Origin of the sequence: Caulobacter sp. KR2-114 (assembly GCF_049446115.1) — a bacterium.
In the GTDB taxonomy this organism is placed as follows: domain Bacteria; phylum Pseudomonadota; class Alphaproteobacteria; order Caulobacterales; family Caulobacteraceae; genus Acaudatibacter.
Map to the genome: position 1 here is coordinate 383,324 of NZ_JBMSEC010000002.1, position 109,980 is coordinate 493,303.

General features: G+C 69.7%; 111 protein-coding genes, 1 tRNA gene and 1 pseudogene (2 of these 113 only partly in view). 31 read left to right on the forward strand and 82 right to left on the reverse strand.

The features are described from left to right. The 3 genes in view from ACO2Q3_RS07955 to ACO2Q3_RS07965 are tightly spaced (at most 51 nt apart) and all read right to left on the reverse strand, a layout consistent with a single transcriptional unit that may run on beyond the window. Positions 1-248 carry the start of an O-antigen ligase family protein gene (locus ACO2Q3_RS07955; protein ID WP_423306022.1) on the reverse strand. It extends 1,060 nt beyond the left edge of the window, so 248 of the gene's 1,308 nt are visible here — the first part of the coding sequence; the start codon lies at positions 246-248; its stop codon lies off the left edge, out of view. Then, the gene (locus ACO2Q3_RS07960) at positions 245-964 is read right to left on the reverse strand and encodes a sugar kinase (protein WP_423306023.1); all 720 of its coding nucleotides are present in this window, start codon (positions 962-964) and stop codon (positions 245-247) included. Before ACO2Q3_RS07960 ends, ACO2Q3_RS07955 begins: the two co-directional genes overlap by 4 nt. Positions 965-1,015: 51 nt before the next feature. Continuing rightward, positions 1,016-2,506: a GumC family protein gene (locus tag ACO2Q3_RS07965; RefSeq protein ID WP_423306024.1), complete on the reverse strand. Its 1,491-nt coding sequence runs from the start codon at positions 2,504-2,506 to the stop codon at positions 1,016-1,018. 122 nt (positions 2,507-2,628) lie between these two features. Here ACO2Q3_RS07965 and ACO2Q3_RS07970 point away from each other — a divergent pair, with 122 nt between their 5' ends. Next, positions 2,629-3,360: a polysaccharide biosynthesis/export family protein gene (locus ACO2Q3_RS07970; protein WP_423306025.1), complete on the forward strand. Its 732-nt coding sequence runs from the start codon at positions 2,629-2,631 to the stop codon at positions 3,358-3,360. A gap of 64 nt (positions 3,361-3,424) precedes the next feature. Here the strand turns inward: ACO2Q3_RS07970 and ACO2Q3_RS07975 are convergent, their stop codons facing one another. Beyond that, the gene (locus tag ACO2Q3_RS07975) at positions 3,425-3,697 is read right to left on the reverse strand and encodes a sel1 repeat family protein (RefSeq protein ID WP_423306026.1); all 273 of its coding nucleotides are present in this window, start codon (positions 3,695-3,697) and stop codon (positions 3,425-3,427) included. Between the two features lie 239 nt (positions 3,698-3,936). Beyond that, complete coding sequence (locus ACO2Q3_RS07980) at positions 3,937-4,665, reverse strand: glutathione S-transferase N-terminal domain-containing protein (RefSeq protein ID WP_423306027.1); 729 nt, start codon at positions 4,663-4,665, stop codon at positions 3,937-3,939. 112 nt (positions 4,666-4,777) lie between these two features. Between ACO2Q3_RS07980 and ACO2Q3_RS07985 the strand changes: the two genes are divergently transcribed. Next, positions 4,778-5,452, forward strand: a complete 675-nt coding sequence (locus ACO2Q3_RS07985; RefSeq protein ID WP_423306028.1) for an RcnB family protein — start codon at positions 4,778-4,780, stop codon at positions 5,450-5,452. A 134-nt stretch (positions 5,453-5,586) separates the two neighbouring features. Here the strand turns inward: ACO2Q3_RS07985 and ACO2Q3_RS07990 are convergent, their stop codons facing one another. Both ACO2Q3_RS07990 and ACO2Q3_RS07995 read right to left on the reverse strand, forming a co-directional pair. After that, the gene (locus tag ACO2Q3_RS07990) at positions 5,587-6,543 is read right to left on the reverse strand and encodes an alpha/beta hydrolase (protein ID WP_423306029.1); all 957 of its coding nucleotides are present in this window, start codon (positions 6,541-6,543) and stop codon (positions 5,587-5,589) included. 64 nt (positions 6,544-6,607) lie between these two features. Next, positions 6,608-8,770, reverse strand: coding sequence for a TonB-dependent receptor (locus ACO2Q3_RS07995; RefSeq protein ID WP_423306030.1), 2,163 nt, complete (start codon positions 8,768-8,770; stop codon positions 6,608-6,610). Positions 8,771-9,042: 272 nt separating this feature from the next. Between ACO2Q3_RS07995 and ACO2Q3_RS08000 the strand changes: the two genes are divergently transcribed. The 3 genes from ACO2Q3_RS08000 to ACO2Q3_RS08010 all read left to right on the forward strand — a co-directional run bounded on the left by ACO2Q3_RS08000 (position 9,043) and on the right by ACO2Q3_RS08010 (position 11,729). Beyond that, positions 9,043-10,095 (forward strand): helix-turn-helix domain-containing protein, encoded by a 1,053-nt coding sequence (locus ACO2Q3_RS08000; RefSeq protein WP_423306031.1) that lies wholly within the window; start codon positions 9,043-9,045, stop codon positions 10,093-10,095. A 140-nt stretch (positions 10,096-10,235) separates the two neighbouring features. Beyond that, the gene (locus tag ACO2Q3_RS08005; protein ID WP_423306032.1) at positions 10,236-10,883 is read left to right on the forward strand and encodes a DsbA family oxidoreductase; all 648 of its coding nucleotides are present in this window, start codon (positions 10,236-10,238) and stop codon (positions 10,881-10,883) included. Between the two features lie 105 nt (positions 10,884-10,988). Beyond that, positions 10,989-11,729 (forward strand): dienelactone hydrolase family protein, encoded by a 741-nt coding sequence (locus ACO2Q3_RS08010; RefSeq protein ID WP_423306033.1) that lies wholly within the window; start codon positions 10,989-10,991, stop codon positions 11,727-11,729. A gap of 46 nt (positions 11,730-11,775) precedes the next feature. On the opposite strand, the gene gatB is transcribed toward ACO2Q3_RS08010, so the two are convergent. Next, on the reverse strand, positions 11,776-13,272 hold the full coding sequence (gatB, locus tag ACO2Q3_RS08015; RefSeq protein WP_423306034.1) for an Asp-tRNA(Asn)/Glu-tRNA(Gln) amidotransferase subunit GatB: 1,497 nt from the start codon (positions 13,270-13,272) through the stop codon (positions 11,776-11,778). 143 nt (positions 13,273-13,415) lie between these two features. On the opposite strand from gatB, the gene ACO2Q3_RS08020 reads away from it, so the two are divergent. Continuing rightward, positions 13,416-13,736 (forward strand): hypothetical protein, encoded by a 321-nt coding sequence (locus ACO2Q3_RS08020; RefSeq protein WP_423306035.1) that lies wholly within the window; start codon positions 13,416-13,418, stop codon positions 13,734-13,736. 63 nt (positions 13,737-13,799) lie between these two features. On the opposite strand, the gene lpdA is transcribed toward ACO2Q3_RS08020, so the two are convergent. The 8 genes from lpdA to ACO2Q3_RS08060 all read right to left on the reverse strand — a co-directional run bounded on the left by lpdA (position 13,800) and on the right by ACO2Q3_RS08060 (position 20,805). After that, entirely contained in the window at positions 13,800-15,206 is a 1,407-nt protein-coding gene (lpdA, locus tag ACO2Q3_RS08025) for a dihydrolipoyl dehydrogenase (protein ID WP_423306036.1), read from the reverse strand. Between the two features lies 1 nt (position 15,207). After that, entirely contained in the window at positions 15,208-15,684 is a 477-nt protein-coding gene (locus ACO2Q3_RS08030) for a glutathione peroxidase (RefSeq protein ID WP_423306037.1), read from the reverse strand. A gap of 10 nt (positions 15,685-15,694) precedes the next feature. After that, positions 15,695-16,117 carry a hypothetical protein gene (locus ACO2Q3_RS08035; RefSeq protein ID WP_423306038.1) on the reverse strand — a complete coding sequence of 141 codons (423 nt, stop codon included), beginning with the start codon at positions 16,115-16,117 and terminating at the stop codon, positions 15,695-15,697. A gap of 65 nt (positions 16,118-16,182) precedes the next feature. Continuing rightward, positions 16,183-17,553 (reverse strand): pyruvate dehydrogenase complex dihydrolipoamide acetyltransferase, encoded by a 1,371-nt coding sequence (locus ACO2Q3_RS08040; protein WP_423306040.1) that lies wholly within the window; start codon positions 17,551-17,553, stop codon positions 16,183-16,185. A 2-nt stretch (positions 17,554-17,555) separates the two neighbouring features. Further along, complete coding sequence (locus tag ACO2Q3_RS08045) at positions 17,556-17,978, reverse strand: GFA family protein (protein WP_423306041.1); 423 nt, start codon at positions 17,976-17,978, stop codon at positions 17,556-17,558. Then, positions 17,975-19,390 (reverse strand): pyruvate dehydrogenase complex E1 component subunit beta, encoded by a 1,416-nt coding sequence (locus ACO2Q3_RS08050; RefSeq protein ID WP_423306042.1) that lies wholly within the window; start codon positions 19,388-19,390, stop codon positions 17,975-17,977. The genes ACO2Q3_RS08045 and ACO2Q3_RS08050 overlap by 4 nt, the downstream gene beginning before the upstream one ends. Then, positions 19,387-20,448: a pyruvate dehydrogenase (acetyl-transferring) E1 component subunit alpha gene (gene pdhA, locus ACO2Q3_RS08055; RefSeq protein ID WP_423306043.1), complete on the reverse strand. Its 1,062-nt coding sequence runs from the start codon at positions 20,446-20,448 to the stop codon at positions 19,387-19,389. The genes ACO2Q3_RS08050 and pdhA overlap by 4 nt, the downstream gene beginning before the upstream one ends. A gap of 51 nt (positions 20,449-20,499) precedes the next feature. Then, complete coding sequence (locus ACO2Q3_RS08060; RefSeq protein ID WP_423306044.1) at positions 20,500-20,805, reverse strand: FtsB family cell division protein; 306 nt, start codon at positions 20,803-20,805, stop codon at positions 20,500-20,502. A gap of 191 nt (positions 20,806-20,996) precedes the next feature. Between ACO2Q3_RS08060 and ACO2Q3_RS08065 the strand changes: the two genes are divergently transcribed. From ACO2Q3_RS08065 to ACO2Q3_RS08075, 3 genes are all read left to right on the forward strand, one after another. Further along, a complete protein-coding gene (locus ACO2Q3_RS08065) occupies positions 20,997-21,518 on the forward strand; it encodes an RNA polymerase sigma factor (protein ID WP_423306045.1) in 522 nt (173 codons plus the stop codon). Positions 21,519-21,609: 91 nt separating this feature from the next. Beyond that, positions 21,610-22,608, forward strand: coding sequence for a FecR family protein (locus tag ACO2Q3_RS08070; protein ID WP_423306046.1), 999 nt, complete (start codon positions 21,610-21,612; stop codon positions 22,606-22,608). Between the two features lie 120 nt (positions 22,609-22,728). After that, on the forward strand, positions 22,729-25,098 hold the full coding sequence (locus ACO2Q3_RS08075) for a TonB-dependent receptor (protein ID WP_423306047.1): 2,370 nt from the start codon (positions 22,729-22,731) through the stop codon (positions 25,096-25,098). On the opposite strand, the gene eno is transcribed toward ACO2Q3_RS08075, so the two are convergent. Next, on the reverse strand, positions 25,095-26,375 hold the full coding sequence (gene eno, locus ACO2Q3_RS08080; protein WP_423306048.1) for a phosphopyruvate hydratase: 1,281 nt from the start codon (positions 26,373-26,375) through the stop codon (positions 25,095-25,097). The two genes, ACO2Q3_RS08075 and eno, sit on opposite strands and share 4 nt — an antisense overlap. A 145-nt stretch (positions 26,376-26,520) precedes the next feature. On the opposite strand from eno, the gene ACO2Q3_RS08085 reads away from it, so the two are divergent. Continuing rightward, positions 26,521-27,288 (forward strand): enoyl-CoA hydratase, encoded by a 768-nt coding sequence (locus ACO2Q3_RS08085; protein WP_423306049.1) that lies wholly within the window; start codon positions 26,521-26,523, stop codon positions 27,286-27,288. A gap of 51 nt (positions 27,289-27,339) precedes the next feature. Here ACO2Q3_RS08085 and rpmF read toward each other — a convergent pair whose 3' ends face one another. The 6 genes from rpmF to secG form a co-directional block, all read right to left on the reverse strand. Next, on the reverse strand, positions 27,340-27,522 hold the full coding sequence (gene rpmF, locus ACO2Q3_RS08090) for a 50S ribosomal protein L32 (RefSeq protein ID WP_423306050.1): 183 nt from the start codon (positions 27,520-27,522) through the stop codon (positions 27,340-27,342). Between the two features lie 125 nt (positions 27,523-27,647). Beyond that, positions 27,648-27,974 (reverse strand): MmcQ/YjbR family DNA-binding protein, encoded by a 327-nt coding sequence (locus ACO2Q3_RS08095; protein WP_423306051.1) that lies wholly within the window; start codon positions 27,972-27,974, stop codon positions 27,648-27,650. 20 nt (positions 27,975-27,994) lie between these two features. Continuing rightward, complete coding sequence (locus tag ACO2Q3_RS08100; RefSeq protein WP_423306053.1) at positions 27,995-28,327, reverse strand: MmcQ/YjbR family DNA-binding protein; 333 nt, start codon at positions 28,325-28,327, stop codon at positions 27,995-27,997. Continuing rightward, a complete protein-coding gene (locus tag ACO2Q3_RS08105) occupies positions 28,327-29,286 on the reverse strand; it encodes an alpha/beta fold hydrolase (RefSeq protein WP_423306054.1) in 960 nt (319 codons plus the stop codon). Before ACO2Q3_RS08105 ends, ACO2Q3_RS08100 begins: the two co-directional genes overlap by 1 nt. A gap of 82 nt (positions 29,287-29,368) precedes the next feature. Beyond that, positions 29,369-31,006: a CTP synthase gene (locus ACO2Q3_RS08110; protein WP_423306055.1), complete on the reverse strand. Its 1,638-nt coding sequence runs from the start codon at positions 31,004-31,006 to the stop codon at positions 29,369-29,371. Between the two features lie 65 nt (positions 31,007-31,071). Then, positions 31,072-31,746 (reverse strand): preprotein translocase subunit SecG, encoded by a 675-nt coding sequence (secG, locus tag ACO2Q3_RS08115; protein ID WP_423306056.1) that lies wholly within the window; start codon positions 31,744-31,746, stop codon positions 31,072-31,074. 137 nt (positions 31,747-31,883) lie between these two features. Between secG and ACO2Q3_RS08120 the strand changes: the two genes are divergently transcribed. Beyond that, positions 31,884-32,378: a GNAT family N-acetyltransferase gene (locus tag ACO2Q3_RS08120; RefSeq protein WP_423306057.1), complete on the forward strand. Its 495-nt coding sequence runs from the start codon at positions 31,884-31,886 to the stop codon at positions 32,376-32,378. A 32-nt stretch (positions 32,379-32,410) separates the two neighbouring features. Here the strand turns inward: ACO2Q3_RS08120 and tpiA are convergent, their stop codons facing one another. Further along, positions 32,411-33,121 (reverse strand): triose-phosphate isomerase, encoded by a 711-nt coding sequence (tpiA, locus tag ACO2Q3_RS08125; protein ID WP_423306927.1) that lies wholly within the window; start codon positions 33,119-33,121, stop codon positions 32,411-32,413. A 187-nt stretch (positions 33,122-33,308) separates the two neighbouring features. Here tpiA and ACO2Q3_RS08130 point away from each other — a divergent pair, with 187 nt between their 5' ends. Both ACO2Q3_RS08130 and trpE read left to right on the forward strand, forming a co-directional pair. Next, positions 33,309-35,288: a peptidyl-prolyl cis-trans isomerase gene (locus ACO2Q3_RS08130; protein WP_423306058.1), complete on the forward strand. Its 1,980-nt coding sequence runs from the start codon at positions 33,309-33,311 to the stop codon at positions 35,286-35,288. Positions 35,289-35,299: 11 nt separating this feature from the next. Further along, on the forward strand, positions 35,300-36,832 hold the full coding sequence (gene trpE, locus ACO2Q3_RS08135; RefSeq protein WP_423306059.1) for an anthranilate synthase component I: 1,533 nt from the start codon (positions 35,300-35,302) through the stop codon (positions 36,830-36,832). A gap of 247 nt (positions 36,833-37,079) precedes the next feature. On the opposite strand, the gene ACO2Q3_RS08140 is transcribed toward trpE, so the two are convergent. Further along, positions 37,080-37,286, reverse strand: coding sequence for a hypothetical protein (locus ACO2Q3_RS08140; protein ID WP_423306060.1), 207 nt, complete (start codon positions 37,284-37,286; stop codon positions 37,080-37,082). Between the two features lie 94 nt (positions 37,287-37,380). Between ACO2Q3_RS08140 and ACO2Q3_RS08145 the strand changes: the two genes are divergently transcribed. From ACO2Q3_RS08145 to lexA, 4 genes are all read left to right on the forward strand, one after another. Continuing rightward, the gene (locus ACO2Q3_RS08145; protein ID WP_423306061.1) at positions 37,381-37,971 is read left to right on the forward strand and encodes an anthranilate synthase component II; all 591 of its coding nucleotides are present in this window, start codon (positions 37,381-37,383) and stop codon (positions 37,969-37,971) included. Positions 37,972-37,984: 13 nt separating this feature from the next. Then, on the forward strand, positions 37,985-39,001 hold the full coding sequence (gene trpD / locus ACO2Q3_RS08150; protein ID WP_423306062.1) for an anthranilate phosphoribosyltransferase: 1,017 nt from the start codon (positions 37,985-37,987) through the stop codon (positions 38,999-39,001). Further along, positions 38,998-39,786 (forward strand): indole-3-glycerol phosphate synthase TrpC, encoded by a 789-nt coding sequence (trpC, locus tag ACO2Q3_RS08155; protein ID WP_423306063.1) that lies wholly within the window; start codon positions 38,998-39,000, stop codon positions 39,784-39,786. Before trpD ends, trpC begins: the two co-directional genes overlap by 4 nt. Positions 39,787-39,987: 201 nt before the next feature. Further along, a complete protein-coding gene (gene lexA / locus ACO2Q3_RS08160; protein WP_423306064.1) occupies positions 39,988-40,680 on the forward strand; it encodes a transcriptional repressor LexA in 693 nt (230 codons plus the stop codon). Here lexA and ACO2Q3_RS08165 read toward each other — a convergent pair. Next, positions 40,661-42,712 carry a ComEC/Rec2 family competence protein gene (locus tag ACO2Q3_RS08165; protein ID WP_423306065.1) on the reverse strand — a complete coding sequence of 684 codons (2,052 nt, stop codon included), beginning with the start codon at positions 42,710-42,712 and terminating at the stop codon, positions 40,661-40,663. The two genes, lexA and ACO2Q3_RS08165, sit on opposite strands and share 20 nt — an antisense overlap. 154 nt (positions 42,713-42,866) lie before the next feature. On the opposite strand from ACO2Q3_RS08165, the gene gltX reads away from it, so the two are divergent. From gltX to ACO2Q3_RS08180, 3 genes are all read left to right on the forward strand, one after another. Further along, a complete protein-coding gene (gene gltX / locus ACO2Q3_RS08170; protein WP_423306066.1) occupies positions 42,867-44,285 on the forward strand; it encodes a glutamate--tRNA ligase in 1,419 nt (472 codons plus the stop codon). A 57-nt stretch (positions 44,286-44,342) separates the two neighbouring features. Beyond that, complete coding sequence (gltA, locus tag ACO2Q3_RS08175) at positions 44,343-45,623, forward strand: citrate synthase (protein ID WP_423306067.1); 1,281 nt, start codon at positions 44,343-44,345, stop codon at positions 45,621-45,623. Positions 45,624-45,737: 114 nt separating this feature from the next. Beyond that, complete coding sequence (locus ACO2Q3_RS08180; RefSeq protein ID WP_423306068.1) at positions 45,738-46,427, forward strand: DUF4328 domain-containing protein; 690 nt, start codon at positions 45,738-45,740, stop codon at positions 46,425-46,427. On the opposite strand, the gene lpxB is transcribed toward ACO2Q3_RS08180, so the two are convergent. From lpxB to sidA, 18 genes are all read right to left on the reverse strand, one after another. Continuing rightward, complete coding sequence (gene lpxB, locus ACO2Q3_RS08185; protein ID WP_423306069.1) at positions 46,405-47,592, reverse strand: lipid-A-disaccharide synthase; 1,188 nt, start codon at positions 47,590-47,592, stop codon at positions 46,405-46,407. The two genes, ACO2Q3_RS08180 and lpxB, sit on opposite strands and share 23 nt — an antisense overlap. Beyond that, positions 47,589-48,428: a UDP-2,3-diacylglucosamine diphosphatase gene (gene lpxI, locus ACO2Q3_RS08190; protein WP_423306070.1), complete on the reverse strand. Its 840-nt coding sequence runs from the start codon at positions 48,426-48,428 to the stop codon at positions 47,589-47,591. Before lpxI ends, lpxB begins: the two co-directional genes overlap by 4 nt. Positions 48,429-48,454: 26 nt before the next feature. Beyond that, a complete protein-coding gene (gene lpxA, locus ACO2Q3_RS08195) occupies positions 48,455-49,249 on the reverse strand; it encodes an acyl-ACP--UDP-N-acetylglucosamine O-acyltransferase (RefSeq protein WP_423306071.1) in 795 nt (264 codons plus the stop codon). Then, a complete protein-coding gene (gene fabZ / locus ACO2Q3_RS08200) occupies positions 49,246-49,719 on the reverse strand; it encodes a 3-hydroxyacyl-ACP dehydratase FabZ (RefSeq protein WP_423306072.1) in 474 nt (157 codons plus the stop codon). Before fabZ ends, lpxA begins: the two co-directional genes overlap by 4 nt. Further along, a complete protein-coding gene (gene lpxD / locus ACO2Q3_RS08205) occupies positions 49,716-50,747 on the reverse strand; it encodes a UDP-3-O-(3-hydroxymyristoyl)glucosamine N-acyltransferase (protein WP_423306073.1) in 1,032 nt (343 codons plus the stop codon). Before lpxD ends, fabZ begins: the two co-directional genes overlap by 4 nt. A gap of 36 nt (positions 50,748-50,783) precedes the next feature. Beyond that, positions 50,784-51,416 (reverse strand): OmpH family outer membrane protein, encoded by a 633-nt coding sequence (locus ACO2Q3_RS08210; protein WP_423306074.1) that lies wholly within the window; start codon positions 51,414-51,416, stop codon positions 50,784-50,786. A 5-nt stretch (positions 51,417-51,421) separates the two neighbouring features. Next, positions 51,422-53,782, reverse strand: a complete 2,361-nt coding sequence (gene bamA / locus ACO2Q3_RS08215) for an outer membrane protein assembly factor BamA (RefSeq protein WP_423306075.1) — start codon at positions 53,780-53,782, stop codon at positions 51,422-51,424. A gap of 11 nt (positions 53,783-53,793) precedes the next feature. Beyond that, complete coding sequence (locus tag ACO2Q3_RS08220; protein ID WP_423306076.1) at positions 53,794-54,996, reverse strand: M50 family metallopeptidase; 1,203 nt, start codon at positions 54,994-54,996, stop codon at positions 53,794-53,796. A gap of 25 nt (positions 54,997-55,021) precedes the next feature. Further along, positions 55,022-56,224 carry a 1-deoxy-D-xylulose-5-phosphate reductoisomerase gene (gene dxr / locus ACO2Q3_RS08225; protein ID WP_423306077.1) on the reverse strand — a complete coding sequence of 401 codons (1,203 nt, stop codon included), beginning with the start codon at positions 56,222-56,224 and terminating at the stop codon, positions 55,022-55,024. Next, the gene (locus tag ACO2Q3_RS08230) at positions 56,212-57,075 is read right to left on the reverse strand and encodes a phosphatidate cytidylyltransferase (protein ID WP_423306078.1); all 864 of its coding nucleotides are present in this window, start codon (positions 57,073-57,075) and stop codon (positions 56,212-56,214) included. Before ACO2Q3_RS08230 ends, dxr begins: the two co-directional genes overlap by 13 nt. Further along, positions 57,053-57,832 (reverse strand): polyprenyl diphosphate synthase, encoded by a 780-nt coding sequence (gene uppS, locus ACO2Q3_RS08235; protein WP_423306079.1) that lies wholly within the window; start codon positions 57,830-57,832, stop codon positions 57,053-57,055. The genes ACO2Q3_RS08230 and uppS overlap by 23 nt, the downstream gene beginning before the upstream one ends. A 40-nt stretch (positions 57,833-57,872) precedes the next feature. Further along, positions 57,873-58,439: a ribosome recycling factor gene (frr, locus tag ACO2Q3_RS08240; RefSeq protein WP_423306080.1), complete on the reverse strand. Its 567-nt coding sequence runs from the start codon at positions 58,437-58,439 to the stop codon at positions 57,873-57,875. A gap of 36 nt (positions 58,440-58,475) precedes the next feature. Beyond that, positions 58,476-59,222, reverse strand: coding sequence for a UMP kinase (pyrH, locus tag ACO2Q3_RS08245; RefSeq protein ID WP_423306081.1), 747 nt, complete (start codon positions 59,220-59,222; stop codon positions 58,476-58,478). Between the two features lie 110 nt (positions 59,223-59,332). After that, complete coding sequence (gene tsf / locus ACO2Q3_RS08250) at positions 59,333-60,271, reverse strand: translation elongation factor Ts (protein ID WP_423306082.1); 939 nt, start codon at positions 60,269-60,271, stop codon at positions 59,333-59,335. 106 nt (positions 60,272-60,377) lie between these two features. Next, a complete protein-coding gene (gene rpsB, locus ACO2Q3_RS08255; protein ID WP_423306083.1) occupies positions 60,378-61,283 on the reverse strand; it encodes a 30S ribosomal protein S2 in 906 nt (301 codons plus the stop codon). 176 nt (positions 61,284-61,459) lie between these two features. Next, complete coding sequence (locus ACO2Q3_RS08260) at positions 61,460-61,855, reverse strand: GFA family protein (protein WP_423306084.1); 396 nt, start codon at positions 61,853-61,855, stop codon at positions 61,460-61,462. 14 nt (positions 61,856-61,869) lie between these two features. Next, entirely contained in the window at positions 61,870-65,370 is a 3,501-nt protein-coding gene (gene dnaE / locus ACO2Q3_RS08265; protein ID WP_423306085.1) for a DNA polymerase III subunit alpha, read from the reverse strand. Positions 65,371-65,416: 46 nt separating this feature from the next. Continuing rightward, on the reverse strand, positions 65,417-65,506 hold the full coding sequence (sidA, locus tag ACO2Q3_RS08270; RefSeq protein ID WP_423306086.1) for a cell division inhibitor SidA: 90 nt from the start codon (positions 65,504-65,506) through the stop codon (positions 65,417-65,419). A 391-nt stretch (positions 65,507-65,897) separates the two neighbouring features. On the opposite strand from sidA, the gene ACO2Q3_RS08275 reads away from it, so the two are divergent. After that, entirely contained in the window at positions 65,898-68,567 is a 2,670-nt protein-coding gene (locus tag ACO2Q3_RS08275) for a TonB-dependent receptor (RefSeq protein ID WP_423306087.1), read from the forward strand. A 56-nt stretch (positions 68,568-68,623) separates the two neighbouring features. Continuing rightward, entirely contained in the window at positions 68,624-70,066 is a 1,443-nt protein-coding gene (locus ACO2Q3_RS08280) for a sulfotransferase (protein WP_423306088.1), read from the forward strand. Here ACO2Q3_RS08280 and ACO2Q3_RS08285 read toward each other — a convergent pair. The 6 genes from ACO2Q3_RS08285 to mce all read right to left on the reverse strand — a co-directional run bounded on the left by ACO2Q3_RS08285 (position 70,054) and on the right by mce (position 74,881). Further along, on the reverse strand, positions 70,054-70,707 hold the full coding sequence (locus ACO2Q3_RS08285) for an HAD family hydrolase (RefSeq protein WP_423306089.1): 654 nt from the start codon (positions 70,705-70,707) through the stop codon (positions 70,054-70,056). The genes ACO2Q3_RS08280 and ACO2Q3_RS08285 overlap by 13 nt on opposite strands. Positions 70,708-70,711: 4 nt before the next feature. After that, positions 70,712-71,407, reverse strand: coding sequence for an ABC transporter ATP-binding protein (locus ACO2Q3_RS08290; protein WP_423306090.1), 696 nt, complete (start codon positions 71,405-71,407; stop codon positions 70,712-70,714). Beyond that, positions 71,400-72,674, reverse strand: a complete 1,275-nt coding sequence (locus ACO2Q3_RS08295) for a lipoprotein-releasing ABC transporter permease subunit (RefSeq protein ID WP_423306928.1) — start codon at positions 72,672-72,674, stop codon at positions 71,400-71,402. Before ACO2Q3_RS08295 ends, ACO2Q3_RS08290 begins: the two co-directional genes overlap by 8 nt. 56 nt (positions 72,675-72,730) lie before the next feature. Continuing rightward, positions 72,731-74,050, reverse strand: a complete 1,320-nt coding sequence (gene proS / locus ACO2Q3_RS08300; protein WP_423306091.1) for a proline--tRNA ligase — start codon at positions 74,048-74,050, stop codon at positions 72,731-72,733. A 139-nt stretch (positions 74,051-74,189) separates the two neighbouring features. Then, the gene (locus ACO2Q3_RS08305) at positions 74,190-74,453 is read right to left on the reverse strand and encodes a DUF1467 family protein (RefSeq protein ID WP_423306092.1); all 264 of its coding nucleotides are present in this window, start codon (positions 74,451-74,453) and stop codon (positions 74,190-74,192) included. Further along, positions 74,453-74,881 (reverse strand): methylmalonyl-CoA epimerase, encoded by a 429-nt coding sequence (mce, locus tag ACO2Q3_RS08310; RefSeq protein WP_423306093.1) that lies wholly within the window; start codon positions 74,879-74,881, stop codon positions 74,453-74,455. The genes ACO2Q3_RS08305 and mce overlap by 1 nt, the downstream gene beginning before the upstream one ends. 123 nt (positions 74,882-75,004) lie before the next feature. Here mce and ACO2Q3_RS08315 point away from each other — a divergent pair, with 123 nt between their 5' ends. The 3 genes from ACO2Q3_RS08315 to ACO2Q3_RS08325 are packed head-to-tail and all read left to right on the forward strand — an operon-like array spanning position 75,005 to position 76,755. Then, positions 75,005-75,616, forward strand: a complete 612-nt coding sequence (locus ACO2Q3_RS08315; RefSeq protein WP_423306094.1) for a hypothetical protein — start codon at positions 75,005-75,007, stop codon at positions 75,614-75,616. Next, complete coding sequence (locus tag ACO2Q3_RS08320) at positions 75,609-76,025, forward strand: transcriptional regulator (RefSeq protein ID WP_423306095.1); 417 nt, start codon at positions 75,609-75,611, stop codon at positions 76,023-76,025. Before ACO2Q3_RS08315 ends, ACO2Q3_RS08320 begins: the two co-directional genes overlap by 8 nt. A 10-nt stretch (positions 76,026-76,035) precedes the next feature. Beyond that, a complete protein-coding gene (locus tag ACO2Q3_RS08325) occupies positions 76,036-76,755 on the forward strand; it encodes a di-trans,poly-cis-decaprenylcistransferase (protein WP_423306096.1) in 720 nt (239 codons plus the stop codon). A gap of 160 nt (positions 76,756-76,915) precedes the next feature. On the opposite strand, the gene ACO2Q3_RS08330 is transcribed toward ACO2Q3_RS08325, so the two are convergent. The 27 genes and pseudogenes from ACO2Q3_RS08330 to ACO2Q3_RS08460 form a co-directional block, all read right to left on the reverse strand. Then, positions 76,916-77,785 (reverse strand): glycerophosphodiester phosphodiesterase family protein, encoded by an 870-nt coding sequence (locus tag ACO2Q3_RS08330; protein ID WP_423306097.1) that lies wholly within the window; start codon positions 77,783-77,785, stop codon positions 76,916-76,918. Further along, complete coding sequence (locus ACO2Q3_RS08335) at positions 77,782-79,461, reverse strand: ribonuclease J (protein WP_423306098.1); 1,680 nt, start codon at positions 79,459-79,461, stop codon at positions 77,782-77,784. Before ACO2Q3_RS08335 ends, ACO2Q3_RS08330 begins: the two co-directional genes overlap by 4 nt. Continuing rightward, positions 79,458-80,240, reverse strand: a complete 783-nt coding sequence (locus ACO2Q3_RS08340; protein WP_423306929.1) for a type III pantothenate kinase — start codon at positions 80,238-80,240, stop codon at positions 79,458-79,460. Before ACO2Q3_RS08340 ends, ACO2Q3_RS08335 begins: the two co-directional genes overlap by 4 nt. Further along, complete coding sequence (locus tag ACO2Q3_RS08345; protein WP_423306099.1) at positions 80,237-80,974, reverse strand: biotin--[acetyl-CoA-carboxylase] ligase; 738 nt, start codon at positions 80,972-80,974, stop codon at positions 80,237-80,239. The genes ACO2Q3_RS08340 and ACO2Q3_RS08345 overlap by 4 nt, the downstream gene beginning before the upstream one ends. Before the next feature lie 33 nt (positions 80,975-81,007). Next, positions 81,008-82,438 carry an NADH-quinone oxidoreductase subunit NuoN gene (gene nuoN, locus ACO2Q3_RS08350; protein ID WP_423306100.1) on the reverse strand — a complete coding sequence of 477 codons (1,431 nt, stop codon included), beginning with the start codon at positions 82,436-82,438 and terminating at the stop codon, positions 81,008-81,010. Between the two features lie 10 nt (positions 82,439-82,448). Beyond that, entirely contained in the window at positions 82,449-83,936 is a 1,488-nt protein-coding gene (locus ACO2Q3_RS08355; protein ID WP_423306101.1) for an NADH-quinone oxidoreductase subunit M, read from the reverse strand. Between the two features lie 2 nt (positions 83,937-83,938). Further along, entirely contained in the window at positions 83,939-86,038 is a 2,100-nt protein-coding gene (nuoL, locus tag ACO2Q3_RS08360; RefSeq protein ID WP_423306102.1) for an NADH-quinone oxidoreductase subunit L, read from the reverse strand. 1 nt (position 86,039) lies between these two features. After that, positions 86,040-86,348, reverse strand: coding sequence for an NADH-quinone oxidoreductase subunit NuoK (nuoK, locus tag ACO2Q3_RS08365; RefSeq protein ID WP_423306103.1), 309 nt, complete (start codon positions 86,346-86,348; stop codon positions 86,040-86,042). Further along, positions 86,345-86,959, reverse strand: coding sequence for an NADH-quinone oxidoreductase subunit J (locus ACO2Q3_RS08370; protein WP_423306105.1), 615 nt, complete (start codon positions 86,957-86,959; stop codon positions 86,345-86,347). The genes nuoK and ACO2Q3_RS08370 overlap by 4 nt, the downstream gene beginning before the upstream one ends. Positions 86,960-87,126: 167 nt before the next feature. Continuing rightward, positions 87,127-87,618 carry an NADH-quinone oxidoreductase subunit NuoI gene (nuoI, locus tag ACO2Q3_RS08375; RefSeq protein ID WP_423306106.1) on the reverse strand — a complete coding sequence of 164 codons (492 nt, stop codon included), beginning with the start codon at positions 87,616-87,618 and terminating at the stop codon, positions 87,127-87,129. Positions 87,619-87,624: 6 nt separating this feature from the next. Continuing rightward, on the reverse strand, positions 87,625-87,846 hold the full coding sequence (locus ACO2Q3_RS08380) for a hypothetical protein (RefSeq protein ID WP_423306107.1): 222 nt from the start codon (positions 87,844-87,846) through the stop codon (positions 87,625-87,627). Then, on the reverse strand, positions 87,846-88,919 hold the full coding sequence (gene nuoH / locus ACO2Q3_RS08385; RefSeq protein WP_423306108.1) for an NADH-quinone oxidoreductase subunit NuoH: 1,074 nt from the start codon (positions 88,917-88,919) through the stop codon (positions 87,846-87,848). The genes ACO2Q3_RS08380 and nuoH overlap by 1 nt, the downstream gene beginning before the upstream one ends. Before the next feature lie 6 nt (positions 88,920-88,925). Continuing rightward, complete coding sequence (gene nuoG / locus ACO2Q3_RS08390; protein WP_423306109.1) at positions 88,926-90,986, reverse strand: NADH-quinone oxidoreductase subunit NuoG; 2,061 nt, start codon at positions 90,984-90,986, stop codon at positions 88,926-88,928. A gap of 6 nt (positions 90,987-90,992) precedes the next feature. Further along, positions 90,993-91,616 (reverse strand): hypothetical protein, encoded by a 624-nt coding sequence (locus tag ACO2Q3_RS08395; RefSeq protein WP_423306110.1) that lies wholly within the window; start codon positions 91,614-91,616, stop codon positions 90,993-90,995. A gap of 23 nt (positions 91,617-91,639) precedes the next feature. Then, positions 91,640-91,963, reverse strand: a pseudogene (locus tag ACO2Q3_RS08400) (DUF5615 family PIN-like protein). Further along, positions 91,960-92,193: a DUF433 domain-containing protein gene (locus ACO2Q3_RS08405; protein ID WP_423306111.1), complete on the reverse strand. Its 234-nt coding sequence runs from the start codon at positions 92,191-92,193 to the stop codon at positions 91,960-91,962. Before ACO2Q3_RS08405 ends, ACO2Q3_RS08400 begins: the two are co-directional and overlap by 4 nt. Positions 92,194-92,242: 49 nt before the next feature. Beyond that, positions 92,243-92,674 (reverse strand): hypothetical protein, encoded by a 432-nt coding sequence (locus tag ACO2Q3_RS08410; RefSeq protein ID WP_423306112.1) that lies wholly within the window; start codon positions 92,672-92,674, stop codon positions 92,243-92,245. Positions 92,675-92,678: 4 nt separating this feature from the next. After that, a complete protein-coding gene (gene nuoF / locus ACO2Q3_RS08415) occupies positions 92,679-93,995 on the reverse strand; it encodes an NADH-quinone oxidoreductase subunit NuoF (protein ID WP_423306113.1) in 1,317 nt (438 codons plus the stop codon). A gap of 11 nt (positions 93,996-94,006) precedes the next feature. Next, complete coding sequence (locus tag ACO2Q3_RS08420; RefSeq protein ID WP_423306114.1) at positions 94,007-94,258, reverse strand: hypothetical protein; 252 nt, start codon at positions 94,256-94,258, stop codon at positions 94,007-94,009. Positions 94,259-94,278: 20 nt separating this feature from the next. Next, positions 94,279-94,518, reverse strand: a complete 240-nt coding sequence (locus tag ACO2Q3_RS08425) for a hypothetical protein (RefSeq protein WP_423306115.1) — start codon at positions 94,516-94,518, stop codon at positions 94,279-94,281. Beyond that, positions 94,515-95,198, reverse strand: coding sequence for an NADH-quinone oxidoreductase subunit NuoE (gene nuoE / locus ACO2Q3_RS08430; protein ID WP_423306116.1), 684 nt, complete (start codon positions 95,196-95,198; stop codon positions 94,515-94,517). The genes ACO2Q3_RS08425 and nuoE overlap by 4 nt, the downstream gene beginning before the upstream one ends. A 3-nt stretch (positions 95,199-95,201) precedes the next feature. Beyond that, positions 95,202-95,552: a nuclear transport factor 2 family protein gene (locus tag ACO2Q3_RS08435; RefSeq protein ID WP_423306117.1), complete on the reverse strand. Its 351-nt coding sequence runs from the start codon at positions 95,550-95,552 to the stop codon at positions 95,202-95,204. Continuing rightward, entirely contained in the window at positions 95,549-96,814 is a 1,266-nt protein-coding gene (locus ACO2Q3_RS08440; protein ID WP_423306118.1) for an NADH-quinone oxidoreductase subunit D, read from the reverse strand. Before ACO2Q3_RS08440 ends, ACO2Q3_RS08435 begins: the two co-directional genes overlap by 4 nt. Beyond that, positions 96,811-97,458 (reverse strand): NADH-quinone oxidoreductase subunit C, encoded by a 648-nt coding sequence (locus ACO2Q3_RS08445; protein ID WP_423306119.1) that lies wholly within the window; start codon positions 97,456-97,458, stop codon positions 96,811-96,813. Before ACO2Q3_RS08445 ends, ACO2Q3_RS08440 begins: the two co-directional genes overlap by 4 nt. Next, the gene (locus ACO2Q3_RS08450; protein ID WP_423306120.1) at positions 97,455-98,036 is read right to left on the reverse strand and encodes a NuoB/complex I 20 kDa subunit family protein; all 582 of its coding nucleotides are present in this window, start codon (positions 98,034-98,036) and stop codon (positions 97,455-97,457) included. Before ACO2Q3_RS08450 ends, ACO2Q3_RS08445 begins: the two co-directional genes overlap by 4 nt. Then, entirely contained in the window at positions 98,006-98,383 is a 378-nt protein-coding gene (locus tag ACO2Q3_RS08455) for an NADH-quinone oxidoreductase subunit A (protein ID WP_423306121.1), read from the reverse strand. The genes ACO2Q3_RS08450 and ACO2Q3_RS08455 overlap by 31 nt, the downstream gene beginning before the upstream one ends. Before the next feature lie 116 nt (positions 98,384-98,499). Beyond that, positions 98,500-99,561: a GDSL-type esterase/lipase family protein gene (locus tag ACO2Q3_RS08460; RefSeq protein ID WP_423306122.1), complete on the reverse strand. Its 1,062-nt coding sequence runs from the start codon at positions 99,559-99,561 to the stop codon at positions 98,500-98,502. 153 nt (positions 99,562-99,714) lie between these two features. On the opposite strand from ACO2Q3_RS08460, the gene ACO2Q3_RS08465 reads away from it, so the two are divergent. Both ACO2Q3_RS08465 and ACO2Q3_RS08470 read left to right on the forward strand, forming a co-directional pair. After that, a tRNA-Asp gene (locus tag ACO2Q3_RS08465) sits at positions 99,715-99,791 on the forward strand. A 205-nt stretch (positions 99,792-99,996) separates the two neighbouring features. Continuing rightward, positions 99,997-100,797: a class I SAM-dependent methyltransferase gene (locus ACO2Q3_RS08470; protein ID WP_423306123.1), complete on the forward strand. Its 801-nt coding sequence runs from the start codon at positions 99,997-99,999 to the stop codon at positions 100,795-100,797. A gap of 213 nt (positions 100,798-101,010) precedes the next feature. On the opposite strand, the gene ACO2Q3_RS08475 is transcribed toward ACO2Q3_RS08470, so the two are convergent. Together ACO2Q3_RS08475 and ACO2Q3_RS08480 are read right to left on the reverse strand one after the other, a co-directional pair. Next, positions 101,011-101,445 (reverse strand): hypothetical protein, encoded by a 435-nt coding sequence (locus ACO2Q3_RS08475; protein WP_423306124.1) that lies wholly within the window; start codon positions 101,443-101,445, stop codon positions 101,011-101,013. 208 nt (positions 101,446-101,653) lie between these two features. Then, positions 101,654-101,911, reverse strand: coding sequence for a hypothetical protein (locus tag ACO2Q3_RS08480; RefSeq protein WP_423306125.1), 258 nt, complete (start codon positions 101,909-101,911; stop codon positions 101,654-101,656). Between the two features lie 249 nt (positions 101,912-102,160). Between ACO2Q3_RS08480 and ACO2Q3_RS08485 the strand changes: the two genes are divergently transcribed. Further along, the gene (locus tag ACO2Q3_RS08485) at positions 102,161-103,102 is read left to right on the forward strand and encodes a tetratricopeptide repeat protein (protein WP_423306126.1); all 942 of its coding nucleotides are present in this window, start codon (positions 102,161-102,163) and stop codon (positions 103,100-103,102) included. A gap of 28 nt (positions 103,103-103,130) precedes the next feature. On the opposite strand, the gene ACO2Q3_RS08490 is transcribed toward ACO2Q3_RS08485, so the two are convergent. Next, positions 103,131-104,195 carry a potassium channel family protein gene (locus tag ACO2Q3_RS08490; protein WP_423306128.1) on the reverse strand — a complete coding sequence of 355 codons (1,065 nt, stop codon included), beginning with the start codon at positions 104,193-104,195 and terminating at the stop codon, positions 103,131-103,133. Positions 104,196-104,388: 193 nt separating this feature from the next. Beyond that, positions 104,389-105,006, reverse strand: a complete 618-nt coding sequence (locus ACO2Q3_RS08495) for a carbonic anhydrase (RefSeq protein ID WP_423306129.1) — start codon at positions 105,004-105,006, stop codon at positions 104,389-104,391. A 175-nt stretch (positions 105,007-105,181) separates the two neighbouring features. Here ACO2Q3_RS08495 and ACO2Q3_RS08500 point away from each other — a divergent pair, with 175 nt between their 5' ends. Together ACO2Q3_RS08500 and ACO2Q3_RS08505 are read left to right on the forward strand one after the other, a co-directional pair. After that, the gene (locus ACO2Q3_RS08500) at positions 105,182-106,711 is read left to right on the forward strand and encodes an ATPase domain-containing protein (protein WP_423306130.1); all 1,530 of its coding nucleotides are present in this window, start codon (positions 105,182-105,184) and stop codon (positions 106,709-106,711) included. A 53-nt stretch (positions 106,712-106,764) separates the two neighbouring features. Continuing rightward, entirely contained in the window at positions 106,765-108,381 is a 1,617-nt protein-coding gene (locus tag ACO2Q3_RS08505) for a response regulator (RefSeq protein ID WP_423306131.1), read from the forward strand. Positions 108,382-108,398: 17 nt separating this feature from the next. Here the strand turns inward: ACO2Q3_RS08505 and ACO2Q3_RS08510 are convergent, their stop codons facing one another. Next, positions 108,399-109,640 (reverse strand): glycosyltransferase, encoded by a 1,242-nt coding sequence (locus ACO2Q3_RS08510; RefSeq protein ID WP_423306132.1) that lies wholly within the window; start codon positions 109,638-109,640, stop codon positions 108,399-108,401. 212 nt (positions 109,641-109,852) lie between these two features. Between ACO2Q3_RS08510 and ACO2Q3_RS08515 the strand changes: the two genes are divergently transcribed. Further along, positions 109,853-109,980 carry the 5' portion of a glycosyltransferase gene (locus ACO2Q3_RS08515; RefSeq protein WP_423306133.1) on the forward strand. It continues 1,135 nt past the right edge of the window, so 128 of the gene's 1,263 nt are visible here — the first part of the coding sequence; it begins with the start codon at positions 109,853-109,855; the stop codon falls past the right edge of the window.

Below are 109,980 nucleotides of genomic sequence, written 5' to 3' on the forward strand. Positions count from 1 at the left end.
ATCGCCAGGGTCAGCAGCAGCGCCACGCCGTAGGCCGGGAAGTACGCCGTGCGCAGCAGCACCGACTGGGAGGCGTCGGCGTTCTCGCCGGTCAGCGGCATCTCCCAGCCCTGGCTGTAGGTCAGCAGCATGAACACGCCGCCGGCGAAGGCCAGGGCGACCGGCAGGGTGGCGCGCGCCTCCTGGCCGCCCGCCTGGGGCTGCGGATACGCGCCGGCTCCCGCGCGGGGCGCCGCCACCGTGGTCACGGCAGCACGCTCCTGAGGAAGGCCGGCGGCTCGACGCTGGCGCGGTTGAAGAACAGGCCCGCGCAGTTGCCGCCGGCGCTGGCGATGGAATCGCGCAGACGCGCCGGCGCCTTGACGTCGGCCTGGTCGGCGGAGACCACCAGCACAGTGTCGTCCATGAACTGGGCCACCGTCAGCGCCGCCTGCGAGCGGTCGGCCGGCGGGGCGTCGACGATGATCAGGTCGGCGTGGCGGCGCAGCGCGTTCCAGTAGTCGCCGGTGGGTAGCACGTGCACCGTCTGGCGGCCCTTCAGCGCATCGCGGCGGAAGCCGGTGACCCACAGGGTGGTCGAGCCGACCGCGTGGGCGAACAGATAGCGCGCGTCCGGCCAGGCCCGGCCGTCGGGGCGCTTGAGCGGCGGCTGCACGGTGAAGAAGCTGGAGCCGTCGGGCGAGGCCGAGGCCGGCGGACCCAGCGGGCCGAACCGCTCGGCGCCGGCGGCGAACTCCGACAGTTGCGGCGAGCCCAGCAGGTCCAGGTCGACCAGCCACACCCGGCGCGCGGCGCGGGTGGCGGCGTGGAAGGCGAACTCGCGCGCGACGGTGGAGGTCCCCTCGCCGGCCGTGGCGCCGACGAACTGGATGGCGCGGGCGCGGCCGGGCGCAGGAGCGCCCAGGGACGCCCACAGCTCCTCCATCTCGACGCTCAGGTCCACCATGCTCGAATCAGCGCTCAAGGCTTGTCTGCGCACCCTAGCCTACGCCAGGTTGACGATACGATGCGGCCATCACGCCGCCTTCACCGGGGCCGAGCCCAGCACCGGCAGGTCCAGGGTGCGCGCGGCCGAGGCCGGGGTCGGCAGGCCGGGGCGCAGGAACATGCGCAGCAGCCCGGCGCAGAGCGCGCTGAAGCCGGCGAACAGCAGCGACAGGGCCAGCACGGCGGTGCGCAGGCTCTTGCCCTCCACCGGCGGCGTGGCCCGCTCGACGATGCGGATGTTGTCGTTGGTGTTCGAGGCGATGGCCCGGGCCGCCTGGGTCTGCTGCTCCTTGACCTGGAAGTCGCGCACATTGCTCTGCAGCACGTCGCGGTCGCGGCTCAGCGACTGGAACTGCGGCTCCAGCTCGGCCAGGCGCAGGCGGCGCTGGGTCAGCTGGTCAGACTGCTGCTGCAGCGTGCCCAGGCTCTGCTGCAGGGCGCGCACCTCGGCGGTCACCTGCAGCTTCTCGGTCTGCAGGGTCTGGAACACCGGGTTGACGCCGGTGCGCGAGGCGCCCTGCCCCTGGGCGCGACCCGATGACACGGCCGCCTGCAGCTGGGCGATCTGGGCGTCGATGTCCTTCACCGGCTGGGCGGTGGGCTGATAGCGCGACAGCAGCGCCTCGCGCTGCAGCTTCAGGTCCACCAGCTTGTTGCTGGCCGTGTTGTCGCTGTCGCGGTAGAGCCCGACCTCCGGCGTCACCTTGCCCAGCTCGCCGTTCAGGCCCTCTAGCCGGCCGGTGCGCTCGCGCAGCTGGGTCTCGGTGGCGTAGAGCTGCTGTTCGATCTGCGACTGCAGCTGCGACAGCGAGGTCTTCTCCGCCTCGAAGTCGCCGATGTTGTTGCTGGTCAGGAAGGTCTGGTAGGCGGCGTCGGCGTGGTTCAGCCGGTCCTCGAACGAGCGCCGCTGGTCCTCCAGGGCCGCGCCCATCGGATCGAGCAGCACGCTGCGGCGATAGACCAGGTACTGTTCCAGCAGGGTGTTCAGCACCAGGGCGGCGCGTTCCTTGTCGGTGTCGGTATAGGTCAGGCGGATGATCGGCGTGTCGGTGCCGGTCTCGACCTTCAGCGCCCGGCCCATGGCCAGCACCGCCTGGCTGCGCAGCGTCTGGCGCTTGGCCTCGGAGATGCCGTCGTAGGCCTTGGGGTGCTTCGGATCGAGCTCGCCCCAGCCGAAGCGCTTGATAAGCGTCAGCACCACCTGTTCCTTCAGCCCGTCGCTGCCCAGGATCTCGGTCTCGGACTGCAGCACCTGGGCGGAATCGGGCACCGCGCCGCGGGCGGCGTCACCGGCGCGCGGCTCGTAGACGTATTCCTGGCCCAGCCGCACCAGCACGCTGGAATGGGCCGGGTAGCTGCGCTTCAGGGTCATGGCGAAGGCGGCGCCCAGGATGAAGATGCCCAGGAACACCGCCGCCATCAGGAACCGCTCGCGCCACAGCAGGGTCGGCAGATCCGCCAGCGCGTAGCGCGGCCGCGCGGCCCAGTCCCCCTGCCCCGCCGGGGCCGGCGGGCGCATGGTCCACGTCGTTTGCGGCCATGGTGACTGGGACATGGGAATCGGAAATCCGGCTGACTGACACGGCACCTTCGGGCGGCGCGATTAACGCTCTATTACCCATTCTCCTTAACCTTCTGCGCATGGTCCGACGCCGACTCCTGACCGCCCTGCTGTTCACCGCCGCCCTGGCCCCGCTGGGCGGCGCGATGGCCGCCAGCCGCACCCATTCGGACGCGGACTTCCCGAACATCCCTTACGCCGTCTGGAGCGACGACGAGCCGGCCTACCGCCTGTTCCCGGGCGACGAGGTGGACTTCACCGTCGGCTCGGCCCCCGAGCTGAACAAGACCGCGGTGGTGCAGCCCGACGGGCGAATCAGCCTGCCGCTGGTCGGCTCGGTGATGGCGGCGAACCGCTCGCTGGAGGATCTGCAGGCGGCGCTGGCGGAGGCCTATTCGCACCAGCTGGTGCGCGCCGACGTCGGCGTCACGCTGAAGACCGTCGGGGCGCTCAAGGTGTTCGTCGGCGGCGAGGTCGACAAGCCGGGGGTCTACGACATGCCCGGCGACCTGGATTCGCTGCGCGCGGTGATCATGGCCGGCGGCTTCAAGACCACGGCCCGCACCAACGAGGTGGTGATCATCCGCCGTGGGCCGGAGGGGCGGCCGATGATGCGGACGGTGAACCTGTCGAAGGCGCTTCGCGGCGCCGGCGACCGCGACCTGGTGCCGCTGCGCCGGTTCGACATCGTCTATGTGCCCCGCTCCAGCGTGTCGGAGGCCGGGCTGTGGGTGCAGCAGTACCTGCGCGACCTGACGCCCGTGGATCTCAGCTTCAGCTACGCCTTCGGCGCGGCCAGCGTGGTGCGCTAGAGCGCGGTCCGCCAGAGGTCGGCGGCCCCCGCCACCGCACCCGCGCGAACCCGAAGTCCCTGGATCAGCCTTCGGCCAGCCAGCGGCGCGCGGCGCGCTGGGCCTCGGCGACGTCCGCCGGGTCCATCTCCTGGCTCAGTTCCTTGCGGTAGGCCTTGGCCTCGTCGGAACCGCGCATCGCCGCCAGGTTGAACAGCATGTGGGCCGAGACATAGTCCAGCGGCGCGCCGCCCTGGCCGGTGGAGTACAGCAGGCCCAGGCGGAACAGTTCGTCGCCGGTGGCTTGCGGGCCGGGCACCGGCAGGGCGCCCGCGCTCTCGATCGCTTCGTGCAGCATCTTCAAGTCCCCTCCTCGTCGCCCGTCCGTGCCATTCTGGCTCGGCCAAGGGCTCCGTTGATGAGACAAGAAAAGTCGATGCCAACTGAATATATAGTTAAGCGCGATTCCCCATATGGGTTCTCAGAATCTGACCAAGCATTCGCGACGGTTACTTGCCGTAAACACCGATCACCGGCGGGTTAAGGAGTCTGCCGGACGACCTCGGGGCGGCGATCGGCGGAGAATCCCCGCCGCCTTCAGCGAGCCCTTTGACCGAAAAGGACTTTTCGCGCCTCGTCGGCCTCGCGCCCCTGCCCTTGCAGTCCGGCGCCGCGCCGCACGCTGCCGGCCTGGGCCAGCGCCCGCTGCACCGCCGCGCGCGCGCCGACCCGGTCCTTCCACGCCTTCAGGTGCGGAAAATCTTCGATCTGCAGCGCTGCGTCGGATCGTCCCTGCACCCAGGGCCAGCAGATCATGTCGGCGATCGAGTAGTCGTCGCAGATGAAATCGCGGCCCTGCAGCTGCCGGTTCAGCACCCCGTACAGCCGGTTGACCTCGTTGGTGTAGCGGTTGGCGCCATAGGCGGACTGGCGCTGGTCGGCGAGCATCGCCGGGGCGTAGTTGCGGAAGTGGTTGCGCTGTCCGGCGTTGGGACCGAGGTTGGCCATCTGCCAGTGCACCCATTCGTCGACCTTCACCCGGCCGCGCTCGTCGGCGGGATAGAACAGCCCGGTCTTGCGGCCGAGGTACTGCAGGATGGCGCCGGATTCGAAGATCGAGATCGGCTGGCCGTCCGGGCCGTCCGGGTCGGTGATCGCCGGCATGCGATTGTTGGGCGAGATCGCCAGGAAGTCGGGCGCGAACTGCTCGCCCCGGCCGATGTTCACCGGCGTGATGCGATAGGCCAGTCCCATCTCCTCGCAGGCGATGGTGATCTTGTGCCCGTTCGGGGTCGGCCAGTAGAAGATCTCGATGGTCCCGGTCATGGCGCATTCCCTGTCGTATGTTTGCGGCAGTCATCGCCCGCAGGCGGCCGGAACGCAATTCGTTCGGGCCTGTTCAGGTCGGGTTCACCGCGCGCGGGTAGGTTGCGCCATCATGTCGAGGTCGCTGCGGACGAAACGGTTGCTGACGGGGCTGGCGGCAAGCCTGGCCCTGGCGGGCGCCCTTGCCGCGCCGGCGCTGACCCACGCCCAGGCCTGGGGACATCACGGCGGCGGCGGCCACGAGGGCGGCCCCGGCGGCGGCACGCGCGGCGGCGGCCGTGAAGGCGGCCCCGGCGGCGGCGGCGAACGGGGCGGCGGCGACCGCGGCGGCGGCTATGGCGGCGGCTACGGCGGCAGACCTTCCGGCGGCCCCCCGGGCGGCTACCACGGCCAGGGCGGCGGCCGCGGCTTCGGCGGCGGCCCGCCCGGCGGCTACCGCGGGCCTGGCGGCGGCGACGGCTGGCCGGACGGCGCGCCCGACCCCGGCCCCGGCTATCGCGGCCAGCGCTGGAGCGACCAGCGCAACAACGGCTACTGGACCAACAACCGCTGGCACTACGGCCCCCCGCCGCAGGAGGTCTATGGCCGCCCCGGCTTCGCCCTGGGCTTCAGCGACTGGCGCCGCGGCAGCTACCTGCCGCAGTACTACCGCAGCCGCGTCGTCGACGACTACGGCCGCTGGGGCCTGCGCCGCCCGCCCTACGGCTACCACTGGGTCCGCGTCGGCCCCGACTACCTGCTGGTCGCGGCGGCCACGGGCCTGATCTTCGACGTCGTGCGGCCGTAGGAGGCGGGCGGCGCGAGCAACTCGGCCCGGCCTTGGCATCCGGTGGCGGCAATTCCCGCGGCTCAGGACCAGAATGCGCCAACAGCGGACGTCGACGTCACGGTTGAAGCGGACGCCGAGCTCGCCTGCCTTTGCTAGCGCTTGAGGAAGTCGGCGATCTCCGCCAGCGCCTCTGCCGCCTCGGGGAACAGGCCGACCATCCCCTGCCAGACGTGCGGCACGTCCGGCCAGAGGCTGAGGTTAACCCGTACGTGCGCCTTCTCCAGCCGGTCTGCGAAGCGCTTGCTGTCGAAGGCCAGGGCTTCGGCGGCGCTGACCTGCAGCAGGGTGGGCGGAAACTGCTTAAGCAGGGCCGCCGGGGCGAAGGCGGGAGAGACCTCCGGATGGGCCGGTCCGTGGGCCGGCGTCAGGTACAGCTCGACGGAATAGCCCAGCGACTGGTCGGTGCAGATCAGGTCGTCGGTTCCGACGCGATCCCACATGGAGACCTGGTCCAGGGTGGCGGCGATCAGGGCCAGGCGGTCGGGCATCCGCCCGCCGGTCGACGCCAGCCGCACGCAGGTGGCGGCCGAGAGGTTGCCCCCAGCGGAGTCGCCGGCCACCGTCATCTTCCTCGCCTCGCCCGCACCGTGCGGCCCGTTGTCGATCGCCCAGCGGTAGGCGGCGACGCAGTCGTCCAGCGGCGCCGGATAGGGGTGCTCGGGCGCCAGGCGATAGTCAGCGACCAGCACGCTCATCCCGGTCAGGCGCGCCAGGATGCCGGTGATCACTCGGTGCGACAGGGGCGATCCCGCCGCCCAGCCGCCGCCGTGGAAATACACCAGCCGCCGGTCGGGATCGGACCCGGCCACCGTGGCCCATTCCGATGGCACGCCGGCGGCCAAGACGGGGGTGAAGGTGACGTCGTCCAGGTCCACCGGTGCGCCGACGGCGGTGTAGATCGGCACGGTGGTGCGCACCTGCGCCAGCCACTGCTGCGCCGGATCGTTGATGCCGGTCAGGTCGACGGCCTCGGCGTAGTCGGTCAGGTGCTGGAACGCCTGCTGCAGTTCGGGGCGGCGCGTGCCGGTGGCGGGGGGCGGTACGATCATGGGGGATCCTTCGGAGGTTGCGATCGGGCTGTCGGGGAGGAAGCGGCGTTGGCGGCGCGGGACGTCAGAAGTGGTAGCCGACGGAGACGCCGACCTGTCGCCCGGGCTGGTATTGCGCCAGGGCCAGCGACCCCAGCAGGGCCGAGACCACCAGCACGTTGGAGCGCACATGCGCGTCCGCAGCATTCAGGGCGAAGACGCTGGCCATCCAGCGGCCGTCCGGGCTCTTGTAGTTGACGAACAGGTTCAGCTTGCCCGCCGTCGCCTGCGACGAGATCGGCAGGTTGAACTCGCTGAAATAAAGCCGCGACTTCCAGTCGTACTGCACGCCCGGCGTCACCGCGCCACCGTCGGCGAGCGGGATCTCGTAATAGGCGCCGATGCTGGCGGTATAGTGCGGCGCCCCGGGAAGTGCGTGACCGGCAAGGTCGAGCGTGCCCAGTGACGGACGGGCCGAGTCCGCCGTCTGGAAGGCGTCGAAGCGGGCATTCAGCCACGAGGCCGAGACTTCCAGTCGCAGATGCGATGCCGGGCGCAGCACCGTCTCGAGCTCCACCCCGTCGATCTTGGCGCGGGCAGCGTTGGTGATGGCGGCCGAGTAGCCAACGATCTGGTTCACCTGCAGATTGCCGTAGTCCATGTGGAACGCCGACAGGCTGCCCTGCACCCGCCCGTCCAGCAGCCGGCCCTTCAGCCCCACCTCGTAGTTGGCGTTGGTCTCGGGGTTGAACGGCGCCGCCAGGGAGCCGGCGGAGAAGCCGCCGCTCTTGTAGCCGGTGGCGTACTTGGCATAGCCGGTGACGGTCGGCGTGACGTCGTAGGACAGCCCGACCTCATAGGTCACGTGGCTCCACGAGGCGCTCTGGGCGCCGGCGCCGACGAAATTGTTGAACTCCACGATGCTCTTGCGGTCGTTCGTGTAGCGCACGCCGCCGAACAGCTTGGCCTCGCGGGTCAGCGCGTACTGGGCGTGGGCGAAGACAGCATAGGAGCGGGTGCGCACCGTGCCGCCCTCGGAAAAAGTGAAGGGCAGCTCGACGTCCGGCACCTGGATGTTCTGGCGGAAATTCTCATCGTAGTAGTTGGCGCCCAGCACATAGCTGAACGGCCGTGACGGGTCCGACGCGTAGATCAGCTCGACATAGGTCTGGTGCGCCCAGTCGGCGTAGAGGGTGCTGGTGAAGTCGGCCAGCGAGCCGTCGCCGTCCTGCCAGAAGTGCTGGCGGCTGGTGTTGTAGGAGACGAGCCCCTTCAGGTCCCCGCCGGCCACACGCCAGTCGACGTTCAGGTCGATGGTCCCTGCCTCCAGCGACTTGGCGGCGATGTTGGCGTAGGCTTGGCGCGAGGCTGGATCGCCGATCGCGAAGCCCTGCATCGGCGCTGGTAGGGCCGTGTTTCCCGGTGTGCCCAGCAGGAAGACCGCGGGGCCGGGGTCGCTCTCGCGCTGATACTCGGCCAGCAGGCGTACATCGAGGTCCGCCGTCGGGCGCCATTCCAGCTGGCCGCGCACGGCGCCGTCGTCGATCCCGTCCAGCCGCCCCGGCGCGCCCGGCGCCAGGTTGCGCGTGTAGCCGTGGTTGTAGTCCTGCTCCACCGACAGCCGCCCGGTCAGCGCGCCTGAGGCGTCGAGCGGTCCGCTGACGTAGGCCGAGCTGCGCGCCATGGCCGGGTCGAAGCCCACCGACAGGTCCGCGCCATAGGACAGCGCCCGGGTCGGGGTGTTGGGGATGATGTTGATCGCCCCGCCGGTGGCGTTGCGGCCGAACAGGGTGCCCTGCGGCCCGCGCAGGATCTCCACGCGCGAGACGTCCAGCAGTGTCGTCACCGCCAGCCCCGCCTGGCCCAGGTAGACGCCGTCGAACTGCACCGCGACGCCCGGCTCGCCCCCGGCCTGGTTGAGGTTGCCGTTGCCGATGCCACGGATGTTGATGTCGACGCTGGTGCCGGAGCTGGAGATCTGCAGGTTCGGCGTCGCGGCGGTCAGGTCGCCCAGCGACGCCACCTGATGTTCGGCCAGCTTCGAGCCGCTGTAGGCAGAGATCGCGGTCGGGACCTTGACGATGCTTTCGCTGCGCCGCGAGGCGGTGACGATCAGCTCGCCGACGGCCGTATCGCCGCCGGCCGCAGCCGGCGCGTTGGCCTGAATGGGGGCCTGCGCCTGCGCCGCCGCGATCGCGGGCCAGCCCGCGCCCAGCGCCAGGCACGACGCGCCTGCCAGCATCGACATCTTCCACATCGCAATTTCCCCCTGCATGGCCTTCAAGGTCCGAAGACGCGTGGTCCTCGGCCTGGCCGCCGGTTCGCTCCGGCGTGCGGTGGGCAATCGGCCTGAAAATCGAGGGGCGGAAAATGACCCAAAGCGCAGGGCGCGGGGGGACAGTTTACGCACTTGGCGATCGTCCGTGCGCCCGCCATAGTCTCAGGCCGCGAAGGGGCGCGGCGAAGACGTCCTGAAAGAACCTTGTCGGCCAACGCGCGTGGCGGGCCGAGAAAATCGGGATGGACATGCGATCGGTGAGCTTGCCGTTCGACTCGGTCCTGCGTCACACCGCCGGCGCCGTGCGCCAGGGCGTCGCGCTGGAAGCTCTGCTCGAACAATCCCGCATCACGCCCAGCCATTGGGACGAGCGCGACCGCGTGGGGCCGGTGCAGCACCTGCTGCTGTGCATGAACACCGTGCTGGCCCTGGGCGACGCCACCCACGGCATGGCGCGCCAGCGGATGGACGCGCTCTATCCGGTGATCGGCCTGCACACGGCGCTGGGATCGCCGACACTGGAGAGCGCCATCCTGGCCCTGGCGCGGCTCTATTCCACCGCCTCCAACGCAGTTTGCATCCAGCTGCGCACCGAGCAGCAGCACGCCATCCTCAGCGTGCACATGGAAGCCCGCGATGAGGGCGACACCGCCTATCTGGAAGAGAACTACCTGAGCTGGATCTTCATGCAGATCCTGCACCTGCTGGGGCGCGAGCCGGCGATCTCGCTGGTGACCGTGCGCCACCCGACCTACCTGAGCCGGGGCGGTCTGCACTGGGCCATCGGCGCGCGGGTCGTGCAGGGGCCGATCACGTCGTTCCGCTTTCCGCGCCATCTGCTGGGCGCCCGTCCCACGGCCCGGGCCGGCAAGAACGTGATGTGGGAGTGCCATCAGCCGTGGCTGGCTCTCGTGGCCGACCGCTCACCCCCTGCCCCCTGCAGCTACGTCAACGACAACGGCTTCGTGCGCTTCTCCGAGCTGGTGCGCGAACACGGCAAGACCGCCAATACGGTGCGCAAGTACTTTCGCAACGCCGGCGGCGTGTTCCGCGACACGCGCCGCAGCGCCCTGGTGGAGGCGGCGTCCGAGCGGCTGCGCCGAGGCGACGAGAGCGTCGAGACCATCGCCGCCGACCTCGGCTACTCCGACGCCCGCAGCTTCCGCCGCTTCCTCAAGACCGCCACCGGCCTCACCCCGCAACAGATCCGCGCCGAACGCGGCGCCGTCGCCCCGGCGGACGAGACGGAGGCGCTGGAGGCGCTGGAGGCGCTGTGCGCACGGATGGCGGTTTGAGGGGATAGCGCGGCTGCGCTCCTTGCAGCCGGACCACGCCTGACAGGATGAGGCGTTGGATTTGGCCCGCGGGCCGCTATCTCTACACTCACGGCCGCGACACCTTATGGCCCCAGACCTTTTCGCCCAAGGAGCGGCGCATGACCAAGCCCATGAAGATCGACTTCGTCTCCGACGTGTCCTGCCCCTGGTGCATCATCGGCCTGGGCGGGCTGGAGGAAGCCCTGGGGCGTGTCGGCGACCTGGTCGACGCCACGATCACCCTGCAGCCGTTCGAGCTCAATCCCGGCATGCCGCCCGAGGGCCAGAACATCGGCGAGCATGTGTTCCAGAAGTACGGCGCCACCCCCCAGCAGTCGGCGGCGAACCGCGAGCAGATCCGCGCCCGCGCCGCCGAGGTGGGCTTCACCATCGCCATGACGCCCGACAGCCGGATCTACAACACCTTCGACGCCCACCGGCTGCTGCACTGGGCCGGCCTTCAGGGGCGCCAGCTGCCGCTGAAGCACGCCCTGTTCGAGGCCTATTTCACGCGAGGCGAGAACCCCGGCGACCACGAGGTGCTGGTGGCCGCCGCCGAACAGGTGGGCCTCGATCCGCAGGCCGCCCGCGACGTGCTGACCTCCGGCCGCTTCGCCGACCACATCCGCTCGCTGGAGCGCCAATGGCACGAGGCTGGCATCAGCTCGGTCCCGGCCATCATCATCAACGACAAGTACCTGATCTCCGGCGGCCAGCCCGCCGACGCCTTCGAACGCGCCCTGCGCAGCATCGCCGCGGAGAGCTAGGGCCGCCGCCCCGGAGGTGACGGGCGCCGCCGAATGGCCCTGCCGCCGCCTTTCCGGCCGCGCTAGAACCTTCCCGCCAGGACGCACTGCCGGGAGGAAAAGACCATGGTCGAGCAGCAGATCGATATCGCCACGGCGGACGGAAAGATGAGCACCTTCATCTGCCATCCGGAGCGCGGCGGCCCCTACCCGGTGGTTCTGTTCTTCATGGACGCCCCCGGCATTCGCGAGGAGCTGCGCGACATGGCCCGCCGACTGGCCGCGCCCGGCTACTACGTCATGCTGCCCAACATGTACTACCGCGAGGGGGTCGAGGAGATCGGCAGCTTCGTCGGCCCCGACGCCCAGGCCGTGCGCGAGAAGATGTTCGCCCTGATGGCCAGCCTCGACATCCCGATGGTCATGGCCGACGCCGACGCCCTGCTGGCTCACGCCGCCGAGGACCCGGCCGCTTCCAAGGGGCCTGCCGGCGCCATCGGCTACTGCATGAGCGGCCGCTATGCCCTCAGCGCCGCCGCCCGGCATCCGGACCGTGTGAAGGCCGCCGCGTCGCTCTATGGCGTGCGTCTGGTCACCGACCAGCCGGACAGCCCGCACAAGACCTGCGCCGCCGTCGCCGGCGAGTTGTACGTCGCCTGGGCCGAGACCGACCACTATGCCCCGCTCGAAGAGCTGCCGCCCCTGCGCGAGGCCTTCGAGGCCGCTGGCCTCAACGCCGAGGTCGAGCTCTACAAGGGCGCCGAGCACGGCTTCGCCTTCCCCCAGCGCGCCGCCTACAACCGCGACGCCGCCGAGCGGCATTGGGAGCGCCTGTTCGCCATGTTCGGCCGCAACCTGACGCGATGAGCGTGGTGAAGGATCCGCCGCGCGACCTCGGCGGCGGGGCCCCGCCCTAGCTCAGCTTCGCGCGCAGGATCTCGTTCACCGCCGCGGGGTTGGCCTTGCCCTGGGTTTCGCGCATCACCTGGCCGACGAACCAGCCGATCGCCTGGGGCTTTTCCTTTACCTGGGCGGCCTGGCCCGGGTTGGCGGCGATCAGCTTGTCGATCAGGGCTTCCAGGGCGCCGGTGTCGGTGACCTGCTTCAGGCCGCGGGCCTCGACGATCTGCGCGGGCGTCCCCTCGCCGGCCCACATGTGCTCGAACACCTCCTTGGCGATCTTGGAGGAGATCACGTTCTCCTCGAGCAGCTGCACCAGGCCGGCGACGTCGTCGGACGGGATCGGGCTTTGCTCGATCTCCAGCCCGTCCTTGGCCAGGCGCGCCAGCAGCTCGTTGGTCACCCAGTTGGCCACCAGCTTGGCGTCGCGGCCCTTGGCGGCGCGTTCGAAATAGTCGGCGCGGGCCTGGTCGATGATCAGCACCCCGGCGTCGTAGTGCGACAGGCCGTACTGCGCCTTCAGTCGCGCACGCTTGTCGTCCGGCAGTTCCGGCAGCGACGCCTCGATCTGCTTGATCCACGCCGGGTCCAGCTCCAGGGGCAGCAGATCCGGGTCGGGGAAATAGCGATAGTCGTGCGCCTCTTCCTTGGAGCGCATCGAGCGGGTCTCGCCCTTGTTCGGATCGAACAGCCGGGTCTCCTGGTCGATCTTGCCGCCGTCCTCGAGGATCTCGACCTGCCGGCGCGCCTCGTACTCGATGGCCTGCTGGATGTAGCGATAGGAGTTGACGTTCTTGATCTCGCAGCGCGTGCCCAGGTGGCTGAAGCTGCCGGTCTCGCGGAACTTCTCGTAGTCGCCGGGGCGGCAGACCGAGACGTTGACGTCGGCGCGCAGGTTGCCCTTCTCCAGGTCGCCGTCGCAGGTGCCCAGGTAGATCAGGATGGTGCGCAGCTTCTTCACATAGGCCGCCGCCTCTTCCGGCGAGCGCATGTCGGGGAAGGACACGATCTCCATCAGCGCCGTGCCCGCCCGGTTCAGGTCGACGTAGGTGGCGTTGGGATCCATGTCGTGGATCGACTTGCCGGCGTCCTGCTCCAGGTGCAGCCGCTCGATGCGCACGGTGAAGGTGCTGCCGTCGTCGCGCTCGACCTCGATCTGGCCCTCGCCGACGATCGGGTCCTTGTACTGGCTGATCTGATAGCCTTGCGGCAGGTCGGGATAGAAGTAGTTCTTCCGGTCGAACCGCGACCAGGTGTTGATCTTCGCCTTCAGGCCCAGGCCGGTCTTCACCGCCTGCTCGACGCAGCGGCGGTTGATCACCGGCAGCATGCCGGGCATGGCGGCGTCCACCAGGCTGACCTGTTCGTTCGGCCCCGCGCCGAAGCCGACGGCGGCGCCGGAGAACAGCTTGGCGTTGGAGGCGACCTGGGCGTGAACCTCCAGGCCCAGAACGATTTCCCACGGGCCGGTGCGGCCCTCGATCAGCTTGGGTGCGGTGTCGGTGCTCATGGCCCGCGTCTTACACCGGCGAAGCGGTGCGCGGGAAGGCCGCAGCCGGATTGCTTGCGCGCAACACAATCCCCCTCGCCAGACGTTCGGCGCCACTGTTACATCGGTGGGGCGTTAGGGACGCCAGAAGGCAGGATTCTCGCATGAAACTCATCGTCGCCGGCCTTGCCGGCCTGACCCTCGCCACCGCCATGGGCGCCGCCGCCTGGGCGGACAGCACGACCTCGCCGCCCAGCGTCTCGGCGCCGGCCACCGTCGATTCGAAGATCGGCGACCTGCTGGCCGACCCGGCGACCAAGGCCGTGCTCGACAAGGATATCCCCGGCCTGGAGACCTCGCCCTATCTGGACATGGTCAAGGGCATGAGCGTGCGCGACATCGCCAAGTACCCGCAGGCCAAGATCGACGACGCCAAGCTGCAGGTGATCGACACCGACCTGAAGGCGGCCAAGCCGGCGTCCTGAACGACTTCGGCAGGCTCCGGATCGGCCGGCCGCCTCGAGCCGCGCCGATCCTGGCCCGCCTAATCAGATGTGCAGCACGCGGCCGAAGGCGTCGAGCGAGGCCTCGTGCATGGCCTCGCTCATGGTCGGGTGCGGATAGATGGTGGCCTGCAGCTCCGCCTCGGTGGCCTCCATGGTGATGGCCAGGGCGAAGCCCTGGACCATCTCGGTGACTTCCGCCCCGATCATGTGCGCGCCCAGCAGGGCGCCGGTCTTGCCGTCGAACACCGTCTTGACGAAGCCCTCGACCTCGCCCGAGGCGATGGCCTTGCCGTTCACCCGGAACGGGAAGCGGCCGACCTTGACGTCCAGCCCCTTGTCCCTGGCCTGGGCCTCGGTCAGCCCGACCGAGGCGATCTGCGGCTGGGCGTAGGTGCAGCCCGGGACGGGCGAGGTCAGGTTGCTGGAGGGCAGGCCGGCGATGTGCTCGACGCAGTGCACGCCCTCGTGGCTGGCCTTGTGCGCCAGCCAGGGCGGGCCGGCCACGTCGCCGATGGCGTAGAGGCCGGGCACGTTGGTGGCGCCGTGCGGATCGGTGACCACGTGGCCGCGGTCGACCTTCACGCCCAGGGCCTCGAGCCCCAGGTTCTCGACGTTGCCGTCGATGCCCACCGCGACGATCGCCACGTCCGCGGTCAGGGTCTCGGCCTTGCCGCCGGCTTCCAGGTCCAGGGTGACGCCGGTCTTGGCCCTGGCCAGCTTGGTGACCTTGGCGCCGATACGGAACTTGATGCCGCGCTTCTCGAACGCCTTCTGCGCGGCCTTGGAGACTTCCTCGTCCTCCACCGGCACGATGCGCGGCAGGGCCTCGATCACCGTCACCTCCGACCCGAGCGCGCGGTAGAAGCTGGCGAACTCGATGCCGATGGCGCCGGAGCCGACCACCAGCAGGGTCTTGGGCGCGGCCTTGGGGACCAGGGCCTCGCGGTAGGTCCAGATGCGATCGCCGTCCGGGGCCAGGCCCACCGCCGGGATGGTGCGGGCCCGGGCGCCCGTGGCCAGGATCACCGACTTGGCCGTCAGCTTGCGGCTGCCGCCGGCCTTGAGGTCGACCACCACGGTCGGCGCCCCCTGCCCCTTCTCCAGCCGCGCCGTCCCGTCGACCACCTCGATCTTGTGCTTCTTCATCAAGAAGGCGACGCCGCTGGACAGCTGCTTGGCCACCGCGCGCGAGCGCTCGATCACCTTGGAGAAGTCGTAGGACCGCCCCTGCACCGCCAGGCCGTAGGCTTCCAGGTGGCCCAGCTGCTCGTACACCTCGCCGGACTTGAGCAGCGCCTTGGTGGGGATGCAGCCCCAGTTCAGGCAGATGCCGCCCAGGGCTTCGCGCTCGACGATGGCGGTCTTCAGGCCCAGCTGGCTGGCGCGGATGGCGGTGACGTAGCCGCCGGGGCCCGAGCCGATGACGATCACATCGAAACTGTCGGCCATGTCAGAGCGCCGCCTCGATCGCAGACTTCAGGCTTTCCGGGGTGTCGGTGGGGGCGAACCGGCCCTTCACCTCGCCGTCGCGGCCGATCAGGAACTTGGTGAAGTTCCACTTGATGCCCTCGGTGCCGAGGATGCCTTTCTTCTGCTTCTTCAGCCAGGCGTACAGCGGGTGCGCCGCCGGCCCGTTGACGTCGATCTTCTTCATCATCGGGAAGCTGACGTCGTAGGTCAGCGAGCAGAAGTTGGCGATCTCCGCCGCATCGCCCGGCTCCTGCGCGCCGAACTGGTTGCAGGGAAAGCCCAGCACGGCGAAGCCCTTGTCCCTGTAGTCGCGCCACAGCGTCTCCAGCCCCTCGTACTGAGGGGTGAAGCCGCACTTGCTGGCGGTGTTGACGATCAGCAGCACCTGGCCCCGATAGTCGGCGAGCGGCGCGGGCGCGCCCTCGAGGGTTTCTGCGGTGAAGTCGTAGACGCTCACATTCCTCGTCCTATGAAGCGGCGCCGTAGAGCAGGCCCACGTGGGTCTTGCCCTGCTTGAGGTCCACGGTGGCCATCAGGCTGCGCTTGGTGCCTTCCTGGTTCCACATGATCACGTGGCTGCCGGTGCTGGAGGCGGTGTCGGTGGTCTGCGTCAGCTTCGCGTCCTCGGCGGCCTTGCGATAGAAGCTGACCACGCTGTCGGGGCTGTCGGCGACGTCGAAGGCGATGATTCCGCCCTGGGCGCCGTTGTCCATCACCGCCGTGACCGTCGCGCCCGGATAGACCTTCACATAGCCGGGCAGGTTCGCCGGCAGCTGCTTGCTGATCGTCGAGCTGCCGAGCTTGATCGAGCCGCCGTGGTTCAGGTCGCCCCCGCGCGAGCACGCGCCCAGGGCCAGGACGGCGGTGGCGGCGATCAGGATGCGCTTCATGGTGTTTCCCCCGTTGCTTTGGTGTCCCGGGACGATGTCAGCCCGGCCGGTCTGCGGCAACGGCTTCAGACGATCATCGTGATCGGGTCTTCGATCATCGCCTTGAACGCCTGCAGCCAGCGCGCGCCCGTGGCCCCGTCCACCACCCGGTGGTCGCAGGTCAGGGTGACGGTCATCACCGTGGCGATGGCCAGCTGGTCGCCGCGCACCACCGGCCGCTTCTCGCCGGCGCCCACCGACAGGATGCAGCCCTGCGGCTCGTTGATGATCGAGGCGAACTGGCGGATGCCGAACATGCCCAGGTTGGACACCGAGAAGGTGCCGCCCTGGAACTCCTCCGGCTTCAGCTTGCGCGTGCGCGCCCGCTCGGCCAGGTCCTTCATCTCGGCGGCGATCTTCGCCAGGCCCTTGGTCTCGGCGGCCCGGACGATCGGCGTGATCAGCCCGCCCTCGATCGCCACGGCCACCGCCACGTCGGCGTGGTGATGCATGGCGATGCCCTCGGGGCTGTAGCTGGCGTTGGCCTCGGGCACGCGGACCAGGGCCGCGGCGGCGGCCTTGATCACCATGTCGTTGACGCTGACCTTGGTTCCCTTGTCGCCCAGCATGGCGTTGATCTTGGACCGCGCGGCCAGCAGGGCGTCGATCTCCAGGTCCACCGTCAGCGGGAAGTGCGGCACGTCGCGGAAGCTGTCGGTCATCCGCCGCGCGACGGTCTTCTTCATGCCGTCCAGCGGGATCAGGTCGTAGGAGCCTGGGGCGATGCCCATCTGCTCCAGCGACCGCGCCTCGCGCGGCGCGGCTGTGGCGGGGGCCGCAGGAGGGGCCGCCGCGGGCGCGGCCTTGGCGACGGGAGCCGAGGCCGGCTGGCCCTCCAGTCCTTCCACGTCCCGGCGGATGATCCGCCCGTGCGGGCCCGAGCCCGCCACCTTCGACAGGTCGACCCCCGACTGTTCGGCGATCCGCCGCGCCAGCGGGCTGGCAAAGATGCGCTGGCCGTCCTGCCCGGTCGCGGCCGGAAGAGGCGCCTCCCCTCCCCCTTGCGGGGAGGGGGCAGGGGGCGGGGGTGTCGTCGCAGCGCTTGCCGGGCTGGCGGGCTTCTCGGCCGCAGGCTTTTCCTGCGCAGGCGGAGCTTCACCCCCACCCCCGGCCCCTCCCCGCAAGGGGGAGGGGGGAGCGGCGCTGGCCGCCTCCCCTTCCCCGCGCAGCTTGGCGATCGGAGTGTTGACCTTCACCTCCTCCGTGCCCTCCGGCACCAGGATGGCCTCGACCACGCCCTCGTCGACCGCCTCCACCTCCATGGTGGCCTTGTCGGTCTCGATCTCGGCGATGACGTCGCCGCTCTTGACGGTATCGCCGGGCTTCACATGCCACTTGGCGAGGGTGCCCTCTTCCATCGTGGGCGACAGCGCCGGCATCAGAACGTCGATGCTCATGGTCAGGTCGATTCCTTGGACAGGTGCGCCAGCGTGTCGGCGTGGAGCTCCCAGTTGCGGCCGTCGAACGCCTCGATCTCCAGCGTCAGGCCCGCCGTGTCGTCCAGGCAGCGGGCGTTCACCGACCAGCCGTCCGGGTTCGACCGCGGTCGATAGAAGCTCTTCACCCCGCAGGTGGAGCAGAACATGTGCCGCGCCACGCCGGTATTGAAGGTGTAGGTCGTCAGCCGCTCGGCGCCGCGGGTGATCCGAAAGCGCGCTTCCGGCACGATCACGTGGATGAAGCCGGTCTTGGCGCAGATCGAGCAGTTGCAGGTCTGGGCCAGCACTTCCGGCCCGGTCAGCACCTCGAAGCGCACGCCGCCGCAATGGCAGCCGCCGCCGCGCCAGGCCGGTTCGGCCCGATCTGCCGCCGCCTCGCTCACCGGTAGCTGACCGCCTTGGCGGCCTTCACGATCTTGTCCACCGACGGCAGGCTGAGCGCCTCCAGGTTGGCGGCGTAGGGCAGCGGCACGTCCTCCTGGTGCACCCGCAGCGGCGGCGCATCCAGGTAGTCGAAGGCGTGCTCGACGACCCGCGCGCAGATCTCGGCGCCGACGCCCATCGGGCCCCAGCCTTCCTCCACCGTGACCAGCCGGTTGGTCTTCTTCACGCTCTCGACGATGGTGTCGTGATCCAGCGGACGGATGGTGCGCAGATCGACCACCTCGGCCTCGATGCCCTCGGCCGCCAGCTTCTCCGCCGCCTCCAGGGCGAAGCCGACCATGCGCGAATAGGCGACGATGGTGACGCCGTCGCCGGCGCGGCGCACCTTGGCCTTGCCGATCGGCAGCACCCAGTCGTCGCCCTCCGGCACGTCGAACTCGTGGCCGTACATCATCTCGTTCTCGAGGAAGACGACCGGGTTCGGATCGCGGATCGCGGCCTTCAGCAGGCCCTTGGCGTCGGCGGCGTCGTAGGGGGCGATCACCTTCAGGCCCGGCACCGAGCCGTACCAGGCCGCGTAGTCCTGGCTGTGCTGGGCGGCGACCCGAGCGGCGGCGCCATTGGGACCGCGGAACACCACCGGGCACTTGATCTGGCCGCCGGACATGTACAGCGTCTTGGCGGCCGAATTGATAATGTGATCAATGGCCTGCATGGCGAAGTTGAAGGTCATGAACTCGATGATCGGCTTCAGGCCGGCCATCGCCGCGCCGACGCCCAGGCCGGTGAAGCCGTACTCGGTGATCGGGGTGTCGATCACCCGGCGGTCGCCGAACTCCTGCAGCAGGTCGCGGCTGACCTTGTAGGCGCCCTGGTACTGGGCGACTTCCTCGCCCATCAGGAACACGTCCGGGTCGCGGCGCATCTCCTCGGCCATGGCGTCGCGCAGGGCGTCGCGCACCGTGGTCTTGTTCAGCTTCGTCCCGGCGGGGATGTCCGGGTCGGCCAGCGGCGCCTTGGCCGGAACCGCGGCGGCGCCCTCGCCCTGCGCCTTCGGCGTGGCGGTTTCCGGCGGCTGCTTCTCGGGATCGCCGGCCGACTGGCTGGGCGCGGTCCGCGGCGCGGCAGGAGTCTCGGTCCTGGCCACCGGCGGCGTCGGCGCCGCGGCGCCGCCCTCGCCCTTCAGCCGGGCGATCGGGGTGTTGACCTTCACCTCCTCGGCGCCCTCGGGCACCAGGATGGCCTCGACCACGCCCTCGTCGACCGCCTCCACCTCCATGGTGGCCTTGTCGGTCTCGATCTCGGCGATCACATCGCCGCTCTTCACCGTGTCGCCGGGCTTGATGTGCCACTTGGCGAGGGTGCCTTCCTCCATCGTGGGCGACAGGGCCGGCATCAATACGTCGGTCACGCCGCGCTCTCCGTGTAGACGTCGGTGTAGAGTTCGGCGGCGTCCGGCTCGGGCGCGGTGCGGGCGAACTCGGCGGCGTCGGCGACGATGGCCTTGACCTCGGCGTCGATCGCCTTCAGCGCCGCTTCGTCGGCGGCGCCCACCTCTTCCAGGCGATCCTGCAGGTGGTCGATCGGGTCGCGGTTCTTGCGCACCTCGTCGATCTCCTCGCGCGTGCGGTACTTGCCCGGATCGCTCATCGAGTGGCCGCGGTAGCGATAGGTCTTCATCTCCAGGATGAACGGCCCCTTGCCGGTGCGGGCGTGCTCGGCGGCCGCCAGGCCCGCCTCGCGCACCGCCGAGACGTCCATGCCGTCCACTTCCTGGCCGGGGATGTTGAAGCTGGCGCCGCGCCGATAGAGGTGCGTTTCCGACGACGAGCGCTCGATCGCCGTGCCCATGGCGTACTGGTTGTTCTCGATCACATAGACCACCGGCAGGCGCCAGAGCTCGGCCATGTTGAAGCTCTCGTACACTTGGCCCTGGTTGGCCGCGCCGTCGCCGAAATAGACGAACGCCACATTGCCGTTCTCGCGGTAGCGGTTGGCCAGGCCCAGGCCGGTGCCGAGGCTCACCTGGGCCCCGACGATGCCGTGGCCGCCGTAGAAGTCGGCCTCGGTCGAGAACATGTGCATCGAGCCGCCCTTGCCCTTGGAGGCGCCGGCGAAGCGGCCGGTCAGCTCGGCCATCACCGACTTGGGGTCCATGCCGGCGGCCAGCATGTGGCCGTGGTCGCGATAGCCGGTGATCACCTGGTCGCCCGGGGCCTTGACCGACTGCATGCCCACCGCAATGGCCTCCTGGCCGATGTACAGGTGGCAGAAGCCGCCGATCAGCCCCATGCCGTACAGCTGCCCGGCGCGCTCCTCGAAGCGGCGGATCAGCAGCATGCTGCGGTAGAAGTCGAGCAGCTGGTCCTTGTCGACCGCGCTACCCGTTACGTCCTTGGCCTTCGCCGCGCCGGCGTCCTTGCCGGCGCCGCGGCTGGTGGTGGGTTTGGCGGCGCTGGGTCGCGCCATGTTGTTCTCCCGAGCCGTCGCGTGGATCGCGCCCGGGGACAGCTGAACGGATCAGCCGCGGCCCTTGGGCGTGCGGATCACATAATCCCTCGGGTCCGTGAAGCCTAGAAGGACATGGGCCCTTTCCTCCAGCAAATCGGCGGAAAGGCTCTCGTCGCGCAGGAAACGGGCCCGCGCCTCCAGGTCCATGCGCTCGGCGTGCAGCGCCTTCAACTCGGCCTGCTTCTCGGCCAGGGTCGTCTCGCGCTGGCGCGACAGCAGCAGCCCGCGATCGCCCGTCAGCGCGTGAAAGGCGAAGTAGAAGATCAGGATCGCCAGCAGGGCGGTCGGGATATAGGTCTGGAGGCGGGAGAGCACTGACGACTCAAGGCTTTGACGGTGTGAGTCGTTTGTGCGCCGATCAGGCTTAACGGCGCGCTAACCCTGCCCGGCGAGGACGCCGTTCGCGTGTCATGCGAGGCCATTTCGCGATTGCCTTGCGCCGGCCTTAAGGTGATTAGCGCAGACTTCACCACGTGGACGCCCCAGCGGGCGCCGGAACGACACCCTTGGACGCCGACCCGCCGTCGCCTCTGCTGGCCCTGTACCTCGCCAAGCGCGACGAGCTGAAGCGTTACTTCACCGTGCGCATGCGCTCGGCCGAGGCCGCCGAGGACCTGGTGCAGGACATGTACCTCAAGGTCTCCGCCGCCTCGTCGGAGGAGATCGGCAACGCCGCGGCGTTCCTCTACCGGCTGGGGTCGAACCTGATGCTGGACCGGCTGAAGTCGCAGCGCCGCTCGCTGGCGCGGGACACCGGCTGGCGGGCGGTCACCGTCAGCACCCTGGGCGGCCAGGACCTGGCCGACGAACCGGCCGCCGACGAGGCCGCGGCGGCGCGCCAGCGGCTGGCGCTGATCATCGAGGCGCTGAACGGCCTGCCGCCGGCCACGCGGCGCGCCTTCCGCCTGCACAAGCTGGAGGGGCTGACCCACGCCCAGACCGCCGAGGCCATGGGCCTGTCGCGCAGCTCGATTGAGAAGCACATCAGCGCAGCCCTGAAACATTTGGTCAGGACCTTGGCCGCATGAAAACGACGATGCGGTTTGGAGGACGAATCGTGGCGGCGTCGTCTGTAACAATGACGCCGGGCGTATGGGCGCGGCGGATGACGGATCGGGCATGACCACGCAGGGCGAATTGCCGGCGACCTTGGACGACCAGGCGACCGCCTGGCTCGTGCGGGTGCGCGCGGGCGACGAGTCCGAGGCGGACTGGCAGGGGCTGGAAGCCTGGCTCAGTGAATCCCCCGCCCATCTCGACGCCTTCGAGCGTGTCGAGGCGCTGTGGGCCGAGCTCGACGGACACGCCACGGCGATCGCCGCCGGCCTTGCTGACGACACCCCAGCGCCGGCCGAGGTGCTGGCCTTCAGGCCGCGCCGCGTCGCGCCGGCGCGCGGCGTGCGCTGGAGCCCGTGGGCGGCCGGCGCCGGCGTTGCGGCCGCGGCGGCGGTCGTGGCGGCCCTGGTGCTGCAGCCCGCCGCGGCGACGACCTACGCCACCGGCCACGGCGAGACCCGTCACCTGGTGCTGAACGACGGCACCCAGGTCGACCTGAACGCAGGCTCGAAGATTTCCGTGGCCTTCGACGGCCACAGCCGCCGGGTGGTGGTGGACGACGCCGAGGCGACCTTCGATGTGGCGCACGACACGCGCCGCCCGTTCCTGATCTCGGTCGGCGACCAGCAGATCCGCGTCGTCGGCACCCAGTTCAACGTGCGCCGGCGCGACGCCGGCCTGACCCTGACCGTCAGCCGCGGCGTGGTCGAGGTGCGACCGCTGGCCGGCGAGGCGCCGACCCTGCGGCTGACCGCCGGCGAGCAGCTGGCCCACCACGACGGCGACGCCGCCTCACAGGTGCGCAAGGTGTCGGCCGACGAGGCCTTCGCCTGGCGCCAGCACCGCCTGATCTGCCACGACTGCACCCTCGCCGGCGTCGCCGGCGAATTGACCCGCGCCTTCGCCACGCCCGTCGACGTGGCCCCCGACGCCCGCGCCGTCACCTTCACCGGCGTGCTGGTCCTGGACGACGAAAACGCCGTGGTCGGACGCCTGGGCGCATTTCTTCCCATCAAGGCGGATCGCTCCGAGGGCCGGATTGTCCTAAGTTCCTCCCGGTAAGGTTACGCCGGGGGGCCGTTCGGAGTGTCATCGGGCCGCAGACGCCTGCTGCTGTGCGCGTGCGCGGCCCTCTGGGCCGTGTCCTCGCCTGCGCTTGCGGCGACGCGGCGGCATTTCGACGTGCCTGCCGAACGCCTGACAGACGCCCTGTTCGACTTTGCCGTCCAGGCCAACGTCTCGATCAGCGTGGACGCCGGCGCGGGGTGCCGCGGCGCCGGCAATCGCGTGCTCGGAAACTATTCTGTCAAGGACGGCCTGACGAAGCTGCTGGCCGGGAGCGGCTGCGCCTTTCGCATGGTCGATGTCTCGACCGTTCGCGTGATGCGGCTGGTTCCCGAGCCCTCGCCGGCGCCGTCGCAGCGCCGGACCCCGCCCCGCCCGGCCGCCCCGCCGCCGCCCACCCAGCGGCAGACGGCCAGCGACTCCGCGCTCAGCGAGCTGGTGGTCACCGCCACGCGGCGCAGCGCCCTGCCCGACAGCCTGCCCCTGGCCATGAGCACGCTCAGCGCCTCGGACCTGCAGGGCTCCCGCGCCAGCGGCATCGGCGACCTGACCGGCCAGTCCGCCGGCCTGACGGTGACCAACCTCGGCCCCGGCCGCGACAAGTTCATCATCCGCGGCCAGTCCGACGGCCCCTTGACCGGTCACACCCAGGCGGCGGTGGGTCTGTACGTGGACGACGTGCGGATCGCCTACAACAACCCCGATCCCGACCTCAGCCTGGTCGACGTCGATCGCGTCGAGATTCTGCGCGGTCCACAGGGCAGCCTCTACGGCGCCGGATCGATCGCAGGCCTGCTGCGCATCGTCACCCGGCCGCCGGATCTCGAACACCCATCGGCGGCGGTCAGCGTGACGGCCGCAGGCACCAGGGGGGGCGCCGGATCGGAAAGCCTGGACGCGGTGGCCAACCTGCCGCTGCAAACGGATCGGCTGGGGGTGCGCGTGGTGTTCTATCGCGACCACGACGGCGGCTATTTCGACGACGTCCTGCTGCACCGCAAGAACACCAACTACACCGACCGCACCGGCGGGCGGCTGGCGATCCGCTACCGCCTGTCCGACGACTGGACGGTGAACGCCGGGCTGATCCGCCAGGCGCTGTACTCGGGGGACTCGCAATACGCCATCGGCGGGGCGAACGGCCTGCAGCGCGCAGTCATGCTGCTGGAGCCCAGCGACAACGAGTTCACCGAGGGCTACCTGACCGTGGAGGGCGACACGTCGCTCGGCCGCTTCAAGAACGCCTTCTCGCTCATCGAGCACGAGCTGGACAGCCGCTACGACGCGACCACGGCCGCCCCCCTCTTCCAGCCGGGCCCCGTGCTGGGCCCCAGCCCGTACGACGACGCCAACCGCACCGAACTGGCGGTGGACGAGGTGAGCCTGGTCTCGCCCGGCGGCGGGCGGCTGCAGTGGCTGATGGGCGGCTTCCTGGCCGTGGGCCGCCAGGATGGACATGCGGCGATGACGACGCCGGCGCCCGACGGGTCTTCGCGGCTGATCTACAGCGAGGCGCGGCGGGACAATACCCTCGAGCTGGCGCTGTTCGGCGAGGCGACCTACGAGCTTACCCCCAAGCTCACCGCGACCCTGGGCGCACGGCTCTACGGCACGCGGGTCTCCACCAATGCGGTCACCGCCCAGCCGATGTTCCACGGCCAAGCCGCCTTCAAGGGCGAGCTGTGGGACACTGGTTTCGCCCCCCGCCTGGCCCTGCAGTACCAGCTGACGGGCCACGCCATGGTCTATGCCCAGGCCGCCGAGGGCTATCGTGCGGGCGGCTTCAACACCAGTGGACCGCTGGGCCAGATCTTCTCCAACGCCGCCAGTGCGCCGCAACCCTATCGCCGGTTCGGCGGCGACGAGCTGTGGATGGTGGAGACCGGCGCCAAGGCCCGGCTGTGGCGCGACCACGTCAACCTGCGCGCCGCCGTGTTCTACAGCCGCTGGAGCAATGTGCAGAGCGACCTGCCGCTGCGCTCGGGCCTGCCGTTCACGGCCAACCTGGGCGATGCGCGCAACGTTGGGGTCGAACTGGAGGCGGCCTACAGCGTCGGCGGGCTGCGGCTGCGGGTGAACGGCGCCCTCGACCGGCCGGAACTGGTGCGCCTGAATCCCGGCTTCCCCACCATCCAGCACAGCGGCCTGCCCGGCGTGCCGCGCACCTCGGTGGGCGCCGACCTGCGCTACGCCCAGCCGATCGGCCAGGGCCTGACCGCGACGTTCAACGCGCAGTACGCCTATGTGGGGGTCTCGAGGCTGACCTTCGACGCCTCAACCGCGCCGGCCCAGGGCGGATTTTCCACGGGCCGCATCAGCCTGGGCCTCAGCAACGACCACTGGAGCGTGACCGCCTTCGTCGACAACCCGGCCAACTCGATCGGCAACACCTTCGCCTACGGCAACCCCTTCACCCTGCGCCGCGCCGCCCAGGTGACCCCCCAGCGGCCGAGGACCGCCGGGGTCGAGCTGCAGCGGGCTTTCTAGAGCCGACGCAAGGCGTCGCGGCCGGCGTAGATCGCCTGGTCGCCCAGTTCCTGTTCGATACGCAGCAGCTGGTTGAACTTGGCCAGGCGGTCGGACCGCGACAGCGAGCCGGTCTTGATCTGCCCGCAGTTGGTGGCCACGGCCAGGTCGGCGATCGTCGAATCCTCGGTCTCGCCCGACCGGTGGCTCATCACGGCGGTGTACGAGGCGCGGTGCGCCATGTCGACGGCGTCCAGGGTCTCCGACAGGGTGCCGATCTGATTGACCTTCACCAGGATCGAATTGGCCAGGCCGTCGGCGATGCCGACCTTCAGCCGCTTGGGGTTGGTGACGAACAGATCGTCGCCGACCAGCTGGATCTTGCCGCCCAGCACCTTGGTCAGCTCGGCCCAGCCCGTCATGTCGTCCTCGGCGCAGCCATCCTCGATGGAGACGATCGGATAGCGGGCCGCCAGGTCGGCCAGGTAGGCGACCATGCCGGCCTGGTCGAGGGTCTTGCCCTCGCCCTCCATCACATAGCGTCCGTCCTTGAAGAACTCGGTGGAGGCGACGTCGAGGCCGAGGTGGAAGTCTTCCCCGGGGCGATAGCCGGCCGCCTCGCCCGCCTTGAGCATGAAGCCGAGGGCCTCATCGGCGCTCGACAGGTTCGGCGCAAAGCCGCCCTCGTCGCCGACGTTGGTATTGTGGCCGGCGTCCTTCAGCGCCTTCTTCAGCGCGTGGAAGATCTCCGCCCCCATGCGCAGGCCCTCCGAGAAGGTCGGCGCACCGGTGGGCAGGATCATGAACTCCTGGATGTCGATCGGATTGTCGGCATGCGCGCCGCCGTTGATGATGTTCATCATCGGCAGCGGCAGCACCCGCGCCGAGACGCCGCCGACGTACTTGTACAGCGGCAGGTCGGCCGAGATCGCCGCGGCCTTGGCCACGGCCAGGCTGACCCCCAGGATGGCGTTGGCCCCCAGGCGGCTCTTGTTCGACGTGCCGTCCAGCTCGATCAGCAGGGTGTCCAGCCGGCGCTGGTCCTCGGCGTCCACGCCGCTGAGCGCATCGAAGATCTCGCCGTTCACCGCATCGACGGCCTGCAGCACCCCCTTGCCGCCGTAGCGCCCCGTATCGCCGTCGCGCTTTTCCACCGCCTCGTGCGCGCCGGTGGAGGCGCCGGACGGGACCGCCGCGCGGCCGAACGCGCCATCCTCGAGGGTCACGTCCACTTCCACCGTCGGATTGCCGCGGCTGTCGAGGATTTCCCGGGCGATGATGTCGACGATCTGGGTCATGGAGCCTTCCTGATGTTCGCTGGCGCGGGCGCACGCTTAGTGGGCGCGGGGGCGGCTAGCAACAGCCGAACGGGGATGACGCGACGGCCATCTTGACGGGAGTCGCCCGATCCGGGTCCTTCGCGGGAACGGAGGATCCCAACCCATGCTGCTGATCGAGAAGAATGCCGGCGTCGCCACGGTGACGCTGAACCGCCCCGAGGCGATGAACGCCCTGTCGCGGGCCCTGCGGGCGGCGCTGCACGACGCCATCGTGCAGCTGTCGGCGGACGACGCGGTGAGCGTGCTGGTGCTGACCGGCGCCGGCCGCGCCTTCACGGCCGGGCTGGACCTGAAGGAGCTGGGCAGCGATCCGAACGGCATGGGCGCGGCCAACGCCACCGGCGCAGCGGAGAACCCGGTGCTGGCGCTGCTGCAGTGTCCCAAGCCGATCATCGGCGCGATCAACGGGGTGGCCATCACCGGCGGCTTCGAGGTGGCGCTGGCCTGCGACGTGCTTATCGCCTCCACCGAGGCCCGGTTCGCCGACACCCACGCGCGGGTCGGCATCATGCCTGGCTGGGGCCTGTCGCAGCGGCTGTCGCGGGTGATCGGCCCCTACCGCGCCAAGGAGCTGTCGCTGACCGGCAACTTCCTGGACGCCCGGACGGCGGCGGACTGGGGGCTGGTGAACCGGGTCGTGTCGCCGGAAGCGCTGATGCCGACCGCGCTGAAGCTGGCCGCCGACATGGCCACGATCCCGGCCGAGACGCTGGCGACCTACAAGCGCATCATCGACGAGGGCTACGCCCTGCCGTTCGGCGCGGCGCTGAAGCACGAGACCGACGTCTCGACGCCGCACAACCGCGCGGTGACCCCGGAAATGGTCGAAGCCCGCCGGGCAGCCATTCAGGCGCGCGGGCGGGCTCAATAGGCTCTGAACTTTGGGCGGCCCCGGCTCAGGCCGGGGCTTGCCGAAGACGGACTAGTCTTCCTTCGGCGTCAGGATCTGACGGCCGCGGTACATGCCGGTCTTCAGGTCGACATGGTGCGGACGGCGCAGCTCGCCGGTGTCCTTGTCTTCGATGTAGCTGTTGGCTTCCAGCGCATGGTGCGAGCGGCGCATGTTGCGACGCGACGGGGATACTTTTCGCTTGGGAACGGCCATGGCTGTGGTCTTCTGCGTTCAAATGAATGCGGCGGCCGGTTGAGGGCCGCCGTGGGAGCGCGGGTGTATGCCGCAAAAGGCTCCACAGTTCAAGGGGGCGCGCCGCACCCCCCGCCCTGGCTGTGTCAGGCCCTCAGCCGCCTGGGCGCGACACCGCTCCAGGCCAGCCTCAGCAACGAATCGACCAGCCCGGTGTCGGCCCGCTCGTACCAGACGAAGGTGGAGCCCTTGCGGCCCCAATAGCCGGCGACCGGCTCGACGATTCCCGGATGCGCCTCGGCCAGGTTGCGCTGGTCCTCGGGGTCGAGCTTCACCATCATGCGCGGATGGGCCACATGCAGGGTCGAGAAGATCTTCCCGGCGACGCGGAACGACGGCATGCCGTGGTGATCCGCCTCCACCGCTTCCGGCAGGGCCAGCGCCAGGGCGCGGATCTCGTCGGGCGTGACCACGGTCCAGCTCCCCTCCCCCGTCAGCCCAGATGCGCGCGGACCAGCCGCCGCGGCGCCACATGGCTCCAGGCGAGGCGCAACAGGAGCGCCATCAGGACGTCGTCGCAAGCCTCGGGATGCACGGAGGTCCAGCCGTGGTGGCTGTAGAGCCGCGCCGGCCGCACCGCCTGGGGATGGCCCTCGATCATGTTCAGCTGGTCTTCGCGCTCCAGCTTGACGGTGATGTGGTCGGCGCCGGCCGGCATGATGCAGAAGATGCGATCGTGGACCCAGAACGTCGGCTGCCCTCGATGCGGTCGCTCGAACGCCTCCGGCAGGGCCAGGGCCGTGGCGCGGATCGCCTCCGCGAGCATCAGGGCGCCGTCGCGGGCGGGGTCGTGGCGGCGGGCGGCTGGCTGATCGAGCGCAGCCAGGTCACCGCGGCCACCACATAGCGCCGGTCGCGGCCTAGCGGCGAGACGTGGCTGGCGCCCAGCACGCTCAGGGTCCAGCCGCGCGCCGAGCGGTCGGCCGGCGCCATCTCGGCGTCGCGCCAGCCGAAGCGGCTCAGCAGGTCGGCCTTGCTGGCGGCGATCACCACCACGGTCGGGACCTGCCGCGGCGACCCGCCCAGGGCCCGGGCGGCGCTGAGGCCAGGGGTGACCATCCGGTCCTCGTTGCGGCCGATCTGCAGGCTGCACAGCGAGGTCAGCGACTCGCGCTTGCGCTCGGCCGCCTCGCCGGTCAGGCCCTCGTGGCGGATGACGAAACCGGCGATCAGCGGGGCCAGGTGCATCCGCCCGGCCACGAACGCCAGGCCGGCGATCCGGCGCTCGTCGTCCAGGGCGTTCATCAGCACCTTGTGGTCCAGATCGTCGCTGCCGACGCCGTTGACGTAGACAAGTCCCGCCAGGCGGTCCGGCCACATGGCGGCGAAGGTCTCGGCGTAGAGGGCGCCATTGGAGTGGCCCACCAGGATCACCGGCGCGGTCTCGCCCATGCCATCCAGCAGGTCGGCCAGCTCGTGGGCGATGGACACCACGTCCTCGCCGCCGGGCCGGCGCGGCGAACGGCCAAGGCCGCCGCGGTCGTAGGCGCAGACCCGGCCGTCCCGGGCCAGGTCCGGCAGCAGATGGTCCCAGTCGGCGGAGATGCCAAAGGCGCCCGATTCCAGGATCACGGTCGGCGCGGCGGTCTTCTCGCCGCGGCAGTCGACCCACAGCTGGCGGCCGGAGGCGGTGCGCTGCAGGCCGGCGGCGGCCGCGCCCGGGCCCCACGCGCCGGCGATCAGGACGGCCGCCAGCGCCGGCAGGATGGACCGCAAACGACGCACGCTGGCACTCCCGGACCGCGACACCCATGTCGCGACGCTAGGAAGGGCGATCAGGCGCGATCGCGCAAGAGCCGGGGCGTAGCTAGACCAGCCGGCTCTGCACCAGGGCGGCGTGGATGAAGCTGGCGAATAGCGGGTGCGGCGCGAACGGCCGGCTCTTCAGCTCCGGATGGTACTGCACGCCGATGAACCACGGGTGGTCGGTGCGCTCGACGATCTCCGGCAGCACGCCGTCGGGGGAGACGCCGGTGATCTTCAGGCCCGCGCCCTCGATCGCCTCGCGATAGCCGATGTTGACCTCGTAGCGGTGCCGGTGGCGTTCGCTGATCGTGGTCTCGCCATAGATCTCGGCCACCCGCGATCCCGGCGTCAGATGCGCCTCGTAGGCCCCCAGCCGCATAGTGCCGCCCAGGTCGTCGCCGGCGCCGCGGGTCTCGCGCTCGTTGCCGCGCACCCATTCGGTCATCAGGCCGACCACCGGCTCCTTGGTGGGGCCGAACTCGGTGGACGAGGCGCAGGCGATGCCGGAGACGTTCCGCACGGCCTCGATCACCGCCATCTGCATGCCGAAGCACACGCCGAAATAGGGGATCGACCGCTCGCGCGCGTATTTGGCGGCCAGGATCTTGCCCTCAGCCCCGCGTTCGCCGAAGCCGCCGGGCACCAGGATGCCGTGCGCGCCTTCCAGGCGGGTCGCCGCATCGCCGTCGCCGCCCTCGAACACCTCGCTCTCGACCCAGTCGAAGTTGACCTTCACCCGGTTGGCCACGCCGCCGTGCACCAGGGCCTCGATCAGCGACTTGTAGGCGTCCTTGAGCACCGTGTACTTGCCCACCACGGCGATGGTCACCTCGCCGTCGGGCTGGGTGATGGTGCCGGAGATGCCCTGCCAGCGCGACAGGTCGGGGGCCGGAGCGTCCTTCAGGCCGAACACGTCGAGCACCTCGGTGTCCAGGCCCTGGGCGTGGTACTCCAGCGGCACGGCGTAGATGTTCGGCGCGTCCATCGCCTGGATCACCGCCGACGGGCGGACGTTGCAGAACAGGCCGATCTTGCGCTTCTCGTCGGGCGGAATCGGCTGTTCGCAGCGGCACAGCAGCACGTCGGGCTGGATGCCGATCGAGCGCAGCTCCTTGACCGAGTGCTGCGTCGGCTTGGTCTTCATCTCGCCGGCCGTCTTGATGTACGGCAGCAGCGTCAGGTGCACGAAACAGGCGTGCTGGCGCGGCAGCTCCTGGCCCAGCTGGCGGATCGCCTCGAAGAACGGCAGGCCCTCGATGTCGCCCACCGTGCCGCCGATCTCCACCAGCACGAAGTCCACGCCCTCGCCCGGATCGGCCAGGACGAAGCGCTTGATCTCGTCGGTGACGTGCGGGATCACCTGGACGGTGGCGCCGAGGTAGTCCCCGCGCCGCTCCTTCTCGATGATGGTCTTGTAGATCTGGCCGGTGGTGATGTTGTCGGCCTTGGTCGCCGAAACGCCTGTGAAGCGCTCGTAGTGGCCGAGGTCGAGGTCGGTCTCGGCCCCGTCGTCGGTGACGAACACCTCGCCGTGCTGGTAGGGGCTCATCGTCCCCGGGTCCACGTTCAGATACGGGTCCAGCTTACGCAAGCGGACCTTGTATCCACGAGCCTGCAAAAGCGCGCCGAGCGCCGCGGAGGCGAGACCTTTTCCCAGGGAGGAGACCACGCCGCCGGTGATGAAAATGTACCGGGCCATGGGCGTTCAGGTTAGCAGCGATTCGCCGGTGGCGTCCCGCCTGGCGGGCGCGGTTTTCGGCCGCATCATGGCGTCGGGGTCTTGGCGGCGTCGGAGTCGGCCTTGGGCGGCGGCGGCGTGATCACCGGGGGGGCCTCGGGCGCGGCGGCCGGCGAAGCGGCCGCGGCGCTGTGCGCCGGCTTGGCCGGCTTGGGCGCGGCGGGCCTGGCCGCTTCGGGCTTGGCCGCTTCGGGCTTGGCGGCCTCGGGCTTCGCAGCCGCCTGGGGCTTGGACGCCGGCTGCGGCCGGACCGCTTCCGGATGCGCCGCGGGCGCGGGGATGGCGGTCGGCGCGACGGGCGCGGCGATCGGGGCGGACGGCAGCGCCGGCGGGGCCAGGCCGCCCGGCTGGGCGCCGGGGGCGATCGGGGTCAGCGGGGCGATGGGCGCGCCGGTGGGCGCCGGCGTCGCGCCCGGAGTGGTCAGCGGCGCGGCCGGGCCGAGCTTCAGGCGGTTGACGATCGCCTGGTTGGAACGGTCATGCGCGCCGATCAGGGTCAGCGCCAGGCTCAGGCTCAGGAACAGGGCGAACAGGATCCAGGTGGTGCGGGTCAGCAGGTCGCCTGCGCCGCGCGCGGTGACCAGGCCGGCCGGTCCGCCGCCGGCTCCCAGGGCGCCGCCCTCGGAACGCTGCATCAGGACAACGCCGACCAGGGCCGCACAGACCAGGACGTTCAGGGTGAGCAGGAGGCCATAGAGCATGAAGAACAAGGACTTTCAGTTCACCGGGCCTGGCCCCGGCGCAAGAAGGCGCCCCTCTAGCATCACGGGGTCGGACGCGCCATAGCTAGGTAGCCGCATGCGTGAGGCCAAGCGCCATGATCCTGGAAACCGAACGCTTGACCTTGAGACCGCTGAGCGAGGCCGACAGCGCGCCGCTGCACACCCTGATGAGCGATCCCGACGTGATGGCGCACTGGGACATCGGCGCGATCGAGGATCCGGACCTGACCGACGCCATCGTCGCCTCGCAGATCAGCGCCATGAACGACGGCCACGCCCAGCACTGGGCGATCACGCTGACGGCGACAGGGGGGTTCCTTGGAGTCTGCGACCTGTCGGACATCGACCGCTGGCACCACAGGGGCGAGATCGGCTTCCTGCTGGGCCGCGACGCCTGGGGCCAGGGCTATGCGCTGGAGGCCATGCGCGCCGTGGTGACCCAGGCCGCGGCGCTCGGCCTGCGCCGGCTGACGGCGCGCACCCACGTCGGCAACCTGCGGTCTGAACAGCTGCTGGCCAAGCTCGGCTTCGAGATGGAGGGCTATCTGCGCGGCCACATCCAGCGCGACGGCGAACGCCGCGACTGCCGGCTGTTCGGCCTGCTGCTCTAGCTTTCGCGGCCTTCGCGGTCGGCCGCACGGGCTCAGAGCGCCTCGAAGATGGCGATGAAGTCCGCGGCCTTGAGCGAGGCGCCGCCGACCAGGGCGCCGCCGACCTCGGCGGTGCGCAGGATCTCGGCCGCGTTGCCCGGCTTCACCGAGCCGCCGTACAGGATCGGGATCGCCCGCCCCTGTTCGCCGAAGCCTTCGACCAGGGCGGCGCGGATGGCGGCATGGACCTCGGCGATCTGTTCGACGGTCGGGGTCAGGCCGGTGCCGATCGCCCAGACCGGCTCGTAGGCCACCGCGAACGGCTTGCCCGCCAGGGCCTCCGGCAGCGAGCCGCGAACCTGGCCGGTGACCACCGCCAGGGTCTGCTCCGCCTCCCGCTCGGCCAGCGTCTCGCCGACGCAGACGATCGGCTCCAGCCCGGCCCGCAGCGCCGCCTCCGCCTTGGCGGCGACCAGGGCGTCGGTCTCGCCGTAGCCCGCGCGCCGCTCCGAGTGGCCCAGGATCACCAGGCTGGCGCCCGCGTCGGCCAGCATCTCGGCGGCGATGTCGCCGGTGAAGGCGCCCTGCGGTTCGGGCCGGCAGTCCTGGCCGCCGATCTCCAGCAGGGTGCCGCCGACCAGCTGCGTCAGCCGGTGGATCAGCGTCGCCGGCGGGCAGATCGCCACCCGCGCCGCGGCCGGCCGCGCCTCCAGCGCCTCGACCATGGCCCGCGCCTCGTCGAGGGCGGCTTCCAGGCCGTACATCTTCCAGTTTCCGGCGATCAGCGGACGATAGGTGGTCACGGGCCCCCGTTTCCTTCCAGATTTCAGCGTCGGCCGGACGCCTAGGGCAAAGGCCGGCGGCTGTCACGCGCTTGCCGCGCGAGGGAGGCGTCCACTATACCGCCCGGGAGCGGCCGTCCTTCGCGCCCGCGCTTTGGCAAGAGACCTGATGACCGGCTCCATCCGCCCGACTGCCCGCAATCCCATCGCCGTGGCCATGATGGGCATCCTGACCCTGGTGTTCCTGATCATCGGCGTCAGCGGCGGCGGCGGCGGCCTGCCGAACGCCTTCCGGTCGATCGACGCCAACGCGGTGATCGTCGCGGGGTCGCACACCGTCAGCCAGGCCGAGTTCAAGCGCATCTTCGAGCAGCGCAAGCAGCAGATCGACCAGCAGCAAGGCCAGCCGGTGCCGCTGGACCTCCTGGTGGAGAACGGCATCGACCAGCAGATCGTCGATACCCTCGCCGCCGAGCGCTCCGAGCTGGAGATGCTGAGCCGCGCGGGCATTCGCCCGTCGAACAGCATGATCGACGCCTTCCTCAAGCGCCAGCCGCGCTTCCAGAACCCGGTCACCGGGGCCTTCGACGCCTCGGCCTACACCGGCTGGCTGCAGTCCGAGGGGCTGACGGCCCGGGAGGTGCAGGAAGAGGTGCGCGACGAGCTGGCCGACGAACAGTTCGGCCTGGGGCTGCGCTACGGCTTCCACGCGCCGCGGATCTACACGGCGGTGGCCGTCGCCCAGGCGTTCGCGAACCGCGACGTCAGCTTCTTCGTGCTCGACCAGCACGCCGTGGCGCCCGTGCCGCCCCCCACCGACGCCCAGCTGGTGGCCTACATGAAGGCGCACGCCACCGACTTCACCCTGCCGGAGATGCGCACCTTCACCCTGGTGCGGTTCTCGGCCAAGGAGCAGCAGGCCTCGGTGACCGTCGACGACGCGGCGCTGCAGCGCGAATACAACTTCAAGAAGGACTCGCTCTCCAAGCCGGAGACCCGGTCCCTGGTGCAGATCCCGGTGAAGTCGGCCGCCCAGGGCGCCGACGTCGCCGCCCGGCTGGGCAAGGGCGAGGATCCCGCCTCGGTGGCCAAGGCCATCGGCGCCCAGCCCATCGACTATGCGGACAAGCCCAAGAGCGCCGTGGTCGACGCCAAGATCGCCGCCGCGGCCTTCGGCATGAGCGTCGGCCAGGTGCAGGTGGTGCAGGGCGACCTGGGCCTGGGCGTGGTCAAGGTCAGCAAGATCACGCCTGGCCAGGTGATGACCTTCGAGCAGGCGCGCCCGCAGCTGGAACAGGCGATCCGCGAGCGCGGCGCCCGCGCCAAGGTCGGCGCCATGACCGACAAGTTCGACGAGGCCCGCGATGGCGGCGCCAGCCTGACCGACGCGGCGCAGAAGGCCGGCGCGACGGTGGTCAGCATCGGCCCGGTCACCGCCCAGGGGCAGGATCTGACCGGCAAGCCGGTCGCCGGCCTCGACCCCAAGATCCTCAAGAGCGCCTTTGCCGAGGCGCTGGGCGGTCCGGGGACCGACACCCAGGCCATCTCCAGCGGCGAGTCGTTCGCCCTTCGGGTCGACAAGATCAGCCCCCCCGCCCTGCCGCCGGTCGACCAGAACCGCGACGCCCTGGCGCGGCGCTACACCGCCGAGACCCTGTTCAACGAGCTGAAGGCCAAGGCCGACGCCCTGATGGCGCAGATCCGCAAGGGCGGCTCGCTCGAGGCCGCCGCCGCTCAGGTGAACGGCCACGTGACGCACCAGGTCGGCCTGCAGCGGGTCACCGCCCAGCAGCAGGTGCAGACCCTGGGCCAGCCGTTCCTGCAAGCGATCTTCGGGGTGAAACCCGGCGAAGTGTTCGACGCCCTCGGCCCGACGGGCCTCTACATCGCCAGGCTGGACGCGGTGCGCGCCGGCGACACCACGCAAATGGCCCGCGCCGTCCAGTCCTACGGACCACGCGTGTCGGAGGCCTACGCCGGCGACATCTACCAGGCGGCGCAGGGCGCGTCGCAGCACATGGTCAAGCCGCGCACCAACATCAACGCCGCACGCACGGCGATCGGCGTCAGCGCCGAGACCCTGGCCAAGCTGAAGGCGCAGGCCGCAAAGCCCGGCAAGGCGACCACCCCGGCCAAGCCCGCCTCCTGATCGCCAGAGCCATGATCGAACCCGCCTACGAAGACTTCGAACGCGCCTATGCGAACGGCCAGGCCCAGGTGGTCTGGACGCGGCTGGTGGACGACCTGGAAACCCCGGTCTCCGCCTATCTGAAGATCGCCCACGGCCGGCCGTACGCCTTCCTGTTCGAGTCCGTCGAGGGCGGCGCCTGGCGCGGGCGCTATTCGATCGTGGCGATGAAGCCGGACCTCGTCTGGCGCTGCCGCGGCGACAAGGCGGAAGTCGCGCGGGGGGAGGCCATCGCGCGCGGCCAGTTCACGCCGGAGACCGACGGGGCGCTGGAATCCCTGCGCGACCTGGTGGCCGCCTCGCGGCTGGAACTGCCCAAGGGGTTGCCGCCGATGGCGGCGGGCCTTTTCGGGGCGCTGGGCTATGACATGATCCGGCTGGCCGAGCGCCTGCCGCACATCAATCCCGACCCGCTGGACCTGCCCGACGGGATCATGATCCGGCCCTCGATCGTCGCCATCTTCGACGCCATCGCCCAGGAGATCATCCTGGTGACCACGGTGCGCCCCTCGGCCCTGTCGGCCAAGGTCGCCTACGACCAGGCGTCCGCGCGGCTGCAGGCGGTGATCGTCGACCTGGGCAAGACCCTGCCCGGCCCCGGCGCTCGCCCCGCGCCGCTGGGCGACGAGTTCACCTCGCCGGTCAGCCGCCAGGACTATTGGGCCATGGTGGAGAAGGCCAAGGACTACATCCGCGCTGGCGACATCTTCCAGGTGGTGCCGAGCCACCGGTTCCGCGCGCCGTTCCCGTACGAACCGTTCGCCCTCTACCGCTCGCTGCGGCGCACGAACCCCTCGCCGTTCCTGTTCTACCTGAACTTCCCGGGCTTCCAGCTGGTCGGATCGTCGCCGGAGATCCTGGTGCGGCTGCGCGACGGCAAGATCACCATCCGCCCGATCGCCGGCACCCGCCCCCGCGGCGCCACGCCCGAGGAAGACCTGGCGCTGGAGGAGGAGCTGAAGGCCGATCCCAAGGAGCGGGCCGAACACCTGATGCTGCTCGACCTGGGCCGCAACGACGTCGGCCGGGTGGCCATGCTTGGCCAGGAGGGGCTGAACCAGCCCCGCGCCGCCGGCAAACGCGGGCCGCACGTGCGGGTCACCGACAGCTTCTTCATCGAGCGCTACAGCCACGTGATGCACCTGGTGTCCAACGTCGAGGGCGACGCCCCCGAGCGGGTCGATCCGGTGGACGTGCTGATGGCCGCCCTGCCCGCGGGCACCCTGTCCGGCGCGCCCAAGGTGCGGGCGATGGAAATCATCGACGAGCTGGAACAGGAGAAGCGCGGCATCGGCTACGCCGGCGCGGTGGGCTACTTCGGCGCCGACGGCTCGGTGGACACCTGCATCGTGCTGCGCACGGCCCTGGTCAAGGAAGGCGTGATGTACGTGCAGGCCGGCGGCGGGGTGGTCGCCGACAGCGACCCGGACGCCGAGTACGAGGAAACCGTCCACAAGTCCCGCGCCCTGCGCAAAGCCGCGCAGGAAGCCTGGCGCTTCGCCTGAATCAGCAGCCGCCCCTTTCCTTCTCCGTCACCCTCGGCCCTGTGCCGAGGGGCCATGCACACGGGAGACCGGGTGGCGCGCTTCGAAGGGCGCGCCACGCACCGGTGGCCGCCGCGAGCGCCCTGCGACGCTCCGCTGCCGCTCGCGACTTAATTTCACGTGTTCATGGATCCTCGGGACTGACGCCCGAGGATGACGGTGGGGAGGGTGGGCGCAGACGGGGCGCGCGGCGCCGGCCCGGCCCGCCCTAGCGGCCCTGCGTCGCCGCGTGCGGCGCTTCGCTGAACACCGGCGGCAGCACGATCCACACCGTCGCCAGGGCCAGGGCCGAGACCGCGAACAGCGCCGCGGCCGCCACCGCAGCCAGGGCGGGATCGCGCGCCACGGGCGCCTTCAGCAGGGCGCGGGCGCGTTGCAGCGCCACCTTTTCGATCGGCGAATCGACAGTGCTCATGGCGTCACAGTGGCCCGCCCTGCCCCGTCCGCCAACGCGGTCCCTTGGCGCAGCGGCCGCTTGCGCTTAAGTACCGGGCCTCGCGAGGCGCCCCATGATCCTGGTCATCGATAACTACGACAGCTTCACCTACAACCTCGTCCACTACCTGAACGAGCTTGGGGCGGAGACCACGGTCTATCGCAACGACAAGATCACCGTGCAGGACGCCCTGGCCCTTCGCCCCGAGGCGGTGCTGCTGTCGCCGGGTCCGTGCACGCCCAACGAGGCGGGCATCTGCCTGCCGCTGATCTCCGGCGCGCCGGACGACCTGCCGATCCTCGGCGTCTGCCTGGGCCACCAGGCCATCGGCCAGGCCATGGGCGGCGAGGTGATCCGCGCCAAGGCCCTCATGCACGGCAAGACCAGCCCGATCCACCACGCCGGCAAGGGCATCTTCAAGGGCCTGCCCGACCCATTCACCGCCACCCGCTACCACAGCCTTTCGGTGCGGCGCGAAACCCTGCCCGACGTGCTGGAGATCACCGCCTGGACCGACGACGGCGAGATCATGGGCTTCCAGCACAAGACCCGACCGCTGCATGGGGTGCAGTTCCACCCCGAGAGCATCGCCACCGAGGGCGGCCATCAGCTGCTGCTGAACTTCATGGATCTGGCGAGCGTGCAGCGCCTCGTCGAGGCCTGAGCGCGGCGAGATCATGTCTGACGCCTTCAAGCCGCTGCTGGCCAGACTCGCCGACGGCGCCACCATGGACGAGCCCGACGCCGAGGCCTTCTTCGCCGCCTGTCTGCGCGGCGAGCCGAGCCCGGCGCAGATCGCCGCGGCGGTCACCGCCATGCGCATGCGCGGCGAGACCGTCGGCGAGATCACGGCCTGCGCGCGGGCCATGCGGCGGGCCGCCACGGTGCTGGAGCACCCCTTCCAGGTGATCGACGTCTGCGGCACCGGCGGTGACGGGCTGCACACCCTGAACATCTCCACCGCCGTCGGCTTCGTGGCCGCGGGGGGCGGGCTGAAGGTCGCCAAGCACGGCACGCGCGCGGTGTCGTCGCGTTCCGGGTCGTCGGACGTGCTGGGCGCCCTCGGCGTGAACATCGCGGCGGGCCCCGACCGGCAGCGCGAGGCGCTGGAGCGCGCGGGGATCTGCTTCCTGTTCGCGGTCGCCCACCACGGGGCGCTGCGGCACGTGATGCCGGTGCGCCAGGAGCTGGGGTTCCGCACCGTGTTCAACCTGCTGGGGCCGCTGTCCAATCCGGCGGGGGCGCAGCGCCAGTTGCTGGGCGTCTACGACCCGCGCTGGGTCGAACCCCTGGCCAGGGTGCTGGGGGCCCTGGGCGCCGAGCGCGCCTGGGTCGTGCATGGCGAGGGCCTCGACGAGATGAGCACGACCGGGGTCACCCAGGTCGCCGAGTGGCGCACCGGCGCCGGCGTCCGCCTGTTCAATGTCACCCCCGAGGCCGTGGGCCTGCCCCGCGCCGCGCTTTCGGACCTGACCGGCGGCGACGCCGCGGCGAACGCCGAGGCCCTGCGGGCGCTGCTGGCCGGCGCCATGGGCGCCTATCGCGATATCGTCCTGCTCAACGCGGCGGCGGCCTTCCTGGTGGCGGACCGGGCCGAGACCCTGCGCGAAGGCGTCGACATGGCCGCCCACGCCATCGATTCCGGCGCGGCCCTGCGGGCGCTGGACACCCTCGTGGAGATCACGCGAGCATGAGCGACATCCTCGCCAGGATCGCGGCCTACAAGCGCGAGGAGGTCGCCGAGCGGCGCGCGACGGAGACTCAAGGGCAGGTCGACGCGCGCGCCGCCCTCGCCTCGCCGCCCCGCGGTTTCCGCGCTGCCCTGGAGCGGGCGCACGCGCCAGGCCGTCTGGCGCTGATCGCCGAGATCAAGAAGGCTTCGCCGTCCAAGGGGCTGATCCGGCCGGACTTCGACCCCACCGCCCACGCGAGGGCCTATGAGGCCGGCGGCGCGGCCTGCCTGTCCGTGCTCACCGACACCCCCAGCTTCCAGGGGGCCGACGCCTACCTGACGGCGGCCCGGCAGGCCGTCGCCCTGCCCGCCCTGCGCAAGGAGTTCCTGGTCGATCCCTGGCAGGTGGCCGAATCCCGCGCCCTGGGCGCCGACGCCATCCTGGTGATCCTGGCCATGGTGGACGACAGCCTCGCCGCCGACCTGATCGCCGAGGCGGCGCGGTTCGGCATGGACGTGCTGATCGAGACCCATGACGAGGCCGAACTCGACCGCGCCGTGGCGCTGGGCGGCGGCATGATCGGCGTCAACAACCGCGACCTGCGCACCTTCGTCACCGACCTGGCGATCACCGAGCGCCTTGCGGGCCGGGTTCCTGCCGGAGCCCTGCTGGTCACCGAGAGCGGCATCTTCACCCCCGCCGACGCCGCCCGGCTGGAAGCCGCCGGGGCGGTGGCGATGCTGGTCGGCGAGAGCCTGATGCGCCAGGCCGACGTCGCGGCCGCCACCCGCGCCCTGCTGGGCTGAGCCGCGACTCGGGCGCCTGTGGAGACCTGCTTCCGGCTGGACGGCCGGATTCACCGTCGCGGGGCGTTCATCGCCTCCCTATCCCCTTGAAATCACGTTGCTTTGCCGTTCACTTGACATTAAGAAAGAACGCCTAGAGAACATCCAAATGTTTTTGGTTTGTTCCTGACCGGCGCTCCGGCGGGTGAAGGCGAGGCGGCGATGCTCACGCGCAAACAACACGAACTGCTCATGTATATCCATGAGCGGATCAAGGAGACCGGAGTCTCGCCGTCGTTCGACGAGATGAAGGAGGCGCTGGATCTGGCCTCCAAGTCGGGAATTCACCGCCTGATCACGGCGCTGGAGGAACGCGGCTTCCTGCGCCGCCTGCCGCACCGGGCGCGGGCGCTGGAGGTCACCAAGCTGCCGGAACAGGCTACCGCCGCGGCGCCGCCCAAGGGCCGGTCCGCCTTCCGTCCGCAGCTGATCGAGAACGCCGGCCCCGCCGCGCCGGTCGCGGCCAACGACGTGCGCGACCTGCCGGTCCTCGGCCGTATCGCCGCCGGCACGCCGATCGAGGCCATCCAGCACGAGCGCGACCGCCTGCAGGTCCCCGAGAGCATCCTGGGCGCCGGCGAGCACTATGTGCTGGAGGTGCAGGGCGACTCGATGATCCAGGCCGGCATCCTCGACGGCGACTATGTGGTGATCCGCAAGACCAGCACCGCCAACTCCGGCGAGATCGTCGTCGCCCTAGTGATGGGCGAGGAAGCCACGCTGAAGCGCCTGCGCAAGAAGGGCGCCTCGATCGCCCTGGAGGCCGCCAACCCGGCCTACGAGACCCGCATCTTCGGCCCCGACCAGGTGGCCGTGCAGGGCAAGCTGGTGGGGCTCATTCGCCGCTATCACTAGCCTGCGACCAGGGACGGCGTCCGCGCACGTCCTGGGCCCAGACCACGTTCCAGCCCCGCGACGCCCGATAGAGCTCGGCTGAGCCGCCGCGGGCGAAGTCCTCGCCGGTGAGCATCGGCTTGCCCGCGCAGGCCGGGGTGGCGGCGACCTTCGTGGCGCGGATCAGGATCAGGTCGGCGTTGCGGCAGAGGTCGTCCAGCTCGGCTCCGGCCGGCGTGCGGTGGATCCACCACAGCACCACGCGGCCACCGCTGGCGGTGACGGCGCCGCAGATCCGCCGGTCGCAGTCGAACGGCCGGGTGCGGGCCGGATCGTCGTCCTCCAGCATGAAGGCCTGCCGCCGCGACCACATGTCGGCGGCGAACAGCCTGACCTTGGGCCGCAGCAGCCAGGCGGTATGGCCGTCCTGCACGGCCGCGGCCGCCGCATCCGACGCCACCCAGACTTCCGGCGCCGGGGGCCGGGGCCACAGGCTCACCATCAGGGCGCACGGCAGGCCGATCCAGCGCAGGCGGCCCTTCCAGAGGCACAGCATCAGGATGCCGAGAAACGCGACCGGCAGGGTGAAGTCCGGCTTGCTGGGCACGGTCCACACCGACCAGGGCAGGCCGGAGAACCAGCCCGACACCCGATAGAGCAGGTCGATGCCCCAGCCGGCGAGCGCCAGCAGCGGCGCGCCGAGGTGGAAGGTCTCCGCCAGCGCGCCCAGCGCCAGGGCCGGCATGATGACGAAGGTCTCCAGCGGCTCGGTGACCAGGTTGGCGCCCAGGCCATAGACGGCGGTGCGATTGAAGTCCTGCACCCCGAACGGCTCGGTGGCGAGGCCGGCCACGAAGCTGGCGGCCAGGCTGATCGCCAGCCAGCCGAACCCCTGCTGCACAACGCGGATCGGCCAGGGGACGCTGATCGGATGCGGCCGTCGCGGCCAGACCTCGGCCAGGGCCACCAGCGCGGTGGTGGCGGCGAACGACATCTGGAAGCCGGGCTGGACGATGGCCTCCGGCTGCAGCAGCAGGATGGTCAGGGCGGCGATGGCCAGGACGTGCAGGCTGATCGCCCGCCGGTCGACCAGGATGGCGCCGAACACCAGGCTGGCGGTGATCGCCGAGCGCTGCGCCGGCGGCGGCGCGCCGGACACCAGCAGGTACAGCAGGATCGCCGCCAGGCCGACGGCCGCGGCCACCTTCTTGCCCGGAACCCGCAGCGCCAGCCAGGGCCACAGCGCCACCAGCAGCCGGACCGCCAGGAACACGAAGCCGCCGACGATGGCCATGTGCACGCCGCTGATCGAGATGATGTGCGCCAGGCCCGAGTTGCGCAGGCTGGTCTGATCGTCGTCGGACAGCCAGGCCTGGTAGCCGGTGATCATCGCCACCCCGAGCCCGGCGGACTTTGCGTCCATGTCGCCGGCTATGCGGCGGCTCAACGCCCAGCGGGCCTGGTTGATCGCCAGCTCGATCCGCAGGGCGAGCGGCGGCGGCGGCAGGCTGATCAGTTCGGGCGAGGCCTTGGAGAACCCCACCGCGCCGATGCCCTGGAAATATTCGTCCCGGGCGAAATCGTAGGCTCCGGGACTGGCCGGGGCTGGCGGGGGGCTGATGAAGGCGGCCAGGCGCACCGCCCTGCCCGGCCCGATCATGAGGTCGCCGGGGACGGTCACCCGCAGGCGGTTGGGCAGCTGGTCTCGGCGCAGGCGGCCGATGCGCACCGGGGCGATCATCAGCCGCGCCCGTCCGGAGGCGGCGCTCGGCACGTCGGTGACCCAGCCTTCGACCAGGGTGCTCTGCGAGAACGGCGCGATCGGCGCGGCGACCCGCAGGGTGCGGATGCGGCCGGCCGCCAGCCCGCCGGCGAACAGGGCGGCGTAGAGGACGAGGATGATCAGGGCGCGGCTTCGGCTCCAGCGGCGCGCCGCCAGCGCCAGCAGCGTCGCCGCCCCGGCGAGCGCCAGCAAGGGTCCCAGCGGCGGCTCGTCTGGCAGGGCGAAATACACCGCCGCGCCGCCGCCGAACGCGATCGGCGCCCCCAGCATCCAGCGGTCGAGCTGCGCCGCGCCCTCGGCGGCCAGCCAGGCCCGCAGCGCGGCCGTACTAGGAAGCCGCGCGCGGCGCGTGCTAAGAGGCCGCGCCCTCGACCCGGGCGCCCACGCGCCCGGCCCGGCCCGTTCTCCCGCAATCGGATCACCTATGTCCTCCGCCCCCAAGTCTCCTGTCGTCACCCGTATCGCCCCGTCGCCCACCGGTTCCATGCATATTGGCAACGCAAGGTCGGCGCTTTTCAACTGGCTGTATGCAAAGCACACCGGCGGCACGTTCCTGTTGCGCATCGAGGACACCGACCGCGAGCGCTCCACCGAGGCCTCGGTGCAGGTGATCTTCGACAGCCTGAGCTGGCTGGGGCTGCAGTGGGACGGCGAGCCGGTGTTCCAGTTCGCCCGCGCGGCGGTGCACAAGGCGGCCGTGCAGCGGCTGATCGAGGCCGGCCACGCCTACGCCTGCTACATGACCGTCGACGAGGCGGAGATCCTCAAGGAGAAGTCCCGCGCCGAGGGCCACGCCCTGCGCTCGCCCTGGCGCGACCGCACGCCGGGCCCGATGGAACAGGGCAAGCCGCATGTGATCCGCTTCCGCACCCCGGACGAGGGCGAGACCGTGGTGGAGGACCTGGTCCGCGACACGGTCCGCTTTCCCAACAAGGACATCGAGGACTTCGTCCTGCTGCGGACGGATGGAACGGTGATCTACAACCTCGGCGTCACCGTCGATGATCACGACATGGGCGTCACCCACGTGATCCGCGGCGAGGAGCACCTGAGCAATGCCGGACGCCAGACCCTGCTCTATCGCGCCCTGGGCTGGCCGGTTCCGACCTTCGCCCACTTGCCGCTGATCCTGGGCAAGGACGGCGGCAAGCTGTCCAAGCGGCACGGCGCCCAGTCGGTGGGCGAGTTCCGCGACATGGGCTACCTGCCTGAGGCGGTGCGCAACTACCTGGCCAAGCTGGGCTGGGGGCATGGCGACGACGAACTGTTCACGGACGATCAGGCGATCGCCTGGTTCGACGTGCGCGACGTGGTCAAGGCCGGCGCGCGCCTCGACTTTGACAAGCTGAACCACGTCAACAACTGGCACATCCGCCGCGCCGACGACGCCCGCCTGGCCGGCCTGGTGCTGCCGATCCTGCAAGGCCGCGGCCTGGATCTGCCGGCCGATGCGACCGCGAAGCTCCAGGTCGTGATCCCGCTGGTCAAGGAGGGCGCAAAGACCCTCATCGAGCTGGCGGATTTGTCCATTTACGCCCTGAAATCCCGGCCGCTGTCGCTGGACGACAAGACCCTGGGCCACCTGAACGACGAGACCCGGGCGCGCCTGGCGCGTCTGCTGGAGCACCTGCGCGCGGCCAACGACTGGACCCCTGCGGGCCTGCAGGAGTCCTTGAAACTGTTCGCGGAATCCGAAGGTGTCGGGCTGGGCAAGATCGGCCCAGCCTTACGTGGCGTCCTCTCCGGCGGCGCCCCCGCGCCGGACCTCGGCAGCGCCCTCGCCTCCCTGGGCCGGGAGGAGAGTTTCGGCCGCATTCAAGACGCCCTTTCGCAAGTGCGGTAAGGCGGTATAAGGGCCTCGAACACGCGTTTGCGCTCATGAATTTTGAAGGGGAACGGCATGGCTGATTACGCCTCGTTGTCGATCGGCGGAAAGAGCTACGATCTGCAGGTGATCAAGGGCACCACCGGCCCGGACGTCGTCGATGTGCGCAAGCTGTACGGCGACGCCGACGTCTTCACCTACGACCCCGGCTTCACCTCCACCGCCTCGTGCGAGAGCAAGATCACCTACATCGACGGCGACGCCGGCGTGCTGCTGCACCGCGGCTATCCCATCGAGCAGCTGGCCGAGAACTCCTCGTTCCTCGAGGTCTGCTACCTGCTGCTGAACGGCGAGCTGCCGAGCGCCAGCGAGTTCGCCGACTTCGAGAAGACCATCACCTACCACACCATGCTGCACGCGCAGTTCGATCGGTTCTTCACCGGCTTCCGCTCCGATGCGCACCCGATGGCGATCATGACCGGCGCGGTGGGCGCCCTGTCGGCCTTCTACCACGACAGCATCAACGTTGATGATCCCAAGCAGCGCGAGATCTCGGCGCATCGCCTGATCGCCAAGATGCCGACCATCGCGGCGCGCGCGTTCAAGTACTCCGTCGGCCAGCCGTTCGTGTCGCCGCGCAACGACCACAGCTACGCCGAGAATTTCCTGCGCATGGCCTTCTCCGTGCCGGCCGAGGACTGGAAGCCGAACCCGGTGCTGACCCGCGCCATGGACCGGATTTTCATCCTGCACGCCGATCACGAGCAGAATGCTTCCACCTCGACGGTGCGCCTGGCCGGCTCGTCGGGCGCCAACCCGTTCGCCTGCATCGCGGCCGGCATCGCCTGCCTCTGGGGCCCGAGCCACGGCGGCGCCAACGAAGAAGCCCTGATGATGCTGCAGGAGATCGGCAGCGTCGAGAACATCCCGGACTACGTCCAGGGCGTGAAGGACCGCAAGTACCGGCTGATGGGCTTCGGCCACCGGGTCTACAAGAACTTCGACCCGCGGGCCAAGGTCATGCAGAAGACCTGCCACGAGGTGCTGGCCGAGATCGGCGACAGCGACGATCCGCTGCTGAAGGTCGCCATGGAACTCGAAAAGGTCGCCCTCAACGACCCCTATTTCGTCGACCGCAAGCTGTACCCGAACATCGACTTCTATTCGGGCATCACCCTGAAGGCGATGGGCTTCCCGACCACCATGTTCACCGTGCTGTTCGCCCTGGCCCGCACCGTGGGCTGGATCAGCCAGTGGAAGGAAATGTTCGAGGACCCGCAGCGCAAGATCGGCCGTCCCCGCCAGCTCTACACCGGCGCCCTGAAGCGCGACTACGTCCCGCTCGAGAACCGCTGACACCGATACCGGGCGGCCTCGTCGAGGCCGCCCACCCTCTGCCGCCACCGCGGCCCTTGTTGAAGGCCATCAATCAGGCTTTGCTGCGCGCCGATCCCAGCGGCGAGGTGCGGCATGACCGAGGCGGGCGCGAAGCCTCCCAGGACCTATGAACCGAAAGACCCCGCCGGCCTCTCCCGGCTGGTGATCCTGTTCCTGTGGATCGACCTTGTGGTCGGCCTCTTCAATGGCGTGTCGACCCTGGCCGAGCTGCAGATCCTCGGACGCCTGCCGATGGACACGCCGGTCTCCCTCACCGAGATCCCCGGCCTGCCCCCGGTCGCCGAGGTAGTCCGCGCGGTGGTCGGCCTGGCGGTGCTGGTCAGCTTCGTGGCGACCGGGTTTCTCTGCCTGAAGTGGGTCTACCGCGTCAGCCTCAACGCCCACGCGCTGATCCCGACGCTGACCATCAGCCCCGGCTGGGCGGTGGGCTGGTACTTCGTGCCGATCGCCCTGCTGCTCAAGCCGTTCCAGGCCATGAAGGAGACCTGGCAGGCCAGCGCCAACCCCGCCGCCTGGCGCAGCGTGGACACGCCGTCGCTGCTGCGCTGGTGGTGGTTCCTGTGGCTGCTGAGCTCGATCCTGGGCAACCTGTCGTTCCGCCTGCAGCTGGAGGCCAAGAGCCTCGACCTGGTCCTGGCGAGCGACGTGGTCGACATCGTCGGCGCCGTCGTGGCGATCCCGCTCAACCTGGTGTTCATCCGCATCGTGCGGCGGGTGAACGACATGCAGGTCGGCGCGCTCAGCCAGCGGGTGTTCGCCTAAGGCCTTGCTCGCCCAGCTCGGCGATCACCGCCTCGGCCGCACGATCGGCCGGATCGCCCATGGTGCGACCCATGCCGTCGAGGGCGGCGTTTTGCGCGGCGACCTGACGGGCGGCCGCGGCCGGATCGTCCAGCAGCGCAGCCAGCGCCTGCGCCAGCGCGGGACCGTTGCATCGGTCCTGGATGAACTCCGGCGCGATCTCTCGTCCGGCGGCGATGTTCACCAGGGTGATGTACGGTGTACGGATGATGAACCTGGCCAGGAAATGTGTAACGTGGCCAAGGCGATAGCCGACAATCATCGGGCAGCCGGCCAGGGCCAGTTCGGTGGTGACCGTGCCGCTGCAGGCCAGGGCCGCGTCCGCCGCGCGCATGGCGGCAAAGCGGGCGGCCTCGCCCTCGACCACGAAGGCCCGGTGCGGCCAGCCCGCCACGCGGCTCTTGACCAGCGGCGCCACGGTCTCGGCCGCCGGCACGATGATCTGCAGATCGGGGCGGTCGGCCTTCAGGCGGTTGACGGCGTCCTCGAACACCGGCCCCAGGCGCTCGACCTCGCTGGCCCGGCTGCCCGGCAGCACCACCAGCAGCGGCGCGTCGGCTGTGATGCCGAGCTCGTTGCGCAAGCGCTCCGGATCCGCCGCGGAAAGGTCCCTGGCCAGCACCGGATTGCCGACGAAGGTGGCCTTGGCGCCCCAGCGCTCGAACAGCGGCGGCTCGAAGGCGTGCAGGGTCAGCACCTGGCCGAACAGGCGCGGCAGGGCCCTCGCCCGGCTGGGCCGGGTCGCCCATACTTGCGGGGCCACGTACTTGATCAGTGGCAGGTACGGCAGCGCCCGGCGGATGCGCTGGCCGGCGAACCAGCTGAACCCCCAGGCGTCGATCAGCACGGCCACGTCGGGCCGCTCGCGCCGCGCCAGATCCGCCAGGTCGCGCGCCCGCGCCAGCACCGTGGGGAAGGCCAGCAGGCCCTCCAGCAGGCCTACCACCGACAGGGGCGTGAAATCGAAGGCGCTGGCCACGCCGGCCTCCGTCATCTGCCGGCCGCCGGCCCCGATGAACCGGACCTCGTCGCCGAGGCGCGCCTTCAACGCCCTCGCCAGACCCGCGCCCAGGGCGTCCCCCGACGCCTCGGCCGCCACCAGCATCACGCACCAGCGCGCGGTCATTCCCCCTCGGGCGCGGCGCCGTAGAGGAACAGGCCCAGTTCGTCGGCCAGCCGCAGCACCTTGTCACGGTCCAGCAGCAGGGTGCGGCCCGCCTCGCCGGCGATGCCCGCCAGGCCGGCGCGGGCGGCCAGCTGCAGCGTCGCCAGGCCGATCACCGGCAGGTCCACGCGCCGCTCCTGCTGCGGCTTGCTGGCCTTGGCCAGGACGCCGCGTGGCCGCCCCGGCGTACCCCGGATCGCCTGCGGCAGCTCGGCGACGCGGCGCAGCATGGCGTCGGTGCCCTCCTGGGCCTCGACCGCGAGCACCAGCCCCTCGCAGCAGACGGCGCCCTGCCCCACGTCGAGCCGGCCGATGGCCCGCGCCACCAGCATCGCGCGCTCGATGTCCTCGATCTGGGCCGGCGTCGGGGCATGCGCCCCCAGCACCCCGGCCGCCAGGGTCAGCTCGCCCATCACCTCATGGGCGCCCTCGACCTCGAAGCCTTCCTTCTCGAAAGCCCGCACCAGGGTGCTCAACAGGGCGTCGTCGCCCTTGCGCGCCGCCATCAGCACCTGCGGCAGCATGGCCAGGCCGCGCCAGTCGGGCGCCAGCTTGCTGAAGTCCGGCCGCGCCACGCTGCCGGCCAGGCACACCGCCTCGCAGCCGGCGGCCTTCAGTTCGCGGATGCAGCGGCCCAGTTGCGCGACGCCGATGTCGGCGCCCTCGAAGCGCGCCAGCTCCGGCGCCGAAAACCCCTTGAGCCGCACGACGAACAGCGGACGGTCGGCGGAGGCGCAGTGGTTGGCGAGGCTGAGGGGCAGGTTGCCGCCGCCTGCGATCAGACCCAGTTTCTTCATCGCCTCACACCTTCAGACTGGGGGCCTCAAACTTCCCGCTGGGGCATCGTCAGGGGTCGGCTCGCGTCGGCGCGGATGAAGTTGATGATCTCCATCACCTCCGCCGCGCCGGCATAGGCGTTGGCGGTGTCCTCGAGTCGCTCCTGGAAGGTGCCCTCCTCGGCAAACAGCATACGATAGGCGGCCCGCAAGGTGTTGATCTGTTCGCGGCCGAAGCCTCGCCGCTTCAAGCCCACCAGGTTCAACCCTTCCAGGTGGGCATGGTTTCCCCAGACGTTGCCGTAGGGAATCACGTCGTAGGCCACCGCCGCCATGCCGCCGACGAAGGCGTGCCGGCCGATGCGGATGTTCTGGTGCGCCGCGGCCAGGCCGCCGACGATCACATAGTCCTCCACCCGCACATGCCCGCCGAGCGTCGCCGAGTTGATCAGGATGACGTGGTCGCCCACCTCGCAGTCGTGCGCCACGTGGGCGCCGACATAGAACAGGCAGTCCGAGCCGACCGTGGTCACCCCGCGGCCGATGGCCGTGCCGGTGTGCATGGTGACGTGCTCGCGGATCAGGTTGCGCGCGCCGATCACCAGCCGGGTGGGCTCGCCGCGGTGAGCCGTGTGCTGCGGCGGCAGGCCCAGGGTGGCGAAGGGATAGACGTCGCAGTCCTCGCCGATCTCGGTGAGGCCGTCGATCACCGCGTGCGAGCGCAGCCGGACGCGGTCGCCCAGCACCACGTCAGGCCCGACGATGCAGTAGGGTCCGATCTCGACCCCCTCGCCGAGCCGCGCCTTGGGGTCGACGATGGCGGTCGGGTGGACTGCCGTCATTGCGGCGTTTCGACCATCATCGCCGCGAATTCGCATTCCGCCGCCAGCTTGCCGCGCACCATGCCGCGGCCCTTGAACTTGACGATGTCGCCGCGCGCCTTGACCACCTCGACCTCGAGCCGCAGTTCGTCGCCCGGCCGCACCGGCGAACGGAAGCGGCAGTTGTCCACCGACATGAACAGGATGATCTTGCCGGAAGTGTCGACATCCCACGTCTTGGACATCAGCAGGCCCCCGGTCTGGGCCATGGCCTCGACGATCAGCACGCCCGGCATCACCGGGGCGCCGGGGAAGTGGCCGGCGAAGAAGGGCTCGTTGACCGTCACCTGCTTGATGCCGGTGATCGAGACATTGGGCGTGAAGTTCTCCGCCCGGTCGATCAGCAGGAACGGCGGGCGATGCGGCAGGCGCCGCATGATCTCCATGATGTCGATGACGCCTTCTTCAACGGCCGGACCGACGATCTTCATGCTTCCTCTCCCCCTCGCCGCCCCGCCATGCGGGACAGCCAAGCTGTCTCTCTGAGCCACCGGCGCACCGGCCGGGCGGGTGTGCCGCCCCAGACCGCGCCGGCCGGCACGTTGCTGATCACCCCCGCCGCCGCCGCCAGACGCACGCCCGGTCCCACCGTCAGGTGATCGGCCACGCCGACCCGCCCCCCCAACTGGCAGCCGTCGCCGATGACGACGCTGCCGGAGATGCCGGTCTGCGAGGCCAGCACGCAGTTGCGGCCGACGACGACATTGTGACCGATCTGGACCAGGTTATCGATCTTGGTGTTCTCGCCGATCACCGTATCGTCCCAGGCGCCGCGGTCCACCGTGGTTCCCGCGCCCAGGGTCACCCCGTCCTGCAGGATCACACGTCCCAGCTGCGGCACGTCGATGATCCCGCGTGATCCAAGCGTGGCCCCGAAGCCGGCCTCGCCGACCACGGCGCCGGCCAGGATCTTCACCCGGTCGCCGATCAGGGCGAAGCCGATCACCGCATTGGCGCCGATCTGGCAGTCGCGGCCGATCTGCACCCCCGGACCGATCACCACGCCCGGCGCCAGATAGGTCCCCGCCCCGATCGCCGCCCCGGCGCCGACGACGACGCCCTGCGCCAGCACCACCCCGTCCTCCAGGGTGGCCGTGGGATGCACGGCAGGGCCGCCGGTCCAGCGGCGCGGACGGCACAGCCGCTCCGCCGCGATGGCGTAGGCGGCCTGCGGCGCCGGCGTGATCAGCCCCACGCACCCGGCAGGCAGCAGGCCGGCGTCACGTTCGCCGACGAAGCAGGCCCCGGTGTCGGGGCGCACCGCGCCGGCATGGCGGCGGTCGGTGAGAAAGGCGACCGTCTGCGGTCCGGCGCGCGACAGGATCGCCACGCCCAGCACCGCACGGTCCGCCTGGGCCGGATCGGCCAGACGGGCGCCGGTCAGCGCGGCGAGCTCGCCGAGACTGACCGGGCCCAGGTGTTCGTAGAAGCGCGGGTCCGGGAGGTTGGAGTCAGCCATCACTGTCCAGCCGGCCCTCGCCCGGGATCGGGCGCGCTATTGGCCGCCCGGAGCGGCGCCGCCCGCGGGCGGGTTCAGCTTCTCACGGTCGAACTGGAACTGCTGGATGCGCGCGTTCAGCGCCGTCACCGCCGCGCCGGTGATGTCCATCGCCGGGTTGCCGATCACCACCGCATCGCCGTTCAGCAGGATCGAGCAGTGCGAGGTCTGGTAGACGCCGCGCAGGGCCGCCTGCAGCTCCTGGCCGACGCGGCCGTAGGCCTTCTGCTGGGTGGCCTGCAGTTCCTGGGCGCGCTGCTGGCGCAGGCGCTGGAAGTTGGTGGCGCGCAGCTGCAGGTTGGCCTGCCGCTGGTTCAGCACCGCCGGATCCGTGGTGGCCTGGGCCGCGCGCATCGCCTGGTCTTCCTTGGCGATGGCCTGGCCTTCGGGCGTCAGTTCGCCGTTGACCGCCGTTTCCAGCTGGGCGAGCCGCTGATCGACGTACTTGCCGACCACCGAGGTGGCCACGGCTTCTTCCGGCGAGATGATGCAGACGCCGGGGATCGCCGGGCCTTGCGCGATCGGCGGCAGGGCCGGGGCGGCGGGCGCCGCCGCCTGGGCCATGGCGGCCGAGGTCGAGGCGAAGACGGCGAGAGCGCCGACGCCCAGGGCGAGAACCTTTGAGGTCATGAAGTCTAGAACCTTGTTGAAGTTGAGAAACGGAACAATTCCGTCTTGTCGTAGGACGCCCGCGCCAGCACGTGACTGAAGTCGAACCGCAGCGGCCCCATGGGCGACTTCCAGAAGATGGAAACGCCGGTGGACGCGCGGAAGGCGAGATTGTCACGCACCGTGCTGAGCGGAAGATTGGTGGTGGGATCCACCTTGCTGGCGCGGTCGAGCAGCCCCAGGGTGCCGAAGTCGCTGAACAGGGCGGCCTTGATGCCGTACTGCTCGGGCAGCTTCGTCGGGATGGTCAGCTCGACGGTGCCAATGGCGAACAGCTTGCCCCCCAGGCTGTCGCCGTATTGCAGGTCGCGCGGCCCGATGCCGGCGATCTGGAAGCCGCGGAAGGTGTCGCCGCCCTTGTAGAAGCGGTCGGCGATCCGGATGTTGTCTCCGTTCCATCCGTCGACATAGCCACCCTGGCCAACGAAGCTCAGGATGAAGTCCTTGTTGAAGCCGTGGTACCAGCCGATGTCGCCCTGGCTGCGCAGGTAGTGCACGTCGCCGCCCGCGCCGGCGACGTCCTGGCTGAAGTCCAGGTAGTAGCCGCGGGTCGGCAGCACCGGGTCGTTGCGCTTGTCCAGGCGCAGGGAGTAGCCCACCAGCGAGGTCAGGTACGAGCCGCGCTGGTCGCAGAGCACCACCGACACCAGTTCCGCGCCGGGCACGCACAGCGAGGAGGCGACGATCACGTCGTCCACCCGCAGGGTGTAGCGCGTGGTCATGTAGATGCTCTGGGTCAGCGGGAAGCCCAGGCGAACGCCGGCGCCGGTCGACGAGGTGTCGTACGAGGCCTGGTCGGAGAAGTTGTAGCGGTAGGTATAGGCGTCGAAGCCGGCGGCCAGGTGGCGGCCGAGGAACCGCGGCTCGGTGAACGACAGGTTCAGCTGCTGGCGCAGCGAACCCACCGAGATTTCGGCGCTGACGTTCTGGCCGCGGCCGCGGAAGTTGGACTGCTGCACGCCGAGGTCCAGCACCAGCTTGTCCACCGACGAATAGCCGGCGCTGAACGACAGCTGGCCGGTGGGCTGCTCCTCGACCTTGACCCGCAGGTTGGTGCGGTCCGGGGCCGAGCCGGGGACGTTGGTGATGTCCACGTCCTTGAAGAAGCCCAGGGCGCGGATGTTGTTCTTCGAGCGGTCGACCAGCACGCGGTTGTAGGCGTCGCCCTCGGTGACCAGCATCTCGCGGCGGATCACGTAGTCCAGCGTCTGGGTGTTGCCGATGATGTCGATGCGGTCGACGTAGACCCGCGGGCCTTCCTTGACCTCGAACACCACGTCGACGGTGTGCTTCTCGCGGTTCGGCACATAGCGCGGGCGCACGTCGACGAAGGCGAAGCCCGCCGCGCCGGCGGCGAAGGTCAGGGCGTCGGTGGCCTTCTCGATCTTGTCGTCTTCATAGACCTGGCCCTCGCGGATCGGCAGCAGGGCGCGCAGGATGTCGGCGTTCAGCTTCTTCAGGTCGGTCTGGACCGTCAGCTTGCCGAACTTGTACTTGGCGCCCTCGTCGAGGGTGTAGGTCACCGCAAAGCCGTTGCGGTCTTCCGACAGCTCGGCCACCGAGGAGATGATGCGGAAATCGTAGAAGCCGCGGTTGCGGTAGAACTTGCGCAGCTGCTCGCGGTCGTACTCGATCCGGTCCGGGTCGTAGTTGTCGTTCGACTGGAAGAACTTGTACCAGTGGCTTTCCTTGGTCACCACCTGGTCGCGCAGTTCGTTGTCCGAGAACTGCGAGTTGCCGAGGAAGTTGACGCGCAGGATGCCGCTCTTGGGGCCCTCGTTGATCTCGAAGATCAGGTCCACCCGCTTTTGCGGCAGCTGCACGATCTTCGGCGTCACCGTGGCGGAGATGCGCCCGGAGCGGCGATAGAGCTCGATGATGCGCTGGACGTCGGCCTGCACCTTGGCGCGGGTGAAGATGCCCCGCGGGCGCACCTGCACCTCGTCCTTCAGCTTGTCTTCCTTGAGGTTCGAGTTCCCCTCGAACAGCACCTGGTTGATGATCGGGTTCTCGACCACCGAGACCACCAGGTCGGTGCCCTGCAGGTCGATCTTCACGTCCGAGAACAGATCGGTGCGGAAAAGCGTCTTCAGCGCCAGGTCGACCCTGGCAGAATCCACCGTGTCGCCTACCTGAATGGGCAGGTACGAGATGATCGTGTCCTGCTCGATCCGCTCGTTGCCCTGGATGACGATGCGGCCGACCACGCCGCTCTGCTGCGCCCAGGCGACCTGGGGCGCCACAATGGCGGTCGTGCCCATGAGCAGGGCAAGGCCGGTAACAAGCGCAGCGCCACAGGCGCGGGTTTTTTTCATCGGATCAGCCATGACGGGGGCGCTTACGAGATCAAGCCGCCGAGGAAATGGAACACGCGCAGGCCCTGGAGGTCATTCCAGGTTGCGAACAACATCAAACCCAGCAGCAAAGCAAGGCCCACCCGGTAACCGGCAGCCTGGATGTTGGCGCTGAGTGGCCGCCGCGCGACGGATTCATAGGCATAGAACAGCAGGTGGCCGCCATCGAGGACCGGCACGGGCATCAGGTTGAGCAGGCCGACGCTGATCGACAGGAAGGCCGTCAGCTGCATGGCCGTGAAGGCCAGGGACACCGCCACGTTCACATGATCCTCATGCGCCGTGTCGATGGCCCGCCTGGTCATGTCGCCGGTCTGGTGGGCGATGCCGATGAAGCTGCCGATCTGGTTGGACGGCACGTGTCCGGTGACGATGCGCGAGAGGTAGTACAGGGTGGTCGCCGCCACCTCGTAGGTCCGCTTGACGGCCAGGCCGACGGTCTCCACCGGCCCATGCCGCACCAGCCGCGTGCCGTGCGCTTCCAGGCCCAGGCGGCCGATCGGCCGGCCGCCGGTGTCCTGGTCCGAAACCGCCGCCGGCGTCGCCGCCAGGTGCACGGTCTGGGCGCCCCGCTCGACGGTGAAGTCGATCGGCACGTTGGCCCGGTACTGCACGTAGAACTGCAGGTCCTCGAAGCTGGTGATGGCGTGGCCATCGGCCGCCCGCACGACGTCGCCCGCCTGGAAGCCGCCCTTCTGCGCCGCGCTGCCCGGGGCCACCGCGCTGACCCGGCTGGTGGTCACCTGTTCGCCGAAGATGGCGAAGAACAGGGCGAACAGCACGATCGCCAGCGCGAAGTTGGCCAACGGGCCGGCCGCCACGATCAGCGCCCGCTGCCACAGCGGCTTGAAGTGCAGGTACTTCTTCTCCGCGCCGACGCCCTCGCGGGCGACGATGTGGGCGCGCATCACTTCCAGGTCGTCGCCGTCCGGGATCGAGGCGGCGTTGTCGTCGCCGGCAAAGCGCACATAGCCGCCCAGCGGCAGGGCGCCCACGCGCCATTCCACGCCGCCGCGGTCGCGCCAGGAGGCGATCGTCGGGCCAAATCCCAGCGAGAAGCGATCCACCGCGACCTTGAACGCCCGGGCCGTCAGGAAGTGGCCCAGTTCGTGGATCGTGATGATCACGGAGATCACGAGCAGGAACGGCACGATGTAAATCGGCGCGTTCTGCAGGATGGAGATCATGCCCGGCGGTCTCCGTTAAAGGCCGTCAGCCAATGCGCTCGAATCGCGACAGCACTTGGGCGGCAACCCGCCGCGAGCTGACATCGATCATCATGGCGCATTCCAAGGCGTCGCCCCCGTTGTAGGCGTCGAGGTCGCCCACGCCGTTGAGGCGGTCGAGAGTCTCCGAAACCGTCGAGGCAATATCCAGAAAGCCGATCCGGCGGTCAAGGAAGGCGGCGACCGCGACCTCGTTGGCGGCGTTCATCGCGGCCGGCGCGCCGGCCCCGACGGTGAGCGCCGAACGGGCGATGCGCAGGGCCGGAAAGCGTTGTTCGTCAGGGGCCGTGAAGGTCAGCTGGCCGATCGCGGCCAGGTCCAGGCGGGGCGCCGGCCAGGTGATCCGGTCCGGCCAGGACCAGGCGCAGGCGATCGGCGAGCGCATGTCCGGCGGGCCCAGCTGGGCCAGGGTCGAGCCGTCGGTGTACTCCACCAGGCTGTGCACCACCGACTGCGGATGCACCAGCACGTCGATCTGGGTCGGCGGCATGTCGAACAGGTACGAGGCCTCGATCATCTCGAGGCCCTTGTTCATCATTGTTGCGGAATCGACAGAGATCTTGGCGCCCATGCTCCAGTTCGGGTGGGCGATGGCCTGTTCCGGCGTCGCGGCGGCCATGGTCTCGATCGAGGCGGTGCGGAACGGGCCGCCGGAGGCCGTGAGAATCAGCCTGGCGATGCGCCCGGGGCTGACCGGCTGCAGCACCTGGAAGATCGCCGAGTGCTCGGAATCGACGGGAATCACCCCGCCGCCCGCGGCCTTGGCCGCCGCCAGCAGCGCCGGCCCGGCGCAGACCAGGCTTTCCTTGTTGGCCAGGGCGATGATCGAGCCCGCCCGCGCCGCCGCCAGGGTGGGCGCCAGGCCCGCGGCGCCGACGATGGCCGACATCACCCAGTCGGCCCCCTCCCCGGCCAGGTCGCGAATCGCCGCGCCGCCGGCCTGGGCGACCACGCCGCAGCCGTTCAGGCGCTCGCGCAGTTCGGGCAGCAGGCTCTCGTCCTCGATGATCGCCACCCGCGGGCGCCATTGCAGCGCCTGCTCGGCCAGGCGGGCGACGTTGCGGCCGGCGGTCAGGCCGACGATCTCGACCTCGTCCTCGACATGGCCCAGCAGATCCAGGGTGGAAACCCCGATCGAGCCGGTGCAGCCGAGCACGGTGACAGTGCGCTTGGTCATCAGTGGGCCCATCCGTAGTGAACCACGAGCCTGGCCGCGGCGAAGGCGATGGTGGCGAACATCAGGCCGTCGACACGGTCCAGCAGCCCGCCGTGGCCGGGGATCAGGTCCCCCGAATCCTTCACTCCAAAGCGGCGCTTCAACATCGACTCCCAAAGATCCCCGGCCATCGTCGCCAGGCCGCCCGCCAGCCCTATGACGGCCGCCCCGGGCGGGGATAGCCGCATCAACGCCGCAGGCGCGAACATCGCGTTCGCCATGGCCACCGCCACGGCAGCCGCCACAGCGCCTGCCAGGCCGCCGAAGAACCCCGACCAGGTCTTGTTCGGCGAATAGCGCGGCCACAGCTTGGGGCCCTTCAGCGCATTGCCGACCAGGAAGGCGAAGATGTCGGCCGCCCAGGTGGTGGCCAGCAGCATCAGGGTCCACCAGTCGCCCTGGACGGTCGAGCGGAGCCACACCAGGGCGAGACAGGTGGGGGCGATGTAGAGCACCCCGTACGCCGCGTCCACCGCCCGTTGACCGCCGCCCCTCGCCACGGCCCCCGCGGCCAGCGCCCCCACCGCCACGCAGGCCCAGGCGGGGTAGTAGCGACCGGCATAGGTCAGGAAGACCACGGTCAGCACCGACACGGTCACCACGGTGGCCACCCGCACCTGCGCCCGCGGCGCGGCCATCACGCCCCATTCGATGGAGATCAGGCTGACGGCGACGGCGACCAGCACCAGGAAGGCGCCCGGGTGCCACCAGACCAGCAGCAGGGCCACAGGCGCCAGCACGGCCGCAGAGGCCGCGCGGATCCCGAGGTTGCTCCAGTCGAAGCCCCTTGTTCGCTTCCCGTCAGCTTGCGGCAAGGACGTCATCGACGGCGACTCCGCCGTATCGGCGCTCGCGGGTGTCGTATTCCGCGATGGCCGCCTTCAGGTGCTCGGGCCCGTAGTCGGGCCAATAGACGTCCTGGAAGATCAGTTCGGCGTAGGCGCATTCCCAGAGAAGGAAGTTCGACAGCCGGCGCTCGTGCCCGGTGCGGATGATCAGGTCCGGCGCCGGGTCGGGGCCGGTGGAGAGATGTTGTTCGAAGACCGCTTCGTTGATGTCGCTGGCGCGCAGCTCGCCGCGCTCCACCGCCTCGGCGATTCGCCGCGCGGCGTCGGCGATGTCGGCCCGGCCGCCGTAGTTGAACGCCACCTGCAGGCGGAAGCGGTCGTTGCGCGCCGTGCGCGCCTCGGCTTCCTCGACGATGTGCAGGATGTCCGGCGATAGGCCGGTGCGCCGGCCGACGATCTTCACATTGACGCCGTTGCGCTCCAGACGGGTCAGGTCGCTGGCGAAATAGGCCTTCATCAGGCCCAGGATCTCGGTGACCTCGGTCTCCGGCCGCCGCCAGTTCTCGGTGGAAAAGCCGAACACCGTCAGGCGCTCCACACCCAGGGCGTCGGCCCCCTCCACCGTGCGGCGCAGCGCCGCCACGCCGGCGCGGTGGCCCAGGGCGCGCGGCAGGCCCCGCTGTTTGGCCCAGCGGCCGTTGCCGTCCATGATGATGGCCACGTGCAGACGCCGGCCCGACCCGCCCGGGTCGGTCGTGGCGATCCCGCCTTGGATGCCGTGTGCCGGCGACATGGCCAGTCCTCTCAGGGCGCCCGCGACGCTCCGCGCCCGCCTAGACCTGCATGATCTCTTGTTCCTTGGTTTTCAAGGCCTCGTCCACCCGCTTCACGGCCTCGTCGGTGAACTTCTGGATCTCGGTCTCCATGCGCTTCTGTTCGTCCTGGTTGATGACCGAGTCCTTCTCGGCCTTCTTCAGATCGTCCATCGCATCGCGGCGCACGTTGCGCACCGCCACCTTCTGCTGCTCCGCATACTTGCCGGCCAGCTTGGCCAGGTCCTTGCGGCGCTCCTCGGTCAGCGGCGGGATCGGGATGCGCAGGTTCTGGCCCTCGACCACGGGATTGAGACCAAGGCCGGCGTTGCGGATCGCCTTCTCGACGCTGACCACCAGGCCGCGGTCCCACACCGAAACGCTCAGCGAGCGCGGCTCGGGGACGGAGACCGAACCGATCTGGTTGATCGGCACGGTCGAGCCGTAGGCGTCCACATGCACCTGGTCGAGCAGGCCCGCGTTGGCGCGGCCGGTGCGCAGGGAGGCGAACTCCTCCTTCAGCGCGGCGACGGCCTTGTCCATGCGGTCGCGGTACCGCGAGAGCACCGGCTTTTCACCACTGGCCATGACGTATCCTTTCTAGGGTCTTCTTCTTCTGGCGGATCAGCCCGCGAGCGCGGCGCGCTTGGGGTTTTCGATGGTGGTGTGGACGCCGTCCCCGGTGAGCACGCTCAGCAGGTTGCCGCGTCCGCGGATGGAGAACACCACGATGGGGATTTCATTGTCGCGCATCAGGGCGATGGCCGAGGCGTCCATGACCCGCAGGTCCTGGGCCAGCACTTCCTGGTAGGTCAGGCAGTCGTAGCGCGTGGCCGTGGCGTCCTTCTTGGGGTCGGCCGTATAGACCCCGTCGACGCTGGTGCCCTTGAACAGGGCGTCGCAGCCCATCTCCGCGGCGCGCAGGGCGGCGGGCGTATCGGTGGTGAAGAAAGGCGCGCCCAGGCCGGCGGCGAAGATCACCACCCTGCCCTTCTCCAGGTGCCGCAGCGCCCGGCGGCGGATGTAGGGTTCGCACACCGCATCCATGGGGATCGCCGACTGCACGCGCGTGTGCACGCCGACCTTCTCCAGGGCGCCCTGCAGGGCCAGTGCGTTCATCACCGTGGCCAGCATGCCCATGTAGTCGGCGCTGGCCCGCTCCATCCCCTTGCCGGCCAGGGAGACGCCGCGGAAGATGTTGCCGCCCCCCACCACCAGGCACAGCTCGAAGCCCTGGCGGACCACCTCGGCGATATCCTCGGCCACCGCCGACAGGGTGTCCTGGTCGATGCCGAACGCGGCGTCCCCCATCAGCACCTCCCCCGAAACCTTCAGCAGGATGCGGCGGTATCGCGGCTGGGGATCGCTCATCGGGCTGGCCACTCTTTCGACTCTTCGGACGCAACATAGACCAAGGGCGCGGCGCGCGTCGAACGCGCCGCGCCCCTGAAACACAGGACGATACGTTTTCCCGAAGGCGCTTAGGCGCCGCCGGTCATGCTGGCGACTTCCGCGGCGAAGTCGCTGGTCTGCTTCTCGACGCCTTCGCCCAGGGCCAGGCGCACGAAGGCGGTGACCTTGGCCGGCGCGCCGGCGGACTTGGCCACCTCGGCGACGTAGTCCTCGACCTTCTGGTCCGGGTTCTTCACGAAGGTCTGCTTGAGCAGCACCACTTCCTCGAAGAACTTGCGGATGCGCCCCTCGATCATCTTCTCGATGACGTTGGCCGGCTTGCCCGAGGCCGCGGCCTGCTCGGAGAAGATGGCGCGTTCGCGGTCCACCGCCGCCGGGTCCAGGTCGTCGGGCGACAGCGACAGCGGCGACATCGCCGCCGCGTGCATGCCGATGTTGCGGCCCATTTCCTTCAGCTGCGCCTGGTCGCCCGTGCTCTCGACGGCCACCAGCACGCCGATGCGGCCGAGGTCCGTGGCGCCGGCGACAGCGCCGTGCACGTAGGCGCCGATGGCGCCGTCGCTGACGGTCAGCCGGGTGGCGCGGCGCAGCAGCATGTTCTCGCCGATGGTGGCGATGAGGCTGGTGATCATGTCGTCCACCACCTCGCCGTCGGCCGTCTTGGCCTTGCGCAGCGCCTCGACGTCGCCGTCCACCGTCAGGGCGGTCTGGGCGATCTTGCGCGCGGCGGCCTGGAACTGGTCGTTGCGGGCCACAAAGTCGGTCTCGGCGTTCAGCTCGATCACCGCGCCGGTCTTGCCGTCGGCCGAGACGGCCACGGCCACGACGCCTTCGGCGGCGACCCGGTCGGCCTTCTTGGCGGCCTTGCTCAGGCCCTTGGTCTTCAGCCAGTCGATGGCCGCTTCGATGTTGCCCTCGGTTTCCTGAAGGGCCTTCTTGCAGTCCATCATGCCGGCGCTGGAAATGTCGCGCAGCTCTTTCACGAGCGCAGCCGTGATCTCGGCCATGGAAATACCTCCGCTTACGTCGATGCCGCCGGACTCCTCCTAGGAGCCCGGCGTATCAAGTTTGAGACAGGGGCCGGCGGTAAGGCCGCCGGCCGCACTAAAGCCATCAGCCCTCGGCGCTGTCGGCCGCGGGCGCGGCTTCGGCGGCCGGCGCCGCTTCGACCGCGGGAGCGGCTTCGGCTTCGGCCTGGGCCGCCAGGGCCTCGTCCGCAGGCGCCAGCGGCGCCGGCTCGGCGTCCGCAGCCGGCTCGGCCGCGGCCACCGTGCGCAGGGCCGGTTCCACCGGAGCGACGGAGGCGCCGATGTCGACGCCCATCGACACCTGGCCTTCGGTCAGGCCGTCGAGCACGGAGTCGGCGACCAGGTCGCAGTACAGCTGCAGCGCGCGGGCGGCGTCATCGTTGCCGGGGATCGGATAGGTGATGCCCTGCGGGTCGCAGTTGGTGTCGAGGATGGCGACCACCGGGATGTTCAGCTTGCGCGCTTCCTGGATGGCGATCGCTTCCTTGTTGGTGTCGATCACGAACATCAGGTCGGGGATGCCGCCCATGTCCTTGATGCCGCCCAGCGACAGCTCCAGCTTGTCGCGCTCGCGGGTCAGCTGCAGCAGCTCCTTCTTGGAGCGGCCGCTCTCGCCGCCCTCCAGCACGCCTTCCAGTTCGCGCAGGCGCGCGATCGACTGGCTGATGGTGCGCCAGTTGGTGAGCGTGCCGCCCAGCCAGCGGTGGTTCACATAGTACTGGGCGCAGCGCTTGGCGGCGGTGGCCACCGGCTCGGACGCCTGGCGCTTGGTGCCGACGAACAGCACCCGGCCGCCGGACGCGGCCACTTCGCGCACCTTCACCAGAGCCTGGTGCAGCAGCGGCATCGTCTGCGACAGGTCGATGATGTGGATATTGGCCCGCGAGCCGAAGATGTAGCGTTCCATCTTCGGGTTCCAGCGGTGGGTCTGGTGGCCGAAGTGGGCGCCAGCTTCCAGCAGCTGACGCATGGAGAATTCGGGTAGCGCCATGAACCTTTTTCCTTCTTCCGGTTCGTGCCTCCGCAGAGCTCACCCCCCTTGCGGGAGGACCGGAACGGAAACGCGCGGGGATTTACCCGCGTGATGCCGAACGCCCTGCGTGCGTGATGGCGGGCCAGATAGGCCGGAACGCGTGGAATTGCAAGGCGGTAGGTTCCGCCGTCTGTTCAGCCGGCTGTCGGACCCGGGAAGCGCCGGGCGGCCTCGCCCGTCACCGTCATGTCCTGGCCGCTGGCCCGCCGCCGCGGGAAGGCGCCCACGTCGAAGCCCTCCAGGCAGAACACGTTGACCCCGTAGTGGTCGGGGGCCGAGCGCTTGCGGTGGAAGGTGTAGATGCCGCAGCGCGCGCAGAAGTGGTGACGCGCCACGCCGGTGTTCCACTGGTACAGCGACAGGTGTTCCTCGCCCGCCAGCAGGCGGAAGTGGTCCTCGTGCACGGCCGCCATCACCGCATTCTTCTTGGCGCACAGCGAGCAGTCGCAGCTGGTCAGCTCCGCCGGCTCGACGTCGATGCGAAAGCGCACCGCCCCGCAGTGACACGAGCCTTCATATGGCGCGCCCATCCCGGCCCTCCCGCTCACAGCTCTTCGACGAACACCACGCCGGGCGCCGTCTTCAGCGCCCCGCGCACGGCCGGGTCCAGCTGGTAGCGGCCCGGCAGCTTCAGCTCCATCTCGCGGCCGGCGCCGAAAGCGGCCACGAAGATCACCTCCCCGCCCCCGCCGCCGCCCGGCGTCGGCTTCAGCCGCTTCTGCAGCACGTCGAGCTCGGTGACCGCCGGCGACAGGTGGATGCGCAGGCCCGAGGCTGCGGCCTCGATGGTCTTGTCCAGCGGATGGGCGTCGTCGCCGAAGAAACGCACCTCGCCGTCGGACGCCTTGGCCCGCACCTTCAGCACGATGGCCTTGCCCGGCTCCAGCACCTCGCGGCAGCGGCGCAGCACGTCGCCGGGGAACAGCACCTCGTACTCGCCCGTGGGGTCCGACAGCGAGACGAAGGCGAACTTGTCGCCGCTGCCGGCGGAGGTGCGCTCCTGGCGGCGGCGCACCATGCCCACCATGCGGAACGCCTCCGCCCCCGCCGTCGCGGCGGCCATGGCGTCGGCATAGAGGGTCGTGCGCTGGCGCCGCAGGATCGACACCAGGTCGTCCAGCGGGTGGCCGGACAGGTAGAAGCCCACCGAGGCGAGCTCCTCGTCCAGCTGCTCGACCGGGTTCCACATCTCCACCTTCGGCAGGCGCGGGCGGCCCACCTCCGACTGCTCGCCGAACAGCGCCCCCTGGTTGCCCAGCCGGTCGGCGGCCACGCTCTGGGCGTGGGCCATCAGCACGTCCGCGGCCTGGACGATCTGGGCGCGGTTGGGGTGGATGGAATCGAAGGCCCCGGCGCGCGCCAGGTTCTCCAGCGCCCGCTTGTTCACCTGCCGCGGGTCGATGCGTTCCAGGAAGTCGAACAGGTCGCGGAAACGCCCGCCCTTCTCGCGCATCTCGACCACGTGCTGCATGGCGGTCATGCCGACGTTGCGCACCGCGCCCAGAGCGTACAGCACCTGGCCGTCCTCGACGTCGTAGTCGGCGTTGCAGCGGTTGATGTCCGGCTTGACGATCGGCACGCCGAACCGCTTGGCGTCCTGGAAGAACACCGCCAGCTTGTCGGTATTGGCGATGTCGAGGCTCATCGAGGCGGCGAAGAACTCCACCGGCGCATTCGCCTTCAGCCAGGCCGTCTGGTAGGCGATCAGGGCGTAGGGCATGGCGTGGCTCTTGTTGAAGCCATAGCCCGCGAACTTCTCCATCCGGTCGAACAGCATGGTGGCCATGGCCGGGGTGATGTTCCGCTCGGCCGCGCCGGAGAGGAACCGCGCCCGCTGCTGGTCCATCTCGGCCTTCTTCTTCTTGCCCATGGCGCGGCGCAGCAGGTCCGCCTCGCCCAGGCTGTAGCCGGCCAGGATCTGGGCGATCTGCATCACCTGCTCCTGGTACACGATCACCCCGAAGGTGCGGCCGAGCACCTTTTCCAGCAGGGGATGGACGGTATCCACCGGCTTGCGGCCGGCCTTGGCGTCCACATAGTCGGGGATCGAATCCATCGGCCCCGGCCGGTAGAGCGAGATAAGGTCGGACACCTCTTCCAGGTTGGTCGGCCGCAGCTGCCGCAGGATGTCGCGCATGCCCTGGCTTTCCAGCTGGAACACCCCCAGCGTCTGGCCCGAGGTCATCAGGTCGTAGGCCGGCTTGTCGTCCAGCGGCATGGTCCCCAGCGGGAAGTCCGCGCCGCGGCGCTTGAGATAGCGCAGCGCCCGATCGATCACCGTCAGGGTCTTCAGGCCCAGGAAGTCGAACTTCACCAGGCCGGCGCTTTCCACCCACTTCATGTTGAACTGGGTGGCCGGCATCTCCGAGCGCGGGTCGCGGTACAGCGGCGACAGCTGGGTCAGCGGCCGGTCGCCGATCACCACCCCGGCGGCGTGGGTCGAGGCGTTGCGGTACAGGCCCTCGAGCTGCAGGGCGGTGTCCAGCAGCTCGCGGACGGAGTCCTCTTCCTCGCGGGCCTGCTGCAGGCGCGGCTCGATCTCGATGGCCTTGGCCAGGGTCACCGGGTTGGCCGGGTTGTTGGGCACCATCTTGGCCAGGCGGTCGACCATGCCCAGCGGCAGTTGCATCACCCGGCCGACGTCGCGCAGCACGGCCCTGGCCTGCAGGGTGCCGAAGGTGATGATCTGGGCCACCCGGTCGCGGCCGTACTTCTCCTGCACGTAGGCGATCGTCTCTTCGCGTCGCTCCTGGCAGAAGTCGATGTCGAAGTCGGGCATCGACACCCGCTCCGGGTTCAGGAAGCGCTCGAAGATCAGGTTGTAGCGCATCGGGTCGACGCCGGTGATCAACAGCGTCCAGGCCACCAGCGAGCCGGCCCCCGACCCCCGCCCGGGCCCCACCGGGATGCCGTGCGACACCGACCACTTCATGAAGTCCGAGACGATCAGGAAGTAGCCGGAGAAGCCCATGTGCTGGATGACGCCGATCTCGCGCTCCAGCCGCTCCCAGTAGGCGGGCTCGGCCTCGGCGGAGACGCCGGTGGCCTTCAGCCGCACGCGCAGACCCTCGCGCGCCTGCTCGGCCAGCTCCTCGTCCTCCGAGCGGCCGCCGACCGTGGGAAAGCGCGGCAGGATCGGGTTGCGCTTCTTGACCATGAAGGCGCAGCGCCGGGCGATCTCCACCGTGTTGTCGCAGGCTTCCGGCAGGTCGGCGAACAGCCGCCGCATGTCCACGGCGGGCTTGAACCAGTGTTCCGGGGTCACCCGGCGGCGCTCATCCTGACCGACGAAGGCGCCGTCGGCGATGCACAGCAGGGCGTCGTGCGCGGCGTAGGTGGCGCGCTTGGCGAAATAGACGTCGTTGGTGGCCACCAGCGGCACGTCCCGCTCGTAGGCCCACGCGACCAGGCCGGGCTCGGCATGCGCCTCCTCCGGCGCGCCGTGGCGCTGCAGCTCGACGTACAGCCGCTCGCCGAACACTTGCAGCATGGTCTCCAGGGCCGCGCGGCCCTCCGCCGGCCGGCCAGCGGCGAACAGCGGGTCGACGGGCCCGTCCGGACCGCCGCTGAGCAGGATCAGGCCCTCGGCGTGCGCCACCACCTTGTCCCAGGCGACGCACGGCTCCTCGTTCGGCTCGATGTCCATGTAAGCGGCCGACGACAGCTCGCTGAGGTTCAGATAGCCGGTCTCGCTCTGGGCCAGCAGCACCACGGTGGGCTGGCGCGCCCAGCGCTCGGGCCGCCGTTCGCCGATGCCCTTGACCGGCAGGGCGCAGCCGATGATCGGCTGGACCCCGGCGTCCTTGCAGCTGACCGAGAACTCCAGCGCCGCGCAGAGATTGGTGCGGTCGGCAATGGCCACCGCGGGCATCCCCGCCCCCGAGGCTAGGCCCGCCACATAGTCAGCCTTGATCGCCCCTTCGAGCAGGGAATAGGCCGAGCGGACCCGCAGATGCACGAAGGCGTCCGAGAGGCTGGCCGCAGGCAGCGCATCGCCCTCCGGCGAGGCCGCCCCATCCTTCTTGAACGCGCTTAAATCAACCATCGCCACGCCGCCACGCCGGCGCGCCCGATCCTCGCGGGAGGACGACTCATCCCGCCAGCTGGGCCACCTGGCAGATCATCCAAACGAAGCTCGCCACCGACGCAAGCGCCAGACCGTCGCGCATCAACTGAATCATGGGGAGAACCCTTCCTATGGCCGCTTGTACCGCCTTTGTTCTTGTTGCCATTTTGTTCTCACGTCGCCAAGCGCCGCGGTTTTGAAGGTTGATTCGCGGCGCTGACGCCCAGCCGCCCGCCTGCACAATATTGCCACGCTTGTTCCAGGTTCCCGCATCGTCACACAGGTTTCATTCGTGAAACGAAGCCACTACACTTCGGACATGATTGCACACAGTTCGCCGACGGCGCCGGGACTGCTTGACCACTGAGCACACAAGGGCTCAGACTTCTTCCCGACGCGACGCAGGCGACAGACCCGGCGGCGTCTACACTGGGAGGATTTTCTAGATGAGGCGCACTTTATTGTGCGGCGCGTCCACGATGGCGGCCGCCTTTTTTCTGAATTCCATGGCATCGACGGCGCAGGCGGCGGACGCCGGGGCGCAGGACACCACGCAGCAGGCCACCGTTTCGGTCGGCGAGGTCGTGGTGGTCGCCGAGAAGCGCGAACAGAAGCTGGAGAGCGTGGCGGTCGCGGTGTCGGCCTATTCCGCCAAGCAACGCGACCTGCTGGGCATCTCCTCGGTGCAGGACCTGACCAACTTCACCCCGGGCCTGTCGTACACCACCATCAACAACCGGCCGTACATGCGCGGCGTCGGCCGCCAGACCGACAACCTGGCCACGGAATCCGGCGTCGCGGTCTATGTGGACGGGGTCTACGGCGGGGCCAACGCCTCGACCATCCTGCAGAACGACTCCCTGTTCGTCGACCAGGTCGAGGTCCTGCGCGGCCCGCAGAGCACCCTCTATGGCCGCAACGCCGACGGCGGGGCGATCAACTACATCTCCAAGCGACCGACGCATGACTTCCAGGCCGAGGTGCGCGGCGGGGTGGCCAACTACGGCAAGTACTTCGTCGAAGGCGCGGTGTCCGGGCCGCTGAACGACCACGTGCGGTTCCGCCTGGGCGGCAACTACAGCTGGCAGAACGGCGGCTACTACCACAACCTCAACGGCCCGTCGGAAGGCGGCTCGATCGCCCAGGGCGGCAACGGCCACAGCTATCACATCGAGGGCCAGCTCTCGGGCGACTTCGGCGACAAGTGGGACTGGTGGGCCAAGCTGGCGACCAGCGACTACAAGGTCACCTATCACACCCAGACCCAGATCGGGCCGCTGGACACCCGCGAGTTCTACAACAGCCTGTTCCCCAACCAGAACTTCGGCCTGTGCGGCGTGACGGGCGGATCCGGCGGCCTGGGCTGCGCCAGCGCGCCCGACACCATCGTGCCGGGCAGCGTGGTGACCCTGGCCAACACCATCGCCACCAACCCCTCGGGCCTGAACATCCGCACCTTCGACGCCGACCAGAAGTCCAGCGCCGACCAGCGCAGCAACCTGCAGGCCGCCGGCTCGCTGACCTACCACGGCTCAGGATTCGACGTTAAGTACCTGTTCGGATACCAGAAGTTCTACTACGACCTGGAAGCGCCCTGGCTCAATTCAGACGGCCTCTCCAGCGCCGTGCAGTCCTATCGGTTGGCCGGACCGACCACGGCCAACGCCGCCTGCCTGGCCCTGTTCGCCAGCAACACCGCCGGCTGCACCCAGAACCTGACGGTCAATCCGGCGCACACCAAGTTCAGCTTCATCGAGGACGAGCAGTTCTTCAGCCACGAGTTCGACGTCTCGTCGACCGGCGACGGACCCCTGCAGTGGATCGGCGGCCTCTACTGGTACCACGAGAACTACGATCAGCCGGTGACCATCAGCGACCCCAGCCAGGCGCAGGTGTCCTCGCCGGTCGAACTCGCCGGGCTGCTGCCGCTGCTCGGGGTCCCGGGCACGCCGTCGATCATCGCCGCCGCGCCCAATCCGGGCGGCGTCTCCTACTATACCGACACCCGCCTGAAGGAGGACTCCTACGCCGCCTTCGGCCAGGCCGACTGGCAGGTGAACAAGCAGCTGAAGTTCACCTTCGGCCTGCGCTACAACGACGACCACAAGGTCGGCGTGGAGAGCTACCGCGTCGTGCTGTTCAACGCCGAGGGCCTGGGGATGGGGGTGAACACCTTCGGCGCCAACACCCCGGCCATCGACGCCACCTCCTGCCCGGCGCAGCCCACGGGCGGCTATCCGGGGGCCGGCGCCTGTTCGTTCGATCCGGCGACGGGCCGAATCTCGCGGCCGCTGGACGCCACCTGGCACGCCCTGACCGGCACCGCCGGGGTCTCGTGGACGCCGCAGGACGGCACCCTCGCCTATTTCAAGTACAGCCGCGGCTACAAGACCGGCGGGTTCAACTCCGGCACCATCGCCGCCTTCCCCGAGACCCTGCCCGAGACGGTCGACGCCTATGAGCTCGGCCTGAAGCAGGTGTTCGGCCGCAAGCTGCAGGTCAACGCCGCGCTGTTCTACTACAACTACTACAACGACCAGCAGCCGCTGGGCAGCTTCGACGCGAACTCCGGCAACATCATCACCACGGTGTTCAACATCCCGCTGGTGCACAACTACGGCTTCGAGCTGGAGGGCGTGTGGCAGCCGATCGATCCGCTGACCATCAGCCTGAACTACGCCTATCTGTCGACCAAGATCGCCAGCACAGGCGGCAACTGCTTCCAGGACACCAACGACCCGAACGCCCTGGAGCCGGGCGTGAACACCAGCGGCTGCACGGTCGCCGGCACCCAGAACCTCACCGGGGCGACCCTGCCGGAGGCGCCGCGCAACAAGCTGTCGCTGAACGCGATCTACACGATCCGCACCGAGGCCGGGAACCTGGCGCTCAGCGGCACCTACACCTGGCGGGATTCGGAGTACGACTCGGTGTTCAACCGCTCGTACAACCGGGCCCCGGCCTATTCCCTGCTGAACCTGCGAGCCGTCTGGAGCGACAAGGACAACCGCTACAGCGTGATCGGCTTCATCAACAACGTGACCAACAAGGTGGCCTTCGACCAGGCCCACGGCCTGCTGGTCACCGACCCCGGCGCGGCCCAGGTGGTCGACACCGAGGCCAGCCTGATCGAGCCGCGCACCTACGGGCTGGAGTTCCAGTACCGCTTCCGCTGACCGCGGGGGGCCGCGTCGCTTGACGGCGCGCGGCCCTTGCCCGCCAAGTCCGGTCGATGTCGCATCCGCCGCCGACGCCCTCCCCCGACCTGAGCGACCTGCTGACCCGGGCCGCCGGCGCCTATGCCGCGGGCCGGCTCGCGGACGCCGAGGCCGCCTATGCGGAGGCCGAGCGCCTGGCGCCGAGCGACTTCCGCGCCCCCTATTCCCGCGCCGTGATCGCCCTGCGGCTTGGCCGGTTCGATGAGGCGCAGACCTGGCTGAGGCGGGTCGTCGGCCTGGAGCCCGGCCACTTCGCCGCCTGGCACAACCTGGGCGCCGCAGCCCAGTCGCTGCAGCGCTGGGACGAGGCGGCCGACGCCTTCGCCCGGGCCCTGGCGCTGCGGCCGGACGCGGCGGAGACCGCCTTCAACCTCGCCACCGCCCTGGCCATCCTCGGCCAGACTGAGGAGGCCGCCGAGGTCTACCGGCGTCTGGCGCGCCAGGCCGGTCCGCGCCTGGCCGCCCTGGTCCGCCTGGCGATGCTGTCACCGGCCGGTGTCGACGCCGCCGGCCTGGCCGACCTGGAGGCCGCCGCCCGGCGGGCGACCGGCGACGACCTCGCCCCCCTCGCCTTCGCCGCCGCCGCCGTGCACGACGCGGCGGGCCGCGACGACGCCGCCTTCGCGGCCTACGCCGCCGGCAACGAGGCCAGGCGCGCCGCCTTGATGGCCGGGCCTGCGGACCGGCGCCCCGCCGCCGTGCAGGCCGATTATGACGCCGCGGCCAGGACTGCTCGGGCGCGCACGGCGCCCCCGCCCCTGCCTGACGCGACCGGTCCGGTGCCGATCTTCATCGTCGGCATGCCCCGGTGCGGCTCGACCCTGGTGGAGCAGATCCTCGCCGCCCATCCGCAGGTCCAGGGGCTCGGCGAGACCGCGGCCCTCGGCCAGGCGCTGGACGCCCACGGCGAGGACCTGCTTGCCGCGCGCGAGGCCTATCTGGCGGCGCTGCGCCGGTCCGGGTGGGACGGCGAACGGCGGCCCGTCGACAAGACCCTGGAGAACCACCTGCGGCCGGACCTGATGCGGGCGATGTTTCCCCGGGCGGTGATCCTGCACGCCGTGCGCGACCCGGTGGAGACCGCCCTGGGCTGCTATCGCCAGCTGTTCGCCAGCGGCAACGAGACTCTCTACGACCTGGTCGACATCGCCGTCGCCTATCGGGCCTATCGCGGGCTGGTCGACCACTGGCGCGCACACCGGCCGGGCCTGATGGTCGAGGTCGCGCACGCGCGGCTGGTCGCCGAACCGGAGGCGGCGATCCGCTGGCTGGTGACCGACGCCTGCGGCCTGCCGTGGGATCCGGCGTGCCTGTCGTTCCACCGCGCCAAGCGGCCGGTGCGCAGCGCCAGCGCCGCCCAGGTGCGCCAGCCGATCTTCGCCGCTCGCCCGTATCGCGCGCGCTGGGCCGGCCGTGTCGACGGCCTGATCGCGGCGCTGGGCGACTACGCCGGCTGAGCCGCCCCGAGCAGCGCCGGCAGCTGCGCCAGGCTGTCGATGCGATGATCCGCCTGCGCCGCCTCCGGCCAGTCTGCGTGGATGAAGCCCCAGGGCCCGCGCCGGATGAACACCGAGGTCATGCCGGCGGCGCCGGCGGGTAGCACGTCGTTGTCCAGCCGGTCGCCGACATAGGCGATCTCCGCCGCCGGAAAGCCCGCCGCCTCGACCACCTTGTCGAAGAAGGCCTGCGACGGCTTTTCCACGCCCCAGCGCTCCGAGGCGGCGATGAAGTCGGCGGGAACCTGGGCCTCGGCCAGGGCGGCTTCCGCCTCGGCGGGCTGGTTGCCGGCCAGGCCGATTCTCAGGCCCGCGGCCTTGAGGGCGTTCAGGCAGGGAATGGCGTCGGGATAGAAGTCGCCCGGCTCGAACCGGTAGCGCCAGCCGGAGGCGCGACGCTTTGCGAACTCCGCTTCGAGGTCCCGCCCCGGGGCGGCGATCTCGAACACTCGCCGGTGATGCCACCGCCGTTCGATCACCGCCCCCATGGCCGCGAACAGGGTAAAGCGGGTGACCCCCAGCCAGTCGGCCATCTCCCCCCACTGCCGGGTCTCGTCGACCAGGGTCTCGCCGACATCGAACACCACCGCACGGATCGGCATCGGTTCAGGCCTTCTTGCGCTGCAGTTCGACCAGCGCCCCGTCCTTCAGCCGCACGACCCGGTCCATGTGCTGGGCCAGCTCGAGGTTGTGGGTGGCGATCAGGGCGGCCACCCCGGTGGCGCGCACCAGGTCATATAGCGCCTTGAACACCTGGGTGGAGGTGTCCGGATCGAGGTTGCCGGTGGGTTCGTCCGCCAGCAGCAGGCGCGGGCTGTTGGCCAGGGCCCGGGCGACGGCCACCCGCTGCTGCTCGCCGCCGGAGAGCTGCGCCGGCTGGTGGTCGAGACGCTCGGCAAGGCCCAGCCGGGTCAACAGCTCGCGGGCCCGGGCGCGCGCCTCGCGCTGGCCTCGGCCGCCGATCAGGTTCGGCAGGGCGACATTGTCCAGCGCCGTCAGCTCCGGCAGCAGGTGATGGAACTGGTAGACGAAGCCGATCTTGGCCAGGCGGATGCGGGTGCGCGCCCGCTCCCCAAGTTCGCCGCAGGCCTGGCCGCCGATCTCGATGGTCCCGGCCGTGGGGTGCTCCAGCAGGCCGGCGGCGTGCAGCAGCGAGGACTTGCCGGAGCCGGACGGGCCGACCAGGCCGACGATCTGCCCCGGGAAGATGTCCAGGTCGGCGCCCTTCAGCACCGACAGGGTGCGGTCGCCGGTGACGTAGTCGCGGTGCAGGCCGCGGATGCGCAGGACCGGCTCACTCATAGCGCAGAGCCTCGACCGGATCGAGGCGCGAGGCCTGCCAGGCCGGGAACACGCTGGCGACGAAGGCCGCGGCGGTCGAGCCGACCGCCACGATCACCACCTGGCCCCAGTCGAGCTTGGCCGGCACGTGGGCCAGGAAATAGACGTCGGCGTTGAACACCTTCTGGCCGGTCACATTCTCCACCAGCGTCTGGATCGCCTCGATGTTGGCGCAGAACAGCACGCTCAGCAGCAGGCCGGTGAAGGTGCCCAGCACGCCGATGGTCGCTCCGGCCATCAGGAAGATGCGCAAGATCGCCCCGCGGCTGGCGCCCATGGTGCGCAGGATGGCGATGTCGCGGCTCTTGTTCTTCACCAGCATGATCAGGCCGGAGATGATGTTCATCGCCGCGATCACCACCAGGCAGGCCAGGATCAGGCCCATCACGTTGCGCTCGACCATCAGCGCCTCGAAGAAGTTCTTGTTCTTCTCGGTCCAGTCGGTGATCGGCGTGTTGGCGCCGACGATCGGGCGCAGCAGCGGGGTGACCGCGGCCACCTTGTCCGGGTCGTCGAGATTGACCTCGATGAAGTCCACCGCCGTGCCGCGGCCGAAGAACAGCTGCGCCTGGCTGAGCGGCATGTAGACGAAGGCCTGGTCGTATTCGCTCATGCCCACGGTGAACAGGCCGCCCACGGTATAGGTCTTGCGCGTCGGCAGGGTGCCGAACGCCGTGGCCCCGCCCGACGGCGAGGTGATCGAGATCGGGTCGCCGACGCCGACGCCCAGGCTCTCGGCCAGCTTGGTCCCGACGATCACCACGTCGCCGCCGTCCTCGCCCTCGCCGAAGCCCTTCAGGCTGCCCGGCTTGATGTGGTCGGAGACGATGCGGGTGGCCGCCAGGTCCGACGGCTCGACGCCGCGGACGATGGCCCCGGCCGCGCCCAGGGGTCCCTGGGCCAGCGCCTGGGTCTCCACCACCGGCTCGGCCTGGATCACCCCGGGCAGGGTGCGGATGCGCTTGACCATCTGGTCGCGCGCCTCGGGCGAAAGGCCATCGCCCATCACGTAGACATGGCCGTTGAAGCCCAGGATCTTGCTGATCAGTTCGCTGCGGAAGCCGTTCATCACCGACATGACGATGATCAGCACCGCCACCGCCAGGGTGATGCCGACGTAGGCGATGATCGAGATCAGGGCCACCCCGCCCTGGCTGCGCTTGGCGCGCAGGTAGCGGCCGGCGATGTTCCGTTCCCAGGCGCTGAACGGCGGCGCCGGGGCGATCAGCGCCGCGCGCTCCCGCTCCCGGGCTGTCGCCCCCGCCAGGGTGTCGGAAGGCGCGCTCACCCCGCGATCGCCGTCAACGCATCGTCGAGCGACAGGGTGCGGCGCTCGCCGGTGGACCGGCGCTTCAGCTCCACCACCCCGTCCTTCAGCCCGCGCGGGCCGACGATCAGCTGCCAGGGCAGGCCGATCAGGTCCATGGTGGCGAACTTGCCGCCCGGCCGCTCGTCGGTGTCGTCCAGCAGCGGTTCCTTGCCGGCCACGGTCAGAACCTCATAGGCCTTGGCGCAGGCCGCGTCGGTCTCCGCATCGCCGGGGCGCAGATTGATGATGCCGACGCCGAACGGGGCGACCGCCTCGGGCCAGATGATGCCGTCGTCGTCGTGGCAGGCCTCGATGATCGCCCCGGCCAGGCGCGAGACCCCGACCCCATAGCTTCCCATCTGCACCGGCCGGTCGACGCCGTCGGGGCCGGTGACGTTGGCCTTCATGGGCTTGGAGTATTTGTCGCCGAAGAAGAACACCTGGCCGACCTCGATGCCGCGCGCGGTCATCCGATTGTCCTCGGAAACCTCCGATTCGTACCGCGCGGCGTCGTGCACGTCCTCGGTGGCGGCGTAGAGGGTGGTCCATTGCTTGATGATCGGCGTCAGGTCGCCTTCGTAGTCCACGCCGGCGTCCGGGATCGGCAGGTCCAGCACCCGCCTGTCGCAGAACACCGCGCTCTCGCCGGTCTCGGCCAGGACGATGAACTCGTGGCTGAGGTCGCCGCCGATCGGCCCGGTCTCGGCCTTCATCGGAATCGCCGTCAGCCCCATGCGCGCGAAGGTGCGCAGGTAGGCGACGAACATCTGGTTGTACGAACGACGCCCGCCGGCTTCGTCGAGATCGAAGGAATAGGCGTCCTTCATCAGGAACTCGCGCCCGCGCATCACCCCGAACCGGGGCCGCTGCTCGTCCCGGAACTTCCACTGGATGTGGTAGAGGTTCTTCGGCAGGTCCTTGTACGAGTGGACATAGGCCCGGAAGATCTCGGTGACCATCTCCTCGTTGGTCGGGCCGAACAGCAGCTCGCGCTCGTGCCGGTCGGTGATGCGCAGCATCTCCTTGCCGTAGTCGTCGTAGCGGCCGCTCTCGCGCCACAGGTCGGCGAGCTGCAGGGTCGGCATCAGGAGTTCGATGGCGCCGGCGCGGTCCATCTCCTCGCGCACGATCTGCTCGATCTTCTTCAGCACCCGGTGGCCCAGCGGCAGCCAGGCGTAGATCCCCGCCGCCTCCTGGCGCAGCATCCCCGCGCGCAGCATCAGCCGGTGCGACGGGATCTGCGCCTCCGAAGGGGTCTGCTTCAGGACAGGCAGGAAATAGCGCGACAGGCGCATGAGGCATCCTCTGGATCAGCGGGACGCCGAGATAGCCCTGGCCGCCCGCGGTTGGCAACGCGCGGCCGTGGTTCCGCGCAGCTTGGATCACGGAGCGGGTCGCGGGCGGAAAACCGGACCCACTTTCCTCGCCCCGCGCTTAGATCTGCGACGGGTCCGGCAGGTGGATCAGGTGGAAGTACAGCACCAGCCAGAACGCCGCGAACACCAGGGCCGAGACCCAGGTGGTGGTGATGAACTTGCGGCGCAGGTTGGGGTTCACCGGCGAGGACGGGTCCCCGCCGCCCGGCACCGGGATCCCCGCCTCATGATGGCTGGTCGAGCCCAGCGGCAGGACGCAGAACAGCACCGTCCACCAGATGGTCAGGAAGATGGCGATGTTGGTAGGCAGGGGCAGGATCATCAGTGTGCGTGCTCGGGCTCGGCCATCAGTTCGACGAGGACCCCACCCATGTCCTTCGGATGCACGAATATCACGGGAACCCCATGGGCGCCCATCCTCGGTTCGCCGGTGCCGAGCACGGTGGCTCCCTTGGCCCGCATCTCGTCGCGCGCGGCGATGATGTCGGGGACCTCGAAGCACACGTGGTGCTGGCCGCCCTTGGGGTTCTTGGCCAGGAAGCCGTGGATCGGCGAGGCCTCGCCGTAGGGCTCGATCAGCTCGATCTGCGAATTGGGCAGGTTGACGAACGACACCCACACCCCCTGCTCCGGCAGGGCCCTGCGCTCGGTGATGCGGTCGGCGGGCACGCCCAGCACGTCGCGGTACAGCTTCCAGGATTCCTCGATGGACGGGGTGGCGACGCCCACGTGGTTCAGTTTGCCGATCATGGCCAAGTCTCCGGTTTCGAGCAGCGCATAAGCCCCCTCCCCACCGTCAGGCAATGGGCCCTCTCGACACACCTTGCATCGCAGTATACTTTGCATTGCAAAGCACGAGGGACTCCGCCGCGCATGAGCGACTTCGACCGGGCGCTCGCCCAGATCAGCGCCATCCGAAACCAGATGGCCAAGGCCACGGAATTCCGCGGCTATGGCCCGGCCACGTTCGCCGTCACCGGCGCCGTGGCGGCCCTGGCCGGCCTGGCGCAGCAGCGCTGGCTGATCCATCCGGCCGCCCAGACCACGGCCTGGCTGGCGCTGTGGATCGCCGTCGCCACCGTCTCGGCGGCGGTGATCGGGGTGGAGATGGTCGGCCGCTCGCGCCGGCTGCACGTGCACCTGGCCAACGACATGATCCGCGCCGCGGTGGAACAGTTCCTGCCGGCGGCCGTCGCTGGGGGCGCCCTCACGGCGATCCTTGCCAGCGCCGCGCCGCAGAGCCTGTGGATGCTGCCCGGCCTGTGGCAGATCCTGTTCGGCCTCGGCGTCTTCGCCTCCTGCCGGTTCCTGCCCCGGCCGATGCTGCTGGTGGGCTGCTGGTACCTGGGAACCGGGCTGCTGTGCCTCGCCCTCGGCGGCGGCGTTCAGGCGCTCGCCCCCTGGACCATGGCCGCGCCGTTCGGCGTGGGCCAGGTGCTGGTGGCCGCGGTGCTGCGGCTGTCGGCGGGAGGCGGCGATGACTGATCCCGTGCCGACGCCTCAGGACCCGGCGGGCGAGAGCGGCCGCTACGCCTACGACGGCCTCGACCGACTGATCCACGAGCGTGCGCGCCTGGGGGTGCTGACCTCGCTGATCGGCCAGCCCCGGGGCCTGGCGTTCGGCGACCTGCGACGGCTGTGCGACCTCACCGACGGAAACCTCAGCCGGCATCTGGCGGCGCTGCAGGAGGGCGGCCTGGTCGAGGTGATCAAGCGCTTCGAGGGCGCCCGGCCGCTGACCGTCTGCCGCATCACCGACGCCGGCCGCGCCCGCTATCTGGACTACCTGGCGGTGCTGGAACAGGTGGTGCGCGACGCCGCCGCGGCCGCCAAGGCCGGCGCCGCCGACCCCGCCGCCAACCCCCTCGCCAACCCCGGCCTCGCGCCGAGCTGAGGATGCCGCGATGACCCAACCCTTCCACGTCGCCATCAGCATGGACGGCAACGGCCGCTGGGCCACCCGCCGCGGCCTGCCGCGCGGCCTCGGCCACAAGGCCGGCGTGCAGACCGTGCGCCGCATCGTCGAGGCCGCCCCCGACCTCGGCGTGACCACGCTCACCCTGTTCGCATTCTCGGCCAACAACTGGAACCGGCCGCAGGTCGAGGTCGACGGGCTGATGATGCTGCTGGACGCCTATCTGCGCAGCGACGCGCGCAGGTTCGTCGAGAGCGGCGCGCGCCTGACCCTGATCGGCCGCCGCGACCGCCTGCCGCCCAGCCTGGTGCAGGCCATCGAGGCGGTCGAGGCCGCCAGCGCCGGCGGGCGGCGGCTGCACCTGCGCATCGCCATCGACTATTCCGCCCGCGAGGAGATCGTCCGCGCCGCCAACGACTGGCGGGCCCTCCCCGCCGCCGTCGCGACCGGCCCGGCGCTGGACGCCTTCAGCCGCCTGGTGGCCGGCGCCGCCGACGCCGAGGCCGTGGACCTGATGATCCGCACCGGCGGCGAAAAGCGCCTCTCCGACTTCCTGCTGTGGGAATGCGCCTACGCCGAACTGTGGTTCACCGACACCCTGTGGCCGGACTTCACCGAGGCCGGCTTCGCCGCCGCGGTGGAGGACTTCCGCCGGCGTGAGCGACGGTTCGGCGGGCTGAGCGCCGGAGAGCAACGGGCGGCGGGGTAGGCCCATGGGCCCTTCCCTTCTGTCATCCCGGAAAGGCGCGCAGCGCCTTGTCCGGGACCGCCGGAAACGCCGATCTTTCGGTTGGTGGGTCGTGCGCTGGCGCCTGCCGCGGTCCCGGATATCCGCTTCGCGGATTCCGGGATGACAGAGAGATGGAAGTTCACCGCCCCCAGGCCGGCCCGGCCACCGTGGCGCTCCAGACGCCCAGCGCCTGCATCCGGGCGATGTCCGCGGCGTGGTTCAGGCCCCAGGGGCCGACCTTCAGGCCCAGGCGCGCCGCCTCGGCCACGCGCTCGGGGGTGACGTCGGTGTAGTACGGCGACCATTCCATGCCGCCGTGGGCCTTGATCGCCGCCAGGTCGGAGCCGCCGTGGCGGTGGGCGTCGAAGCCGTCGAACCACGGCGAGGCCTCGCCCTCGGCGCCCAGGGCGTCGCCGGCCAGGCGGCGGGGGATGGTCAGGTGGGCGGTGGCGATCGCCGGGTTGAGGGCCGCCGTGCGACGCAGCACCTGCCAGTCGAAGGCGATGATCTTGGCGTGCTCGACATAGTCATGCGCGGTGATGGCGGCGACCACGGCGTCGGTGAAGGCGATCGGCTCGGGCGCCAGGTCCGGATCGGTGGGGTCGGTCTTGATCTCGATGTAGAACAGCCGCCGCGGCCCGGACGCCGCCTTCAGCGCTTCGAACAGGGCGTCCAAAGTCGGGACCGGCTCGTTGTCCCAGTGCTCGCGCTGGGGATGCTCAGGATCGTCGGCCTTGTCCGGGCGGGTGGCCCCGACGTCATAGCGCTGCAGCTCGGCCAGGGCGGTGTGCCTGATCACCGGCCCGGCGCCGGTCAGCCAGGCGCCGTCGAGGCGGGTCTGGCGGCGGCTGAGGCGATAGTCGTGATGCGCCACCACCTGGCCGTCGGCGGTGATCTGCACGTCGATCTCGACCCCGTCGACCGGCGCGTCGAGGCAGCGGCGCAGGCCGCCCAGGGTGTTGGACGGCCAGACGCCATAGCCGGTGGCGCCGGCGACGATCAGGGTCACAGTCTCAGCACCGTCGTCTCCACCACCGGACGCCGCTCCCAGATGCGATAGGCCGCCTTCTTCACCGCGCGGCTCAGCGCGGTCTCGACCTGGTCGTCATCGCTACGCTGTTCGGACGACAGTTTCTTGAGCGCCGTCTCGGCCTCGTCGGCCAGTTCGTCCAGCAGGTCCTCCAGCTCGTCGTCCTCGTCGCCGGGCAGGCCCAGCGCGCGGACCTGCGGCCCGGAGGCGATGCGCCCCTTGGCGTCCAGCGCCACGGCGACGGTGAGCATGCCGTTGAAGGCGATGTGGCGGCGTTCGCGCAGCGCCTCGCCGTTCTCCGGCGTGACCATGCCGGCGTCGACATACAGCCGCCCGGCCGGCACCTCGTCGATGATCGCCACCTGGCCGGGGGCCAGGCGCACCATGTCGCCGTTGCGCGGGGCGATGGCCTGCGGCACCTGCAGGTCCCTGGCCAGGGCCACGTGCTCCAGCAGGTGGCGGCGCTCGCCGTGGGTCGGCACCGCGATCTGCGGGCGGGCCCATTGGTACATGCGCTTCAGCTCGTCGCGGCACGGGTGGCCGGAGACGTGGATGCCCGGGTGGTCGCGCTCGGTGTAGAGCCGCACCCCGCGGTCGGCGAGCTTGTTCTGCAGGTTGCGGATCGGCACCTCGTTGCCGGGGATCACCCGCGAGGAGAACACCACGCTGTCGCCCTGCCCCAGGTTCACGTGGCTGTGCGAGCCATCCGCCACGCGCGACAGGGCGGCCCGCGCCTCGCCCTGGCTGCCGGTGCACAGGTAAAGCACCTTGTCGGCCGGGAAATAGCCGGCCTCGGCGTCGGAGATGAACGGCTGCACGCCCTGCAGCAGCCCCACCGAACGGGCCGCGGCGGCCATGCGGATCATCGAGCGGCCCACCAGGCAGACCCGGCGGTCGTTGGCCTGGGCGGCGCGGATGATGCTGTCCATACGCGCCACGTTGGAGGCGAAGCAGGCTGCGGCCACCTTGCCCTTCAGCTGGCCGATCAGGGCGTTCAGCGTCTCGCGCACCATGCCCTCGGAGCCGGCCTCGCCGTCCACGAACACATTGGTGGAATCGCAGACCATGGCCAGCACGCCCTCGTCGCCCAGGCGGCGGATGGCGTCCTCGTCGGTGGGCGCGCCGGTCAGGGGATCGGGGTCGATCTTCCAGTCGCCGGTGTGCAGGATGGTGCCGAGCGGCGTCCTGATCGCCAGGCCGTTGGGCTCGGGGATCGAGTGGGTCAGGGTCAGCAGGCTGACCTCGAACGGGCCCAGCTGGATGGTGCCGCCCAGCGGCACCTCGGTGATCTTCGCCTCGCCCAGCAGGTCCGCCTCGCGCAGCTTCTCGCGCAGCAGGAAGGCGGTGAAGGGCGTGGCGTAGAGCGGCGCCTTCAGCCTGGGCCACAGCCAGGCCACGGCGCCGATGTGGTCCTCGTGCGCATGGGTCAGCACGATGCCGAGGATGTCGTCGGCGTGGTCCTCGATGAAGGTCGGGTCCGGCAGGATGATCTCGACGCCGGGCGTGGTCTGGTCGCCGAAGGTGACCCCCAGGTCGACGACGATCCACTTGCGGGCGTCGGGCGGGCCGAAACCGTACAGATTGAAGTTCATGCCGATCTCGTTCGAGCCGCCGAGCGGCAGGAAGACGAGTTCGTCTTGCTTTGATTTTGTCATTGTTTCCCGAAATGGGGATTGCGCCGATAGATTTCGAGCATCCCCAGGATGGTCAGATCGTGATCCCAGCGATCGATGGCGGTGGTGGCGTTCTCGAACAGGCTGGCGACGCCCCCGGTGCCGATTACCGTCATGGGCTTGCCGAACTCGTCCTTGATCCGCCGGATCAGGCCCTCGATCAGGGAGATGTAGCCCCAGAACACCCCCGACTGCATGGCCGAGACGGTGTCGGTGCCGATCACCGCCTGGGGCTTCTGGATCGCCACCCGCGGCAGGCGCGCGGCGGCGTTGTGCAGGGCCTGCATCGACAGGTTGATGCCCGGCGCGATGGCGCCGCCCTCGAAGGCGCCGTCCGCGGCGACCACGTCGAAGGTGGTGGCCGTCCCGGAATCGATGATCAGCAGCGCCCCGGGATAGGTGATGTGTGCGCCGATGGCGTTCACCAGCCGGTCGGCGCCAGCCTCGGAGGGCTTCTGGATGCGGATCTCGATGCCCAGGTCGACGTTCTCGCCGATCACCATCGGCTCGACGTGCAGATAGCGGCGCGACAGGTTGCGCAGGTTGAAGATCGACTGCGGCACCACGCTGGATATGATGCAGCCGTCCAGCGCCCCCAGGGCCAGGCCGGCCATGGACAGCAGCTGCGACAGCCAGACGGCGTATTCGTCCGCCGTGCGCGTGGCCTCGGTCGCCGCCCGCCACTGGGCGATCCAGGTCTCGCCGTCGTGCACGGCGAAGAGGGTGTTGGTGTTGCCCTGTTCGATGGCCAGCAGCATCAGGCGCTCCCGAAAAACACGTCGCCGGCGGTGATGCGCCGCAACTCACCGCCGGCCAGCCGCAGCCGCAGCGCGCCGTCGGCGTCCAGCCCCTCGGCGACGCCTTCCACCGTCTCGTTGGCCAGGCGCGCGGTGCAGGCCTCGCCCAGCCCCATGGCGCGCTGCGTCCAGGCGTCGGCGATCGCGGCGAAGCCGGCGCTCTCCCACAGGACGCGCCAGCGCTCGAACGCCTCGGCCAGCACCCCCAGCGCCTCCAGCGGCGGCGGCGGCGGACCGGCCATGTGCTCGGCGAAGGCGGTGGCCGGCCGCTCGGCCTGTTCCGGCGGCGTGGCCAGGTTCACCCCGATGCCGACCGCCAGCCACAGGCCCCCGGCCGGATGCGCGCCGGACTCCACCAGCACGCCGCTGGCCTTGCGCCCGGCGATCATCGGGTCGTTCGGCCACTTCAGCGCGACCAGGGCGCGGGGCACATAGGTCGCGGCCAGGTCGGCCACCGCCAGGGCGGCCACGAAGGACACCTGCGCCGCCTCGGCGGCCGGCTTGTGGGTGATGGTCAGCAGGGTGGCGGCGAGGTTGCCGCCGCCGGTTTCCCAGCTGCGGCCCCGCCGGCCGCGCCCCGCGGTCTGGCGCGTGGCGGTGATCCAGATCGGGCCGATGGCGCCCGCCTCGGCCCGCCGCCGCGCCTCGGCGTTGGTGGAGTCGATCTCGTCCAGCGCCTCGATCGGCGGGAACGCCATCCGGCTAGAGCCCTCTGGGATCGGACAGGATCACTAGTGCAGGCCCAGGCCGGCCGCGGCGGCGGCGGACGACACGTCCAGCAGCTTCAGCGCGACCAGCACCACCGGCATGGCGAACAGCGCCGTGGCGTAGGCCACCACCCGCGCGCCGCCGGCCGGGGCGTCGGTGGTCCCTGGCGCCGCGTCCAGCCACATCACCTTGATCAGGCGCAGGTAGTAGAAGGCCGCCACGACCGAGCCGACCAGGGCCGCCACCGCCACCGCCGGCATGTAGCCGCCGGCGCCGATCGCCGCCTTGAACACGTAGAACTTGCCGAAGAAGCCGCTGAACGGCGGCAGGCCCAGGGCCGACAGCGAGAAGGCGGTCATCGCCAGGGCCAGGCCCGGACGCTCGCGCATCAGGCCGGCCATGTCGTCCATGGTCTCCATCGGCTTGCCGTCGCGGCTCAGCGCCGCCAGGCAGGCGAAGAAGCCGGTGACGTCGATGGTGTAGAGCACCATGAACATCAGCATCGACTGCACGCCCGCCTGCCCGCCGGCGGCCAGGCCCACCAGGGCGTAGCCGATGTTGGCGATCGAGGAATAGGCCCACAGGCGCTTGAGGTTCTTCTGCGCCAGGCCGGCGAAGGCGCCGACCGCCACCGAGGCGAGCGCGATCAGCGCCAGCACCTGACGCCACTGTTCGATGTCGGCGCCGAAGCCTTCGCTGAGCACCCGGGCCAGCAGCACCATGGCGGCGATCTTCGGCGCGCCGGCGAAGAAGCCGACGATCGGCGTCGGCGCGCCCTCGTAGACGTCGGGCGTCCACATGTGGAACGGGGCGGCGGAGACCTTGAAGGCCAGGCCGCAGATCAGGAACACCAGGCCGAACAGGATGCCGGGGCCGGCGTGCGCCTGCACCACATGGGCGATGACGTCGAACCGGGTCGAGCCGGCGAAGCCGTAGATCAGCGAGGCGCCGTAGAGCAGCAGCCCCGACGACAGGGCGCCCAGCACGAAATACTTCAGGCCGGCCTCGGAGCTCTTGGCGTCGTCGCGCTGGAAGGCGGCCAGGATATACAGCGCCAGGGAATGCAGCTCGATGCCGACGTAGAGGCTGATCAGGTCGCCGGCGGAGGCCATCATGCCCATGCCGAGCGCGGCCAGCACCACCAGCACCGGGAACTCGAAGCGGGCCGTGCCGCGCTTGACCATCCAGGCGTCGCCCAGCGGGATGGCCACGGCGCTGGCGGCGTAGATCGCCACCTTGGCGAAGGCGGAGATCTGATCGGCGACCAGGCCGCCGGAGAAGGCGCGGCCGAACGGTCCCACCGCGGCCGCCACGGCGCCCGCCGCCAGCACCGCCACGGCGGCCAGCGAGAACACCGGGCCACGGCCCAGGAAGGCGCCCAACATCAGCAGCAAGAGCGCGCCGACGGCTAGGATCAGCTCCGGCGCGGCGAGAGCGAGGAGATCGAAGGACATGTCGCGCGCCCTACTTGCCGGCGGCCGCGTTGAACGCAGCCACCAGGTGGTCGACCGAGGCGTTGGTCAGGTTGAACACCGCGTTGGGCTGAACGCCCAGCCACAGGGTGCCGATGATCAGCGGCAGGAAGATCAGCGCCTCGCGCCGCTCCAGGTCGGTGATGCCGGCCAGGGCCGGGTTGGTCATCTGGCCGAACACCACGCGGCGATAGAGGCTGAGCGCATACACCGCCGACAGGATCACCCCGGTGGCGGCGATCAGCGCCGTCCAGGTCGAGGCGCCGTAGACCCCGGTCATGGTCAGGATCTCGCCGACGAAGCCGCTGGTGCCGGGCAGGCCGACGTTGCCCATGGTGAACAGCATGAACACCGCCGCGTACCACGGCATGCGGTTCACCAGACCGCCATAGAAGGCGATCTCGCGGGTGTGCATGCGGTCGTAGACCACGCCCACGCAGAGGAACAGCGCGCCGGAGATCAGGCCGTGGCTGAGCATCTGGAACAGCGCACCCTGCTCGCCCTGCAGGTTGCCGGAGAAGATGCCCATGGTGACGAAGCCCATGTGGGCGACCGAGGAATAGGCGATCAGCTTCTTGATGTCCGTCTGCCGGAACGCCACCAGCGAGGTGTAGACGATGGCGATCACCGACAGGCCGAACACCAGCGGCGCGAACTGGGCGCTGGCGTTGGGGAACATCGGCAGCGAGAAACGCATGAAGCCGTAGCCGCCCATCTTCAGCAGGATGCCGGCCAGGATCACCGACCCCGCGGTCGGCGCCTCGACGTGCGCGTCCGGAAGCCAGGTGTGCACCGGCCACATCGGCATCTTCACCGCGAACGAGGCGAAGAAGGCCAGCCACATCCAGGTCTGCACCGCCGGCGCGAACTTGAAGGCCATCAGCTGCGGGATCGACGAGGTGTGGGCGATCAGGATCATGCCCAGGATCGCCGCCAGCATCAGCACCGAGCCCAGCAGGGTGTAGAGGAAGAACTTGAAGGCCGCGTAGACCCGGTTCTTGCCGCCCCAGATGCCGATGATCAGGAACATCGGGATCAGCTGGCCCTCGAAGAACAGGTAGAAGAGGATCAGGTCCAGCGCGCAGAACACGCCGATCACCAGGGTCTCCAGGACCAGGAAGGCGATCATGTATTCCAGCACGCGGTTCTCGATCGACTTCCAGCTGGCCACCACGCAGAGCGGCATCAGGAAGGCCGTCAGCAGCACGAACAGCACCGAGATGCCGTCGACGCCCATGCGGTAGTGCAGGCCGGCGAACCAGTTGGCGTCTTCCAGGAACTGGAAGTCGGTCCGCGTCGGGTCGAACTTGCAGACGACTGCGACCGCCAGGACCAGCGTGAGGACCGTGGTCCAGAGCGCGATCCACTTGGCGCCGTTGACCGTGCGCGGATCGTCGGGCTTGCCCGCGACCCGCAGCAGCAGGATCGCCGCGACGCCGACCAGCGGCAGGAAGGTGGTGAGGGAGAGGATGCCGGCCATGGTCAGAAGCTGTACAGCGCGTAGGTGAGCAGGGCCGCCACGCCGAGGAGCATGACGAAGGCGTAGTGGTAGACGTAGCCGGTCTGCAGCCGTCCGGTCCCCTTGCCGACGGCGTAGGACACCGCCGACACCCCGTTGGGTCCGAGGCCGTCGATCAGCTTCTGGTCGCCGCCCTTCCAGAACAGGTCGCCCAGGAACTTGGCGGCCCGCACGAAGGTGGCGTCATACAGCTCGTCGAAGAACCACTTGTTGTAGAGGAAGGTCCACAGCGGGCCCTTGCGGGCGGCCAGCCGGGCGCCGAAGCCCTCGTAGCGGATGTAGGTGAACCAGGCGATCACGAAGCCGGTGGCGGTCACCGCCAGCGGGGCCCAGACCACCTGCGGGGGCAGCTTGCCCTCGGTGTCCAGCACGTGGTTGCTCGGCAGGTTGAAGATCGCGCCGCGCCAGAACGCCTCGCGCCCTTCGCCGACGAACAGGGTGTGGAACGCCCAGCCGGCGAACACCGCGCCCACCGACAGCACGACCAGCGGGAGCAACGCCACCCAGCCGCTTTCATGCGGCGTGTGCGCGTGCCCATGGTCGTCGTGCCCATGGCCGTGGTCGTCCTCGAGCGGCTCCGAATGGGTCTCGATCTGGGCGTGGCTGACGTGGTCGTCGGCGCCGTGCGCGGCGTGGGCGTCGTCATGGCCGTGCGCGTCGGCGTGGGCCCACTTGGGCGTGCCGTGGAAGGTCATGAAGATCAGGCGCCAGGAATAGAAGCTGGTCAGGCCCGCCGCGAAGATGCCGACCACGAAGGCGAAGCCGGCGACCGGATTGGTCAGCCCCGCCAGGTAGGCGGCGTTGATGATGGCGTCCTTGGAATAGAAGCCAGCGAAGCCGATCTCGCCGATCGGCGAGCCGACGCCGGTGATGGCCAGGGTGCCGATCAGCATCACCGCGTAGGTGACCGGCATCAGCTTCCACAGGCCGCCCATCTTCCGCATGTCCTGCTCGTGGTGCATGCCCATGATCACCGAGCCGGCCCCCAGGAACAGCAGCGCCTTGAAGAAGGCGTGGGTGAACAGGTGGAACATGCCGCCCTGGTAGGCTCCGACGCCCGCGGCGAAGAACATGTAGCCCAGCTGCGAACAGGTCGAATAGGCGATCACCCGCTTGATGTCGTTCTGCGCCAGGCCGACCGTGGCGGCGAACAGCGCGGTGACCGCGCCGATCAGGGTGACGATGCCCTTGGCCGTCGGCGCGTACTCGAACATCGGCGACAGCAGGCAGACCATGTAGACGCCGGCGGTGACCATGGTCGCCGCGTGGATCAGGGCGCTGACCGGGGTCGGGCCCTCCATGGCGTCCGGCAGCCAGGTGTGCAGGAAGAACTGCGCCGACTTGCCCATGGCGCCGACGAACAGCAGGGCGCAGGCCAGGTCCAGCAGATGGTAGCTCTGGCCGGCGAAGTCCCAGGTGAGGTGCGCGTGCGAGGCCACCAGGGGGAAGATCTCGGCGAACTTGATGGTCCCGAACGACCAGAACACCGTCATGATGCCCAGGGCGAAGCCGAAGTCGCCGACCCGGTTGACCACGAAGGCCTTGATCGAGGCCGCGTTGGCGGTGGGCTTGTGGTACCAGAAGCCGATCAGCAGATAGCTGGCCAGGCCCACGCCTTCCCAGCCGAAGAACAGCTGCATGAAGTCGGCGGCGGTCACCAGGGCCAGCATGGCGAAGGTGAACAGCGACAGGTAGGCGAAGAACCGCGGCTTGTGCGGGTCCTCCTCCATGTAGGCCCACGAGTAGACGTGGACCAGGAACGACACCGTCGTCACCACGATCAGCATCACCGCCGACAGGGTGTCGACCCGCACGCTCCAGGCGGAGCGGAACTTGCCGACGTCGATGAACGGGGCCAGCTCGACGGTGAACGGGTGGTTCCAGGCGCCCCAGGCCACCTGGGTGAAGGTGGTCCAGGCCAGCAGGCACGCCAGGCCCAGCAGGCCCGTGGTCACGATCATGGACAGCCGCGTCGGGATGAACCGGCCGCCCAGCCCGGCGATCGTCGCGCCCAGCAGCGGGGCGAAGACGAGACTGGTTACGATGAGCTCAGGGGTGGTCATCTCAGCCCTTCATCATCGAGGCGTCGTCGACGGCGATGTCGCCGCGGTTGCGGAAGAAGGTCACCAGGATCGCCAGGCCCACAGCCGCCTCGGCGGCGGCCACCGTCAGCACGAACATGGCGTAGATCTGGCCCACGACGTCGTGCAGGAACACCGAGAAGCTGACCAGGTTGATGTTCACGGCCAGCAGGATCAGCTCGATCGACATCAGGATGACGATCACGTTCTTGCGGTTCACGAAGATGCCGAACACGCCGATGGTGAACAGGATCGCCGCCAGGCCCAGATAGTGCGCAAGCCCTATGGTCATGCCTCGATCCCCTCCCCGGACTTGATGGTGACGATGCGCATGCCCTTGGCCGGCGTGCGGGCGACCTGGGCGGAGATGTTCTGCCGCTTGACGCCTTCGCGGTGCTTCAGGGTCAGCACGATGGCGCCGATCATCGCCACCAGCAGCACCAGGCCGGCCGCCTGGAAGAAGTAGATGTAGTCGGTGTAGAGCACCCGGCCGATGGTCTCGACGTTGTCGAAGCCGGGCTCGGCGGCCATCGGGCCGGCGGATTTGCCGGCCTGGCCCTGGTGGGCGACGTTGACGGCGACGATCACCATCACGACGATGAGCCACAGCCCGACCAGGCCGCCCAGCGGCAGGTAGCGGGCGAAGCCCTGGCGCAGGGCCGCGAAGTCCACGTCGAGCATCATCACGACGAACAGGAACAGCACGGCCACGGCGCCGACGTAGACCACCACCAGCAGCATCGCCAGGAACTCGGCCCCCATCATCACGAAGAGGCCGGCGGCGGAGAAGAAGGCGGTGATCAGGAACAGCACCGAGTGCACGGGGTTGCGCGCCGAGACGACCCCCAGCGCGGCGCCGATGACGCCTGCGGCGAGCAGGTAGAAGGCGATGGCCTGCAACATGGGGCCGGTCGAACTCCGTCTCTTAGGGCGCGGCACGGGGGGCGCGAAGCCCAGCCCCTGACTCGCGGGTTGCTCATAGCGCGTTCGGGAGCCCGGGGAACAGGCCCGGACGCCCAAACAGTCTCAATCTCTCCCCGGGACCTTGCAGCCCCGGCTACGGCGCCGCCTCAGCGATACGGCGCGTCCAGTTCCAGGTTCTTGGCGATCTGGCGCTCCCAGCGGTCGCCGTTCGCCAGCAGGCGGTCCTTGTCGTAATAGAGCTCTTCGCGGGTCTCCACGGCGAACTCGACGTTGGGTCCCTCGACGATGGCGTCCACCGGGCAGGCTTCCTGGCACAGGCCGCAGTAGATGCACTTGACCATGTCGATGTCGTAGCGGGTCGTGCGGCGGCTGCCGTCGACGCGGGGCTCGGCCTCGATGGTGATCGCCTGCGCCGGACAGATCGCCTCGCACAGCTTGCAGGCGATGCAGCGTTCCTCGCCGTTGGGATAGCGCCGCAGGGCGTGCTCGCCGCGGAAGCGCGGCGACTGCGGGCCGCGCTCGTTGGGATACAGCACCGTCGCCTTGGGCGCCGCCATGTAGCGCAGGGCCATGACGAACGCCCCGCCGAAGTCCATCAGGGCCGCGCCCTTGATCGCCTGGTTGATGCGCTGGAACATCTGGTCCTAGCTTCCCTTACCCATCTTGCACGCGTAGTCGCCCAGTTCGGTGGAGTCGCCGCCGCTCTTCAGCTGCAGCTGGCCGCCATGGGACTTGCACTCCTCGGACGCCTTCTTCAGGGCGTCGTAGTTCGCATCCCCGTTGGGCGCATTGTAGTTGGCGTTGGAGGCGCAGGCCCCCAGGGACACGCCCGCCACCGCCAGCAGAAGGAGGCTCGCGCGGCGCATCAGCCGAGCACGCCGTAGACGCGAAGGCCGGCCACCAGCACCACCGCGACGCCCGAGGTCGGCAGGAACACCTTCCAGCCCAGACGCATCAGCTGGTCGTAGCGGTAGCGCGGCACGATCGCCTTCACGAGCGCGAACATGATGAACCACAGGGTGATCTTCACCCACAGCCACGCCAGTCCGTAGAAGGACTGAGCCGTCGCCGGCCACGAATGCACGAACGGCAGATCGATCGGCGCCTGCCAGCCCCCGAAGAACAGGATGCTGAGCATGGCGCACATCAGGATGATGTTCGCCAGCTCGCCGATCATGAACAGCAGGAAGGGCGAGGACGAGTATTCCACCTGGTAGCCGGCCACCAGCTCGGACTCCGCTTCCGGAAGATCGAACGGCGGGCGGTTGGTTTCGGCGAGCGCCGAGATGAAGAACACGATCATCATCGGAACCATCACCACGGTGGCGATCAGGTGCTGCCACCCACCGGCGCCGCCGCCGAAGACGTTCCAGTTCCAGAAGCCGCCGGCCTGCTTCTCGACGATCCCCTGCAGGTTCATCGTGCCGGACAGCAGGATCACCGTGATGATCACGAAGCCGATCGAGACCTCGTAGCTGACCATCTGCGCGGCCGAGCGGAGGCTGCCCAGGAAGGGGTACTTCGAGTTCGAAGCCCAGCCGCCCATGATGATGCCGTAGACGCCCAGCGAGGAGATGGCGAACAGGTAGAGGATGCCGACGTTGATGTTGCTGATCACCCAGCCGGGGCCCATCGGCACCACGGCCCAGCCGATCAGCGCCAGGGCGAAGGTGATCAGGGGCGCCAGCAGGAAGACGAACTTGTCGGCGCCCGCCGGGACGACGATCTCCTTGATCACGAACTTGAACAGGTCGGCGAAGGACTGCAGCAGGCCGAACGGCCCAACCACGTTGGGGCCCTTGCGCATCTGCACGCCGGCCCAGACCTTGCGGTCGCCCCACATGTAGAAGGCCAGCAGCACCAGCACCCCGACGGTGATCAGGAGAATCTGCCCGAGGTGCAGCAGGAACCAGCCGAGGGGGGTGCTCCAGAAGTCCATGCGCCCCTACTCCGCGGCGATCTTGGCGGGGCCGCTGGCCAGGGCCGCGCACTCGGCCATGGTCACGCTGGCGCGCGCGATGGGATTGGTCAGGTGGAAGGCCTTCACCGGGCTGGCGAACGGCGCGTCCGCGACATCGCCGGCGGCGCCCAGGGCGCCGAGATCGAACGCGGTCGGGATCGAGCCCGGCGCGTGGTCGATCTGGCCGAAGCTCGGATGGTCGGCGAACAGCTTGGCGCGCAGTTGCTCCAGCGTGTCGTAGGGCAGCTTGGCCCCGACCCGCTCGGACAGCGCCCGCAGGATCGCCCAGTCTTCCCGGGCCTCGCCCTTGGGGAATGCGGCGCGCTCGCCGCGCTGCACCCGGCCCTCGGTGTTGACATAGAGGCCGGCCTTCTCGGTGTAGGCCGCGCCTGGCAGGATCACGTCGGCGCGGTGCGCGCCGGCGTCGCCGTGGGTGCCCAGGTAGACGATGAAGGCGTCGCTCTGGCTGAGGTCGAGCTCGTCGGCGCCCAGCAGGAACAGCACGTCCAGCGCACCCTTGGCCACCATCTCGCCGGCGCTCTTGCCGCCTTCGCCGGGGACGAAGCCCAGGTCCAGCCCGCCCACGCGCGCGGCGGCGGTGTGCAGCACGTTCCAGCCGTTCCAGTCGTCGCGCACGACCTTGAAGGTCTTGGCGACGTCGGCCGCCGCCTTAAGCACCGCCGCGCCGTCGGCGCGGGCCAGAGCCCCCTGCCCGATGATGATCGCCGGGTTCCTGGCCTCCTTGAAGGCCTTGACGAAGTCCGACTTCGACTTGGCCAGGCCGGTCAGGCCGGCGGCGCCTGCGCCCAGGTGGTCGTAGCCGAAGGTCAGGTCGGCGGCCTCACCGATCACGCCGAAGCGGGTCTTGCCGGCCAGCCATTGCTTGCGGAAGCGCGCGTTCAGCACCGGCGCCTCGAGGCGCGGGTTGGTTCCCACCAGCAGCACCACGTCGGCGGTCTCGATGCCGGCGAGGGTGGAGTTGAACAGCCAGCCCTCGCGCGGGCCGCCGCCCAGGGCCGCGCCGTCCTGGCGGCAGTCGAGGTTCTTCACCCCGGCGCCGCCGAACAGGTCCAGCGCCGCCTTCATCGATTCGGCGTCCTGCAGATCGCCGGCGATCACGCCGACGCGCTCGGGAGAGCTGGCCTTGATCTTGTCGGCCACCGCGCCCAGGGCCTCGGCCCAGGTGGCCGGCTGCAGCCTGCCGCCGACGCGCACGAACGGCCGGTCCAGCCGCTGGCGCGAAAGGCCGTCACAGGCGTAGCGGGTCTTGTCGGAGATCCATTCCTCGTTGATCTCGTCGTTGGTCCGCGGCAGCACGCGCAGCACCGCCGGCCCGCGCACGTCCACCCGGATCGCCGAGCCCAGGGCGTCCATCACGTCGACGGTCTCGGTCTTCTTCAGCTCCCACGGCCGGGCGTTGAAGGCGTAGGGCTTGGAGGTCAGCGCGCCCACCGGGCACAGGTCGATGACGTTGGCCGACAGCTCGCTGCCGACGGCCTTGTCGAGATAGGTGGTGATCTCCACGTCCTCGCCGCGGCTGATCAGGCCGATGTCCGGCACGCCGGCCACCTCCGTCACGAAGCGCACGCAGCGGGTGCACTGGATGCAACGGGTCATCACTGTCTTGATCAGCGGACCCATGTACTTCTCTTCGACCGCCCGCTTGTTCTCCTCGTAGCGGGTCTCGTCGCGGCCGTAGCCCATCGACTGGTCCTGCAGGTCGCACTCGCCGCCCTGGTCGCAGATCGGGCAGTCCAGCGGGTGGTTGATCAGCAGGAACTCCATCACCCCCTTGCGGGCCTTCTCGACCATCGGGGTGTTGGTGAAGATCTCCTGGTTGTCCGCCGCCGGCAGGGCGCACGAAGCCTGCGGCTTCGGCGGGCCGGGCTTAACCTCGACCAGGCACATCCGGCAGTTGCCGGCGATGGAGAGGCGTTCGTGATAGCAGAACCGGGGAATCTCTTCCCCGGCCAGTTCGGCGACCTGGAGAACGGTCATGCCGTTCTCGAATTCGACTTCGACGCCGTTGACCTTGGCCTTGGGCATGCTCGGCTACTCGTCGTCCTTCGGGCAAATCGGGCGGGGTTGATTCAGCGCGTCGGCGATAACGCGTCTTAGCCGGCAGGAATAGCGTTTTTCGTAGCTGCCGTCCGCTTGCAGGCTGCGAATCGCGGGAGCGTTGCAGCGGATGCGCTCCTTCACCAGGAATGCCCACCGCTCGTTGCCGGGCGCCATCTGCAGAATCTGCTCGGAGGTGGTGATCACCATGTATCCGTAGGCCGTGTAGCGGTCCCGATAGGTGCCGCCGTTCGCCGAATGCGGGTCGGTGGTGGTCATGAGTCGGCGGAACTTCTCGTCCGTGTCCGGACAGGCCAGTTCGGGGTTGGCCAGGCTGGCCTGGTTCAGGGCGTTCCAGCTCTGATAGGTGGAATCCATCACCTCCAGGTCGCGCGCCGTGCGCAGCTGCGAGAGCCCCACGCCGACGCCGATCACGGCAGTCATGGCGGTGATCAGCGCCGACACGCCGCCCACCAGCGCCCAGAATTCCACCGAGCCGATCACCAGCCGCCAGGTGCGTGGCGGCGCCTGCAGGGCGATGTCGACGTCGCTTGCCGGATCGGCCAGCGCCCGCCGCAGGTCTTCGCCGCTGATGTCCCCTGCCCGCTCGTCGCTCATCGCCAGCCCCCGGCGCTTCGCCGCTAAACCTCGACGATTGCCTCTCCGGCGTCCAGATATCCTCGCGCCAGCGACCAGGTGATGTCGAGATAGCGCTCGAGAATCCTGTTCGGCGCATTGCCGATCTGCAGCCAGAGAATCTGCGGGCCGTCCGCGTGTCTTCGCCGGTTGGCGAAGTCCTCGTCCTTCGTCACGATGACCAGGCCTTCCCGGAAGGCGTACGATCAGATTTCGGCATCGGTCGCGGTCGCCATCCCAAGTGACCGTACGTGGATGGCTTCGACTCCCCGGCGTCCGAACCAGCCGACCAGGGCCGCGGGGAGTTGCTGGTCGATCAGCAGCCTCACTCGGCGGCAGGGATCATGATAACGGGATGATCAACCCGCTCGGCGGCGTAGGCCAACGCGGCGCTGATGTCCTCGGCTTCGAGATCAGGGTGATCGGACAGGATTTCCTGCTGCGTCGCCCCGGCGGCAAGCATCTCAAGCACGTCCGTGACCCGGATCCGCAGCCCGCGGATGCAGGGTCTGCCACCCATCTTCCCGGGTTCTGCCGTGATGCGATCGATCAGAGACATGCCCCGATCCTAGCATGCACGCGAGTCTGTGTCCCCCCGCCGGCGCGACCTAGCTGAACGCCTCGGCGGCCTCCCGCGCCCCCGGGATATGGCCGAACGGCCGCCAGTTCAGCCGCCGCCAGTAGGGCCCCACCAGCACCAGCTGGAACAGCCAGGTGGCGAACGCGGCAGACGCGACCCCGAACAGGCCGCTGCCCACGCCGATCGCGAAATTGAACAAGAGCCACGCCAGGCCGGCGAGGAAGCCCACGGTCAGCACGACCAGGGGCCAGCGGCTGAGCCGCAGCGTCGCCACCACGATCCACAGGCTGATCGCCGCCGCCAGCGCCCAGATGAACGGCGCGCTGGTCAGCTGTTGCTCGAAGACCTTCAGCGACGGGATCCGTTCCCGCGCCGCGGTGACCTGCACGGCGAGTCCCAGGGCCGCCGCCAGCTTGATCGGCAGCGGCGTCATCCCGGCGCGGAGCACCAGGCGGGGCAAGCGCCTATTCCGCGGCGACCAGGGTCGCGCCCTGCACGTGCGGCTTGCGGGCGCGATAGTTGGCAATGCGCTCCTCGACCTCGTGGCGGAAGTGGCGGAACAGGCCCTGGATCGGCCAGGCCGCGGCGTCGCCCAGGCCGCAGATGGTGTGGCCCTCGACCTGGCTGGCCACGTCCAGCAGCATGTCGATCTCCTTCGGATCGGCCTCGCCGGTGACCATCCGCTCCATGATCCGCCACATCCAGCCGGTGCCCTCGCGGCACGGCGTGCACTGGCCGCAGCTCTCGTGCTTGTAGAAATAGCTCAGCCGGGCGATGGCGCGGATCAGGTCGGTGTCCTTGTCCATCACGATCATGGCCGCGGTGCCCAGGCCGCTCTTCAGCGCCACCAGGCTGTCGAAGTCCATCAGCGCCGTCTCGGCTTCCTCGGCCGGGATCATCCGCACCGACGAGCCGCCGGGGATGATGGCCTTCAGGTTTCCCCAGCCACCGCGCACGCCGCCGAAATGTTCCTCGACCAGCTGCCGGATCGGGATCGACATGGCCTCTTCCACCACGCACGGCTTCAGCACGTGGCCCGAGGCGCTCATCAGCTTGGTGCCGGTGTTGTTCGGGCGGCCGAACTTGACGAACCACTCGGCGCCGCGGCGCAGGATCTCCGGCGCCACCGAGATCGACTCGACGTTGTTCACCGTGGTCGGGCAGCCGTAGACCCCCGCGCCCGCCGGGAACGGCGGCTTCAGCCGCGGCTGGCCCTTCTTGCCTTCCAGGCTCTCCAGCAGCGCCATCTCGTCGCCGCAGATATAGGCCCCGCCCCCATGGGTGACGCGGATGTTGCAGTCCCAGCCCAGCTTGCTGTTCTTGCCGATCAGCCCGGCCTCGGTGGCCTGGACGATCGCCGCCTCCAGGCGTTCGCGCTCCAGCACGTATTCGCCGCGGATATAGATGAAGCAGTCGTGCGCGCGGATCGCCCGGCACGCCACCAGGCAGCCTTCGATCAGCCGGTGCGGGTCGTACCGCATGATCTCGCGGTCCTTGCAGGTGCCCGGCTCGGACTCGTCGGCGTTGACCACCAGGTAGTGCGGCCGCTCGCTTTCCTGCTTGGGCATGAAGGTCCACTTCAGGCCGGTGGAGAAGCCCGCCCCCCCGCGGCCGCGCAGGCCGGAGTTCTTGATCTGCTCGCACAGCCATTCCGGCTCCATGGCCAGCATCTCGCGCGTGCCGTTCCAGATGCCGCGCTGCTTCGCCCCCTCCAGGCCCCAGTCATGGACACCGTAGAGGTTGGTGAAGATGCGATCCTTGTCTTCCAGAATGCCGACCATGGTTGAACCGCTCAGATCTGACCCGTAGGGTCGAAGGGATGGGTGCGCACCCAGGCGGTGCGCCGGAAAATCACGACGGTGAACAGAATCCAGCCGGCGGCGATGATCGCCGCGCCCAGCCAGACCATCCAGGACGCGGCCAGCGGCCCGTAGCGCCCGCCCACCAGCACCAGCGCCCCGATCAGGCAGGCGACCAGGCCGGCGGTCTGCTCGCGCCGGTACAGGGCGCGGTAGGCGTCCAGATAGGCGAGGCGCGCGCGCAAGATGGCCGGGTCCTCGTCCATCAGCCGCCGCGGCATTTCAGGAAGCCGACCATGAACCACAGGTGGGCGCCGAAGCCGACCAGCAGGGCCGCCAGGAACAGCCAGGTCATCCAGCCGATGTGATAGGCCATGCCGCCGACGATGCCGGCGATCGCCGCCAGGGCGCAGACGCCCGTGATCGCCAGCGTGATGATCAGCCGGCGCTGCTGGATCGCGACATCACCCGTCGCGCGCCCGTCGGATGGCGCGCCGGCCGTCACGCCGTGGGCTCCTTGGCCTTCTTCGGGGCCTCGGGGGCGTTGGGCAGCTTCTTGATCGGCTTGGCGGCCGAGCCGTCGTACAGCTTGGGATCGGTCAGGGTCAGCGGGCCGCCTTCCGGCGCCGCGCCCTGGCGGCCGATGTACGAGCCGCGCTCGGGCTTCAGGCCCGCCGCGAAGTCGTCGAGGATCTTGGCCAGGATCTGCGGCGACAGGTCGTCGTAGTAATAGTCGTTGATGGCCGCCATCGGCGCATGGGTGCAGGCGCCCAGGCACTCGACCTCTTCCCACGAGAACTTGCCGTCCTTGGAGACGTGGTTCTTCGGGCCGATCTTGTCGAGCAGCACCTTTTCCAGGTCCTTGGCCCCGCGCAGCATGCAGGGGGTGGTGCCGCACAGCTGCACGAAGGCGACCTTACCCACCGGCTCCAGCTGGAACATGGTGTAGAAGGTGACCACCTCGAACACCCGGATCACCGCCATGCCCAGCATGTCGGCGATCACCCGCAGCGCGGGCTCGGGGACCCAGCCTTCCTGCTTCTGCACCAGCCACAACAGCGGGATCACCGCCGACTGCTGGCGGCCGGCGGGATACTTGGCCATCCACCATTGCGCCTTCTCCAGGGACTCCGGATTGAAGGCGAAGCTGGCCGGCTGTTCCTTGGCGAGGCGGCGGACGGACATGGACTAGCCCCTGACGAAGTCGACGCGGGCGATCTTGCCGCCGGCGATGGTGTAGATGGCGGCCACGTCGAAGGTGTCGCCGCCGGGCGTGCGCGCCACGCGCTCGTGGTCGATGACGGTGTTTCCGATCACCACCCGGTTCACCAGCGCGGCGTGGTTCTGCGGAAACTCGGCGAACATCTTGGCGTAGGCCTCGCGGTAGGCCGCCATGCCCTGGCGGATGACCGCGCCGTTGAAGTCGGCCACCACCACATCGTCCGAATAGAAGGCGCAGTGCGCGTCCAGGTCCTGGGCGTTGTAGGCGTCCAGCTGCCCCTGGGCGATGTCGGCCGGGTTGAAGGCGGCGGCGCTCACCGGTCGATCTCTCCGAACACGATATCCAGACTGCCGAGGATGGCGCTCACGTCGGCCAGCATGTGGCCCCGGTTCATCCAGTCCATCGCCGCCAGGTGCGGGAAGCCCGGCGCGCGGATCTTGCAGCGGTACGGCTTGTTGCCGCCGTCAGCCACCAGATAGACCCCGAACTCGCCCTTGGGCGCCTCAACGGCCGCGTAGACCTCGCCGGCCGGCACGTGGAAACCCTCGGTATAGAGCTTGAAGTGGTGGATCAGCGCTTCCATCGAGCGCTTCATCTCGCCCCGGCGCGGCGGGCTGACCTTGTGGTCGTCGCTCAGCACCAGGCCCGGCGTCTTCTTCAGCCGCTCGGTGCACTGCAGGATGATCCGCACCGACTGGCGCATCTCTTCCATGCGGCACAGGTAGCGGTCGTAGCAGTCGCCGTTGACGCCCAGCGGGATGTCGAACTCCAGCTCGTCGTAACATTCGTACGGCTGGTTGCGGCGCAGGTCCCAGGCGATGCCCGAGCCGCGCACCATCACCCCGGTGAAGCCCCAGGCGATCGCCTCTTCCTTGCTGACCACGCCGATGTCGACGTTGCGCTGCTTGAAGATGCGGTTGCCGGTGATCAGCTTGTCGATGTCGGCCAGCGGGCGGGCGAAGGCCTTGGCCCAGTCCTCGATGTCCTGCACCAGCTCGGGCGGCAGGTCCTGCCGCACGCCGCCCGGCCGGAAGTAGTTGGCGTGCATCCGCGCGCCCGAGGCGCGCTCGTAGAACACGAACAGCTTCTCGCGTTCCTCGAAGCCCCACAGCGGCGGGGTCAGGGCGCCCACGTCCATGGCCTGGGTGGTGACGTTCAGCAGGTGGTTCAGCACCCGGCCGATCTCGTTGTACAGCACCCGGATCAGCTGGCCGCGGATCGGCACCTCAAGACCCATCAGCTTCTCGATGGCGAGCACGAAGGCGTGCTCCTGGTTCATCGGCGCGACGTAGTCCAGGCGGTCGAAGTACGGCGTGTTCTGGGTGTACGGCCGCGACTCCATCAGCTTCTCGGTGCCGCGGTGCAGCAGGCCGATGTGCGGGTCGACCCGCTCCACCAGCTCGCCGTCCAGCTCCAGCACCAGACGAAGAACCCCGTGCGCCGCAGGGTGTTGCGGGCCGAAGTTGATGTTGAACTTGCGGACCGGGGTTTCCGGGATCGAGGGGTCGAGCGGATGGCCCTCAGGCGGAGTGCGCTCGAAGAAGTCGGCCGAATCGGCCGGTGAGTTCTGGCCCGTCATGCCGGCTTCTCCGCCTTTTCGTCACCCGGCAGCACCTGGGGATAGCCCTCCCCCGGGCGCGCGTACTCGGCGCCTTCCCACGGCGACAGGAAGTCCCACGAGCGGAATTCCACCGACTTCACCGGCTCGTAGACCACCCGCTTCAGCTCGTCGTCGTAGCGGACCTCGACGTAGCCGGTCATCGGGAAGTCCTTGCGCAGCGGATGCCCGTGGAACCCGTAGTCGGTCAGGATCCGGCGCAGGTCCGGATGGTTGTCGAAGAAGATGCCGTACATGTCGAAGGCTTCGCGCTCGAACCAGTCGGCGACCGGGAACACGCTGACGACCGACGGCACCGCGGTGTCCTCGTCGGTCTGCACCGTTACCCGCACCCGGCGGTTATGGGTCATCGACAGCAGGTGGTAGACCACGTCGAAGCGCAGCGGCCGCTGCGGATAGTCGACGCCCGCCAGGTCGATCAGCTGGTGGAACTGGAACTGCGGATTGTCACGCAGGTTGGTCAGCGCCTCGACGATGCGGGTCGCCGGGCCGCCGACGGTCAGTTCGCCGAACTCGATCCTGTAGTGCCCCAGGGCGCCGGCCGAGTTGGCCACGATCGCCTGGCCCAGGGCCTCCAGCTCGTCATGGGTCGCCGGCCAGCTCATCGTTCGATGTTCCCCGTGCGGCGGATCTTCTTCTGCAGCTGCAGCACGCCGTAGACCAGCGCCTCGGCGGTGGGCGGGCAGCCGGGCACATAGATGTCCACCGGCACGATGCGGTCGCAGCCGCGCACCACCGAATAGCTGAAGTAATAATAGCCGCCGCCGTTGGCGCAGCTGCCCATCGAGATCACGTAGCGCGGCTCGGGCATCTGGTCGTAGACCTTGCGCAGCGCCGGAGCCATCTTGTTGGTCAAGGTGCCCGCCACGATCATCACGTCCGACTGCCGCGGCGAGGCGCGCGGCGCGAAGCCGTAGCGCTCCAGGTCGTAGCGCGGCATCGAGGCGTGCATCATCTCGACCGCGCAGCAGGCCAGGCCGAAGGTCATCCACATCAGCGAGCCGGTGCGCGCCCAGGTGACCAGGTCGTCGGCCGCGGCGGTGACGAAGCCCTTGTCGGCGAGCTGGGCGTTGACCCCGTCGAAATAGGGGTCGTGCAGCTTGGGATCATAGCCCTCGACGGTGGAACGCGCCGCCGAACCGGCCGGAACGATCACTCCCATTCCAGGGCTCCCTTCTTCCATTCGTAGGCGAAGCCGACCGTCAGCACGAGCAGGAAGGTGAACATGCTCCAGAAGGCGTAGATCCCGGTCTCGTGCGGCAGCTTCATCAGCGTCACCGCCCACGGGAACAGGAAGGCGACTTCCAGGTCGAAGATGATGAACAGGATCGACACCAGGTAGAAGCGCACGTCGAACTTCATGCGCGCGTCGTCGAAGGCGTTGAAGCCGCACTCGTACGACGACAGCTTTTCCGGGTCGGGCGCCGTGGGCGCGAACACCGCCGAGGCGATGTAGAAAACCAGGCCGATCACGCTGGACAGGCCCAGGAAGATGACGATCGGCAGATACTGCAGGAGGAAGGCGTTCATTCGAGGCCTCGGCGGGAGTCGCGGCTCTTCTAGACCAAGGGTCCGCCGGGTTCAAACGCCAAGCCCGGTTCCGTTCCGATGTTCTGCGAACGCCCGCCGCCCGGGCAGCGGCGGCGTCAGATCAACGCCCCCTCCCCGCTGAGCATCAGGGCGTGGAAGCGCTCGCCCATGCGCCGGTAACCGGCCGTGTTCGGATGCAGGTCATCGGGCAGGTCGTGCGCGTCGGACTCGCCGAACAGCTCCAGGCCGGAGAGATAGCGGATGTGGCCGTCGCCGACCGCCTGGCGGGTCTTCACTACCTGCGCCAGCAGCTCGCGCATGCGCACCAGGGGCAGCCCGCCGCCGTCGCCCTCGGCCTCGCGGCCGGGCGAGAAGATCGGCGAGATCACGCAGATCGGCGTGGCGGGATGCTTCTCGCGGATGATCGACAGCATGGCGTGGGCGCTGTCCAGGAAGGTGCGTTCCTTCAGCTGCCCCTCGTTCCAGACGTTGATGCCCAGCTTCAGCACGATGGCGTCGGCCGCCTGGTCGCGGATCACCCGCGCCGCCAGCCCGCTCAGCAGGCACGATCCCGCCCAGCCCAGGTTGATATGCCGCAGGTCGGCCAGGCCCGACGCCACCGCCGGCCAGCCCGCCGCCGCGCCGGTGGCCTCCATGCAATGGCTGATCGAGCTGCCGTGGAACAGGATGGTGCGCCGTCCGTCCGGCCAGGGCGTGGCGCCCGCGCCCGCGTCCAGCTGCAGGCCCCGCACCGAGACCGTGGCCGCCTGCGGCAGCCACAGCTCGAGCCCCTTGTCCCCGGCCGGCAGCCCGTCGAACGTCACCACCGCCTGCTCGTCGCCAACGCCGGTGAAGTCCGGCTGCAGCACCAGCCCGCCCGCCGCCACGGCCCGGCCCCAGGGCTGGCCGTCGACGAGCAGGTCGTAGGCCCCGCGCGGCTCGACCCCGGGTTCGCCGGCCAGCAGGCGCTGGTTCACCGCCAGCCGCACGGACCGCGAGTCGGTCCGGAAACGCAGCCGCACGCCGGCCGGCGTCGAGGCCACCCAGCGCGTGAAGGGGTCGTAGAACGGCGCCTCCGGCGAGGGATAGCGCAGCGGCTGCACCGAATCGGCGCGGCGGCGCAGGTCGATGTGGCCGTCCAGCAGCCCCGCGATCGTTTCCAGCCCCACCTCAGCCATGCGCCACCCCTTGCTCCGACCGGTTTTGCCCCAGCGATAGCGAGTTTCCGCGCCCCGGACCACACGCCGCAGCAACAGGCCTGTTGACGTCGGCCCTCGCCGGACATATCAGACGCCCCTCGCGCCGCCGGGCCTGCCCCGACGGTCGCCTACGCGGGTGTAGCTCAGTTGGTTAGAGCGCCGGCCTGTCACGCCGGAGGTCGCGGGTTCGAGCCCCGTCACTCGCGCCATTCATTCAATCACTTAGCGCCATCGCCTCGTGTAGCTACGAGATAGGCCGCTGTCGTCGTTGCGACGGCGTTCGGCCCGCTCCCTGGCCGAAGTGCGCTGTTCCACTCATCTTGCGCCTTCCGAGGGCGACCTCGGCGACCGCTGCCACACGCACCGCGCCCCCCGCCTCACGGGGCTCGGCGCGGCGGATAAGGAGCGAGACCGATGCCTGAACCCCTCCAGCTCGACCGCGCCTTCGGTCGCCAGGCGTTTGGCGCCGACCCCGCCAACTACCATGCGGCGCGTCCGCCATATCCCGGCTGGGTGTTCGAAACCCTGCGGGACGTCTGCGGCGTGCGAGCCGGCAGCCACGTCTTCGAGATCGGCGCGGGCGCCGGCAAGGCGACCGGACCGTTGCTGGCGCTCGGCGCCGACCCTTTGGTCGCCATCGAGCCGGATGCCCGCCTGGCGGACTTTCTTCGCGCCGCCTTCCCGGGCTCGGCGCTGGATGTGACAACGCAAACCTTCGAGGACGTCGAGCTGGAGGCGGGCGCCTTCGACCTTGGCCTGTCGGCCACCGCCTTCCACTGGCTCGACGAGGGTCCGGCGCTCGCCAAGATCGCGCGCAGCCTGCGAGCCGGAGGCTGGTGGGCGGCGCTCTGGAACAATTTCGGCGACGACGCCTACCCCGACCTCTTCCACCTGGCGACGCAAGGGGTGTTGGCCGGCCCAGCCAGTCCCGGGGAAGGTCAGCGCGGCATACCGTTCGGTCTGGACGCCGCGGCCCGCATCGCGGCGATCGACGCCACCGGCGCGTTCGAGCGGGTGCTCTACTACACCAGTCACTGGCCGCTGGTGCTGACCGCCGACCAGACGGTAGCGCTCTATGCCACCTATTCCAACGTCACCGCGTTGCCGAACGCCGCCGACGCCCTGGCTGAGCTGCGCCGGATCGCCGAGACCGAGTTCCCTGGCGGGGTGACGCGCAACATGACCACCATTCTCTATCTGGCCCGCCGCGCTTGACGCTTGCGGCCGGTGAAGCTCCGTCCCACGACGTCTTTCCTCAGGCCCGCCAATTCTAGGCGCCTAGGTCCGCATCCCCCCCTTCCCGGACATTCAAGGCATCCGCTTGAGGGCAAGAGGCGCAAAGTCAAATTTCGGGCGCGACGCCACCGACCGCTAACGCCCCGCTACAGAAATTGCGAAGGTCGGCTTCCCGGGGCTTCGGAGCGTGCCTTAAGTCCCTATTGATAGCCGGGCTTCCCTACCAGCCTGCCTGATGCAGCGGATCAACGCGGCACCCGCCAGCAGCCCGTATGCGACGATGCTCCCGACCAATCCCGCAGCGATCAGCACCTCCGAACGAAGCACGCCAACGGTGACGGCGAAAGCCGCGCTCCAGGCCAATGCTGCCAGGTACCTGGGCAGAGATTTAGGTCGGGCGAAGTACAGTTCCTGCACCCGCCGTTCGGTGAATGGATGATTGGCGAAGAAATAATAGTCCAAAACGCTGGTCCCAACGCCTGCGTCCAACAGCAACAAGAGGCCGGGCATCGCGAGGCATGCAGCTGAGGCGTTCGGAAGGACGCCTGACGCTTCAGCAACAATGGCGGCCGCAGTAATGACGCCACCAACCCAGTACGGGAAGTTGGCGGAGCCGGTGAAAGTCATGAGAACGTCTCGCGTGAGCGCGCACGATGTCGGATTGCAGGGGACGGCTCAATACCCGCAAACCACCCTTCGCTGACGCTCGCCAGGTCCGCTTGTGGCGGGTGCGGTAGCCAATCGGCTGAACGTTCGCTTGTCTCGGCGGCTCCAAAGGCAATAACCGACCCTCGGCGGACGCATTTCGCACACGCCCCCCGCCAGCGAGTCGCGTCTAGGATGGGCGGCGCACCTCAGAGTTCCGCCATCGCGTAAGGTCGCCTTGGGCCTCCAGACGTCCATCAGCCACGAGAACCGCAAGCCGCCCGGCGATCCGGTTGAGACTCTCATCTCGTTCGTCGCTATCGAACGCCCAGCCGCCGCCGCTGGAAACGCGCCAGCCCAGCTTTTCCGCCGCCGTGACAACAACCATGGCTACCTTGCGCCAACGCTCTCCCACGACCAGCATCAGCGCGTCATCAATCTGATCCACCGCTCGATACTCCGGACGAATGAATGGGGACTCAGATACGGCTGACTCTCATCCGTAAACCCAGTTTTGGCCCGGGCCCGCCTCGGCATCGCAACTCAAGTAGAGTCCGCAACCCGCCCGAAGCGGACATTCGCAGAGTCTGCTTGCGGCGCATGGTGCGTGAAGATCCATCGCCGGCTGACTCCAGCTCTGCCCGGAGCTATTGATCGGCCTGGGCTGCGCCGGTGCGGCGCGGCGAGGATCGAGGCGATGGGTCGGGGTTTCTGGATCGGGGCGACGGGGGCGGCGGCGGTGCTGGCCGCGGTGGCGCTGTGCGGTCCGGCCGGCGCCCGGCCTACCCTGCCGGCCGCCGGCGCCGACGGGGCGGCCATGGCGCTGTGCGAGAACCTGCGGCGCGACATCGACCCGGGCGCCCGCATCGCCGCCTGCGACGGCCTGATCATCGGCGGCGCCCAGGGCGAGACCCTGCGCCGGGCGCTGATCGCAAGGGCCAACGCCTATCTGGAGCGCGGCGGCGCCCTGCGGGCGATCGACGACTTCACGGCCGCCATCGCCCTGAAGCCGGATGAGGCGGGTCCCTACGCCGACCGGGCGCTGGTGCGCGAGGCGCTGGGCCAGCATCGCGCGGCGATCGCCGACGCCAGCCACGCCCTGGCGCTCAATCCGTCGCTGATCCCGCCCTATGTCACCCGCGCCAACGCCCGCCAGGCGCTGGGCGACCAGGCCGGGGCGCTGAAGGACTTCGACCAGGCGCTGACGGTCAACCCGGACCTGGGCGGCATCTATTTCGGCCGGGCGATGCTGCGCGGCTCGCTGGGGCAGGAGCCGGCTGCGGTGGCCGACTACGGCGAGGCGATCCGCCTGCTGCCCAACGATCCGGCGCCGCTGGTGAACCGGGCGGTGATCTACATGCGCTGGGGCCGGCTGGACGACGCCGGCAAGGACCTGGACCAGGCCCTGAAGCTGGACCCGAAGATGGCCACGGCGATGTTCGACCGCGCCCTGCTGATGGACATCAAGGGCCAGAAGGACGAGGCCCTGCACATGCTGGACAAGGCGATCAAGCTGCAGCCCGACTTCGCGGCCGCCTATTGCGCCCGCGCCCGGGTGCGCCGCACCTCGGGAGACGATCCCGGCGCCGAGGCCGACCTCACCGAAGCGACGCGCCGCGGCGGCAAGAGCTGCGCCTAGACGGGCGCTGGCCGGGAACAGGGGCCGCCTAGAACAGCGTGCGCCCTGCCCTCACCCGCTCGGCCGGGGCGGAGAAGAGGCTGCCGAAGGCGGCGCCGCTGCGGCCCACCAGCACCAGGCCGTCGCCGGCGGCGATGCGCTGGTCGCGCGCCGGGCGGGTGACCACCTCGCCGTCCTTCGGATTGTACTGGGCGACGAAGAAGGCCCCGCGTCCGCGCTCCTCCAGCTCGGCGACGGTCAGGCCGACGACGGCGGTGTTCGCCTGGGCGGTGACCATCTCCAGCTCCATGCCGAGGTCGCCCAGGATCTTCTCGAAGTCGCGCATCCGCTCGCTGCCGCGCAGGAATCGCGCGGTCTCCGGGAACAGGATCATCTCGGCGATCCGCTCGGCGCCGATGTGCGTCGGCAGCACCACCTTGTCGGCGCCGGCCTGCCGCAGCTTGGTCTCTGTGGAGGGCGCCTCGCCGCGGGCGATGATCTGCAGCCTGGGGTTCAGGCTGCGCGCGCTGAGGGTGATGAACACATTGGCCGCATCGTTGGGCAGCACGGTGGCCAGGGTGGCGGCGCGCTCGATGCCGGCGGCCTCCAGCGCCTCTTCGCTGGTCGCATCGCCCTGCAGCACCAGGCAGCCCGCGTCCCGCGCCTCGGCCAGCTTGTGCTCGTCGCGCTCCACGATCACGAAGTGCGAGCCGCCGGCCCGCAGGGTGCGCGCCAGCATCTCGCCGATGCGGCCGTAGCCGCAGATGATCACGTGGCCGCTCAGCTTCTCGATCTCGGTCTTCACGCGACTGGCTCCCAACAGCTGGCGGATCTCGGACAGGGTGAAGGCCTGCACCAGGGCGCCGGTCACCAGGATCATGCCCGTGCAGCCCAGCACCATGGTGGCCATGGTCACGGCGTGCAGATAGGGCGTGTTGATCGGGTGAACCTCGCCGTAGCCCACGGTGTAGACCGTCAGCACGACCATGTAGATGGCGTCGGAAAAGCTCCAGCCGGCCCCCATGTAGGCCGCCGTCGACAACGCCACGACCACCAGCACGAAGGCGATGATCGACATCAGATTGCGCAGCGGCGAGCTGAGCAGCCGGTACATGATCCTTCGAAAGCCTTCCCCGGACGATCCCGCCCGCAAGCTAGGCCACGGACGGCGGACCGCAAGGCGCTTGCGGCCACAGCCGCCCCGGAACGGTCACCCGGGCCGCCTTGCGAGCCGAATGGCGGCGTCGACGCCGCCCGGGCGCCGCATTATCGGCCCTGAGGCGTCCCCGATGCGCCGGCGGCCGGCCTCAGCGCGCGAGCCGGTCCAGGTCCTGGAGGCCGCCGACGGTGACGCCCAGGTCGTTCACCAGGCCGGTGTGCAGCGAATAGACCCAGCCATGCACGCACAGGCTCTGCCCGCGCGCCCAGGCGTCCTGCACGAACACGTCGGAGGCGACGTTGCGCACCTGGCGGATCACGTTCAGCTCGCACAGCCGGTTCAGCCGCTCGGCTTCCGCGCCGATGGCGTCCAGCTCGTGGCGATGGTCGTGCGCCACCTCGCGGATCGGATGCAGCCAGTGGTCCACCAGCCCGCGCCGCTGGCCGTCCACCGCCGCGGCGACACCCCCGCAGCCGTAGTGGCCGACCACCATCACGTGCTTGATCTTCAGCACGTCGACGGCGAACTGCAGCACCGACAGGTAGTTGGCGTCCTGCGGCGGGGCCAGGTTGGCGACGTTGCGGTGCACGAACAGTTCGCCGGGATCCAGGCCGACGATCTCGTTGGCCGGCACGCGGCTGTCGGAGCAGCCGATCCAGAGGTACTCCGGCGCCTGCTGGCCTTCCAGGCGCTGGAAGAAGCCGGGATCCGCGGCGACCTTGCGGGCCGACCAGTCGCGATTGTTCTGCTTCAGTTCGTCGAGCATGCGGGACCTCCAGGCGCGCCCCTCTAGTCCCGGCCGCCATCTCCCTGCAACCCTGTCACCGCGTGAGGCTGACGCAGAGCGAGGCAAGCCGGCCGAAAAAACGTGGCCGTCATGCATCCCGGGCCGGACTTGGCCGTTGTTCACGATCTCAAGGGCGCCCCGACGGGCGCGAGCGATGCATGGGACAGGAATGCAGGCCGAGACCACCGAGGGCGCAAGAGCGGGGCGGTTCATCTCCACCGGTATCCGGGACTTCGACGCGGTGCTCGGCGGCGGCCTGACCCCCAACCGGTCCTACCTGCTGGAAGGCACTCCCGGCAGCGGCAAGACCACCATCGCCCTGCAGTTCCTGCTGGAAGGCGTGCGCGTCGGCGACCGTGGCCTGTACATCACCCTCTCCGAGACCGTGGCGGAACTGCGCGAGGTGGCGCGCAGCCACCACTGGACGCTCGACGGCGTGGAGCTGTTCGAGCTGGTCAGCTCCGAGGGGCTGGACCCGGATGCCGAGCAGTCGATCCTTGAGCCGTCCGAGGTGGAGCTGGGCGAGACCATCCGCGGGGTGATCGAGTGCGTCGACCGCATCCGCCCGGCGCGGGTGGTGTTCGATAGCCTGTCGGAGATGCGGCTGCTGGCGCAGAATTCCCTGCGCTACCGCCGCCAGATCCTGGCGCTCAAGCAGTATTTCTCGACCCGCGAATGCACGGTGCTGATGCTCGACGACCGCAGCTCCGACCCCGCCGACGTGCAGCTGCATTCGATCGCCCACGGGGTGATCACCCTGCAGCAGGCCGTGGAGGACTACGGCGCCGAGCGCCGGCGCCTGCGCGTGGTGAAGATGCGCGGGGTGAAGTACCGCGGCGGCTACCACGACTTCGTCATCGAGACCGGCGGCGTGCAGGTGTTCCCGCGCCTGATCGCCGCCGAGCACCACCGCGAGTTCAGCGGCGAGATGGCCGGCTCCGGCGTCGTCGCCCTGGACAGGATGCTCGGCGGCGGCCTCACCCGCGGCACCAATACCCTGCTCAGCGGCCCCTCCGGCGTGGGCAAGACCAGCACCGCGATCCGCTGCGCCCTGGCCGCCCTGGAGCGGGGCGAGAAGGCGGCCTACTACCTGTTCGACGAAGGCATGGGCACCATGCTGGCCCGCGCCCGCTCGATGGGCATGGACCTGAGGCCCTATCTCGACAGCGGCCAGCTGCGCGTGCAGCAGATCGATCCGGCCGAAATCTCGCCGGGCGAATTCGCCACCTGGGTCCGGCAGGCGGTGGTGGAAGGCGGCGCCAGCTTCCTGGCCATCGACAGCCTCAACGCCTTCCTGCAGGCGATGCCTGGCGAGAAGTACCTGCTGCTGCAGATGCACGAGCTGCTGAGCTTCCTGAACCAGCAGGGCGTGATCACCATGCTGGTGCTGGGCCAGCATGGGGTGATCGGCGAGATCCGCTCCGACATCGACCTCAGCTACCTGTCGGACAGCATCATCCTGTTCCGCTTCTTCGAGGCCAAGGGCAGCATGCTCAAGGCCATCTCGGTGTCGAAGAGCCGGACCACACCGCACGAATCCAGCATCCGCGAGTTCACACTGGGGCCCGGCGGCCTGCTGGTGGGCGAGCCGCTGAAGGACTTCGACGGGGTGTTCTCTGGCCTGCCGCACTATCGCGGGGCGACCCCGCTGATGCCGCAGCAGCACGACGGGAGCCGGGAATAGGCGCCGAAGACCGCATCCTGCTCCTGGCGCTGCGCGGCCGCGACGCGCAGGTCATGGAGGAACTGCTCTCCCGGCTCGGCCACGAGAGCGTGACCTGCCGTCCGGGCGGCGGGCTGGCCGAGGGGCTGGCGCACGGCGCCGGCGCGGCCCTGGTCACCGAGGAGTCGCTCGCCGAGACCGACCTGGAAAAGCTGGAGGCCTGGCTGGCCGACCAGCCGCCGTGGTCGGATTTTCCGTTCATCATCCTGGCCACGAAGCGGTCCGGCCGCCGGCCCGAGGCGGCGCTGCGGGTCATCGAACGGCTGGGCAATGTGGTCCTGCTCGAACGCCCGTTGCATCGCGAGACCCTGGCCAGCGCCGTGGACTCCGCCCTGCGCGGGCGGCGGCGCCAGTACGAGACCCGCCGCCATCTGCACAAGCTCGAACAGGCCGAGGACAGCCTGCGCCAGCTGAACGCCCGGCTCGAGGACCGCATCGTCGAGCGGACGCAGGAGCTTGCCCGCGCCAACGACCAGCTGATGCAGGAGATCGCCGAACGCGAGCGCGCCCAGGCCGCCCTGGTGCAGTCGCAGAAGATGGAGGCGGTGGGCCAGCTGACCGGCGGCATCGCCCACGACTTTAACAACCTGCTCACCGTCATCGGCGGCAATCTGGAGCTGATCCAGCGGCGGGCCAACGATCCGCGCGTGGTGACACTGGCGGAGTTCGCCAGCCAGGCCACCGACCGCGCCGGCAAGCTGACCCGCCAGCTGCTGGCCTTCTCGCGCACGCAGCGCCTGACCCTGAAGCCCGTCGACATCAACGCCCTGGTCGCCGGCATGCGCGAGCTGCTGGAGCGCACCATCGGCCCGATGTTCGCGGTGCGCATGGACCTGGACCCGTCCGGTCCCTGGGCGATGGCCGACGCCAACCAGGTGGAGCTGGCGATCCTCAACCTGGTGATCAACGCCCGCGACGCGATGGCCGGGGGCGGCGAAATCCGCATTTCCAGCAGCCGCCAGCCGTCGGAGGAGGCGAGCCTGCGCAGCGGGGACTATGTAGTGATCCGGGTGATCGACGCCGGCGCCGGCATGTCCCCGGCCCTGCTGGAGCGGGTGTTCGAGCCGTTCTTCACCACCAAGGCCATAGGCAAGGGCACCGGCCTCGGCCTCAGCCAGGTCTATGGCATCGCCCAGCAGTCCGGCGGCGGCGCCTTCATCGACAGCATCGAGGGCGTCGGGACCACCGTCGCCATCTGGCTGCCAGTGGCGGAGATGACGACTGAGGCCGCCCACCCGCCGCGGGCGGCTGTCGGCGTGCGCCAGGGCCAGCGCGAAAGGATCCTGGTGATCGAGGACGATCCCGGCGTGCGGCGCTTCATCGTCGAATGCCTGGAGAGCCTGGGCTATCGGGTGCAGGCGGCGGCGCACGGCCGCGAGGGCCTCGACAAGCTGAGCGCCGACTGCCCGCAGCTGCTGATCGTCGACTACGCCATGCCGGGCATGAACGGCGTAGAGGTGGTGGAGGCGGCGCGCCTGACGGCGCCGGACCTGCCGATCCTGCTGGCCACGGGCTATGCCGACATGGAGGCCGTGCACCGGGTGGTCGACGCCGAGCGGGTGCTGAAGAAGCCGTTCCAGATCCGCGAACTCGAGGCTGCGGTGCGGGACGCCCTGACCCAGGGCGCCTGAGCCCTCTCTTCGCGCCCTCAGTTCAGCTGATCAGGCTCCGGCAGGGGTCCGAACGCCGCTGCGCCGGTGAGTTCGGCGTAGACCGACGAGAGGCGGGTGAACACGCGGTCCCAGCCATGCTGCGCCGCCGCCCGCTCGCGCGCCGCGGCGCCCACCGCCGCCACGTCCCGGGCGAACAGCGCCTCGACCGCTTCGGCGAAGTCCTCGGGCGTGGAGCGGCGCGCCAGCTCGCCCACGCCCACGTCGACGCTTTCGGCCACCCCGCCCGACGCCACGCCCACCACCGGCAGGCCGCTGGCCATGGCCTCCAGCACGATCAGCCCGAACGGCTCGGCGTCGTTGGCGTGCACGAAGGCGTCGCAGCTGGCCATCAGCGCGGCCAGGTCCTTCGGGTCGGTCTGGTAGGGCAGCTCGATCACGCGCTCGGAGGTCGGCGCCGCCCCGGCCGCGCCCACCAGCAGCAGCACATAGGGGTCGCCCAGCCGCTCGACGGCCTCGACCAGCACGTCCACGCGCTTCTCGCGGGCCGGCCGGCCGGCGAACACCAGCAGACGATGCCGGCTGGTCAGGCCCAGTCGCCGGCGCAGCGCCTCCGGGTCGGCGCGCGACGGATGGAAGGTCAGGGTGTCGACCCCCAGCGGCAGGGCGATCGGCGACGGCACGCCGGCCTCCTCCAGGCGTTCGGCCATGAACCGGCTGGGCGCCACCGCGCGGTCGAAACGGCGGTAGATCTCGCCCCAGTGCTTGCGCACCGGCTTTTCCGCCCACTCGCCGATGTGCAGCGCCGCCAAAGCCCCGAGGTCGGTGTGGCAGAAGCCCACCACCGGCACGCCCAGACTCTCGCCGGCCTTCAGCGCCGCCAGGCCGGGGGTATAGGGATCGCCCGCCTCGATGATGCTGGGCCGCGTGCGCATCAGGCGCTTCATCCAGGCGGTCTTGCCCAGCGGCCAACGGTAGCCGTCGCCGAACGGCAGGGGCGCGGCATAGATCGACATGGCGCCGGCGCCGTCGTGGCCATGCCGGTCGCCGGGCACCACCAGGGTGTGCCGCACCTGCGGCCGCTCGGCCGCGAACCAGGCCCGCTTGGCGTTCAGATAGCGCTTCACCCCGCCGGACCTCGGCGCATAGAGCATGGTGGTGTCCACGAGACGCGGCCGCCCGTCGGGCGTGCGCGCCGCCAGCCTGACAGCGCCCCGCCCCACCTGGCGCAACCGGTCGACGATCGAATGCGAGAACACCTGCTCCAGCCTCCGCTCCATCCACTCCATAGATAGTAACGCACACGCCGCCGCGCCGGCGCCCCATCAACCGTCCGTCGGCGGCGGATCGTCAAGATGGCGCGCAGGCCCTATTCCGTCCGCCGACTCCCCTTGCCCTACTGAAAGCATTTCAGTGTCAGTCCCATGACAGGGCTTGCGGCGGCGGCGGCGTCTTGAGTATCGAGCGGCGCCTTACGGAGAACCCCTGGCCCATGGCCCGATTTTTGTTTGCGACCTGGGAGGGCGGCGGGCACGTCCAGCCACTGATGCTGGTGGCGCGTGGCCTTGCCGACCGCGGCCATGCGGTGCTGGTGCTCAGCGACGCCTGCAACGCCTCGGA

Coding starts and splice junctions, on each gene's coding strand:
- ACO2Q3_RS07965 (WP_423306024.1), bottom strand. CDS start 2,506: ATGCGCCCGCCGGCCCCGGCGGGGCAGGGGGACTGGGCCGCGCGGCCG.
- ACO2Q3_RS07970 (WP_423306025.1), top strand. CDS start 2,629: ATGGTCCGACGCCGACTCCTGACCGCCCTGCTGTTCACCGCCGCCCTG.
- ACO2Q3_RS07975 (WP_423306026.1), bottom strand. CDS start 3,697: ATGCTGCACGAAGCGATCGAGAGCGCGGGCGCCCTGCCGGTGCCCGGC.
- ACO2Q3_RS07980 (WP_423306027.1), bottom strand. CDS start 4,665: ATGACCGGGACCATCGAGATCTTCTACTGGCCGACCCCGAACGGGCAC.
- ACO2Q3_RS07985 (WP_423306028.1), top strand. CDS start 4,778: ATGTCGAGGTCGCTGCGGACGAAACGGTTGCTGACGGGGCTGGCGGCA.
- ACO2Q3_RS07990 (WP_423306029.1), bottom strand. CDS start 6,543: ATGATCGTACCGCCCCCCGCCACCGGCACGCGCCGCCCCGAACTGCAG.
- ACO2Q3_RS07995 (WP_423306030.1), bottom strand. CDS start 8,770: ATGTCGATGCTGGCAGGCGCGTCGTGCCTGGCGCTGGGCGCGGGCTGG.
- ACO2Q3_RS08000 (WP_423306031.1), top strand. CDS start 9,043: ATGGACATGCGATCGGTGAGCTTGCCGTTCGACTCGGTCCTGCGTCAC.
- ACO2Q3_RS08005 (WP_423306032.1), top strand. CDS start 10,236: ATGACCAAGCCCATGAAGATCGACTTCGTCTCCGACGTGTCCTGCCCC.
- ACO2Q3_RS08010 (WP_423306033.1), top strand. CDS start 10,989: ATGGTCGAGCAGCAGATCGATATCGCCACGGCGGACGGAAAGATGAGC.
- gatB (WP_423306034.1), bottom strand. CDS start 13,272: ATGAGCACCGACACCGCACCCAAGCTGATCGAGGGCCGCACCGGCCCG.
- ACO2Q3_RS08020 (WP_423306035.1), top strand. CDS start 13,416: ATGAAACTCATCGTCGCCGGCCTTGCCGGCCTGACCCTCGCCACCGCC.
- lpdA (WP_423306036.1), bottom strand. CDS start 15,206: ATGGCCGACAGTTTCGATGTGATCGTCATCGGCTCGGGCCCCGGCGGC.
- ACO2Q3_RS08035 (WP_423306038.1), bottom strand. CDS start 16,117: ATGAAGCGCATCCTGATCGCCGCCACCGCCGTCCTGGCCCTGGGCGCG.
- ACO2Q3_RS08040 (WP_423306040.1), bottom strand. CDS start 17,553: ATGAGCATCGACGTTCTGATGCCGGCGCTGTCGCCCACGATGGAAGAG.
- pdhA (WP_423306043.1), bottom strand. CDS start 20,448: ATGGCGCGACCCAGCGCCGCCAAACCCACCACCAGCCGCGGCGCCGGC.
- ACO2Q3_RS08070 (WP_423306046.1), top strand. CDS start 21,610: ATGACCACGCAGGGCGAATTGCCGGCGACCTTGGACGACCAGGCGACC.
- eno (WP_423306048.1), bottom strand. CDS start 26,375: ATGACCCAGATCGTCGACATCATCGCCCGGGAAATCCTCGACAGCCGC.
- ACO2Q3_RS08085 (WP_423306049.1), top strand. CDS start 26,521: ATGCTGCTGATCGAGAAGAATGCCGGCGTCGCCACGGTGACGCTGAAC.
- rpmF (WP_423306050.1), bottom strand. CDS start 27,522: ATGGCCGTTCCCAAGCGAAAAGTATCCCCGTCGCGTCGCAACATGCGC.
- ACO2Q3_RS08100 (WP_423306053.1), bottom strand. CDS start 28,327: ATGCTCGCGGAGGCGATCCGCGCCACGGCCCTGGCCCTGCCGGAGGCG.
- ACO2Q3_RS08110 (WP_423306055.1), bottom strand. CDS start 31,006: ATGGCCCGGTACATTTTCATCACCGGCGGCGTGGTCTCCTCCCTGGGA.
- secG (WP_423306056.1), bottom strand. CDS start 31,746: ATGCTCTATGGCCTCCTGCTCACCCTGAACGTCCTGGTCTGTGCGGCC.
- tpiA (WP_423306927.1), bottom strand. CDS start 33,121: ATGTACGGCCTGGAAGCCGCCCTCGACGAGGCGCGGGCCATGGTCGAG.
- ACO2Q3_RS08130 (WP_423306058.1), top strand. CDS start 33,309: ATGACCGGCTCCATCCGCCCGACTGCCCGCAATCCCATCGCCGTGGCC.
- trpE (WP_423306059.1), top strand. CDS start 35,300: ATGATCGAACCCGCCTACGAAGACTTCGAACGCGCCTATGCGAACGGC.
- ACO2Q3_RS08140 (WP_423306060.1), bottom strand. CDS start 37,286: ATGAGCACTGTCGATTCGCCGATCGAAAAGGTGGCGCTGCAACGCGCC.
- ACO2Q3_RS08145 (WP_423306061.1), top strand. CDS start 37,381: ATGATCCTGGTCATCGATAACTACGACAGCTTCACCTACAACCTCGTC.
- trpD (WP_423306062.1), top strand. CDS start 37,985: ATGTCTGACGCCTTCAAGCCGCTGCTGGCCAGACTCGCCGACGGCGCC.
- trpC (WP_423306063.1), top strand. CDS start 38,998: ATGAGCGACATCCTCGCCAGGATCGCGGCCTACAAGCGCGAGGAGGTC.
- lexA (WP_423306064.1), top strand. CDS start 39,988: ATGCTCACGCGCAAACAACACGAACTGCTCATGTATATCCATGAGCGG.
- ACO2Q3_RS08165 (WP_423306065.1), bottom strand. CDS start 42,712: ATGCTGGGGGCGCCGATCGCGTTCGGCGGCGGCGCGGCGGTGTATTTC.
- gltX (WP_423306066.1), top strand. CDS start 42,867: ATGTCCTCCGCCCCCAAGTCTCCTGTCGTCACCCGTATCGCCCCGTCG.
- gltA (WP_423306067.1), top strand. CDS start 44,343: ATGGCTGATTACGCCTCGTTGTCGATCGGCGGAAAGAGCTACGATCTG.
- ACO2Q3_RS08180 (WP_423306068.1), top strand. CDS start 45,738: ATGACCGAGGCGGGCGCGAAGCCTCCCAGGACCTATGAACCGAAAGAC.
- lpxB (WP_423306069.1), bottom strand. CDS start 47,592: ATGACCGCGCGCTGGTGCGTGATGCTGGTGGCGGCCGAGGCGTCGGGG.
- lpxI (WP_423306070.1), bottom strand. CDS start 48,428: ATGAAGAAACTGGGTCTGATCGCAGGCGGCGGCAACCTGCCCCTCAGC.
- lpxA (WP_423306071.1), bottom strand. CDS start 49,249: ATGACGGCAGTCCACCCGACCGCCATCGTCGACCCCAAGGCGCGGCTC.
- fabZ (WP_423306072.1), bottom strand. CDS start 49,719: ATGAAGATCGTCGGTCCGGCCGTTGAAGAAGGCGTCATCGACATCATG.
- lpxD (WP_423306073.1), bottom strand. CDS start 50,747: ATGGCTGACTCCAACCTCCCGGACCCGCGCTTCTACGAACACCTGGGC.
- ACO2Q3_RS08210 (WP_423306074.1), bottom strand. CDS start 51,416: ATGACCTCAAAGGTTCTCGCCCTGGGCGTCGGCGCTCTCGCCGTCTTC.
- bamA (WP_423306075.1), bottom strand. CDS start 53,782: ATGGCTGATCCGATGAAAAAAACCCGCGCCTGTGGCGCTGCGCTTGTT.
- ACO2Q3_RS08220 (WP_423306076.1), bottom strand. CDS start 54,996: ATGATCTCCATCCTGCAGAACGCGCCGATTTACATCGTGCCGTTCCTG.
- dxr (WP_423306077.1), bottom strand. CDS start 56,224: ATGGGCCCACTGATGACCAAGCGCACTGTCACCGTGCTCGGCTGCACC.
- ACO2Q3_RS08230 (WP_423306078.1), bottom strand. CDS start 57,075: ATGACGTCCTTGCCGCAAGCTGACGGGAAGCGAACAAGGGGCTTCGAC.
- uppS (WP_423306079.1), bottom strand. CDS start 57,832: ATGTCGCCGGCACACGGCATCCAAGGCGGGATCGCCACGACCGACCCG.
- frr (WP_423306080.1), bottom strand. CDS start 58,439: ATGGCCAGTGGTGAAAAGCCGGTGCTCTCGCGGTACCGCGACCGCATG.
- pyrH (WP_423306081.1), bottom strand. CDS start 59,222: ATGAGCGATCCCCAGCCGCGATACCGCCGCATCCTGCTGAAGGTTTCG.
- tsf (WP_423306082.1), bottom strand. CDS start 60,271: ATGGCCGAGATCACGGCTGCGCTCGTGAAAGAGCTGCGCGACATTTCC.
- rpsB (WP_423306083.1), bottom strand. CDS start 61,283: ATGGCGCTACCCGAATTCTCCATGCGTCAGCTGCTGGAAGCTGGCGCC.
- ACO2Q3_RS08260 (WP_423306084.1), bottom strand. CDS start 61,855: ATGGGCGCGCCATATGAAGGCTCGTGTCACTGCGGGGCGGTGCGCTTT.
- dnaE (WP_423306085.1), bottom strand. CDS start 65,370: ATGGTTGATTTAAGCGCGTTCAAGAAGGATGGGGCGGCCTCGCCGGAG.
- sidA (WP_423306086.1), bottom strand. CDS start 65,506: ATGATTCAGTTGATGCGCGACGGTCTGGCGCTTGCGTCGGTGGCGAGC.
- ACO2Q3_RS08275 (WP_423306087.1), top strand. CDS start 65,898: ATGGCATCGACGGCGCAGGCGGCGGACGCCGGGGCGCAGGACACCACG.
- ACO2Q3_RS08280 (WP_423306088.1), top strand. CDS start 68,624: ATGTCGCATCCGCCGCCGACGCCCTCCCCCGACCTGAGCGACCTGCTG.
- ACO2Q3_RS08285 (WP_423306089.1), bottom strand. CDS start 70,707: ATGCCGATCCGTGCGGTGGTGTTCGATGTCGGCGAGACCCTGGTCGAC.
- ACO2Q3_RS08290 (WP_423306090.1), bottom strand. CDS start 71,407: ATGAGTGAGCCGGTCCTGCGCATCCGCGGCCTGCACCGCGACTACGTC.
- proS (WP_423306091.1), bottom strand. CDS start 74,050: ATGCGCCTGTCGCGCTATTTCCTGCCTGTCCTGAAGCAGACCCCTTCG.
- ACO2Q3_RS08305 (WP_423306092.1), bottom strand. CDS start 74,453: ATGATCCTGCCCCTGCCTACCAACATCGCCATCTTCCTGACCATCTGG.
- mce (WP_423306093.1), bottom strand. CDS start 74,881: ATGATCGGCAAACTGAACCACGTGGGCGTCGCCACCCCGTCCATCGAG.
- ACO2Q3_RS08315 (WP_423306094.1), top strand. CDS start 75,005: ATGAGCGACTTCGACCGGGCGCTCGCCCAGATCAGCGCCATCCGAAAC.
- ACO2Q3_RS08320 (WP_423306095.1), top strand. CDS start 75,609: ATGACTGATCCCGTGCCGACGCCTCAGGACCCGGCGGGCGAGAGCGGC.
- ACO2Q3_RS08325 (WP_423306096.1), top strand. CDS start 76,036: ATGACCCAACCCTTCCACGTCGCCATCAGCATGGACGGCAACGGCCGC.
- ACO2Q3_RS08335 (WP_423306098.1), bottom strand. CDS start 79,461: ATGACAAAATCAAAGCAAGACGAACTCGTCTTCCTGCCGCTCGGCGGC.
- ACO2Q3_RS08345 (WP_423306099.1), bottom strand. CDS start 80,974: ATGGCGTTCCCGCCGATCGAGGCGCTGGACGAGATCGACTCCACCAAC.
- nuoN (WP_423306100.1), bottom strand. CDS start 82,438: ATGTCCTTCGATCTCCTCGCTCTCGCCGCGCCGGAGCTGATCCTAGCC.
- ACO2Q3_RS08355 (WP_423306101.1), bottom strand. CDS start 83,936: ATGGCCGGCATCCTCTCCCTCACCACCTTCCTGCCGCTGGTCGGCGTC.
- nuoL (WP_423306102.1), bottom strand. CDS start 86,038: ATGACCACCCCTGAGCTCATCGTAACCAGTCTCGTCTTCGCCCCGCTG.
- nuoK (WP_423306103.1), bottom strand. CDS start 86,348: ATGACCATAGGGCTTGCGCACTATCTGGGCCTGGCGGCGATCCTGTTC.
- ACO2Q3_RS08370 (WP_423306105.1), bottom strand. CDS start 86,959: ATGTTGCAGGCCATCGCCTTCTACCTGCTCGCCGCAGGCGTCATCGGC.
- nuoI (WP_423306106.1), bottom strand. CDS start 87,618: ATGTTCCAGCGCATCAACCAGGCGATCAAGGGCGCGGCCCTGATGGAC.
- ACO2Q3_RS08380 (WP_423306107.1), bottom strand. CDS start 87,846: ATGCGCCGCGCGAGCCTCCTTCTGCTGGCGGTGGCGGGCGTGTCCCTG.
- nuoH (WP_423306108.1), bottom strand. CDS start 88,919: ATGGACTTCTGGAGCACCCCCCTCGGCTGGTTCCTGCTGCACCTCGGG.
- nuoG (WP_423306109.1), bottom strand. CDS start 90,986: ATGCCCAAGGCCAAGGTCAACGGCGTCGAAGTCGAATTCGAGAACGGC.
- ACO2Q3_RS08395 (WP_423306110.1), bottom strand. CDS start 91,616: ATGAGCGACGAGCGGGCAGGGGACATCAGCGGCGAAGACCTGCGGCGG.
- ACO2Q3_RS08405 (WP_423306111.1), bottom strand. CDS start 92,193: ATGTCTCTGATCGATCGCATCACGGCAGAACCCGGGAAGATGGGTGGC.
- nuoF (WP_423306113.1), bottom strand. CDS start 93,995: ATGGTCGGCATTCTGGAAGACAAGGATCGCATCTTCACCAACCTCTAC.
- nuoE (WP_423306116.1), bottom strand. CDS start 95,198: ATGTCCGTCCGCCGCCTCGCCAAGGAACAGCCGGCCAGCTTCGCCTTC.
- ACO2Q3_RS08440 (WP_423306118.1), bottom strand. CDS start 96,814: ATGACGGGCCAGAACTCACCGGCCGATTCGGCCGACTTCTTCGAGCGC.
- ACO2Q3_RS08445 (WP_423306119.1), bottom strand. CDS start 97,458: ATGAGCTGGCCGGCGACCCATGACGAGCTGGAGGCCCTGGGCCAGGCG.
- ACO2Q3_RS08450 (WP_423306120.1), bottom strand. CDS start 98,036: ATGGAAGAAGGGAGCCCTGGAATGGGAGTGATCGTTCCGGCCGGTTCG.
- ACO2Q3_RS08455 (WP_423306121.1), bottom strand. CDS start 98,383: ATGAACGCCTTCCTCCTGCAGTATCTGCCGATCGTCATCTTCCTGGGC.
- ACO2Q3_RS08460 (WP_423306122.1), bottom strand. CDS start 99,561: ATGGCTGAGGTGGGGCTGGAAACGATCGCGGGGCTGCTGGACGGCCAC.
- ACO2Q3_RS08470 (WP_423306123.1), top strand. CDS start 99,997: ATGCCTGAACCCCTCCAGCTCGACCGCGCCTTCGGTCGCCAGGCGTTT.
- ACO2Q3_RS08475 (WP_423306124.1), bottom strand. CDS start 101,445: ATGACTTTCACCGGCTCCGCCAACTTCCCGTACTGGGTTGGTGGCGTC.
- ACO2Q3_RS08485 (WP_423306126.1), top strand. CDS start 102,161: ATGGGTCGGGGTTTCTGGATCGGGGCGACGGGGGCGGCGGCGGTGCTG.
- ACO2Q3_RS08490 (WP_423306128.1), bottom strand. CDS start 104,195: ATGTACCGGCTGCTCAGCTCGCCGCTGCGCAATCTGATGTCGATCATC.
- ACO2Q3_RS08495 (WP_423306129.1), bottom strand. CDS start 105,006: ATGCTCGACGAACTGAAGCAGAACAATCGCGACTGGTCGGCCCGCAAG.
- ACO2Q3_RS08500 (WP_423306130.1), top strand. CDS start 105,182: ATGCATGGGACAGGAATGCAGGCCGAGACCACCGAGGGCGCAAGAGCG.
- ACO2Q3_RS08505 (WP_423306131.1), top strand. CDS start 106,765: ATGGAGGAACTGCTCTCCCGGCTCGGCCACGAGAGCGTGACCTGCCGT.
- ACO2Q3_RS08510 (WP_423306132.1), bottom strand. CDS start 109,640: ATGGAGCGGAGGCTGGAGCAGGTGTTCTCGCATTCGATCGTCGACCGG.